This window comes from Pseudomonas lini, from assembly GCF_001042905.1.
GTDB lineage: Bacteria > Pseudomonadota > Gammaproteobacteria > Pseudomonadales > Pseudomonadaceae > Aquipseudomonas > Aquipseudomonas lini.
In genome coordinates, this window is sequence record NZ_JYLB01000008.1 from 1 (window position 1) to 115343 (window position 115343).

General features: G+C 58.8%; 103 protein-coding genes and 1 pseudogene (1 of these 104 running past the window's edge). 59 read left to right on the forward strand and 45 right to left on the reverse strand.

Going from position 1 to position 115343, the window contains the following annotated elements:
- Positions 1–406 precede the first annotated feature (406 nt).
- Positions 407–2344 (forward strand): alkaline phosphatase D family protein, encoded by a 1938-nt coding sequence (locus TU81_RS22025; RefSeq protein ID WP_038979071.1) that lies wholly within the window; start codon positions 407–409, stop codon positions 2342–2344.
- Positions 2345–2360: 16 nt separating this feature from the next.
- Positions 2361–2888 carry a P-loop NTPase family protein gene (locus TU81_RS22030; protein ID WP_038979070.1) on the forward strand — a complete coding sequence of 176 codons (528 nt, stop codon included), beginning with the start codon at positions 2361–2363 and terminating at the stop codon, positions 2886–2888.
- 60 nt (positions 2889–2948) lie between these two features.
- Here the strand turns inward: TU81_RS22030 and TU81_RS22035 are convergent, their stop codons facing one another.
- Positions 2949–4124: an aspartate aminotransferase family protein gene (locus TU81_RS22035; protein ID WP_048396510.1), complete on the reverse strand. Its 1176-nt coding sequence runs from the start codon at positions 4122–4124 to the stop codon at positions 2949–2951.
- 102 nt (positions 4125–4226) lie between these two features.
- Here TU81_RS22035 and TU81_RS22040 point away from each other — a divergent pair, with 102 nt between their 5' ends.
- From TU81_RS22040 to TU81_RS22050, 3 genes are all read left to right on the forward strand, one after another.
- Positions 4227–5132: a LysR family transcriptional regulator gene (locus TU81_RS22040; protein WP_038979068.1), complete on the forward strand. Its 906-nt coding sequence runs from the start codon at positions 4227–4229 to the stop codon at positions 5130–5132.
- Between the two features lie 343 nt (positions 5133–5475).
- Positions 5476–6489, forward strand: a complete 1014-nt coding sequence (locus TU81_RS22045) for a sensor domain-containing diguanylate cyclase (RefSeq protein ID WP_038979067.1) — start codon at positions 5476–5478, stop codon at positions 6487–6489.
- Positions 6486–6890, forward strand: coding sequence for a GNAT family N-acetyltransferase (locus TU81_RS22050; RefSeq protein ID WP_038979066.1), 405 nt, complete (start codon positions 6486–6488; stop codon positions 6888–6890). Before TU81_RS22045 ends, TU81_RS22050 begins: the two co-directional genes overlap by 4 nt.
- 7 nt (positions 6891–6897) lie before the next feature.
- Here the strand turns inward: TU81_RS22050 and msrA are convergent, their stop codons facing one another.
- The 3 genes from msrA to msrB are packed head-to-tail and all read right to left on the reverse strand — an operon-like array spanning position 6898 to position 9979.
- The gene (gene msrA / locus TU81_RS22055; RefSeq protein WP_038979065.1) at positions 6898–7605 is read right to left on the reverse strand and encodes a peptide-methionine (S)-S-oxide reductase MsrA; all 708 of its coding nucleotides are present in this window, start codon (positions 7603–7605) and stop codon (positions 6898–6900) included.
- Positions 7606–7632: 27 nt separating this feature from the next.
- The gene (locus TU81_RS22060; RefSeq protein WP_048396511.1) at positions 7633–9420 is read right to left on the reverse strand and encodes a cytochrome c biogenesis protein DipZ; all 1788 of its coding nucleotides are present in this window, start codon (positions 9418–9420) and stop codon (positions 7633–7635) included.
- A 43-nt stretch (positions 9421–9463) separates the two neighbouring features.
- On the reverse strand, positions 9464–9979 hold the full coding sequence (msrB, locus tag TU81_RS22065; RefSeq protein WP_038979063.1) for a peptide-methionine (R)-S-oxide reductase MsrB: 516 nt from the start codon (positions 9977–9979) through the stop codon (positions 9464–9466).
- Positions 9980–10132: 153 nt separating this feature from the next.
- Between msrB and TU81_RS22070 the strand changes: the two genes are divergently transcribed.
- The 3 genes from TU81_RS22070 to TU81_RS22080 all read left to right on the forward strand — a co-directional run bounded on the left by TU81_RS22070 (position 10133) and on the right by TU81_RS22080 (position 13214).
- Positions 10133–10849 (forward strand): response regulator transcription factor, encoded by a 717-nt coding sequence (locus tag TU81_RS22070; protein ID WP_038979062.1) that lies wholly within the window; start codon positions 10133–10135, stop codon positions 10847–10849.
- Positions 10846–12372, forward strand: coding sequence for a sensor histidine kinase (locus TU81_RS22075; protein WP_048396512.1), 1527 nt, complete (start codon positions 10846–10848; stop codon positions 12370–12372). Before TU81_RS22070 ends, TU81_RS22075 begins: the two co-directional genes overlap by 4 nt.
- Positions 12373–12509: 137 nt before the next feature.
- A complete protein-coding gene (locus tag TU81_RS22080; protein WP_038979060.1) occupies positions 12510–13214 on the forward strand; it encodes a hypothetical protein in 705 nt (234 codons plus the stop codon).
- A gap of 77 nt (positions 13215–13291) precedes the next feature.
- Here the strand turns inward: TU81_RS22080 and cyoE are convergent, their stop codons facing one another.
- The 11 genes from cyoE to TU81_RS22140 form a co-directional block, all read right to left on the reverse strand.
- Complete coding sequence (cyoE, locus tag TU81_RS22085; RefSeq protein ID WP_038979059.1) at positions 13292–14179, reverse strand: heme o synthase; 888 nt, start codon at positions 14177–14179, stop codon at positions 13292–13294.
- An 11-nt stretch (positions 14180–14190) separates the two neighbouring features.
- A complete protein-coding gene (gene cyoD / locus TU81_RS22090; protein WP_048396513.1) occupies positions 14191–14526 on the reverse strand; it encodes a cytochrome o ubiquinol oxidase subunit IV in 336 nt (111 codons plus the stop codon).
- The gene (locus tag TU81_RS22095) at positions 14527–15153 is read right to left on the reverse strand and encodes a cytochrome o ubiquinol oxidase subunit III (protein ID WP_038979057.1); all 627 of its coding nucleotides are present in this window, start codon (positions 15151–15153) and stop codon (positions 14527–14529) included.
- 3 nt (positions 15154–15156) lie between these two features.
- On the reverse strand, positions 15157–17187 hold the full coding sequence (gene cyoB, locus TU81_RS22100; protein ID WP_038979056.1) for a cytochrome o ubiquinol oxidase subunit I: 2031 nt from the start codon (positions 17185–17187) through the stop codon (positions 15157–15159).
- Between the two features lie 3 nt (positions 17188–17190).
- Positions 17191–18135 carry a ubiquinol oxidase subunit II gene (gene cyoA / locus TU81_RS22105; RefSeq protein WP_038979055.1) on the reverse strand — a complete coding sequence of 315 codons (945 nt, stop codon included), beginning with the start codon at positions 18133–18135 and terminating at the stop codon, positions 17191–17193.
- An 825-nt stretch (positions 18136–18960) separates the two neighbouring features.
- Positions 18961–19470 (reverse strand): disulfide bond formation protein B, encoded by a 510-nt coding sequence (locus TU81_RS22115; protein ID WP_038979054.1) that lies wholly within the window; start codon positions 19468–19470, stop codon positions 18961–18963.
- A 327-nt stretch (positions 19471–19797) separates the two neighbouring features.
- Positions 19798–20250 (reverse strand): molybdopterin synthase catalytic subunit MoaE, encoded by a 453-nt coding sequence (gene moaE, locus TU81_RS22120; protein ID WP_038979053.1) that lies wholly within the window; start codon positions 20248–20250, stop codon positions 19798–19800.
- A gap of 3 nt (positions 20251–20253) precedes the next feature.
- A complete protein-coding gene (gene moaD, locus TU81_RS22125; RefSeq protein WP_038979052.1) occupies positions 20254–20496 on the reverse strand; it encodes a molybdopterin converting factor subunit 1 in 243 nt (80 codons plus the stop codon).
- Positions 20493–20966 (reverse strand): cyclic pyranopterin monophosphate synthase MoaC, encoded by a 474-nt coding sequence (gene moaC, locus TU81_RS22130; RefSeq protein ID WP_038979051.1) that lies wholly within the window; start codon positions 20964–20966, stop codon positions 20493–20495. Before moaC ends, moaD begins: the two co-directional genes overlap by 4 nt.
- Before the next feature lie 232 nt (positions 20967–21198).
- The gene (locus tag TU81_RS22135) at positions 21199–22593 is read right to left on the reverse strand and encodes a PhoH family protein (RefSeq protein WP_038979050.1); all 1395 of its coding nucleotides are present in this window, start codon (positions 22591–22593) and stop codon (positions 21199–21201) included.
- Positions 22594–22930: 337 nt separating this feature from the next.
- Positions 22931–24055 (reverse strand): polysaccharide deacetylase family protein, encoded by a 1125-nt coding sequence (locus TU81_RS22140; protein ID WP_048396514.1) that lies wholly within the window; start codon positions 24053–24055, stop codon positions 22931–22933.
- A gap of 303 nt (positions 24056–24358) precedes the next feature.
- Here TU81_RS22140 and yaaA point away from each other — a divergent pair, with 303 nt between their 5' ends.
- The 13 genes from yaaA (at position 24359) to TU81_RS22205 (ending at position 42658) form a co-directional block, all read left to right on the forward strand.
- Positions 24359–25138, forward strand: coding sequence for a peroxide stress protein YaaA (gene yaaA, locus TU81_RS22145; RefSeq protein WP_019647726.1), 780 nt, complete (start codon positions 24359–24361; stop codon positions 25136–25138).
- A gap of 819 nt (positions 25139–25957) precedes the next feature.
- Positions 25958–27274 (forward strand): nucleotide sugar dehydrogenase, encoded by a 1317-nt coding sequence (locus tag TU81_RS22150; RefSeq protein ID WP_038979048.1) that lies wholly within the window; start codon positions 25958–25960, stop codon positions 27272–27274.
- A gap of 181 nt (positions 27275–27455) precedes the next feature.
- Complete coding sequence (gene alg8 / locus TU81_RS22155; RefSeq protein ID WP_390176101.1) at positions 27456–28937, forward strand: mannuronan synthase; 1482 nt, start codon at positions 27456–27458, stop codon at positions 28935–28937.
- Between the two features lie 35 nt (positions 28938–28972).
- Complete coding sequence (locus tag TU81_RS22160; protein ID WP_048396515.1) at positions 28973–30142, forward strand: alginate biosynthesis protein Alg44; 1170 nt, start codon at positions 28973–28975, stop codon at positions 30140–30142.
- 9 nt (positions 30143–30151) lie between these two features.
- On the forward strand, positions 30152–31663 hold the full coding sequence (algK, locus tag TU81_RS22165) for an alginate biosynthesis TPR repeat lipoprotein AlgK (protein ID WP_173667513.1): 1512 nt from the start codon (positions 30152–30154) through the stop codon (positions 31661–31663).
- A complete protein-coding gene (locus TU81_RS22170) occupies positions 31660–33147 on the forward strand; it encodes an alginate export family protein (protein ID WP_048396516.1) in 1488 nt (495 codons plus the stop codon). Before algK ends, TU81_RS22170 begins: the two co-directional genes overlap by 4 nt.
- A 26-nt stretch (positions 33148–33173) precedes the next feature.
- Positions 33174–34763: a mannuronan 5-epimerase AlgG gene (algG, locus tag TU81_RS22175; RefSeq protein WP_048396517.1), complete on the forward strand. Its 1590-nt coding sequence runs from the start codon at positions 33174–33176 to the stop codon at positions 34761–34763.
- A gap of 10 nt (positions 34764–34773) precedes the next feature.
- Positions 34774–36225 (forward strand): alginate O-acetyltransferase, encoded by a 1452-nt coding sequence (locus TU81_RS22180; protein ID WP_048396518.1) that lies wholly within the window; start codon positions 34774–34776, stop codon positions 36223–36225.
- A gap of 11 nt (positions 36226–36236) precedes the next feature.
- Positions 36237–37367 carry a mannuronate-specific alginate lyase gene (locus tag TU81_RS22185; protein WP_038979042.1) on the forward strand — a complete coding sequence of 377 codons (1131 nt, stop codon included), beginning with the start codon at positions 36237–36239 and terminating at the stop codon, positions 37365–37367.
- Between the two features lie 197 nt (positions 37368–37564).
- The gene (locus TU81_RS22190; RefSeq protein WP_048396519.1) at positions 37565–39130 is read left to right on the forward strand and encodes an MBOAT family O-acyltransferase; all 1566 of its coding nucleotides are present in this window, start codon (positions 37565–37567) and stop codon (positions 39128–39130) included.
- An 11-nt stretch (positions 39131–39141) separates the two neighbouring features.
- Positions 39142–40317, forward strand: coding sequence for an alginate O-acetyltransferase (locus tag TU81_RS22195; protein WP_038979040.1), 1176 nt, complete (start codon positions 39142–39144; stop codon positions 40315–40317).
- A 14-nt stretch (positions 40318–40331) separates the two neighbouring features.
- On the forward strand, positions 40332–40997 hold the full coding sequence (locus TU81_RS22200; RefSeq protein WP_038979039.1) for an alginate O-acetyltransferase AlgF: 666 nt from the start codon (positions 40332–40334) through the stop codon (positions 40995–40997).
- 209 nt (positions 40998–41206) lie between these two features.
- Entirely contained in the window at positions 41207–42658 is a 1452-nt protein-coding gene (locus tag TU81_RS22205; RefSeq protein ID WP_048396520.1) for a mannose-1-phosphate guanylyltransferase/mannose-6-phosphate isomerase, read from the forward strand.
- Positions 42659–42743: 85 nt separating this feature from the next.
- Here the strand turns inward: TU81_RS22205 and TU81_RS22210 are convergent, their stop codons facing one another.
- Positions 42744–45584 (reverse strand): RHS repeat domain-containing protein, encoded by a 2841-nt coding sequence (locus tag TU81_RS22210; RefSeq protein ID WP_082157871.1) that lies wholly within the window; start codon positions 45582–45584, stop codon positions 42744–42746.
- Between the two features lie 180 nt (positions 45585–45764).
- Between TU81_RS22210 and TU81_RS22215 the strand changes: the two genes are divergently transcribed.
- The 3 genes from TU81_RS22215 (at position 45765) to TU81_RS22225 (ending at position 47639) form a co-directional block, all read left to right on the forward strand.
- Entirely contained in the window at positions 45765–46229 is a 465-nt protein-coding gene (locus TU81_RS22215) for a hypothetical protein (RefSeq protein ID WP_008070465.1), read from the forward strand.
- Positions 46230–46264: 35 nt separating this feature from the next.
- The gene (locus TU81_RS22220) at positions 46265–47089 is read left to right on the forward strand and encodes an SDR family oxidoreductase (protein ID WP_038979037.1); all 825 of its coding nucleotides are present in this window, start codon (positions 46265–46267) and stop codon (positions 47087–47089) included.
- A gap of 151 nt (positions 47090–47240) precedes the next feature.
- Positions 47241–47639, forward strand: a complete 399-nt coding sequence (locus tag TU81_RS22225; protein ID WP_048396521.1) for a DUF4440 domain-containing protein — start codon at positions 47241–47243, stop codon at positions 47637–47639.
- A 150-nt stretch (positions 47640–47789) separates the two neighbouring features.
- On the opposite strand, the gene TU81_RS22230 is transcribed toward TU81_RS22225, so the two are convergent.
- The 4 genes from TU81_RS22230 to TU81_RS22245 form a co-directional block, all read right to left on the reverse strand.
- Positions 47790–48653, reverse strand: coding sequence for an efflux RND transporter periplasmic adaptor subunit (locus TU81_RS22230; RefSeq protein WP_048396522.1), 864 nt, complete (start codon positions 48651–48653; stop codon positions 47790–47792).
- A 10-nt stretch (positions 48654–48663) separates the two neighbouring features.
- Complete coding sequence (locus TU81_RS22235) at positions 48664–48864, reverse strand: DUF1656 domain-containing protein (RefSeq protein WP_007896379.1); 201 nt, start codon at positions 48862–48864, stop codon at positions 48664–48666.
- Positions 48854–51046 (reverse strand): FUSC family protein, encoded by a 2193-nt coding sequence (locus tag TU81_RS22240; RefSeq protein ID WP_048396523.1) that lies wholly within the window; start codon positions 51044–51046, stop codon positions 48854–48856. The genes TU81_RS22235 and TU81_RS22240 overlap by 11 nt, the downstream gene beginning before the upstream one ends.
- Before the next feature lie 146 nt (positions 51047–51192).
- A complete protein-coding gene (locus TU81_RS22245; RefSeq protein WP_048396524.1) occupies positions 51193–52704 on the reverse strand; it encodes an efflux transporter outer membrane subunit in 1512 nt (503 codons plus the stop codon).
- A 284-nt stretch (positions 52705–52988) separates the two neighbouring features.
- Here TU81_RS22245 and TU81_RS22250 point away from each other — a divergent pair, with 284 nt between their 5' ends.
- The 5 genes from TU81_RS22250 (at position 52989) to TU81_RS22270 (ending at position 57233) form a co-directional block, all read left to right on the forward strand.
- Positions 52989–53957 carry a LysR family transcriptional regulator gene (locus TU81_RS22250; protein WP_048396525.1) on the forward strand — a complete coding sequence of 323 codons (969 nt, stop codon included), beginning with the start codon at positions 52989–52991 and terminating at the stop codon, positions 53955–53957.
- Positions 53958–54116: 159 nt separating this feature from the next.
- The gene (locus tag TU81_RS22255; protein ID WP_048396526.1) at positions 54117–54614 is read left to right on the forward strand and encodes a hypothetical protein; all 498 of its coding nucleotides are present in this window, start codon (positions 54117–54119) and stop codon (positions 54612–54614) included.
- A 370-nt stretch (positions 54615–54984) separates the two neighbouring features.
- Positions 54985–55362: a DUF6124 family protein gene (locus TU81_RS22260; protein WP_048396527.1), complete on the forward strand. Its 378-nt coding sequence runs from the start codon at positions 54985–54987 to the stop codon at positions 55360–55362.
- A gap of 244 nt (positions 55363–55606) precedes the next feature.
- A complete protein-coding gene (locus tag TU81_RS22265; protein WP_048396528.1) occupies positions 55607–56581 on the forward strand; it encodes a 2-hydroxyacid dehydrogenase in 975 nt (324 codons plus the stop codon).
- A gap of 142 nt (positions 56582–56723) precedes the next feature.
- On the forward strand, positions 56724–57233 hold the full coding sequence (locus TU81_RS22270; RefSeq protein WP_038979029.1) for a DUF2165 family protein: 510 nt from the start codon (positions 56724–56726) through the stop codon (positions 57231–57233).
- Positions 57234–57262: 29 nt separating this feature from the next.
- Here TU81_RS22270 and TU81_RS22275 read toward each other — a convergent pair whose 3' ends face one another.
- Positions 57263–58165: a DMT family transporter gene (locus tag TU81_RS22275; RefSeq protein WP_038979028.1), complete on the reverse strand. Its 903-nt coding sequence runs from the start codon at positions 58163–58165 to the stop codon at positions 57263–57265.
- A 138-nt stretch (positions 58166–58303) separates the two neighbouring features.
- Between TU81_RS22275 and TU81_RS22280 the strand changes: the two genes are divergently transcribed.
- The 4 genes from TU81_RS22280 (at position 58304) to fecA (ending at position 63300) form a co-directional block, all read left to right on the forward strand.
- A complete protein-coding gene (locus TU81_RS22280) occupies positions 58304–59188 on the forward strand; it encodes a helix-turn-helix transcriptional regulator (protein WP_038979027.1) in 885 nt (294 codons plus the stop codon).
- 173 nt (positions 59189–59361) lie between these two features.
- A complete protein-coding gene (locus tag TU81_RS22285) occupies positions 59362–59850 on the forward strand; it encodes a sigma-70 family RNA polymerase sigma factor (RefSeq protein WP_048396529.1) in 489 nt (162 codons plus the stop codon).
- Positions 59847–60785 (forward strand): FecR domain-containing protein, encoded by a 939-nt coding sequence (locus TU81_RS22290; RefSeq protein WP_048396530.1) that lies wholly within the window; start codon positions 59847–59849, stop codon positions 60783–60785. Before TU81_RS22285 ends, TU81_RS22290 begins: the two co-directional genes overlap by 4 nt.
- Positions 60786–60966: 181 nt before the next feature.
- Entirely contained in the window at positions 60967–63300 is a 2334-nt protein-coding gene (gene fecA / locus TU81_RS22295) for a TonB-dependent Fe(3+) dicitrate receptor FecA (protein WP_048396531.1), read from the forward strand.
- Positions 63301–63517: 217 nt separating this feature from the next.
- Here fecA and TU81_RS22300 read toward each other — a convergent pair whose 3' ends face one another.
- Together TU81_RS22300 and TU81_RS22305 are read right to left on the reverse strand one after the other, a co-directional pair.
- Positions 63518–63925 (reverse strand): HPF/RaiA family ribosome-associated protein, encoded by a 408-nt coding sequence (locus TU81_RS22300; protein ID WP_008070486.1) that lies wholly within the window; start codon positions 63923–63925, stop codon positions 63518–63520.
- A 213-nt stretch (positions 63926–64138) separates the two neighbouring features.
- Positions 64139–65086 (reverse strand): LysR substrate-binding domain-containing protein, encoded by a 948-nt coding sequence (locus TU81_RS22305; RefSeq protein ID WP_038979023.1) that lies wholly within the window; start codon positions 65084–65086, stop codon positions 64139–64141.
- A gap of 135 nt (positions 65087–65221) precedes the next feature.
- Between TU81_RS22305 and TU81_RS22310 the strand changes: the two genes are divergently transcribed.
- The 3 genes from TU81_RS22310 (at position 65222) to TU81_RS22320 (ending at position 68493) form a co-directional block, all read left to right on the forward strand.
- A complete protein-coding gene (locus tag TU81_RS22310; RefSeq protein WP_048396532.1) occupies positions 65222–66598 on the forward strand; it encodes an L-serine ammonia-lyase in 1377 nt (458 codons plus the stop codon).
- 63 nt (positions 66599–66661) lie between these two features.
- The gene (locus TU81_RS22315) at positions 66662–67963 is read left to right on the forward strand and encodes a serine/threonine transporter (protein ID WP_048396533.1); all 1302 of its coding nucleotides are present in this window, start codon (positions 66662–66664) and stop codon (positions 67961–67963) included.
- A 212-nt stretch (positions 67964–68175) separates the two neighbouring features.
- Positions 68176–68493, forward strand: coding sequence for a DUF3509 domain-containing protein (locus TU81_RS22320; RefSeq protein WP_048396534.1), 318 nt, complete (start codon positions 68176–68178; stop codon positions 68491–68493).
- On the opposite strand, the gene TU81_RS22325 is transcribed toward TU81_RS22320, so the two are convergent.
- Complete coding sequence (locus tag TU81_RS22325) at positions 68490–68990, reverse strand: phosphate-starvation-inducible protein PsiE (protein WP_007903272.1); 501 nt, start codon at positions 68988–68990, stop codon at positions 68490–68492. The genes TU81_RS22320 and TU81_RS22325 overlap by 4 nt on opposite strands.
- A 358-nt stretch (positions 68991–69348) precedes the next feature.
- Between TU81_RS22325 and TU81_RS22330 the strand changes: the two are divergent.
- A pseudogene (locus TU81_RS22330) lies at positions 69349–69603 on the forward strand (YebG family protein); the annotation flags it as partial.
- Between the two features lie 165 nt (positions 69604–69768).
- Here TU81_RS22330 and TU81_RS22335 read toward each other — a convergent pair.
- From TU81_RS22335 to TU81_RS22350, 4 genes are all read right to left on the reverse strand, one after another.
- Complete coding sequence (locus tag TU81_RS22335; protein WP_038979018.1) at positions 69769–70872, reverse strand: dihydrolipoamide acetyltransferase family protein; 1104 nt, start codon at positions 70870–70872, stop codon at positions 69769–69771.
- 14 nt (positions 70873–70886) lie between these two features.
- Entirely contained in the window at positions 70887–71873 is a 987-nt protein-coding gene (locus TU81_RS22340) for an alpha-ketoacid dehydrogenase subunit beta (RefSeq protein ID WP_048396535.1), read from the reverse strand.
- Complete coding sequence (gene pdhA, locus TU81_RS22345) at positions 71866–72960, reverse strand: pyruvate dehydrogenase (acetyl-transferring) E1 component subunit alpha (protein ID WP_048396536.1); 1095 nt, start codon at positions 72958–72960, stop codon at positions 71866–71868. The genes TU81_RS22340 and pdhA overlap by 8 nt, the downstream gene beginning before the upstream one ends.
- A 132-nt stretch (positions 72961–73092) precedes the next feature.
- Positions 73093–74112: a Glu/Leu/Phe/Val dehydrogenase family protein gene (locus tag TU81_RS22350; protein WP_048396537.1), complete on the reverse strand. Its 1020-nt coding sequence runs from the start codon at positions 74110–74112 to the stop codon at positions 73093–73095.
- Between the two features lie 183 nt (positions 74113–74295).
- Here TU81_RS22350 and TU81_RS22355 point away from each other — a divergent pair, with 183 nt between their 5' ends.
- Entirely contained in the window at positions 74296–75099 is an 804-nt protein-coding gene (locus tag TU81_RS22355; protein WP_048396538.1) for a SirB1 family protein, read from the forward strand.
- A gap of 210 nt (positions 75100–75309) precedes the next feature.
- Here TU81_RS22355 and maiA read toward each other — a convergent pair whose 3' ends face one another.
- Genes maiA through hmgA form a run of 3 tightly spaced genes read right to left on the reverse strand, consistent with a single transcriptional unit; the run spans position 75310 to position 78570 of the window.
- Positions 75310–75945 (reverse strand): maleylacetoacetate isomerase, encoded by a 636-nt coding sequence (maiA, locus tag TU81_RS22360; protein WP_048396539.1) that lies wholly within the window; start codon positions 75943–75945, stop codon positions 75310–75312.
- A 12-nt stretch (positions 75946–75957) separates the two neighbouring features.
- Positions 75958–77262 (reverse strand): fumarylacetoacetase, encoded by a 1305-nt coding sequence (fahA, locus tag TU81_RS22365; RefSeq protein WP_048396540.1) that lies wholly within the window; start codon positions 77260–77262, stop codon positions 75958–75960.
- A 3-nt stretch (positions 77263–77265) separates the two neighbouring features.
- The gene (hmgA, locus tag TU81_RS22370; RefSeq protein ID WP_048396541.1) at positions 77266–78570 is read right to left on the reverse strand and encodes a homogentisate 1,2-dioxygenase; all 1305 of its coding nucleotides are present in this window, start codon (positions 78568–78570) and stop codon (positions 77266–77268) included.
- A 165-nt stretch (positions 78571–78735) separates the two neighbouring features.
- Between hmgA and TU81_RS22375 the strand changes: the two genes are divergently transcribed.
- Complete coding sequence (locus tag TU81_RS22375) at positions 78736–79527, forward strand: IclR family transcriptional regulator (protein ID WP_048396542.1); 792 nt, start codon at positions 78736–78738, stop codon at positions 79525–79527.
- A gap of 33 nt (positions 79528–79560) precedes the next feature.
- Here TU81_RS22375 and TU81_RS22380 read toward each other — a convergent pair whose 3' ends face one another.
- From TU81_RS22380 to TU81_RS22395, 4 genes are all read right to left on the reverse strand, one after another.
- Positions 79561–81954 carry a dermonecrotic toxin domain-containing protein gene (locus tag TU81_RS22380; RefSeq protein ID WP_048396543.1) on the reverse strand — a complete coding sequence of 798 codons (2394 nt, stop codon included), beginning with the start codon at positions 81952–81954 and terminating at the stop codon, positions 79561–79563.
- A gap of 181 nt (positions 81955–82135) precedes the next feature.
- A complete protein-coding gene (locus TU81_RS22385; protein ID WP_048396544.1) occupies positions 82136–84691 on the reverse strand; it encodes a LuxR C-terminal-related transcriptional regulator in 2556 nt (851 codons plus the stop codon).
- Between the two features lie 140 nt (positions 84692–84831).
- The gene (locus TU81_RS22390) at positions 84832–86199 is read right to left on the reverse strand and encodes a DUF1329 domain-containing protein (protein ID WP_048396545.1); all 1368 of its coding nucleotides are present in this window, start codon (positions 86197–86199) and stop codon (positions 84832–84834) included.
- Between the two features lie 23 nt (positions 86200–86222).
- Positions 86223–88016 carry a DUF1302 domain-containing protein gene (locus TU81_RS22395; RefSeq protein WP_038979006.1) on the reverse strand — a complete coding sequence of 598 codons (1794 nt, stop codon included), beginning with the start codon at positions 88014–88016 and terminating at the stop codon, positions 86223–86225.
- Between the two features lie 978 nt (positions 88017–88994).
- Between TU81_RS22395 and TU81_RS22400 the strand changes: the two genes are divergently transcribed.
- Both TU81_RS22400 and TU81_RS22405 read left to right on the forward strand, forming a co-directional pair.
- Positions 88995–90626: an S-type pyocin domain-containing protein gene (locus TU81_RS22400; RefSeq protein ID WP_231983805.1), complete on the forward strand. Its 1632-nt coding sequence runs from the start codon at positions 88995–88997 to the stop codon at positions 90624–90626.
- The gene (locus tag TU81_RS22405; protein ID WP_038979005.1) at positions 90623–90880 is read left to right on the forward strand and encodes a hypothetical protein; all 258 of its coding nucleotides are present in this window, start codon (positions 90623–90625) and stop codon (positions 90878–90880) included. Before TU81_RS22400 ends, TU81_RS22405 begins: the two co-directional genes overlap by 4 nt.
- A gap of 44 nt (positions 90881–90924) precedes the next feature.
- Here the strand turns inward: TU81_RS22405 and TU81_RS22410 are convergent, their stop codons facing one another.
- From TU81_RS22410 to TU81_RS22425, 4 genes are all read right to left on the reverse strand, one after another.
- Complete coding sequence (locus tag TU81_RS22410; protein ID WP_038979004.1) at positions 90925–91836, reverse strand: SDR family oxidoreductase; 912 nt, start codon at positions 91834–91836, stop codon at positions 90925–90927.
- 110 nt (positions 91837–91946) lie between these two features.
- Complete coding sequence (locus tag TU81_RS22415) at positions 91947–92849, reverse strand: alpha/beta fold hydrolase (RefSeq protein WP_038979003.1); 903 nt, start codon at positions 92847–92849, stop codon at positions 91947–91949.
- Positions 92850–93632 (reverse strand): class II aldolase/adducin family protein, encoded by a 783-nt coding sequence (locus TU81_RS22420; RefSeq protein ID WP_038979002.1) that lies wholly within the window; start codon positions 93630–93632, stop codon positions 92850–92852.
- A gap of 218 nt (positions 93633–93850) precedes the next feature.
- Positions 93851–94306, reverse strand: a complete 456-nt coding sequence (locus tag TU81_RS22425; protein WP_038979001.1) for a flavodoxin — start codon at positions 94304–94306, stop codon at positions 93851–93853.
- Positions 94307–94409: 103 nt separating this feature from the next.
- Here TU81_RS22425 and TU81_RS22430 point away from each other — a divergent pair, with 103 nt between their 5' ends.
- Both TU81_RS22430 and TU81_RS22435 read left to right on the forward strand, forming a co-directional pair.
- A complete protein-coding gene (locus TU81_RS22430) occupies positions 94410–94886 on the forward strand; it encodes a PAS domain-containing protein (protein WP_038979000.1) in 477 nt (158 codons plus the stop codon).
- A 54-nt stretch (positions 94887–94940) separates the two neighbouring features.
- Positions 94941–95546 carry a hypothetical protein gene (locus TU81_RS22435; RefSeq protein WP_038978999.1) on the forward strand — a complete coding sequence of 202 codons (606 nt, stop codon included), beginning with the start codon at positions 94941–94943 and terminating at the stop codon, positions 95544–95546.
- A gap of 3 nt (positions 95547–95549) precedes the next feature.
- Here TU81_RS22435 and TU81_RS22440 read toward each other — a convergent pair whose 3' ends face one another.
- Positions 95550–96527: a MerR family transcriptional regulator gene (locus tag TU81_RS22440; protein WP_038978998.1), complete on the reverse strand. Its 978-nt coding sequence runs from the start codon at positions 96525–96527 to the stop codon at positions 95550–95552.
- A 193-nt stretch (positions 96528–96720) separates the two neighbouring features.
- On the opposite strand from TU81_RS22440, the gene TU81_RS22445 reads away from it, so the two are divergent.
- The 11 genes from TU81_RS22445 (at position 96721) to TU81_RS22495 (ending at position 105680) form a co-directional block, all read left to right on the forward strand.
- The gene (locus TU81_RS22445) at positions 96721–97290 is read left to right on the forward strand and encodes an antibiotic biosynthesis monooxygenase (protein WP_038978997.1); all 570 of its coding nucleotides are present in this window, start codon (positions 96721–96723) and stop codon (positions 97288–97290) included.
- 169 nt (positions 97291–97459) lie between these two features.
- Entirely contained in the window at positions 97460–98170 is a 711-nt protein-coding gene (folM, locus tag TU81_RS22450) for a dihydromonapterin reductase (protein ID WP_038978996.1), read from the forward strand.
- Positions 98171–98192: 22 nt separating this feature from the next.
- Positions 98193–98768 carry a GTP cyclohydrolase I FolE gene (gene folE, locus TU81_RS22455; protein WP_038978995.1) on the forward strand — a complete coding sequence of 192 codons (576 nt, stop codon included), beginning with the start codon at positions 98193–98195 and terminating at the stop codon, positions 98766–98768.
- A 2-nt stretch (positions 98769–98770) separates the two neighbouring features.
- Entirely contained in the window at positions 98771–99142 is a 372-nt protein-coding gene (folX, locus tag TU81_RS22460; protein ID WP_007901645.1) for a dihydroneopterin triphosphate 2'-epimerase, read from the forward strand.
- Positions 99143–99210: 68 nt separating this feature from the next.
- Positions 99211–99507 (forward strand): DUF1244 domain-containing protein, encoded by a 297-nt coding sequence (locus tag TU81_RS22465; protein WP_018927179.1) that lies wholly within the window; start codon positions 99211–99213, stop codon positions 99505–99507.
- Positions 99500–99838 (forward strand): HopJ type III effector protein, encoded by a 339-nt coding sequence (locus tag TU81_RS22470; protein ID WP_027924562.1) that lies wholly within the window; start codon positions 99500–99502, stop codon positions 99836–99838. Before TU81_RS22465 ends, TU81_RS22470 begins: the two co-directional genes overlap by 8 nt.
- 273 nt (positions 99839–100111) lie before the next feature.
- Complete coding sequence (locus TU81_RS22475) at positions 100112–101362, forward strand: 2-aminoadipate transaminase (protein WP_038978994.1); 1251 nt, start codon at positions 100112–100114, stop codon at positions 101360–101362.
- Positions 101363–101592: 230 nt separating this feature from the next.
- Positions 101593–102567 carry an amino acid ABC transporter permease gene (locus TU81_RS22480; protein ID WP_038978993.1) on the forward strand — a complete coding sequence of 325 codons (975 nt, stop codon included), beginning with the start codon at positions 101593–101595 and terminating at the stop codon, positions 102565–102567.
- 6 nt (positions 102568–102573) lie between these two features.
- Positions 102574–103365: an amino acid ABC transporter ATP-binding protein gene (locus TU81_RS22485; RefSeq protein ID WP_048396546.1), complete on the forward strand. Its 792-nt coding sequence runs from the start codon at positions 102574–102576 to the stop codon at positions 103363–103365.
- Between the two features lie 47 nt (positions 103366–103412).
- Entirely contained in the window at positions 103413–104246 is an 834-nt protein-coding gene (locus tag TU81_RS22490; protein WP_048396698.1) for a transporter substrate-binding domain-containing protein, read from the forward strand.
- A 150-nt stretch (positions 104247–104396) separates the two neighbouring features.
- A complete protein-coding gene (locus TU81_RS22495) occupies positions 104397–105680 on the forward strand; it encodes an NAD(P)/FAD-dependent oxidoreductase (RefSeq protein ID WP_048396547.1) in 1284 nt (427 codons plus the stop codon).
- 199 nt (positions 105681–105879) lie between these two features.
- On the opposite strand, the gene trxB is transcribed toward TU81_RS22495, so the two are convergent.
- The gene (trxB, locus tag TU81_RS22500; RefSeq protein ID WP_048396549.1) at positions 105880–106836 is read right to left on the reverse strand and encodes a thioredoxin-disulfide reductase; all 957 of its coding nucleotides are present in this window, start codon (positions 106834–106836) and stop codon (positions 105880–105882) included.
- A gap of 315 nt (positions 106837–107151) precedes the next feature.
- Between trxB and cysZ the strand changes: the two genes are divergently transcribed.
- Together cysZ and TU81_RS22510 are read left to right on the forward strand one after the other, a co-directional pair.
- Positions 107152–107907: a sulfate transporter CysZ gene (gene cysZ / locus TU81_RS22505; RefSeq protein ID WP_038978989.1), complete on the forward strand. Its 756-nt coding sequence runs from the start codon at positions 107152–107154 to the stop codon at positions 107905–107907.
- 40 nt (positions 107908–107947) lie between these two features.
- Complete coding sequence (locus TU81_RS22510) at positions 107948–109147, forward strand: glycosyltransferase family 4 protein (protein WP_048396551.1); 1200 nt, start codon at positions 107948–107950, stop codon at positions 109145–109147.
- Between the two features lie 116 nt (positions 109148–109263).
- On the opposite strand, the gene TU81_RS22515 is transcribed toward TU81_RS22510, so the two are convergent.
- From TU81_RS22515 to TU81_RS22525, 3 genes are all read right to left on the reverse strand, one after another.
- Positions 109264–110367 carry an NADH:flavin oxidoreductase gene (locus tag TU81_RS22515; RefSeq protein ID WP_048396553.1) on the reverse strand — a complete coding sequence of 368 codons (1104 nt, stop codon included), beginning with the start codon at positions 110365–110367 and terminating at the stop codon, positions 109264–109266.
- A 210-nt stretch (positions 110368–110577) separates the two neighbouring features.
- Complete coding sequence (locus tag TU81_RS22520; protein ID WP_038978986.1) at positions 110578–111060, reverse strand: glutathione peroxidase; 483 nt, start codon at positions 111058–111060, stop codon at positions 110578–110580.
- Positions 111061–111182: 122 nt separating this feature from the next.
- Positions 111183–111668: an FKBP-type peptidyl-prolyl cis-trans isomerase gene (locus TU81_RS22525; RefSeq protein WP_007901600.1), complete on the reverse strand. Its 486-nt coding sequence runs from the start codon at positions 111666–111668 to the stop codon at positions 111183–111185.
- On the opposite strand from TU81_RS22525, the gene TU81_RS29800 reads away from it, so the two are divergent.
- From TU81_RS29800 to TU81_RS22535, 3 genes are all read left to right on the forward strand, one after another.
- Positions 111637–111975, forward strand: a complete 339-nt coding sequence (locus TU81_RS29800) for a DUF3565 domain-containing protein (RefSeq protein WP_082157872.1) — start codon at positions 111637–111639, stop codon at positions 111973–111975. The genes TU81_RS22525 and TU81_RS29800 overlap by 32 nt on opposite strands.
- Before the next feature lie 74 nt (positions 111976–112049).
- Complete coding sequence (gene pta / locus TU81_RS22530) at positions 112050–114149, forward strand: phosphate acetyltransferase (RefSeq protein WP_048396556.1); 2100 nt, start codon at positions 112050–112052, stop codon at positions 114147–114149.
- Positions 114150–115058: an acyltransferase gene (locus TU81_RS22535; RefSeq protein ID WP_038978984.1), complete on the forward strand. Its 909-nt coding sequence runs from the start codon at positions 114150–114152 to the stop codon at positions 115056–115058. It abuts the gene before it with no gap.
- Between the two features lie 181 nt (positions 115059–115239).
- Here TU81_RS22535 and cysN read toward each other — a convergent pair whose 3' ends face one another.
- Positions 115240–115343, reverse strand: the 3' end of a protein-coding gene (gene cysN, locus TU81_RS22540) for a sulfate adenylyltransferase subunit CysN (RefSeq protein WP_048396559.1). Its footprint extends 1795 nt past the window's final position; only the last 104 of its 1899 coding nucleotides appear in the window; its start codon lies beyond the right edge, outside the window; it ends in the stop codon at positions 115240–115242.

Consider the following 115343-nt stretch of genomic DNA (forward strand, 5'->3'; position numbering starts at 1 on the left):
CAAGCACCCACACGAATTGCTTGATTCAGTTGTTAAAGAGCGGTTGGTTAAGATCTTTCGTCTCAACCGAGGCGCGCATTCTACAGCAGCCTCTGTTGCTGTCAAGCGGTTATTTTCAGAAGTTTTCGAAGAATTCTTCAACAACTTCAACCACTTGCGCTTTCGATCTCTCGTTAGCGGGAGGCGAATAGTACAGCATTTTATTTCGTGGTCAACCACCTGTTGCGATTAATTTTCCCCTTAGCAAAGCGCCTCAAGGCGAGTACTGATTTCTGCTTCTATAAGCAGTCCTTGCTTTACTCATCGACACCCCAGATTCAGGCATAAGCCATTGGCCATCAGACAATCCTCGCCACCGTCTGCGCTATCATCGCCCGCCTCTCTGCACCAAGAGTCTTTAACCAGGATGTCCGTACCTTTGCCATTGCCCGCCGATCACTCTCCATTGCCACCAGTCCTCGTCGGCCCGCTATTACGGCGCCTGGAACCCACGCGACTGCTGCTGTGGCTGGTGGGGTCGCGTGCGCTGACGCTGACGCTGCGTCTGCAAGGAATCGACATCCGCTTCGACGCGGGGCAATGCACGATCATCCCGGTCGGTACTCATGCCTTCGTTCATTTGATTGATGTGTCACTGGATGCCGCCCTGCCCTGCGACACGTTGATCGAGTACGACCTGCTGATCACCGAAGCGGATGGCGCTCAGTCGGGCATCCGCGAATGGGCGCCTCATCTACTATATGGCGAAGCGCGTTGCCCGAATTTCGTGTTGCGCTCGCGGATCGATCAGTTGCTGCATGGCTCCTGCCGTAAACCTCACCATCCGGCGGCCGATGGTTTGTTGTGCGTCGATCGGCTGCTGGAGTCCGAGCCGGACGCTTGCAAGCGCCCCGCGCTATTAATGATGAGCGGCGATCAGGTGTACGCGGACGATGTCGCGGGGCCAATGTTGCGGTCGATTCATGCCTTGATCGAGCGTCTGGGACTGTTCGACGAACACCTCGACGGTGCGGTGGTCAGCGACAGCGCCAGGCTCTATGAACACCCGGCCAGTTACTACCATCGTGCGGATTTGTTACCGGCGCTTGAGAGCAACGAAACCCTGCGCGAACGATTTTTCGGTGGAGCGCGTAAGCCGATTTTTACCAGTAGCAGCGCCGACAATCATTTGGTGACCTTCGCCGAGGTCATGGCCATGTACCTATTGGTATGGTCGCCAACGTCCTGGACACTGATCGCGCCGCAACCACCGGCACTGACGCCCGAACGACGCAAGCGTTATGCCCTGGAGCAGACGCGCATTGATGAGTTCAAGAAAGGACTGGGTGGTGTTGGGCGGGCGATGGCGCATCTGCCGTGCCTGATGATTTTCGACGACCACGACATTACCGATGACTGGAATCTTTCCGCGCAATGGGAGGAAACGGCCTACGGCCATCCGTTCTCCAAGCGCATCATCGGCAACGCACTGCTCGCTTATATGCTGTGCCAAGGCTGGGGCAACAACCCGGACGCGTTTGGCGGCATGCTGGAGAAAACCCGGCTATTGAGTGCCACTGGGCAAGACCATTACCTCGACAGCGATGTCCAGGATAGCTTGATCGATGAGCTGCTGAGCTTTCAGAAGTGGCATTACGTGCTGCCCACCCGCCCGGCACTGGTGGTGCTCGACACACGCACTCGGCGCTGGCGCAGCGAGATGACGCTCAAGCAACCGTCCGGCCTGCTGGATTGGGAAGCGCTCAGCGAGCTGCAGCAGGAATTGCTCGATCATCCCTCGGCGATCATCGTTTCGCCGGCACCGATTTTCGGCGTCAAACTGATCGAAACCGTGCAACGAGTGTTTAGCTGGTGCGGCTATCCGCTGTTGGTGGACGCGGAAAACTGGATGGCCCATCGCGGCGCGGCCCAAGTGATCCTGAACATTTTCCGACACTCCCGCACTCCCGGTAACTACGTGGTGCTGTCCGGTGATGTGCATTATTCCTTCGTCTACGAAGTACTGATCCGACACCGCAAGGCCGGCCCACGAATCTGGCAGATCACCAGCAGCGGCATTAAAAACGAATTCCCGCCCGCCCTGCTCGAATGGTTCGACCGCCTCAACCGCTGGCTCTACTCGCCCCGCTCGCCCCTCAACTGGCTGACCAAGCGCCGGCGCATGCGCATTGTTCCGCACATTCCCGAACACGCCGAAGCCGGGGAACGGCTGTGGAACTCGGCAGGGATCGGCCAAGTGTTCTTCAATGAAAAGGGCCAGCCGCAGGATATTTATCAATTCAATGCGGATGGATCGCCGAAGACGCGGATGATCGCGCCTGAAATTTCCGAAGCGGTTGAATGACTTTGCCCGAGTTGCCATGAGCAATTATTACCTGCACACCATCAACCTCACCCGAACCCTGATCATCGGCAACTCCGGTTCGGGCAAGAGTTGGTTGGCCAAACGTCTGGCCGAGCACCTGCAAGTACCCTGGATCGATCTCGACCTGACTCACTGGATATCCGATGAACACAGCATCGCTCGTCCACGCGCCGAAGCGCTGGGAATGGCGCGGGTGGCAGCCAGTGAAGAACGCTGGGTTATTGAGGGCGTTTACGACTGGATGGTCAGTGAGCTTGTGGAGCAGGCGACGGCGCTGATCTGGCTGTGTCTGGAGGATGAAGACTGCGTCAATAATATTCGCCTGCGAGAGTCGAAGCGGGACGACAATGACGAATTGCTGATCGCGTTACTGGAGTGGGCCGGCAGCTACCGTACTCGTGAAGGGTCCAGTGGATTTGTCGCGCATCAGCGTTTGTTCGAAGGGTTTAGTGCTTCGAAACTTCAACTGATGAACCGGGCTGAAGTCACGGCTTTCGTTAGTACGATGGAACAAACCGACTGATCGTTCCTGATTCCACTGGCGCAGACACCGATTCTGGGGAATGCGCATATCCAAGAGAAGTCAGGCTGCGCTCACCGCCCGACACACCCCTCTGACAATCATCTCCACTTCCCGCTCATCAATCGTCAACGGTGGCAGCAGGCGTATGGTCTTGCCCCGTGTCACGTTGATCAGCAAGCCGTGATCCCGGGCGGCGATCAGGGTCAGGTCGCGGATCGGTTGTTTGAGTTCGATGCCGATCATCAAGCCCTGGCCACGAATCGCCAGGACGTTGGGTTCATCGGCCAATTCGATGCGCAATCTGGCGAGCAAGCGTTCACCCTGCAGTTTGGCGTTTTCCAGCAGGTCTTGTTCTTCAATAATCTCCAGCACAGTGCACCCCACCCGGCACGCCAGCGGATTTCCGCCAAACGTGCTGCCGTGGCTGCCGGGGGTGAACAGGTCGGCTGCTTTGCCCCGGGCCAGACAGGCACCAATAGGGATGCCATTACCGAGGCCTTTGGCCAGGGTCATGACGTCCGGGATGATGCCTTCGTGCTGGAACGCAAACCACTGGCCGGTGCGGCCGATGCCGGTCTGGATCTCGTCGAGCATCAGCAGCCAGGCGCGCCGGTTGCACAGTTCACGTACCGCTTTGAGATAACCGGGTGGCGCCACTTGCACACCGCTTTCGCCCTGAATCGGCTCCATCAGGATCGCTACGATGCGCGGTCCGTGGGCATGTTGCACCGCCTCTAGCGCTGCGAGGTCGCCGAATGGCACTTTAATGAAGTCCCCCGGCAATTCGTTAAACCCCAGGCGCACCGCCGGGCCGTCACTGGCGGATAAGGTGCCAAGAGTACGACCGTGAAAGGCGTTTTCCATGACCACCACCAGCGGCTGCTCGATGCCTTTGTGCCAGCTGTAAAGCCGCGCGAGTTTCAGCGCGGTTTCATTGGCTTCGGCGCCAGAGTTATTGAAGAACGCCCGGTCCATGCCAGACAACCGAACCAGTTTCTGTGCCAGCTGCTGTTGCCAGTCGATGCTGTACAGGTTGGAGGTGTGCAACAACAGCCCGGCCTGTTCGCTGATGGCCGACACAATTCGCGGATGGGAATGGCCTACATTGGTCACCGCCACGCCCGCCACCGCGTCCAGATATTCGCGACCGGCCTGATCCCACAAGCGCGTGCCCAGACCTTTGCTGAAGCTCAGGGCCAAGGGTTGGTAGGTACTCATCAGGCAGGCGGCGGTCATGACATCAAACTCCATTAATAGTCGGTGTTTTTGCAGTATGGTTAGCCACCTGAGCTGGATAAACACTGCAACACTTCAATCATTTTAAAGCTGAGCTTGATAATGGATTTGTTCCAGGCAATGACCGTTTACGTAAGAGTGGTGGAAGCCGGCAGCATGACCGCCGCCGCTTTGCAGTGTGAAATGTCCACGACCATGGTCGGCAATCATCTTCGAGCCCTGGAGCAACGTCTGGGTGTGCGCCTGCTTAACCGTACGACACGACGCCAGCGGCTGACGGAATTCGGCACGTCGTACTATCAACGTTGTCTCGAGGTATTGGGGCTGGTGGCCGATTCCGAACGCCTGGCCGAACAGACCCTCGACGAGCCGAGCGGCACCTTGCGCATCACCGCGCCGCTGACCTTCGGCACCGAACGGCTGGCACCGGCCCTGAGCGAATTCGCCCTGCGCTGTCCGCAGGTCAAACTCGACGTCGTTTTGACCAACCAGCGCCTGGATCTGCTCGACAACGGTTTCGATGTGGCGATTCGCTTGGGCACTTCCGAGATGTCCAACATGATCGCCCGCCCGCTCATCGACTACACGATGACCCTGTGCGCATCGAAGGACTATCTGGCGCGCCGAGGCACTCCGGAAAAGCCCGCCGACCTGCAACACCATGACTGCCTGGCCTTCGCCTACCCGGCCGGAGATGACTGGCACTCGGTAGCCAAACAATGGCGTCTGAGAGGCCCCGAAGGCGAAGTCATGGTGGCGGTCAGCGGACCGATGTTGATCAACAGTTCGGCGGGGCTGCACCAAGCGGCGCGCACCGGTATGGGTATCGTGATGGTGCCCGATGCATTGGTGGAGCAGGACCTTCAGGACGGAAAACTGGTGGCCTTGATGCAGGACTACCAATTGCCGAGTCGGCCGATGAACCTGGTGTACGCCCAGGACCGCTACCGTTTGCCGAAATTGCGCAGCTTCGTCGACTTTGCGCTGCAGAGGTGGGGCCAGCATTAGGGGGCGTTCTCAATTAGTTTCCCCACCGCGCCGGGTCTGCTGTTGTGCAGGGCAAGGCGCGAGAAGCGTGGTTTGGTCATTCCAAATAAGCTTCGAGCAACGCAGCCCTGCACAACAGCAGGCCCGGCCCTTCGGGTTGTGCCTTAAAACGGGCCAGGCTGCGTTGCAGGCCTTGGAAAGGGAACAACCATTCCCAGCGGCCTGCGCCTTGCCTGGCCCGCTTTAAGGCGACAACGCGGCGGGGAAACTAATTGAGAACGCCCCCTAGCAGGGGCAATACCCCATGAACTAATCTCCTCGACTGACGAGTCACGTTGATATCAGTTCGGCAGGGAGACCGATGATGGGTGAGGCATCGAATATCGAGCCGTTGAAGTTCAATCTGTCAGATTTTAACGAAGACATGCTGCACACCATTCTGGAACTGGTGAGCGATGGCATCTGGGACTGGAATGCCAACACCGGGTTCGTTTATCGCAACCCCGGGTGGTACGAGATGCTCGGCTATACGCCTCATTCTCTGGATAACAACGTGCTGACCTGGGAAAACGTGATCCACCCCGACGATTTTTCGCGGGTCATGGCACTGTTTGATGACTACCTCAATCAGCGCGCTCCCGGTTATCAAGCCGAGTATCGCTGCCGCATGCGCGATGGCACTTACACCTGGATCGAAGATCGCGGCTACGTGCTGGCACGTAATGCCGATGGTTCGGTGGCGCGAATGGTCGGCGCGCACCGCAGTATCGAAGACAAGAAACGCCTGTTCGAAGAAATGGAACGACGCAATCAATCCCTCGAAGCCATCGTCGAAGAACGCACCCGGGAATTGTCTCGGGTCAATCAGCAGCTGCAGATTCAACTCGAAGAGAATCGCAAACTGGCGGAAACCGATGTGCTGACTTCCATCGCCAATCGCTATCGACTGGAAAAAGCCCTGCCCCAGGAATGCGACCGCGCCCAACGCTTTCGCCAGCCGCTATCATTGATCGCCATGGACATCGATGACTTCAAAAACATCAACGATCACTACGGCCATGCCTTGGGTGATGCGGCATTGGTGCAGGTGATCGAGAGCGTGAAGCACTGCGTGCGCGAAGGCGATCTGTTAGCGCGCTGGGGTGGTGACGAGTTCATCATGATCCTGCCCAATACTTTGTTAGCAGACGCCAGGGCACTCGCTGAAAGAATCCGTCACGGTTTGTCGAGCCTGCTGCCGGTCGGGGACTATCAAGTCACCATGAGTTTTGGCGTGGTGCAACGTTTTGAAGAAGAACAACAGACCGGCTTGCTGGCCAGGGCCGATCAGGCGCTGTATCGGTCCAAGATCGCAGGTAAGAATGTGATTTCGGGATGAATATTCCCGTGCTTGTTCGTGATGTGCGGCCCTCGGACGTGGAATCCGTGCGTCTTTTTCTTGGCGAGAATGGTTGGGCTCACCGCACCGGCTCAGTTGAGCATTTCGCGCAGTTGATCGCTAACTCCCAACGTACAGCTCTTGCGATAAAGGACTCCCGCATCGTCGGGTTTGCCCGAGGTATCACCGACGGGTTGTCCAACGGTTATCTGTCGATGGTTGTCGTGTGCGGACAAACTCGACGTGAAGGCGTCGGTCGCGCCCTGGTTGAGCATGTCATGGGCGACAACACCGCCATTACCTGGCTTCTGCGAGCAGGCCGTGAAGGCGCCTCGGATTTCTTTTCAAAGCTGGGCTTTGAAACGTCGACCATTGCGATGGAACGCTCGCGCTTGAAGTAGCCAATCACTATTGACCAGCCTTCACCAACACCGGCTTCTCCCGATACCGATCCGGATACAACTGCTTCAACTGCGCTACTTTCGGCAGGTCATTGATCACGATGTAGGGATACGTCGGGTGCTCGGTCAGGAAGTCCTGATGCTCCTCCTCCGCCGGGTAGAAGCCGTTGTAGGTTTCCAGTTTGGTCACGATGGGTTTATTGAACGAATGGGCGGCGTCGAGTTGCGCGATGTAGGCCTGGGCGACGCGTTGCTGTTCAGCGCTTTTCAGGAAAAGCGCCGATCGATACTGGGTGCCGCGGTCCGGCCCCTGGCGGTTGAGTTCGGTGGGGTTATGGGCCACCGAGAAATAGATCTGCAACAGGCTGCCATAACTGACTTGAGCCGGATCGTAGGTGACTTCGACGGCCTCCGCATGACCGGTATCGCCATTGCTGACCCGCTCGTATTGAGCGGTGTCGGCTGTGCCGCCCGCGTAACCGGAGACGGCGTTCTTCACCCCTTTGACGTGTTGAAATACCCCTTGGACGCCCCAGAAGCAACCACCCGCAAAAATTGCCGTTTCACTGCGCGCTTGAGTGTTCTCGTCGAGCGTTGGTGGCGAAATGATGACCGCCTCTTCGGCGCCTCCGATAGAGAACGCTGCGCACTGACCGATAACACTGGCGGCGGCCAATCCCAACAGGGTGCGACGCCAGTTATATAGGGTTTTCATGGCTTGTGTCCTGAGTGAATGAGGCTATCAGCCAAACGTAAACGCATACGCCGACACACCGGGATCGAGAAACTCAATGCTGAATGTCCGGTCCTTTACGCCTGCGGTCTGGCGTACCAGTTGATACAACCGCTGCTCGGTGACGCTGCCGCTGCCATCGGGCGCCACGTCGACACCGTGGGCATCACCTGGGGGCTTGCCGTCAATCAACACTTTGAAACGCACCGGTTTGCCGTCAGCACCGGGGCCCAATACCAGATGCAGATCGCGAGCGTGGAAGCGGTAGACGATACGACTGGCCGGTGCGTTTGAAACAGCCCGCTCTGGACCGACAGTCCATTGGCCATCCAGGCTCCAGTTATTGAGGGCCAGCTGTGCCGGTGGGCTATAGGCCGTCACCTTGTCTGGCGCCAGATCGGTTTCAGCAACGAAATGCTCCGCCCGTCGGTAGCCGACATAAGTTTCCGGCGATCGCACTTCATTCATGTTCGGGGCGAGCTGGACACCCTCGGCACGAGCATTGATCAACCCGTCCGCGACTTTCGCGGCACCCGCTTCACGCAGCAGTTGCTGAATCACTCGCTCCGATTCGGCGTATTTGCCTTCACCAAAGTGGTGATAACGAATGCGCCCCTGAGCATCGGCAAAATAGTGGGCTGGCCAGTATTGGTTGTTGAAAGCACGCCAGACCTTATAGTCGTTGTCGATTACCACCGGATAAGTGATGCCCAGGTCTTTCATGGCTTTGGTGACGTTGCCTACATCACGTTCGAAGGCAAACTCGGGCGTATGGACGCCGATCACCACCAAGCCCTGATCACGATACTTTTCGGCCCAGGCCTTCACATACGGCAGGGTGCGCAGGCAGTTGATGCAGGAGTAAGTCCAGAAATCCACCAGCACAACCTTGCCCTTCAAGGCCTGGGCGGTGAGAGGGGGTGAATTGAGCCATTGCACAGCGCCGTCCAGCGATGGAAGGTTGCCTTCAATCGGTAGTTCGCCCGGTATCTTGGCGGTCATTTTCATGCTGCCGGCGGGTTGATCGCCGCCCCGTGGAATCTGCGACATCATCGCCCCACTGTCGGTCGGCAACTTACCGGCGAATCGGCTTACCAACGCCTGCTCGATATCGCCGGTGGAGGCTGTCGATACCCGCGCCAGAATCCCGGTATCCAGCCCCAAAGCGATTGCCGCCACACCGGCCAGCATCGCGCCCCCCAAGCCTCGACGCAGCCACTCGCCTGCGCCTATCGAGCGCTTCATCGCGGCGAAGACTTTACCGCCTAGTAGCAGTGCCGCGGCGAGAGAGGTGGCGGCGCCGGCCGCGTAAGCCAGTAGCAACAAGGTGGTGGCAATGTTTGCCCCCTGCAGCGCCGCGCCAGTTAACAGCAGGCCCAGAATCGGCCCGGCGCAAGGCGCCCAGAGCAGGCCTGTGGCAACACCGATCAGCAACGAAGCGCCGGGACGCGGCCGGGTATCGGCAGCCGCGGCTTCCGACAGCCGACCGCCGGCCGCCACCAGTGGACGCGTCAGGCGCTCGGCCAACCGAGGCAGCAACAGCGTCAGCCCGAACAGTGCAACGAACAGCAACGCGAGCCAGCGACCGTACTGATTGACTTGCACCACCCAGCCGCCGCCCACCGCCGCCAACGAGGCGACGAGCGCGAAGGTCAGCGCCATCCCCGCCAGCAGCGGTAAGCCACTCTTCATAAACGGCTGCCCGGTGCGAGCGAAGACAAAGGGCAATACCGGCAGAATGCACGGGCTGACGATCGTCAGCACACCACCGAGATAAGCGAGGACCAGAAGCCACATAACGTCGACCTGCGTGAAGTGAGTGAAAGGAAGTGCCCATGGATTACGCCTGTGGCTTGAAAGTCAGCGCCAGGCCGTTCATGCAGTAGCGCAGACCGGTGGGCTTTGGCCCGTCTTCGAAAACATGACCCAAGTGACCACCGCAACGACGGCAGTGGACCTCTTCGCGCAGCACGCCGAAGGAGCGGTCCTGACGGGTGGCGACCGCGTTGTCCAGTGGCGCCCAGAAACTCGGCCAGCCAGTGCGGCTGTCGAACTTGGTGTCGGAAGAAAACAACGGCAGATCACAACCGGCGCAGGCAAAAACGCCCTCCCGATGCTCGTTGTTCAGCGGGCTGCTGTAGGCCCGTTCGGTGCCCTCTTCACGCAGGATCTCGTACTGCTCGGCGCTGAGCATGGCGCGCCATTCGCTGTCGCTGTGGGTCACCTCGAAAACCTCTGCCGCGCGGGCCTCATCGATCAGCGCGACGCTTGCGGAAAATTTTGGCAATACACCGACCACCAGGGCTGCAGCCCCCAGCCCGCCGCTTGCTACGAGAAACTGTCGCCGTGAAAACATGGGCCTTCTCCAAAATTCCAGATGCCTTGCATGGAACACAGCCTAGGCTTGAGTTGATCGCCAAATCCTCACGAGGAGTTAAATAATTCGTGATAACTCAGCCTCAGGAAAACCCGCACAATGTGTTCATTGCGTCACAAAGGATTGAGCTCCATGGAACAGACCAAACGCGTCCTGGTGGTCGAGGACGACCTGCATATCGCCGACCTTATCTGCCTGCATCTTCGCGATGAGCAGTTCGAGGTGGTGCACTGCGCCGACGGCGATGAGGGCATGCGACTGCTGCAGCAAGGAAGCTGGGACGCATTGATCCTCGACCTGATGCTGCCCGGCGTCGACGGCCTGGAAATCTGCCGCCGCGCCCGGGCCATGGCCCGCTACACGCCGATCATCATCACCAGTGCGCGCTCCAGCGAAGTCCATCGGATTCTGGGGCTGGAACTCGGTGCCGACGACTACCTGGCCAAACCCTTCTCCATTCTAGAGCTGGTTGCACGGGTCAAAGCATTGCTGCGACGGGTCGACGCCATGGCCCGCAACCTTAAAATGGACGCTGGCAGCCTGATCACGGACGGCCTCTCCATCGACCCGATCACACGTGAAGTATCCCTCGATGGCCGTCGTCTTGACCTCACGCCGCGGGAGTTCGACCTGCTGTACTTTTTCGTCCGTCAGCCCGGCAAGGTTTTCTCGCGCATGGACTTGCTCAACGCGGTGTGGGGCTACAGCCATGAAGGCTACGAGCACACGGTCAACACCCACATCAACCGCCTGCGGGCCAAGATCGAAGCCGATCCGGCGCAACCGGCGCGCATCCTCACCGTGTGGGGACGTGGTTACAAATTCGCGACGAGCGGAGAACAGCCATGAGGTTGACCCTGACCCAACGCCTGTCCCTGGTGTTCGCCGTGCTGTTGCTGGTGTGCTGCGGCACCTCGGCATGGATGCAGGTGCGCTCCAACCAGATGCATGAACTGGAAGTGGTGCAAGGGTTGTCGCGGGATCTGGCGCAACACATCGCCCACGACACGGTGCTAATGGACCGCAATGGCCCGATGCCCAATGCCGTGCGCGAACTGTTCAGCCAGCTGATGCTGGTCAACCCCAGTGTCGAGGTCTATCTGCTGGACACTGGGGGCCGAATTGTCGGCAGCGCCGCGCCCGAAGGCCGGATTCGCCGGGAGCAAGTCGATCTGGCGCCGATCCAGCGTTTGCTCAAAGGTGAGGCCCTGCCGATTCTCGGCGACGATCCGCGCAGCGTCGATGGCAGCAAGGTGTTCAGCGCCGCGCCATTGCGGGTCAACGGTCAACCGGCCGGTTATCTCTATGTGGTGTTGCTCAGCGAAGAGCATGACCGCTTCGCCGAACGCGGCGCCACCAGCGCAGCGCTCAATACCGCGTTGTTGTCCATTGGGCTGGTGGCGTTGCTGTGCCTGATTGCCGGCCTCACAGCATTTGGCCTGATCACCCGGCCATTGCGCCGCTTGACCGAGAAAGTCAGTCAGTTCGATATCAATGGTGTTCCGTCGGCACCGCCCGCCTCGCCCGAGCCAGAGCCGGTAGAAAAAGCCGCCAGCCACGATGAAATTGCCGTACTCGACGCCGCCTTCCGGCAGATGCAAGCGCGCCTCGGCGAACAATGGCGCTCGCTGACCCGCCAGGATCAGGAACGTCGCGAACTGGTGGCGAACATATCCCATGACCTACGCACACCACTGGCCTCGCTGCACGGCTATCTGGAAACCCTGTCACTCAAGGACGCCACGTTGTCCCCTGCCGACCGCCGCCGCTATCTGGGAATCGCCCTGGATCAAAGCCGCAAGGTCGGCGGCTTGGCGCAATCGCTGCTGGAACTGGTGCGGCTGGAGCACGGCTTCGTGCAACCGGTGCTGGAGCGCTTCTCCCTGACCGATCTGGTGCAGGACATCTTTCAGAAATTCGAACTCAGCGCCGAATCGCGCCAGATCGAACTCAAGGCCACCTTCGCCCCCAACGTCTCGGCGGCCTGCGCAGATCTGGGGCTGATCGAACGGGTGCTGACCAATCTGTTCGACAACGCCCTGCGTCACACCCCTCAAGGCGGAGAAATCGAACTCAGCCTCCGCCCTCAGGGGGCTTTTATCGAAGTGACCGTCAGCGACACCGGCCCCGGCATCACCCCCGAGTTGCGCGAAGGTCTGTTTCTGCGTCCGTTCAACATCGGCGGCGCACGACGCGATGGCGGACTGGGGCTGCGGATCGTGCACCGAATCCTGCAGTTGCACGGTCGCGAGATAGAACTGATCGATGTGCCCGGACGCGGCGCGACCTTTCGCTTTTCCTTGCCGGTGGATGAGCAAACGGCGGAACAATGGGTGGTTCGCTCGATGAATATAAATTCGATGGAGAAATAGTCGACGGCGCTGGCAAAAATGCTGACCAGCCGCCTGTTGATCCGTGACAACGCAGCCTCGGTCCAATAGATTAGGCGGCCTGAAAAGGCCTCGTGCTTTCTCGCCTCAATCCAAGTTAAAGAAGTAGTGAAATTTCAATGTCCGATTCCAACACCGCTGAATCCGTAGTCACCTTGTCGTCCAAAGCGGAATACGAAAACTCCATCAATCTTTCACAGCATGTGCCTCAGGCCAAGACCATCAGCGAGATGGTTCTGGACGCTTTTCAATCCACCCGGGAAAGCGACCAGATCCGCGAGTTGCGTGCCGCGATTCGCCAGGCTCATGACAGCTTCGACGACGACAAAGCCTACGATTTGATGGGCGAACTCAAGCAACTGAAAGACGCCGAAGCAGCCGACATCGCCGCCCTGGAAGACCTGAGCAGCAAATTCTCGATCAGCCGCATTCTGTCCAGCTTCAAGGACGATCCGGCGTTCCAGGAAATCGTTTATGGCCTGGCGCTGAAGGTACTGAACCAGACTCACCAAGCCATCAGCAACCCGAGCAGCAGCAAGAGCAAAGCGGCTCGCGCCAAGAAAGAAGTCGAAGTGTTCACCATCAGCAAGGACGGCATCAGCGTCACTCTGCCCCTGCGCACCCCGCGCTCGCGCCTGAACGTTGACCGTGAAGCGCTGGAATTCCTGGGCTTCACTTTCGTCGGCGAAGGCGATGAAGCCGAGCTGGAAAGCGAAACGTTCCTGGACAATGCCGGGGCCGAACAAGCAGTCAACCGCAAGAACATCATCACCGCGCTTCAGCAGCAAACCGCGTTCGACGGCTACAGCATCGCCGCGCAGTAACGCTAAACGCTAAACGCTAAACAAAAAAGCCCCGCTCTTCTCTCGAAGGCGGGGCTTTTCTTTACAGCATCCGAAGCTTAAGGCGCGTAAGTCAGCAATAGCTCACTCGGCACTTTAAAATCCAGCGACATCATCACGCTCAACGCAGTAATGGTGAAGATCGAGAACACGAACAGCTTGCGTGCCCAGACCGTGTCATCCACTGCCTTGTAACCGGTCCAGGCCATGTACAACCAGTACATGCCCATGGCCGCGGCGACGGCGAGGTAGCTCATGCCGGCGTAGCCACTGAAGGTCAGCATCAAGGTCGCTACGAGGAACGCCAGGATGTAGAGCAGGATGTGCTTCTTGGCCACTTGTATCCCGCGCTTCACCGGCAACACCGGAATCGATGCAGCCAGGTAATCGTTGAAGCGGAAGATCGCGATGGCGTAGGAATGCGGCATCTGCCACAGGCTGAACATCACCAGCAGCGTCAGTGCGGCCATGTCGAAGCTGTTAGTCACAGCCACGTAGCCAATCACCGGTGGCATCGCCCCCGACAGGCTACCCACTAGCGTGCCGTGAACCGACTTGCGCTTGAGGTACAGGCTGTAGAAGCCGACGTAGATGACGAAACCGATTACCGCGAACAGCGCGGCCAACGGGTTGGCCACCTTGTACAGCAACGCGACGCCGGCAACGCCGAGGACGGTCGCGTAAATCAGGGCCAGTTTCAGGGAGATCAAGCCCTGGACCAGCACCCGGTTTTTGGTGCGTTCCATCTTCAGGTCGATGTCGCGGTCGATGCAGTTGTTGAACACGCAACCGGAAGCCACCACCAGGGACGTGCCGATCATGGCGGCCAGGAAAATGGCCAGATCGACATGCCCTTTCGAGGCCAGGAAAAATCCGCCTGCCACTGAAAGCACGTTACCGAAAATGATCCCCGGTTTGGTGATTTGGATAAAGTGCTTCAAGGACATCCGGACTTACCTCACTTCGCCATCATGTTGGTGTGGATGCTGAACATGATCCACAACGACAGGCCAACCAACAGGACGATTACCAGTGCAGCGAAGACAAACGCGATCACGTTGTTACGCTGCGCTGCGGAACGGTCCAGGTGGAGGAAGTACACCAGGTGCACCAGCACCTGGATAACCGCGAACGCCAGCACGATCCACAGGGTGATCGATTTCGGCAGCGATGGGTACATCACCAGACCGAATGGAATGACGGTCAGGATCACCGACAGGATGAAGCCGATGGCGTAGGACTTGACGCTGCCGTGGTTGGCTTCGTGGCCATCGTGGGAATGAGCGTTAGCCATTTACATAGTCCCCATCAGATAAACAACCGTGAATACGCAGATCCACACTACGTCCAGGAAGTGCCAGAACAGGCTCAGGCAGCTCAGGCGGGTCTTGTTGGTCGACGTCAGGCCGTTCTTCTGCACCTGATACATCATGATCGCCATCCAGATCAGACCGCTGGTCACGTGCAGACCGTGGGTACCGACCAGGGTGAAGAACCCGGACAGGAAGCCGCTGCGGCTAGGGCCGTAGCCTTCGGCGATCAACACGTGGAACTCGTTGATTTCCATGCCGATGAAGCCGGCGCCGAACAGGAAGGTCATGCCCAGCCAGCCCAGCACCTGGTTCTTCTTGCCCTTGAACAACGCCAGCATGGCGAAGCCGTAGGTGATCGAACTGAACAGCAGCAGAGCGGTTTCGCCCAGCACGTATGGCAGTTCGAAGATGTCGTGGCCCGACGGGCCACCCGCTACGTTGTTAACCAGTACCGCGTACACCGCGAAGATCGACGCAAACAGAATGCAGTCGGTCATCAGGTAGAGCCAGAAACCGTATACGGTCATCTCGCCCGAGTCGTGGTGATGGTCATCATGCCCATGTCCATCGACATGGGTGTGTCCAGCATTGGTCACTAAGTTCGACATGGTTTAAGCCTGTTCCAACGAGGTTTCAACACGGGTGGCAGTGGCTGGAACTTTCCCGGCCGCTACCAGACGCTTGTGCTGCTCGGCTTCGATGCGCTCGATCACGTCGACCGGCACCATATAGCCTTGATCATCACGTGCAGCGTGGATCACGAAGTACACCACGGTGCCGACCAGACCGACGATAGCCAGCCACCAGATGTGCCAGATCATCGCGAAACCGAACACGGTCAACAGAGCACCCATGACCACACCGGTCGCGGTGTTGTTGGGCATGTGGATCGGCTCGTAACGGGCCGGAGCCTGGTACGCAGTACCGTTTTCCTTGGCTTCGGTGAACGGGTCGATGCTTTCTGCTTTCGGCAGCACAGCGAAGTTGTAGAACGGTGGTGGCGACGAGGTCGACCATTCCAGGGTATGGGCATTCCACGGGTCGCCGTGTTCGCACATGTTCTCTGGCTTGTTGCGATCACGCACGCTGACGTACAGCTGGATCAGCTGGCAGGCGATACCGACGGCAATCATCACCGCACCGAACATCGCGACGTACAGGTACGGCACCCACTCAGGGTTGGTGGTGGCGTTCAGACGACGGGTCATGCCCATGAAGCCCAGTGCATAGAGCGGCATGAACGCGACGAAGAAGCCCGAGATCCAGAACCAGAATGCAGCCTTGCCCCAACCTTCATGCAACTTGAAGCCGAACGCTTTCGGGAAGTAGAAAGCGAAGCCAGCGATGTAACCGAACACCGCGCCGCCGATGATCACGTTGTGGAAGTGGGCGATCACGAACAGGCTGTTGTGCAGAACGAAGTCGGCACCCGGGATGGCCAGCAGTACGCCGGTCATGCCGCCGATGGCGAAGGTCACCATGAAGCCCAGGGTCCACAGCACTTGGCTGGTGAAACGCAGACGGCCCTGGTAGATGGTGAACAGCCAGTTGAATAGCTTCACCCCCGTCGGGATCGAAATCAGCATCGTCGCCAGACCGAAGAAGGCGTTGACGCCGGCACCCGAACCCATGGTGAAGAAGTGGTGCAACCAGACCATGAAGCCCAGGATCGAGATCGCGCCACTGGCGTAGATCATCGAGTGGTGGCCGAACAGTTTCTTGCCGGAGAAGGTCGAGATGACTTCGGAGAAGATCCCGAACGCCGGCAGAATCAGGATGTAAACCTCGGGGTGACCCCAAGCCCAGAACAGGTTGACGTACATCATCGGATTGCCACCAAGTTCATTGGTGAAAATGTGGAAATCCATGTAACGGTCAAGCGTCAGCAGTGCCAGGGTAGCGGTCAGGATCGGGAACGAAGCCACGATCAGAACGTTGGCCCAGGTGCAGGTCCAGGTGAAGATCGGCATGTCCATCAGCTTCATGCCCGGGGTACGCATTTTCAGCACGGTGGCCAGGAAGTTGACCCCCGTCAGCGTCGTACCTAGCCCGGATAGCTGTAGCGCCCAGATGTAGTAATCCATCCCCACGCCCGGGCTGTATTGCAGGCCCGACAGCGGCGGATAGGCAACCCAGCCGGTCTTGGCAAATTCGCCAACGCCCAGGGACAGGTTGATCAGCACTACGCCGGAAACCAACAGCCAGAAGCTCAGGGAGTTCAGGAACGGGTAGGCAACGTCACGCGCGCCGATCTGCAGCGGCACTGCAAGGTTCATCAGGCCGGTGAAGAATGGCATCGCCATGAAGATGATCATGATCACACCGTGAGCGGTGAAGATCTGGTCATAGTGTTCAGGCGGCAGGTAGCCAGGCGAACCCTCGGTGGCCATGGCCAACTGGGTACGCATCATGATGGCGTCGGCAAAACCACGCAGCAGCATGACCATGGCGACGATGATGTACATCACGCCGATTTTCTTGTGGTCGACCGAGGTCAGCCACTCGGTCCACAAATAAGTCCACTTCTTGAAGTAGGTGATTGCAGCGAACAGTGCCAGACCACCGAGCGCGATCATGGCGATGGTTATCATCACGATCGGTTCGTGGAACGGGACCGCTTCCCAACTTAATTTACCAAACATCGTTTACTCCTCTGCCCCGGCAGCTGAATGCGAGTTCATGTCCATTCCTTGCGTAGCGGCCACTTCTTTCTCTTTCTTCTCGTGCTTGACCTTCGGACCCGGTTTCATGCCTTCGTACTTGTCTACGATGATCTGGAACAGGTTCGGCGTTACCGAGGAGTAGAGCTCGACTGGGTTGTTCTGGCTCTGCTTGGCAAGGGCTGCGTATTCAGCTTGTTCAAGCTGTTTAGGTGCCTTTTTGACTTCGCTTACCCAAGCGTCGAAATCTTCCTGGGAAGTGGCGATCGCTTTGAATTTCATACCGGTGAAACCCGCGCCGCTGTAGTTGGCGGAGATACCGTCCATTTCAGCGTTCTCATTGGCGATCAGGTGCAGTTTGGTCTGCATGCCCGCCATCGCGTAGATCTGGCCGCCCAGAGCAGGGATGAAGAACGAGTTCATCACGGCGTCGGAAGTGATCTTGAAGTTGATCGGGGTGTGCGCCGGGAACACGATCTTGTTGACCGTGGCGATGCCTTGTTCCGGGTAGATGAACAGCCACTTCCAGTCCAGCGCGACCACTTCGATGGTCACCGGCTTGACGTCGGATTCCAGCGGCTTGTAAGGGTCAAGCGCGTGGGTCGACTTGTAGGTGATGTAACCCAGGGCGATGATGATCAGCACCGGAATAGTCCACACCGCGATCTCGATCTTGGTGGAGTGGTTCCATTTCGGGGTGTAGGTAGCGTTGGTGTTCGATGCGCGATATTTCCACGCGAACAGGAAGGTCATGACGATGACCGGCACGACGACCAACAGCATCAGCAGCGTTGCGGTGATGATCAGGTTTCGCTCATCCAGGCCGACCTGGCCCTTGGGATCGAGCAAGGTCATGTTGCAGCCTCCCAGCAACAACGTGCCGAGCAGCGGCAATAAGCCTAGTAGTCTGGGGTACCTGTTTTTACTCATCTCACGACCTCTAAAGCAGCTTGCGCAATGCAGTTGGGTTTTGATCGCCAACACTTCACCCTGCCAAGGGTTGGCATTTTTCTTGGATTGAATAAGGGCCTGCCCGTCGCGCGTCAGACGCTATTCGACAATTGCTGGGCCTGCGGTGAGTTCTTATTCGAATTCGTGGTCAAGGGCCTTGTTACAGACCAATTCCATTTGGTGCGGATAGTCGGAAGGCACCGACACCTGGGAGTCGCATGAAGCCATCAGGCCTCTCGACACCCTAGTTCTGCTCATGCACCTGAGTAAGGGTGAGCAGTGCCGGGAATTCAGTGCGGGCGATTGTAGATATGTAACGATTCATAAACCATGTCTCATCCCGAAATAATTTATATCCGATCCGGCAACAATCATTAACGGCTTTTGCAAAAGTGCGCCATGGTATCGAAATTAATTCTCAACAAAAACACCAAAAATTGTAGGTCTACCACGCGAAGTTCAGACAGCTTCCAAGGCTCTGGACTCGCCTTCGACCCTGCTCTACCCCCTGTGTGACAAGGACTTTGGCAATTCGCCAGGCCCTGTTAAAACTGCCTGTTTCGACTGTCGAGCGCTGAAACCGGCAGCGCCTGGAAGAGCCGATTTTGGTGCGAAGCGATGCCCTGAATCAGCGATTTGAAATGCCTTGCGACACTCAAGCTGTGACAACATGTCGCACACATGTCGCACCCTTCCTTGTCGAGCATCAAGGTCTTTTTACCTGACCTGCGAATACGCAAAACGCCCCGGCCTCTTAACGAGAACCGGGGCGTTTTTTTGCCTGCAACGATACGGCGAACAGCCTCAGCGCAGCGCTTTGCGGTTACGCGAAGTGAGCAACGGCACCAGCACCACGATCAGCACGAACGCCAGCAGCGCCCACTGTGCCAGGGACAAGCCGAGGATCGGCGGGTACGGCGTAGAGCAGAAACCGTCGACCTGGAAGCCCAGCGGGAAGATCTTCGCCAGCGGCAAACCGTCGACGATCGGTTGCAGCACATCGATGCCGCAACTGACCGCCGGGTAAAACTGCGTGTAGACGTGATGCCCGGCCACCCCGGCACCCGCGATGGCACAGATCACCACCAACGTTTCGAACAGCGTGATGCTGCGGCGGGTGCGCGTCGCTGCGCCGATAAAGGCGAACAGCGCAATCAGCAACAGCGCGTAGCGTTGCAGGATGCACAGCGGGCACGGTGCCTCGCCCAGAGCCACTTGCATGTACAGCGCACCACCGATCAGCGCCAGGCAAATAATGCCCAGAAGCACCAGATAGCGCCGTTCACGCCCCAACCGCATCGTTTCCTCGCTCATCGCGTTTCCCTTTTGTGTCCGTGGATCAACTCGTCGGCGGCTGCGCTTGCAGCTGCGGCGTCAGGCTGATGCTGTCTTTGATATGCCAACTGGCGGCAATGCGATCTTGTCGATCTGATATCGGTTGCCCGGAAGTCTACACGCTGACCCGATCTTTGAGAGCCTTGAACGGCCTCTGAACCTGGCCTCGGGCAAGGGATCTTATCGATGAACAGCTTCGACAAGGCCGCTTTGGCCAATGTCGGGGAATAAACGATAAACCGGTTAAGAACGGATTAACTTTCAAGTGTTTTTCAAGCATCGAGCCCCTGAAGACGGATCGATTGCTTACTGCTTCCAGCGATCCGCCGCAGCATGATCGCTGTCACGCCCTTCCACCCAGCGCGGTCCATCACGGGTGTTTTCTTTCTTCCAGAACGGCGCGCGGGTTTTCAGGTAGTCCATGACAAAGGCACAGGCATCGAACGCCGCCTGACGGTGAGCGCTGGCGGCGCCGACGAAGACAATCGGCTCGCCCGGCTCCAGCGCGCCGATGCGATGCAACACTTCCAGCTTCAACAGCGGCCAGCGCTGCTCGGCCTCCACGGCAATCTTGCCCAGGGCTTTTTCGGTCATGCCCGGGTAGTGCTCCAGAAACATCCCGGCGACGTCGAGGCCGTCATTGAAGTCGCGTACGTAGCCGACAAAACTCACCACTGCACCAACGCCCACATTGGCCGCGTGCATGGCGTTGACTTCGCTGCCCGGGTCGAACGGCGTGGACTGCACGCGAATCGCCATGGCTCAGCCCCCGGTCACGGTCGGAAAAAACGCCACTTCATCGCCATCGCTCACCGGTTCGTCGAGCTGGCAGAGGTCTTCGTTGCGGGCGCACATCAGATTCTGCTCGCTCAGCACCTCGGCGCCATCACGTTGAGCGAGCAGCGCGCGCACATCGTCGACCGTGGCGAAAACACCTTCGACCTTCACCGAGTCCACGCCGAGCGCTTCACGGTAACGGGCGAAAAACTTCACAGTAACGTTCATGGTTGATCCGCCTGAAAATGGCCGCTCTTGCCGCCGAGTTTCTCCAGCAGCCGCACGCTCTCGATGGTCATGCCACGATCCACGGCCTTGCACATGTCATAGATGGTCAGCGCCGCGACGCTGGCGGCAGTCAGCGCTTCCATTTCGACGCCGGTCTGCCCGGACAACTTGCAGCACGCCACGATGCGCACGGTGTCGTCGCCTTCGGCACTGAGTTCGACCTTGACGCCGGTGAGCATCAACGGGTGGCACAGCGGAATCAGATCACTGGTTTTTTTCGCCGCCTGGATGCCGGCGATCCGCGCCACGGCGAACACGTCCCCCTTGGGATGGCCGCCAGCAACGATCATCTGCAGGGTTTCGGGCAGCATGCGCACCAGCGCTTGGGCCGTCGCTTCACGGAACGTCACGGTTTTTTCAGTGACGTCGACCATATTGGCGCGACCTTGGGAATCGAGATGAGTCAGCACAGGGATACTCCTGATCAGGAGCATCGATTGTAAACCTGTGGGTCAAATTTCCGCACGTTTGATTATGCGTTTACACCGAACCCTGTGGGAGCGCGGCTTGCCCGCGATGCAGGCGCTGCGGTTCAACAGGGACACCTCGGTGATGCCATCGCGGGCAAGCCCGCTCCCACAGGGTTATTCGTCGGGCATAAAAAAACCGGGCGATCATTAGGCCGCCCGGTTTTGGTGAGGGTTACAGATGCGATTCGGCGTATTCGGCCAGAATCGAGCGTGGCACCCCTTGCAGGGTGATGTGCACACCGTTGGGGAAGTCCTTGAAGCGCTCGGTCAAGTACGTCAGCCCGGAGCTGGTCGCGGACAGGTAAGGGGTGTCGATCTGCGCCAGGTTGCCCAGGCACACCACTTTGGAACCGGCGCCGGCACGGGTGATGATGGTTTTCATCTGGTGCGGCGTGAGGTTCTGGCATTCATCGATCAGGATCAGACTCTGCTGGAAGCTGCGGCCTCGAATGTAGTTGAGGGATTTGAACTGCAACGGCACTTTGCTGAGGATGTAGTCGACGCTGCCATGGGTGTTTTCGTCATCCATGTGCAAGGCTTCGAGGTTGTCGGTGATGGCGCCCAGCCAAGGCTCCATTTTTTCCGCCTCAGTGCCGGGCAGGAAACCGATCTCCTGGTCCAGGCCCTGCACGCTACGGGTCGCGATGATCCGGCGATAGCGTTTACTGACCATGGTCTGCTCAATGGCCGCCGCCAGTGCGAGGATGGTTTTACCCGAACCCGCAGCCCCGGTCAGGTTGACCAGGTGGATATCCGGATCGAGTAAGGCGTACAGCGCCAGACTTTGATAGATGTCACGCGGTTTCAGGCCCCAGGCTTCCTGGTGCAACAGGGGTTCCTGATGCAGGTCGAGAATCAGCAGTTTGTCTTCTTCGATATCCTTGATCCAGCCGACAAAACCCTGTTCGTCGATGATGAACTCGTTGACGTGCACCGCCGGCAGGTTGTCGATCAACTGCACTTGGTGCCAGGTGCGGCCATGATCCTGACGGGTGTCGACATTCCTCACACGGTCCCAGAAGGAGCCGGTCATGTTGTGATAACCGTTGGGTAGCAGCGACACGTCGTCAACCAGTTGGTCGGTGCTGTAGTCCTCGGCCGCAATCCCGCAAGCCCGGGCCTTGAGGCGCATGTTGATGTCTTTGGTGACCAGCACCACGGGCAGCTTTGGTTCGCGCGCGTGCAGGTCGATCAACTGGTTGATGATGATGTTGTCGTTCAGGTGCTCGGGCAGAATGATGTTCGGCTCAGTGCGCTTGCTCATCAAAATTGACAGCAAACCCTTGGGCCCACTCTTGCCGCGCTGGATCGGTACGCCGAGTTCAACGTCTTCGGGGCTGGCATCGCCCAAAGTCTTGTCGATCAGGCGAATCGCCTGGCGGCATTCAGCGGCAACGCTGTGATGCCCGCTCTTGAGCTTGTCCAGCTCTTCAAGCACGGTCATCGGGATGGCGACGTGGTGTTCTTCGAAATTAAGCAGGGCGTTTGGATCGTGAATCAATACGTTGGTATCGAGTACATAAAGGATTGGCTGGTTGGAAGAAGGGCTACGTCCGTGATCATCCATACTCGGTCACCTTTGTGGGAGCCAGTCGACGCAGTACCATGACAGTGCTGCGCCTCGAAGTGGCCGCCGAATTCACCTGCGAGGATTCAAGTGAACTGCACACAAACTGGGGTCTTGGGAGACGCCACCTGTGTTGCAGGTTTCGGCGGTCTGTCTTCGTAATACTCCAAAACACATGACAGAAAAAAGCACTTTGACGTTTTTTTGAAGTTTATTTTTCAGAGTGACGAATAGCCCTTGGCGTGCAGGCAATGTGCCGTTAAAGTCGGAAGTCCGCCTGCACCGATTTCTCTGCAAAAATCGCCCTTCCCCCAATGTTTACGGCCTTTTGCCGTTTTCAGCGAAACGCGTCCTGACAGTCTGCCCAACCGATCCCGCTTGGCGCCGTTTGCGTAATGAGCCAGGGCATCGCCGTTTTCAGCGCATCCTGCTTCACATTGAAATTGATCACCCCGTGCCGCCACAGCAGCATCAGGGTTAACACCCGTTGTGCGCTCTGGCTGCCCTTGAGCTTGCCGGCGCCGTCCTGGGCATCGATATCCCACAATGCCACCTGCAAGCCCTGAGACTTGAAGAAGCCCTCGGCATCGGACCGGCGCTGGCCATCGGGCGGGCGAAACAGCGGCACGTAATTCTCCGGCAGCTTGTTTTTGACCAGTTCGGCGCTGCGTCGCACCGAGTCCTGCCAGTCCTGCCAGTGGCTGTGGGAGCGGAACTCCCAGCCTTGCACGCCCACGCATTGCTGCGAATAAGTGCCTTGCAGGCTGGCCACCGAACGCTCGGCCAGACGGGCCTGAATGTCCTTGCCGAGGACGAAGAACGTAGCGCTCATGTTCGATTTGCGCAGGTACTCGGTGACCCAGGCGGTGTTATCTGGCGCGGTGTTGGCGGCGCTGTCGAATGTCAGCAGGAACAGGCGGTCATTCATGGCCTCGCCGTTGCGCTCATAGTCGCCAAAACGATCGACTTCGCTGCTGGTCTGCGGGAACAGCGCGGCCTTGCGCAACTGCTCGTCCAGGTACTGGGCGTGGAACAACCGGCTCGGCTCGGCCCACTTGATGTAATAGCTGTCGTCGCTTACCTGGAACTTGGCCGCTTGCTCACGCAAGGTGGCCATGTCCTCGACCAGGAAACAGAAGGAAGCATCCTGATCGCAACTCTGCTGGGCGAAGTTGTAATTGGTCAGCAAACGCTGCCACAGGCGTTGGCGCAACTGGTTGACCGACTCCAGATTGAGGGTGCGCAGGCCCAGGCGTTGAGCCAGGCTCGCTTCATCCAGCGATTCGCTGGCCAGCAGAACGCGGGCGAACATGAGGATTTCGGCCCGCGAGGCGACGTCGAACAACGTCGGGCTGCTGAGCTGCTCAGGCCAGGTACTGCGATCCAGCGTCGCCACATCGCCCGGCGCCGCCATGGCACCAAAGCTCAAGAGCCAGGCCGAGAATAGAAAAACGATACGCAATGGGATGTCTCCATAACAAAACCCGCGCGGCACTATATCGCGGGAAGATCAAAAGATCGCAGCCTCGCTTCGCTCGACAGCTCCTACAGATGGACGCGCACCGTAGGAGCTGCCGAGCGAAGCGAGGCTGCGATCTTTGTGAGCACATTCCATTCCCAAGTGAACACAGCCCCGTAGGAGCTGCCGAGCGAAGCGAGGCTGCGATCTTGTTCAATGACGCCACCGATCACCTATGACACCCATAGCTGGAGTCAACACGAACAACCCCCTAGAATCGCCGCCACGATTAAAGGAGACGACTTCATGCTGATGGTGATTTCCCCCGCCAAGACCCTCGATTACGAAACACCGCCGGCGACCCAGCGCTTCACTCAGCCGCAATACCTCGACCACTCCCAGGAGCTGATCCTGCAACTGCGCGACCTTACGCCAGCGCAGATCAGCGAGCTGATGCACGTCTCCGACAAGATTGGCGGTCTCAATGCCGCGCGTTTCGGTAGCTGGACCCCGGCCTTCACCCCAGCCAACGCCAAGCAGGCGCTGCTGGCATTCAAGGGCGATGTGTACACCGGCCTGAATGCACAAACCTTCAGCGAAGCCGACTTCGATTACGCCCAACAGCACTTGCGCATGCTCTCCGGCCTGTATGGCCTGTTGCGCCCTCTGGACCTGATGCAGCCCTATCGGCTGGAGATGGGCACCAAACTGGCCAATGCCCGAGGCAAGGATTTGTACGCCTTCTGGGGTACGCGGATCAGCGAATGGCTGAACGAAGCCTTGGCCGATCAAGGCGATGACGTGCTGCTGAACCTGGCCTCCAACGAGTACTTCTCGGCGGTCAAACGCAGTGCCTTGAATGCGCGCATCATCAATACCGAGTTCAAGGATCTGAAGAACGGCCAGTACAAAATCATCAGTTTCTACGCGAAAAAGGCCCGCGGGATGATGAGTCGCTTCGTCATTGAAGAACGCATCAATGACCCGGTCGCCCTCAAGCAGTTTGACGTTCAGGGTTATCGCTACAGCAGCGAGCAGTCTAAACCGGACAATCTGGTGTTCCTGCGCGATCACGCACCGGAGTAATAGAACCTGCACTAAGTCAGCGCACGACACCCATTACTTCGTCGTGCGCGCCCCCTTTGATCATCGAACAATCCCTTCCGTTTCGCCGCTTTATTGGCGCCAAAATTCAAGCACTCTATTTTCTAACTTTAGTTTCACTCGACATTGATCATTTTTTTCAGTAGTGGCACTGAAAATTTTTATCCGTAGTGGCAAAAAAATATCTAACGCAATAATCACCCCATATATAAAGGGCCAAACGGCAAGTGCTATCAATATGAGAGCAGTGCCATCTTTTTCCATATTTCAAGAAATTTCAGAATTCGCGATGGGCGGACAGGAACTATGTCCAAATGCACCGCTCATACCACCGGTAACGATTCTCTCGGTGATTGTGCGAGATAACTTACACAGACAAGAGATTCATGTAGCGAAGTTGTCACACATACTTGGGCTTACTGATCGCTTATTTGGGCAACACATGAAGGACAGGAGATAACGCACCATTACTATCCCCTACAAGGCCACGGCTGCGCCCCTATAAACGTGCTCACCTGAGCACCCAACCGCTTGATTTACGGGCTTTCGGGCCTGGCATTGAGCGCGCAAGACCTTTGCACGGAAGTCTTCAGAAAAGAGGATCGGCTGCATAACAGGGCACGTCATAACAATAAGGCCTGGCTGCGCACATCTTGAGTGCACTTATTTAGACACTCGGAACTTAGTATGCCTGCACACGGCACTGTGGCGCCTTTAAGTCGCACTTGCGAGTGCACTATGACCGCTGAACACCATTAACTCCGGCCATGTAATGGCTTGATAAACACAGAGGTAATTGCGATGCGCATCAGCATATTTGGTTTGGGTTACGTCGGCGCAGTATGTGCCGGTTGCCTGTCTGCACGGGGCCATGACGTCGTTGGCGTCGATGTTGCCAAAGACAAAATCGATATGATCAACGCCGGCCGTTCGCCGATCGTTGAACCGGGTTTGGGCGAACTTCTGAAGAAGGGCATCGAGACGGGCAAATTGCGCGGCACGACCAACTTCGCCGAAGCGATTCGTGACACCGACCTGTCGATGATCTGCGTCGGTACGCCGAGCAAGAAGAACGGCGATCTGGAACTGAACTACATCGAAGCCGTGTGCCGCGAGATCGGTTTTGTCCTGCGTGACAAGACCACCCGCCACACCATCGTGGTTCGCAGCACCGTACTGCCGGGCACCGTGGCAAACGTGGTGATCCCGATCCTCGAAGACTGCTCTGGCAAAAAGGCCGGCGTCGATTTCGGCGTGGCGGTCAACCCTGAGTTCCTGCGTGAAAGCACCGCGATCGCCGATTACGATCTGCCGCCAATGACCGTTATCGGCGAGTTCGACAAGGCTTCGGGTGACGTTCTGCAGTCGCTGTACGAAGAGCTCGACGCGCCGATCATCCGCAAGGACATCGCCGTTGCCGAGATGATCAAGTACACCTGCAACGTGTGGCACGCCACCAAGGTGACCTTCGCCAACGAGATCGGCAACATCGCCAAAGCTGTCGGCGTCGATGGTCGTGAAGTGATGGAAGTGGTCTGCCAGGACAAGACACTGAACCTGTCCCAGTACTACATGCGCCCAGGCTTTGCGTTCGGCGGCTCTTGCCTGCCCAAAGACGTCCGCGCCCTGACCTACCGCGCCGGTTCCCTGGACGTGGAAGCACCGCTGCTCAACTCGCTGATGCGCAGTAACGAGTCCCAGGTGCAGAACGCGTTCGACATCGTCTCCAGCCACGACAAACGCAAAGTCGCCCTGCTGGGTCTGAGCTTCAAGGCCGGCACCGACGACCTGCGCGAAAGCCCGCTGGTCGATCTGGCGGAAATGCTGATCGGCAAGGGTTACGACCTGAGCATCTACGACAGCAACGTCGAGTACGCCCGTGTCCACGGTGCGAACAAGGATTACATCGAGTCGAAGATCCCTCACGTCTCGTCCTTGCTCAACTCCGACTTCGACGACGTGATCGCAAACTCCGACGTGATCATCCTCGGCAACCGTGACGAGAAATTCCGCGCCCTGGCGCTGGAAGCTCCACACGGCAAGCAAGTGGTCGACCTGGTTGGCTTCATGTCCAAAGCCACCAGCGTGAGTGGCCGGACCGAAGGCATCTGCTGGTAACACCCTCCTCGTAGGAGCCAGGCTTGCCGGCGAACCAGGCGACGTGATGTGTCAGGTACGCCGCCTTCGCGGGCAAGCCTCGCTCCTACAGGTCTGATGAGATCGACTTGGCTTTCTACGCCTGCCTTAACCCCATCGGGCCACCCCACAGGCTCGCCCGAGATCGAGACGGATGCAGATTATGCACAGGCTAAAGCACGGCCTACTTCAGGCCGCCGGTTGGCTGTTTTACCTAAGTTTACTGATGGGCATCGCCATGGCGCTGCCTGCGTCCACGTTCGACTCCGAGTCGAAGGACTTCATCTTCCTGATCGGTATCGTCGGTATCTGGCGCTACTCGATGGGTGCCACGCACTTTCTGCGCGGCATGCTGTTTCTGTACGTGGTCTACCCGCACCTGCGGCGCAAAGTGCGCAAGCTGGGCAAAGCGGCAGATCCGTCCCATGTATTTCTGATGGTCACCAGCTTTCGTATCGACGCGCTGACCACCGCTCAGGTCTACAGCTCGGTAATCCGCGAGGCCATCGACTGCGAACTGCCGACCACCGTGGTCTGCTCCATCGTGGAAATGTCCGATGAGCTGCTGGTCAAGAGCCTCTGGAAACGCATGAACCCACCGCCACGGGTCAAGCTCGACTTCGTGCGCATTCCCGGCACCGGCAAGCGCGATGGCCTGGCCTACGGTTTCCGCGCCATCTCGCGCCACCTGCCGGACGACCGCGCAGTGGTTGCCGTGATCGATGGCGACACCGTATTGGCCGAAGGCGTCGTACTCAAGACCGTGCCGTGGTTCCAGCTGTTCGGCAATGTCGGCGGCCTGACCACCAACGAGTTCTGCGAAGTGCGCGGCGGCTACATCATGAGCGAATGGCACAAACTGCGATTCGCCCAGCGTCACATCAACATGTGCTCCATGGCCTTGTCCAAGCGCGTGTTGACCATGACCGGCCGGATGTCGGTATTCCGCGCCACCGTGGTCACCAACCCGGACTTCATCGCCGATGTGGAAAGCGACTCGCTGCAACACTGGCGCCTGGGCCGCTTCAAGTTCCTTACCGGTGACGACAAGTCGAGCTGGTTCAGCCTGATGCGTCTGGGCTACGACACGTTCTACGTGCCGGATGCCGCGATCCACACCGTGGAACACCCGCCGGAAAAGAGCTTCATCAAGGCCAGTCGCAAACTGATGTTCCGCTGGTACGGCAACAACCTGCGGCAGAACTCCCGCGCCCTGGGCTTGGGGATGAAACGTCTCGGCCTGTTCACTTCGGTGGTGCTGTTCGATCAGCGCGTGTCGATGTGGACGTCCTTGCTGGGCCTGACCGTGGCAATCCTCGCCACCTTCAAGTACGGCAGCGCGTTCATCCTGGTTTACCTGCTGTGGATCGGCATCACCCGCCTGATCCTTACAGTGCTGCTGTCCTGTTCCGGTCACCGGATCGGCCCGGCCTACCCGGCGATTCTCTATTACAACCAGATCGTCGGCGCGCTGGTGAAGATCTACGTGTTCTTCCGCCTCGACCGTCAGTCCTGGAGTCGCCAGCCCACTTCCCTGACCCGTGATCTCGCCAGCTTTCAAGGTTGGTTCAACACTTGGTCGTCTCGGACCATGACCTTCTCCGCCGGCAGCATTTTTGTCGCCGTGCTGCTGATGATGGTCTGACCGAACTCGCCTGAATTAACTAGGAAATCGCCCTTATGAATACCGCCGTCAACTCCAACGTAGTGCACGAATCCGAAGCCCAGCGCCAACACGCTCGCGTGAAAATCCCGGCCAAGCTGCGTTTCTTCGGCCCTGACCGGACTCCGGTTGAAGCCCGACTCATCGACCTTTCCGCTGGCGGTCTGGCGTTCAACGCCGGTCAGCTGCCGCTGAAAGTCGGCGATGTGCACAAGGCTCGCCTGCAATTCGTCATCGATAACCTCGGTTTGGCCATGGACGTGGAATTGCAAATTCGCTCCGTGGATCGCCAGACCGGTCGCACCGGTTGCCAGTTCCAGAACCTGGAACCCCGTGACATTTCCACCCTGCGCCACCTGATCACCTCACACCTGGCCGGCGACATCGTCAGCGTCGGTGAAATGCTGGCGACCCTGCAGCGCGACAACTTCACCAAGGCGCGCAAGGTCAAGGATGGCGGCCACGGCATGACCGCGCTCGGCCGTCTGAAAGCGGTGACCTTCAGCGCCGGTATCTTCGTGGTCGGTCTTGTGGCGTTCGGTTTCATTTTCAAATCGGTGTACGGCATGTACTTCGTCAGCCACGCCCAGGCCGGCCTGGTCAGCGTGCAGGGCATGAACATCACCATGCCGCGCGACGGCACCGTGCAGAGCCTGATCAAGGCTGACGGCGTTGCCGCCAAAGGCGCACCGCTGGCGACTTTCAGCACCAGCATGCTCGACGTACTCAAGGGCCATCTGGACGAAGGTCAACTGCAACCATCCAAGGTTGAAGAACTGTTCGGCAAGCAAATGACCGGCACCCTGACGTCGCCGTGCGATTGCACCGTGGCGCAGCAACTGGTGGCTAACGGTCAGTACGCCAGCAAAGGCGACGTGATCTTCCAACTGGTGCCGCGCAACACCGAAGCCAACGTTGAAGCTCGCTTCTCCTATCGCCAGTTCGGCGACGTGCTCCCAGGCACCTCGGTCAGCTTCCAGATCGCCGGTGAAGACCAAACCCGTACCGGCAAGATCGTCAGCAGCACCAGCCTGAAAAGCGCCGACCTGTCGTCCGACATCCGCGTGCAGATCAAACCTGACGAGCCACTGGACAGCGCCTTCGCCGGTCGCCCGGTGGAAGTGAACAGCACTCGTGGCCCGAACCTGAACTGGCTGATCAACAAAGCCATGGCCGCCGGTCTTTAAACAGAGGACATGCCCGTGACGATCATCAGTCTCCTGAAAACACCGCGAATCCTGTGGGAGCGGGCTTGCCCGCGATTGGATCAACGCGGTCTTTCTGAAGCACCGAGCCGCCTGAATCGCGGGCAAGCCCGCTCCCACAGTGGCTATGTGGTGTGCTCGCTCGCGCTGGCCGTGAGCCTCGCCGGCTGCGCCGGCCTGCCCGACCAGCGTCTGGCCAATGAAGCCCTCAAGCGCGGCGACACCACGCTGGCGGCGCAGAACTATCAGCAATTGGCAGACCTGGGTTACAGCGAAGCCCAGGTTGGCCTGGCCGATCTGCAGGTCGACAGCCGTGACCCGGCGCAAATCAAAAAGGCCGAGGCGACTTACCGCGCCGCGGCCAGCGTCTCGCCGCGGGCTCAGGCTCGCCTGGGTCGTCTGCTGGTGGCCAAACCCGGCGCCACCGAAGCCGAACACCAAGAAGCCGAAGCGCTGTTGAAGAAAGCCTCGGCCAATGGCGAAGGCAATACTCTGATCCCGCTGGCGATGCTGTACCTGCAATACCCGCACAGTTTCCCCAACGTCAACGCACAGCAGCAGATCAGCCAATGGCGCGCCGAAGGCAAACCGGAAGCGGGTCTGGCGCAAGTGCTGCTCTATCGCACCCAGGGCACGTACGACCAGCACCTGGATGACGTGGAGAAAGTCTGCAAAGCGGCGTTGAATACCACCGACATCTGCTACGTCGAACTGGCCACGGTCTATCAGAAACGCGGCCAGCCAGAGCAACAAGCCGAGCTGATCAAACAGATGCAGGCCGCTCACAGCCGTGGCGCCGTCTCTGCGCAACGTGTGGACAGCGTGGCCCGCGTGCTGGGCGATGCGAGCCTGGGCAAGACCGACGAGAAAACCGCTCAGTCGCTGCTCGAAGGCATTGCACCTGGCTACCCGGCATCCTGGGTCAGCCTGGCGCAACTGCTCTACGACTTCCCTGAACTGGGTGATGTCGACGCCATGATGAAGTACCTGGACAACGGCCGCGCCGCCGACCAGCCGCGTGCCGAACTGTTGCTGGGCAAGCTCTACTTCGAAGGAAAAATGGTGCCGGCCGACGCCAAGGTCGCCGAAGAGCACTTCAAGAAAGCCGTCGGCCGTGAAGTCGCCGCAGATTACTACCTCGGCCAGATTTACCGTCGTGGTTACCTGGGCAAGGTCTATCCGCAGAAAGCCCTGGATCACCTGCTGACCGCTGCGCGTAACGGCCAGAACAGCGCCGATTTCGCCATTGCCCAACTGTTCTCCCAAGGCAAGGGCACCCGGCCCGACCCGGTCAACGCATATGTCTTCAGCCAATTGGCGAAGGCTCAAAACACCCCACAAGCCAATGAGCTTGCGCAAACAATCGAAGCGCAACTGCCGCCTGACCGGCTGGCCGAGGCCCAACGCCTGCTGAAACAAGAGCAGGCCATTCGTAGTGCCGTGAGTTCGGACACGCTGGAACTGCACGCCCTGCAAGAAGAAGACGGCGAGGAATCCCTATGAAGCTCAATCCATTCGTGAAGGCCGGTATTGGCCTGACATTCGCCCTGCTGTGGTCGTGCCCGACCCTGGCAGCCCTGACCGAAGACAAGAACTTCGGCCTCGAAGTCAAAGTTACCGGCCAGTCCGAAGACGACCGTGACTTGGGTACTGCCAGCGGCGGCGACGTTTCCGGCGTCGGCCTCGACCTGCGTCCATGGGTATACGGCGAAAGCGGCGCGTGGAGCGCCTACGCCATGGGTCAGGCGGTGACGTCCACCGACATCATCGAAACGGACACCCTGCAACAGTCCGACAGCGACGGTACCCAGACCACCGACAACGGTGATCGCAAAACCAAGAAAAACTACCTGGCGATGCGCGAGTTCTGGGTCGGCTACAGCGGCCTCACGCCCTACCCTGGCGAGATCCTCAAGCTCGGTCGCCAACGCCTGCGCAACGACGACGGCCAATGGCGCGACACCAACATCGAAGCCCTGAACTGGACCTTCGACACCACCCTGTTGCGCGCCAACGCCGGTATCGCCGAACGCTTCAGCGAATACCGCACCGACTTGAAAGAGCTGGCGCCCAAGGACGAGGATCGCCTGCACGTTTTCGGCGACGTTGCCACTCAATGGTCGCCGGGTAACTGGGTCGGCATTCGCGGTCATCACACCCACGATGACGGCAAGCTCGACTACCCGGAACCGGGCGTGGCCGGCGATTCGCTGGATAAAAAACAGAACGGTGACATCAGCTGGCTCGGCCTCACCGCCGACAGCGACGCCTACAACTGGCGCAACACCAACACCGTCAACTACTGGGGCAGCATCACCGGCATGAGCGGCGACACCGACACGGTCAACCCGCTGAACGCCGATGGCACGCGTCCGACCGAAGCCAAACGTGGTGAAGACCTCAATGGCTGGGCCACCGATATCGGCCTGCGTTTGCGCCTTGATCCGCAGTGGCAAGTCGGTGCGGCGTATGCCCGTGCCAGCGCCGAGTACGAACAGACCGGCCTGGAAAGCAATCGCTCGAACTACACCGGTACACGCTCGCGGGTTCACCGTTTCGGCGAAGCCTTCCGTGGCGAAATGAACAACATGCAGACCGCTACCCTGTTCGGCTCGTGGATGCTCAACGACGAATACGACGCCAGTCTGATCTACCACAAGTTCTGGCGCGTCGACGGCAACAAGCCGGTAGGCAGCAATGGCATCAACGCCGTCGAAAACAACACCGACGACGTGACCGGCGCAATCCTCTCCAGCACCTCCCTGCCGTTGGAAGATGGCAACAAAGACCTCGGTCAGGAAATGGACCTGGTGGTCACCAAGTACTTCAAGCAAGGCCTGCTGCCTGCGTCGTTGAGCCAGTCGATCGATGAGCCTTCGGCTCTGGTGCGGTTCCGTGGCGGCGTGTTCAAGCCTGGCGATGCGTATGGCAAAGAAGTCGACTCGTACATGCACCGCGCGTTTGTCGACGTGGTCTGGCGCTTCTGATGCAAACCGCGAAGGGAGTGCCCGACATGAACAGCGCCAAGAAAGGCTCGATCAGCCTGCTGGCCGGCGCGCTGCTGCTCGCCAGCGCAGCGGCCTTCGCCACCGTCGAACCGGCCCAGCCTGTGCAAGCGGGAAAATCGACGACCATGGCCAAGGGGCTGCAACAGGCCAAGACCTACACCGTCAGCAGCGCGCCAACCGCGCCGCTGGACCTGGCCGCGCCGAAACTGCCGGACACCTCTGGCTACACCGCGGAAGCCATCGCCGAGAAAATCGTGCGCACCAAACCCGGCAAGATCAGCGTGCGCCGGATGATGCAAGAGAACGCCTTGAAGGACTTCATCGGCGGCGACAACAAGATGGCCGAGTGGGTAGTGCGTCAGCATGGCATCCCGCAGGCGATCTTCATCGACGACGGCTACATGAACCTCAAGGACCTGGCGAAGAAGCTGCCCAAGCAGTACTTCAGCGAAACCTCGCCGGGCGTGTTCCTGGCGAAGTTGCCGATCGTGGTGGGGAACAAGGGCATTCTGGAAATCGACAAGCAGACCCAGGAATTGCGCCTGTCCCAAGAGGCTGGTTCGTTCCTGGTCAACGACGGCCAGTTGTTCGTGCGTGATACCAAAATCACTGGCTGGAGCGAGAAGGCAAACGGCCCGGCGGCCTTCAAGTCGCCCAAGGAATTCCGTCCGTTCCTGCTGTCCTGGGGTGGCACCGAGACCTACATCGCCAACAGCAAGATCGCCAGTTTCGGTTACGCCAACAGTAAGTCCTACGGCGTGAGTATTTCCCAATACACGCCGAACATGGCCAAGGTGCTCAAGCGCCCTGAACCGTCCGGCTGGATCGTCGGCTCCGAGTTCTCGGACATGTGGTACGGCTTCTACTGCTACGAAACCCGCGACTTCGTGGTCAAGGGCAACACCTACAAAGACAACATCGTCTACGGCATCGACCCGCATGACCGTTCCCACGGTCTGATCATCGCCGACAACACGGTGTTCGGTACGAAGAAGAAGCACGGGATCATTATTTCCCGTGAGGTCAACGACAGCTTCATCTTCAACAACCGCAGCTACGACAACAAGTTGTCGGGCCTGGTGATCGACCGTAACAGTGTGAACAACCTGATCGCCTACAACGAGATCTACAAGAACCACACCGACGGCATCACCCTCTATGAGAGTGCTGACAACCTGTTGTGGGGCAACAAGGTGATCAGCAACAGGCGCCACGGCATCCGTATTCGTAACAGCGTGAACATTCGCCTGTACGAAAACGTCTCGATGGCCAACGGCCTGACCGGTGTCTACGGGCACATCAAAGATTTGAGCGACACCGACCGGGACATCAAGCTCGATCCGTTCGACGCCCAGGTGTCGCTGATCGTGGTCGGCGGTGAACTCGCCGCCAATGGCAGCGGACCGCTGTCCATCGACTCGCCGCTGAGCGTGGAGTTGTATCGCGTGTCGATGCTCGCACCGACCAAATCCAGCGGCATCAGCTTCTCGGGGATTCTCGGCGAACGCCAGGATGAAATTCTCGACCTGCTGGTGCGCCAGCAGAAAGCCGTGCTGATCGACCCTGTCGAACGCCAGACCGAAATGCGGGACTGAGGATAATTTTATGCACCCACACTTGATCAAATTACTCAGCCTGTCGGCCCTGACCGCGGGCATTCTCGCGGCCAGTGGTGGCGTACGTGCCGAAGACGCCAAAGCACCCAGCTTCAAGGCCGAGGATTGCTGCAGCCTGTGCCCCGCCGCCCACGACGCGAAGAACTACACCACCCGCTATCAGCAGAACTTCACCACACTGGTGCAGGCGCAGGGCGATTGGCTGTTCCGTACGCAAGAAGACTTGCGCACCGAGTTCGACACCACACCCGCCGGCTACAAACGCCTGAAACAACTGCACGAGGCGTTCAAGAGCAAAGGCGTGGAACTGGTCATCGTTTACCAGCCGACCCGTGGCCTGGTGAACCGCAATAAGCTGAACCCGGCCGAGAAGGCGAGCTACGACTTCGACAAGGCGCTGAGGAACTACAAGACCATGCTCGGGCGTTTCGCGCAGATGGGCTACGTGGTCCCGGACCTGTCGCCGCTGACCAACGAGTCGCTGCCCGATACCCTGCCGGCTCACGATTTCTACTTCCGCGGCGACCAACACTGGACGCCGTATGGCGCCCAACGCACAGCGAAAATTGTCGCCGAGAAGGTCAAGCAATTGCCGGCCTTCGCCGACGTTCCCAAGCGTGAATTCGAGACCCATAAGTCGGGTCGCATGGGCAAGACCGGAACGTTACACAACATGGCTGGTCAACTCTGTGGCACCAGCTACGCGATCCAGTACATGGATCAGTTCACCACCGAGCCCAAGGGCGAAGCGGGCGATGGCGATCTGTTCAGTGATTCCGGAAATCCGGAAATCACCCTGGTCGGCACCAGCCACAGTGGCAAGAACTACAACTTCGCCGGTTTCCTCGAAGAGTCCATCGGCGCCGACATTCTCAACGTAGCCTTCCCCGGTGGTGGCTTCGAAGGTTCGATGCTGCAGTACCTGGGCAGCGAAGAGTTCCAGACCAAACCGCCGAAAATCCTCATCTGGGAATTCTCGCCGCTTTATCGCCTCGATCAAGAAACCATCTACCGCCAAATGATGGCGCTGCTGGACAACGGTTGCGAAGGCAAAGATGCACAGATGAGTGCCAGTGCCACGCTCAAACCGGGCAAAAACGAATTGATGGTCAACAGCAAGAACCTGGACCTGCGCAACAGCAGTCACCAGGTCGATATCCGCTTCGCCGACACCTCGGTGAAAACCTTGCAAGCCACCCTCTGGTACATGAATGGGCGCCACGAGGACATCAAGATCGACAAACCGGAAACCTCCGATACCGACGGGCGTTTCGCCTTCGAGTTGCGCACGGACGAAGACTGGGCCTCGCAGAACCTGCTGGCCGTCGAAGTCCAGGGACCTGAGAAACCAGGTACCACGCCTCAGAAAGTCGAAGCGAAAATCTGCAAACGCAACGTGTTCTCCGGCACCGGGCAGCGTACCGCTCAAGCCGGGCAATGAGGCTACCTCTTATGAACTGCATGCAAACCCGAACGCTGAAAAAGTTACTCGCGCCCTCCCTGCTGACGCTGGCGATGTTCGCCGGCGCCACCCAGGCCGCCGCGCCACTTCGCCCGCCGCAGGGTTACTTCGCGCCGATTGAAAAAGTCAAAACCGGCGACAAGAGTGAAGGCTGCGAAGCGATGCCGACGCCCTACACCGGTGCCCTGCAATTTCGCAGCAAATACGAAGGCTCCGACAAGGCCCGTTCGACCCTGAACGAGGCATCGGAAAAAGCCTTCCGCGACACCACCGCCGACATCACCAAGATCGAGCGCAGCACCAGCAAGCAGGTGATGAAGTTCATGCGTGACGGTCGTCCGGAACAACTGGAATGCACCCTCAGCTGGTTGACTGCCTGGGCCAAGGCCGACGCGTTGATGTCCAAGGACTTCAACCACACCGGTAAGTCCATGCGCAAATGGGCATTGGGCAGCATGGCTTCGTCCTATGTCCGCCTGAAGTTCTCTGACTCGCATCCACTGGCTACCCACCAGGAAGAAGCGCGAGTGATTGAAGCCTGGTTCAGCAAAATGGCTGATCAGGTGGTCAGCGATTGGGACAACCTGCCGCTCGAGCAAACCAACAACCACTCGTACTGGGCAGCCTGGTCGGTGATGGCCACGTCGGTCGCCACCAACCGCCGCGACCTGTTCGATTGGGCCGTCAAGGAATACAAGGTCGGCGTCAATCAGGTCGACGCCCAAGGCTTCCTGCCCAACGAACTCAAGCGCCAGCAACGCGCCCTCGCCTATCACAACTATGCCCTGCCGCCACTGGCGATGATCGCCAGTTTCGCTCAGGTCAACGGTGTGGATTTGCGCCAGGAAAACAACGGTGCCTTGAAACGTCTGGGTGATCGCGTGCTTGCAGGCGTGGAAGACCCGGATGAGTTCGAAGAGAAGAACGGTAAAGAGCAGGACATGACCGACCTCAAGGTCGATTCGAAATTCGCCTGGCTCGAACCGTTCTGCTCGCTCTATACCTGCACGCCGGATGTGCTGGCGCAGAAACACAAAATGCAGCCGTTCAAGACCTTCCGTCTCGGCGGGGATTTGACCAAGGTCTACGACCCGGCCAGCGAAAAGGGCAAAGGCTCTTAAGACAAACGCAATCCCCCTGTAGGAGCGAGGCTTGCCCGCGAAAGCGGTGTGTCGGTCGACATCAATGTTGAATGTGACGGCCTCTTCGCGGGCAAGCCTCGCTCCTACAGGAACCGCAATACATCCCCCAGGATTTTGATGGGGGGTTTGGGGGGGCCGTTGGCCCTTGACTGTTGGTTAAACATGGAGAGATCGGGATGGTATTTTCATCCAACGTGTTCCTGTTTCTGTTCTTGCCGATCTTTCTCGGCATGTACTACCTGAGCGGAATACGCTATCGCAACTTGCTGCTGCTGATTGCCAGCTACGTGTTCTACGCCTGGTGGCGTGTGGACTTCCTTGCGCTGTTCGCAGCCGTCACGCTGTGGAACTACTGGATCGGCCTGAAAGTCGGTGCGGCAGGCGTTCGGACCAAACCGGCCCAGCGCTGGTTGCTCCTGGGCGTCGGGGTGGATCTGTGCATCCTCGGCTACTTCAAGTACGCCAACTTCGGCGTGGACAGCATCAACGCGATGATGACCTCGGTCGGTCTGTCGCCGTTCATCCTGACTCACGTGCTGTTGCCGATCGGGATCTCGTTCTACATCTTCGAGTCCATCAGCTACATCATCGACGTCTACCGTGGTGATACCCCGGCGACCCGCAACCTGATCGACTTTGCCGCATTCGTGGCGATCTTCCCGCATTTGATCGCGGGCCCCGTGTTGCGTTTCCGCGACCTGGCCGATCAGTTCAACAACCGCACCCACACCCTCGACAAGTTCTCCGAAGGTGCCACGCGGTTCATGCAGGGCTTCATCAAGAAGGTCTTCATCGCCGACACCCTGGCGGTGGTGGCCGACCATTGCTTCGCCTTGCAGGACCCGACCACGGGCGATGCCTGGCTTGGCGCCCTGGCCTACACCGCGCAGCTGTACTTCGACTTCTCCGGCTACAGCGACATGGCGATTGGTCTGGGCTTGATGATGGGTTTCCGCTTCATGGAAAACTTCAAACAGCCGTACATCAGCCAGTCGATCACCGAGTTCTGGCGTCGCTGGCACATCAGCCTGTCGACCTGGTTGCGTGACTATCTGTACATCACCCTCGGCGGTAACCGTAAAGGCACGCTGATGACCTATCGCAACCTGTTCCTGACCATGCTGCTCGGTGGTCTGTGGCACGGCGCGAACATCACCTACATCATCTGGGGTGCCTGGCACGGCATGTGGCTGGCGATCGAAAAAGCCATCGGCCTGAACACTTCGCCACGCAGCTTCAACCCGGTCCGTTGGGCCCTGACGTTCCTGCTGGTAGTGATGGGCTGGGTGATCTTCCGCGCAGAAAACCTGCACGTCGCCGGTCGCATGTACGGCGCGATGTTCAGCTTCGGCGAATGGTCGCTGTCGGAACTCAACCAGGCCAACCTCACCGGTCTGCAAGTGGCGACCCTGGTGGTGGCTTACGCAACCCTGGCGTTCTTCGGCCTGCGTGATTTCTACACCAACCAGCCGCCGGTCAAGACCAAGCCTGCGGCGAACACCGAGACCGATGGTCCTGCCGCTGCCACGCCTGGAATGATCAAAGCCGTACCGGGCGACAACCCGGGCAGCATCCACGAACCGGGTTACACCGTCGGCGTTGAAGCGACTGTGCAACCGGCCTACTGGACCGCTGACTGGTCCCGTTACGTGATGCGCGCTCTGGTACTGCTGCTGTTCATCGCCTCGATTCTCAAACTTTCGGCGCAAAGCTTCTCGCCGTTCCTTTACTTCCAGTTCTGAGGGATCTGACTATGACCCGCTCATTACGCATCTTCTACATCGCCCTGTTCCTGGTGACCTTGCTGGTCCTGGGCGTGTGGTCGGTACGCAGCTTCTTCGGCTTCAGTACCAATGCCGATGCGACCGTGCTCAACGGTCGCTGGAGCAAAGCCGTCGAAACGCACTACGACGAAGAGTTCCCGATCAAGCGCCTGGGCACCAACCTTTGGGCCGCGCTGGATTTCAAACTGTTCAACGAAGGTCGTCCGGGCGTAGTGCTCGGTCGCGATCAGTGGCTCTACAGCGATGAAGAGTTCCACCCGATCGTCAACGAAGAGTTGAACCTGCAAGGCAACTACGCGCTGGTCGAAGGCGTGCGCCAGACCTTGAAAAAGCAAGGCGTGCAACTGGTGATGGCGATTGTCCCGGCCAAGACGCGTCTGTACCCGGAACATCTGGGTGAAGTGAAGCCGGCGAGTATCCACGCCAATCTGTACAAGGATTTCCACGCTCGTGTGGCGGCCAACAAGATCCTCGCCCCTGACCTGCTCGGCCCGCTGCAAAAGGGCAAGCAAGACGGTCAGCAAGTGTTCCTGCGCACCGACACCCACTGGACTCCGGAAGGCGCGCAAATCGCTGCCCAGACCCTGGCCAAAACCATTGCCGAGAAGGCTCCGCTCAGCGGCGAACCGCAAAACTTCGTCACCGAACCTGCGGAGAAGGTGACGCACAAGGGCGACCTGCGGTTGTTCCTGCCGCTGGACCCGCTGTTCGAAAACCTGATGCCGGCGCAAGAGCCTTTGCAGAAGCGCAACACCGTGGCTGCCCAAGATCAGCCTGCCGGTGATGACGCCCTGTTCGCCAACACTGAAGTGCCGGTGGCCCTGATCGGCACCAGCTACAGCGCCAACCCGAACTGGAACTTCGTCGGTGCGCTGAAAGAAGCACTGCGCAGCGACGTGGTCAATTACGCCGAAGACGGCCATGGCCCGATTCTGCCGATGCTCACCTACCTGAAAAGCGATGCTTTCAAGAACAGCCCGCCACAAGTGCTGATCTGGGAGTTCCCTGAACGATATCTGCCTGTGAACAACGAAATCGGTGACGCCGACCCGCAGTGGGTCGCAGAGCTTAAACAAGCCGGCGCACGCCAACAAAACGTAGCTGCAAACACTAAATCCGAGACGCCCGACCGGGCGCAAAACTGAAAGAGAGGTACACCATGACTTTCACTACTACTCCTCGCCGTCTCGCCGCTCGCTCCTTAAAAGCAGTCGCTCTCGTTGCTGGCATGAGCGTGTTGTCGATGTCCGCCTTCGCCGGTGACGGCGCGCTCTACGGCCCGACCGCACCCAAAGGCTCCAGTTTCGTGCGGGTCTTCAACGCTGGTAACGCTGAAGTCAGCGCCACCGTTGGCACCACCAACCTGAGCGAAGTCGCGCCGCTGTCCAGCACCGACTTCAGCTTCATGCCGGGCGGCGATTACAGCGCCAAGGTCGGCAGCCAGACCCTGCCGGTGAAGTTGGCCGGCGACCACTATTACACCCTGGTCAACAACGCCAGCGGCGCGCCACAACTGATCGAAGAGCCGCCGTTCAAGAACAAGCAGAAATCCCTGGTTCGCGTACAGAACCTGAGCGACAAGGCCCTGACCCTGAAAACCGCCGATGGCAAGACCGAAGTGGTCCCGTCCGTAGCGGCCAAGGGCCGTGGCGAACGTGAAATCAACCCGGTAAAAGTCAGCCTGGCCCTGTACGACGGCGCCACCAAAGTCGGTGACGTGAAACCGGTTGCCCTGGAACGTGGTGAAGCCGCGGTGCTGTACGTCACCGGCAGTGGCAGCAGCCTGTCGCCAGTGTGGGTCAAGCGCCCGGTTTCGACGCGTTGATTAATTCTCTGAATTGACGCTCCCCCTGTGGGAGCGGGCTTGCCCGCGATGCAGACGACTCGGTGAAACAGATACACCGAAGTGATGCCATCGCAGGCAAGCCAGCTCCCACAAGGGACCGAGGTGTCAATTCGGACACGGAACAAGAACAAGAGTGAAACGACAGAACGCAGTAGCTCTAACCAAATCGATTTTAAAGGAGTAACAACATGATTCCGGTGATCTTGTCAGGTGGTAGCGGCTCACGTCTTTGGCCGCTTTCGCGTAAGCAATTCCCCAAGCAATTCCTCGCCCTGACCGGCGAACACACGCTGTTCCAGCAAACCCTGGAACGCCTGGTGTTCGAAGGCATGGACACTCCGATCGTGGTCTGCAACAAGGAACACCGCTTCATCGTCAACGAGCAACTGAGTGCCCGCAACCTGGACACCCAGCGCATCCTGATGGAACCCTTCGGCCGCAACACCGCGCCGGCCGTGGCCCTGACCGCGATGATGCTGGTCAATGAAGGTCGCGATGAGTTGATGCTGGTGCTGCCGGCCGACCACGTGCTGGAAGACCAGAAAGCCCTGCAACGCGCCCTGGCCCTGGCCACTGTGGCAGCCGAGCGTGGCGAGATGGTGCTGTTCGGCGTGCCGGCGACCAAACCGGAAACCGGTTACGGCTACATCAAATCCACCAACGATGCGCTGCTGCCGGAAGGCGTCAGCCGTGTCTCGCACTTCGTCGAAAAACCTGACGTGAAACGCGCCACCGAATTCGTCCAGTCCGGTGGTTACTTCTGGAACAGCGGCATGTTCCTGTTCCGCGCCAGCCGTTTCCTCGAAGAACTGAAGAAACACGATCCGGACATCTACGACACCTGCGTACTGACGCTGGAACGTAGCGCACAGGATGCCGACACCGTCGACATCGACCCCGCCACCTTCGCCTGCTGCCCGGACAATTCCATCGATTACTCGGTGATGGAAAAAACCCAGCGCGCCTGCGTAGTGCCGCTGACCGCCGGCTGGAGCGATGTCGGTTGCTGGTCGTCGCTGTGGGAAGTCAATGAAAAAGACGCCAACGGTAACGTCACCAAAGGCGACGTGGTCATCCAGGACAGCAAAAACTGCATGATCCACGGCAACGGCAAACTGGTGTCGGTGATCGGCCTGGAAAACATCGTGGTCGTCGAAACCAAGGACGCCATGATGATTGTCCACAAGGACAAGGTCCAAGGCGTGAAGCAGATGGTCAACACCCTCAATGAACAGGGCCGCAGCGAAACCCAGAACCACTGCGAAGTCTATCGTCCGTGGGGCTCCTACGACTCGGTCGACATGGGCGGCCGCTTCCAGGTCAAGCGCATCTCGGTCAAGCCGGGCGCGTGCCTGTCGCTGCAAATGCACCACCACCGCGCCGAACACTGGATCGTGGTCAGCGGCACTGCTGAAGTGACCTGCGACGAAAACGTGTTCCTGCTGACTGAAAACCAGTCGACCTACATCCCGATCGCCTCGGTTCACCGTCTGCGCAACCCGGGCAAGATTCCACTCGAGATCATCGAAGTGCAATCGGGCAGCTACCTGGGTGAAGACGATATCGAGCGGTTTGAAGATATCTACGGTCGCTCTACCCCGATCGAACGCGGCGTGTCGGTGAAAACCATCGCGCAGTGATTTGACCGGTAAAAAATAAAAAGCCCTCGCCCAGCCCGCTGCGTCCCTATCCGCAGTGGGTTGGGTGGGGGCTTTTTCTCTTGCGTCAGCCGCGAGCTGACTTGGACGTCTCATTAAGTGATTGTCGTCTTCCGGCGTAAGGCTTGGGCGCGACAAGCTCAATGAAATCCTGCTGTCGGTTCAAGGTCTCAACCACCGCTTGCGTCTGCGTCGAAACTTCAGCGACTTTCTCGAAGGTTTCCGGATCAGCGCTACCGGAACTTGCGAATTCAATTTTGATGGTCTGCATCCTGAACTCCAGTACATCGATCATCACTGGCGTCTCGTCGTAAGCCTCACTAAGCGATGTCGCGTTCAGCCCTTGCGATGCCTGGTAAAACTCCCGACCTGTCTTGATCAAACCTGGCGCTTCCGACCCCAGCTTACTGCCGACCTTTTCGACCACCTTATCAACAACTGCGGTGGTGATTTTTTTCCTCAATTGCTTTCGCCCTTCACTTGTCCGCGGGTCAACCGCCACCAGCTCAAACTTTACCGCTGCAAGACTGAATTTCTTTCTGGGTTCAACGCTCTCAATGAATGCCTTAGGGTTCATTTCGTTACCCTTGAAGTTGATCGGACGCTCCAGTTGATAGGTGTCCACCATCTTGGAAATCAAAGCATCTGCCGCCTTGGAGCCGACTTTCGCCCCGACCTTGGCCCCCAGCGTTGCGCCTCCCGGACCTACCAACCCACCCAAGGCACCGCCTGCCGCAGCACCCGCCGACGTACCGGCCGCACTGACGGCACTGCTGGCAAGTTGGGTTAGGACCCGTCTGCCCAACGCCTTGAACCGATGCTGCGCATAGACGTGATTGAGTATTGAATTCTTGAGGTCAGAAACGACGCTTCCAACCGATGAGGCCAAAGCTTGCTGCTTATCCAGGCTCTCACTCAGCTGTGAAGCCTTGGTCCTTCCCCCGCCGTCGCTATCGACATGAGTCATGGGCGAGTTACTGACCATCTGATACAGGTTCGGTCCATCAACGAACCCCTTGGGATCTGGGTTGAGCCAACGTTGCAACCACGGCACGTAATAACGCAGACCATAGTAATAAAGCCCTGTCGCGTCCCGCTCCTTGCCCGAATAACGAATGGTTTTGTAACTCGCTTCCACGACGTCCGTTCCGGCAAACCACGCGGTCTCGCCGAAGGGATAGTAGGTTTCCTGACTGATGATTCGCGCGTCATCGGCGAGTTCCAGGGTGCAAGACTTCAGGTGATCAACGAGGTTGTAACGGTATTGTTTTTTGGGCACGCCGGACGGTGGATCCGTCTCCCAGTGCCATACCCGAACGTTGTTGAGGCCCGCCTGAGCGGTGATGACTTGCAGTACTTCCCCGGTGCAACTGTCGGTACGAAGCTCCAGCCCCGGCAAGTAACGTACTTCAGCCACCACGGTGCGGGCATTGGTATTGAGTGAGCGGATTTTACGCACTCGCTGGCCACCGCCATCGTAGACATAGCACTCCCAATCATTGAACCCGGAAGCGCGTTCCACTGGGCTGACCGAGTGCAATTGGTTACGTAAATCCCACGTCAGAAACCGGCCCTGATCCAGCTCCAGTAAATTGCCCCTGGCATCGAACGCGGCAGCGATTTCTTCTTCGGTGGGTGGCACCCCGTTGCACCAGGGCCGACAGCGATTGCTGTAGCGAGCGGCCTTCAGTTCATGCCCCGGGCCTTGTGCGCCAACATGGGTCAGCTTCAACAGATTGCCGCCTTCGTCATAGCGGTAGGTCTGCCGGTAATTGCTGACCGCCGCCGGATCGACCCGTCCCATCGATGCTGGGCCCTGATTGGCACTGCCCGCCTCCCAGCCAAAGGCCTCGATCAACTGGTAGAGGCTGTCGTAGCGAAAACGACTGAGCGGCTCGATACGCTGATTGGCAAAGTAACGCACCGGCAGTGCCTTGTCTTCGATGCTGAGGACGTTGCCCATTCGGTCATATTCGTAGATCAGATGCTGCAACCATCGCGCACTCGCATCCTGCGTCCGCCGCTCCATCAATAATCCGTCTTCAGCTCGGTAAACCAGAGCGGTTTGCACAGCATTGCCGGCAGTTTCGTATGCAACTTGCCCTTGGGCGTTGTACTGGACATCCCTGACCAGTGTCTGCCAAGTCAGCCCCTGAAGTTGCAAGCGCGCCTCACGCAAGGAACCGTCAAGGGTCAAGCTGAAGGCCTGGCGGTTTTCCTTGGCGTCGATCTGTTGCAGAACATCGCCCAACGGACCGAAATTCCACTTTGAAACAGCCCCCTCCCCCGGCTCAAGCAGCTTTTGACGATCGGCTTCCAACTCCGGCCAGTCAGGCGTAACAGGGTTTTGGGTAAAGTGACGAACTTGCTTCACGCATTGGCCGGTGATCGAAAATGCCTCGAACAGCACCGTCCCGGCGGGATCATCATGACGGATCAACTGCCCGCATCGATTCTGGTCACTATGGTCGGGACCGCCATAGGCCATGCGTTCAACAAACCTTCGCGGCTCGGTTGCTCCCTGCTCGAACACTGCCACGGGACGGAGCAGGTCGTCATATTCAACTTCGCGTCGTGTACCTCGGCTGTCCCACGCCAGCAAAATCTCGTCACCCAGACCGGGCAGGCTCAGTTGCAATCCAGCATCGACGCTAATGGTACAAAGCGCATTGCCAGACAGCGAATGCACGGTCGTTGAATTGGCGGGTGCCAGAGGATCTTCATCCTGCAATGCCCAAAGCCGCGGATCCCACTGTTTTATCGAATGGCCCGCAGCATCATGGGCTGTGCGATTGATGCGTGCTTCGCTGGGCAGGTTTACGACGGCGCGCCAATAGTCCACCGAACGGATCAACAAGCCACGCGGGTCGACGACGGACAATTTTGGTGTTTTGTGGTGCATTCCCATCGTCAAGGCCTGCATGCCTGTATGTCCTGTTTGCCAATCGACATCTAACCGTTCGTGGACATGCCTGGCTACTATCAGAAATGACAGTGCCGACCAACGGCCATCGATCTTGCTCCACGAATGTCCATTCCCGCGCCCCTTCGGTAGGATGGGGTTTATGAGTTCAAGGAGCGTTCACACATGTTCATCGGCGTCCTGCTGGTCATCACCTGGCTGATCCTGCTGCTGCGCTACCCGTCCAAGGCCGTGCCGGTTTCCATGGCCGCCGCTGTCGGATTGGGCCTGGTGGCGGTGTGGGTGTTCTGGCTGGACACCCGCGAGGTCAAGCAACTGGCGCGCCTTGAGCTGCGCATCACCTACGCGCCCGAACACTGCCCGGCGGATCGCCCCTTGAAGCTGACGATGAACAACGGCAATGACGTGCCGTTGACCGAACTGCGCTGGCGCATCGCCGCTTATGCACCGGGCGATACGGTCAATCTGGCTGACAATCAATACGCCGCACCGCGCTATCGCGGCCCCGGCGAATTGCAGGCCGGCGGCAATTGGGAAGACTGCTTGCCAATGCCGCCCCTGCGCCCCGGTTATCGCCCGCAAACCCTGGAGTTTCGCGCCGAGCGTTTGCAGGGTAGTTTCTCCGACTGATCCTCCCTTTCTTCTTTTTGCACAAGGACCGCGCCATGCCCGTTGCGTTGATTACCGGTTGCTCCAGCGGCATTGGCCGCGCCCTCGCCGACGCCTTCAAAGGGGCCGGATACGAAGTCTGGGCCAGCGCCCGCAAGGCTGAAGATGTAGCCGCTCTAACCGCTGCCGGTTTCACCGCCGTGCAATTGGACGTGAACGATGGTCCGGCACTGGAACAATTGAGTGAGCGGATCAATCAGCAGTGCGGCGGTCTTGATGTGCTGATCAACAATGCCGGTTATGGCGCCATGGGACCGCTGCTCGATGGCGGTGTGCCGGCCATGCAGCGGCAATTCGAAACCAACGTATTTGCCATCGTCGGCGTGACTCGCGCGATGTTCCCGGTGCTGCGCCGCGCCAAGGGCCTGGTGGTGAACATCGGCAGCGTGTCCGGAGTTCTGGTCACGCCGTTTGCGGGCGCCTACTGCGCCTCGAAAGCCGCGGTGCATGCCTTGAGTGATGCGTTGCGTATGGAATTGGCGCCGTTCGGCGTGCGGGTGATGGAAGTTCAGCCGGGTGCCATCGCCTCCAGCTTTGCGAAAAATGCCGGCCATGAGGCTGAGCAACTGATCACCGAGCAGTCGCCATGGTGGCCGCTGCGTGAGGGTATTCGTGCACGGGCCAAGGCGTCTCAGGACAAGCCGACGCCGGCCAGTGAATTTGCCGCCGGTTTGTTGAAGGCCGTGCAGCAGAATAAACCGCCGCGTCTGGTGCGTTTGGGTAATGGCAGCCGAGCGTTGCCGTTGATGGCGGGGTTGTTGCCCAAGGGGCTGTTGGAGTCGGGGTTGATGAAGCGGTTCGGGTTGCGCGGGCAACTTTGAGACCGGGTTGACGCCATCGCGGGCAACTTTGAGACCGGGTTGACGCCATCGCGGGCAAGCCCGCTCCCACAGGTTGCGCGGTGCTCTCTGTGGGAGCGGGCTTGCCCGCGAAGACGTCTGACCAGACGCTTAAGAATTTCAGGAATTAAACATGAGCGACTACACCGAATACTTTGACGAAGTGATCCAGGCCCACATAGCCATCGAACAATGGTTGGCCGAGGAGCGAGACGAGTCCGAGCTTGAGCAATTGCTGACGCGTTTTTCGCCGCAGTTTTCCATGATCTCGCCGTTGGGCCGGGTGCTGGATTTTGAGGCGTTGAATGAATTGTTTCTGCTGGCGGGCGGGAAGAAGCTCGGGTTCAGGATTGAGCTCAGCGAGTTGCGAGGTGTCGCGCTGTATGACGGTGGCGCAGTGGTGAGTTACCGCGAGCAGCAGACTGATGCGACGGGGCTGCATTCTGATCGGCGATCCTCGGTGGTGTTTGAGAAACAGGCCGATGGCAAGGTGCTTTGGCGGCATTTGCATGAGACGTTTTGCAAGGAATGAACTGTCGCCATCTGCCTGAGAGACCGAGTCGCTCCATTCGCGAGCAAGCCCGCTCCCACATTTGATCTTCAGTGAACACAGAATATGTGCACAAAGTAGATCAAGTGTGGGAACGGGCTTGCTCGCGAAGCAGACGACTCGGTCTGTCAGTTACCCCTCGACAGCCTGTTTCACCACAACGGTACAAGTAATCCCCGCCGCCAACAGCACGCCCTCTGGCACTTCATCAATGTGTATCCGCACCGGCACCCGCTGCGCCAGGCGCACCCAGTTGAAGGTCGGGTTCACGTCGGCGATCAGCTCGCGGCTTTGCGGGTTGTCGCGGTCATAGATGCCGCGAGAAATGCTTTCCACATGGCCCTTGAGTACTTCGCCGCTCATCAATTGCATGTCGGCTTTATCGCCCACGCGCACGTGGGGCAATTTGGTTTCTTCGAAGAAGCCATAAACCCAGAATGAGTTCATATCGACCACGGCCATTTTCGCTTCGCCGATGCGCGCGTAGTCGCCACGATGAACGTTGAGGTTAGTGACATAGCCGTCCACCGCAGCGCGTACTTCGGTGCGCTTGAGGTTGAGTTCGGCAGCTTCCAATTGCGCCTGGGCGTGCTGGTAATCGGCCAGAGCCGAGTCGGCGATGTTGCTGGCGTCGTCGCGGTTTTCCCTCGAGATCACCAGGTTGTCGAGGTCGGCGCGGCGATGGGCGTTGACCTTGCGCATCTCCCATGTGGCTTTGCGCGAGGCCACCAGCGACTGCGCCTGTTTCACCGCGATGCGGTAATGCTCAGGGTCGATGCGCATCAGCAAATCGCCGTTCTTCACTCGCTGGTTGTCACGCACCGGCACGTCCACCACTTCACCGGTAACGTCGGCGGCAACGTTGATGATGTCGGCGCGCACCCGGCCGTCGCGGGTCCAGGGGGTGTTCATGTACTGCACCCACAAGGTCCGGCCGATCCACAGGGCAAGGGCCAACACCAGCAGGGTCGCGAGCAGGCTGAAAAGCTTTTTCATCACGGTGTTCTCAACGGTAAACAGTCAGCGCCAAGGCGCCGAACAGACAGGTAAATAGACTCAGGCGCAGCAGCGCCGGGTGCCAGAAGAAGCGGTACAGATCGAACCCGGAGAGGAATCGATCCAGCGCCCAGGCCAACGCCGCTGCAATGAAAAACATCAGGGTCATGGTCGGCATGTACACGCCGTGGAAGGCGATTTCACGAGGCATGTTCAAGTCCTTGGGGCTTGGCGATGGCGTAGGAGGTCAGTGGCGATTGCGGGTCGAGCAGCGTGGTGCGGATGAAGTGCAGGTAGCTTTTCACCCGGCGCAAGGCAGAGGTATCGAAGTGCGGCGCGAAGGGTTCGTCGGTGGCCTGCACACAGCTGATCGCGTGGTCGACCGCGACCAGAGCACGCTCCAGATTGCTCGGGCTCGGCTGCAGAAACAGTCGCACCAGCGAACGCCCCATCACCCGGATTGACTGACGCCACGGCTGCGATTCGGCGTAGGCCGGGTGCACTGGCAGAATCGCCTGTTCCTTGCGCAACTCGATGATCGCGTGGCCGACTTCCAGCACCACCAACATCCAGCGCAGCAAGTCCCGTTGCACCTGCGGCTTTCCCGCTGCGAGGCCATAGGCCTGATGCAAAAGATCGCGAGTGCGGCTTTCGAAACTCGACGCCAGGCCCTTGAGTTTGCCGCTGATGGCGTACACCACTTGCCCGCGCAAATCCTGCTCCAACCGTCGCCATAACCAGCGGCTGTTGGGCGGCAAAATGATCGCCCCGGCCGCCGCGCACACCAGCATGCCCATGATCATCGCGATGTAGTCATTGATGAAGGCGTAAGGGTTGTAAACCGTGAGGTTGTCCGGCACCGAACCGGTGCTGAAGAAGATCAGCAATCCCAAGCCACCCCCCGCGTATTGCGGCCGTGAAGTCAGGAACGCCCCGATCACGATCACCGGCGCCAGCATCACGCAAAGCAACGGAAAACCATCGATCCAAGGGAAGATGAAAAACATCTCGACGAAGCCGATCAGCGCCCCGAGCAACGTCCCGCAGGCCATCTGAAATGCCATGCGCTTGGGGTCCGGTGTTGCCGCTGAAAGGCCGACGGTGGCAGCAGCGATCAGGGTCATGGTCGCCCCGCTCGGCCACGCGGTGGCCACCCAATAACTGCCGAGCACCACGAGGATGAATGCTGCGCGAATGCCCGATGCCGCCGAGGCCAGCCAGTTGGTTTGCGGAGTGAAGGGCTCGTCCCAACGTTCCCGTTCGTGGCTGTGATCGGCCAGGGATGCGTGGGTCTGTGCATAACTGTGCAGGTCGTCGACGAAGCGATAAAGCAGCTCGTAGGCGGTGTGAAAATCCAGCTGCTCGGCGTCGTTCGGATCACTCTCCTGAAAGGTCGCCCGCAGACTGCGGACCCGCGCCGGCAAGTTTTCCTTATAGGTCGCCAAAGCGGTGGCCAGGCGTGCAGCGTCGGGGCTGGTCAAAGCGCGACCGCTGAAACCGTCGAGCACTTCGGCCAAGTCCTGTAACCCCGGTTTGATCGCTGCGACAACGTGATCGGTGCCGCTGCTGCGTAGGCGTTCAAGCAACTGATGCAGCGCATTGAAGCGCGTGGTAATGCCCATGAATTCGCTGTTCAAACGACTGAGCCGCCCGTTGCGCCGACGCATGTGCGGGTCTTCGAACACCGTGACGCTGCGCAGCCCTTCCAGGCCCACCGCCTCGGCGATAAACCGCACGTTGTTCGCTTCGAACGCCTCGCGTCGGCTGCGACCGCGCAAGTCATCGGTGACGAACAGGGCAAACACACCGAAGCGCTGATACAAGGCATTGCGCATCGCGGCGCTGGCGGTTTGCGGCAGGATCGCGGCGCTCACCAGTGTCGAGCAGAGAATCCCCAAGGAAATTTCCAGCACACGCCAGACTGCCGCCATGAACGCCCCGTCGGGATGAGCCAATGCAGGCAGCCCGACCATCGCCGCCGTATAACCGGCGAGCACAAACCCGTAGGCGCGGAAGTTGCGATAACGCGCCGCGCCGGCCGAGCAGAGGCCGACCCAGATCGCCAGCGAGCCGAGGAACAGTTCGGTGTTCTGCGCAAACAAGGCAATCAACGCGACCATCACCGCCGACCCGGCCAACGTGCCGAGGAAGCGATAGAAACTCTTGGCGAACACTTGGCCGCTTTGCGGTTGCATGACGATGAATACGGTGATCATCGCGGTGCGTGGTTGCGGCAACTCCAGACGCATGGCCAGCCACAGGGTCAGGAACGCCGCGAACAGCACCTTGAAAATGTACACCCAGGTCACGCCATCGCTGCGTGCCCAGTCGAAGAAGCCCCGGCGCCATTCAAGGGAATACAGCCAGCGCAAAGGTGCGGGCAAGGGAGTCATGGAAGTTTGCTCATTAGTCGAGGGGTATGCGGCGAGTACTCGGATCCTGTGGGAGCGGGCTTGCTCGCGAAAGCGGTGTGTCAGGCGATATCAGCATTGACTGACACTCCCTCTTCGCGAGCAAGCCCGCTCCCACAGGGTCGCGTTCAATTCGAGAGGCTATTAAGCAGGGCCGGAGTTTTCGGTGCGGCGGTCTGACTGTCCTTCGGCACGTCGTTGCCAGCGCCGAGGCCTCCGCCCAAAGCAGTCACCAATTGCGCATGAGCACTCAAGCGTGCGGCCTGAACTTGCTGCTGCACTTGTTGCTGCTTGAACAACAAGGTCTGCGCATTGAGCACATTGAGGTAATCGGTGAGCCCGCGCTGATACGCGATCATCGCGATGTCGTAGGTCTTCTGCGCCGTGGCCACCGACCCGGCGGCGAAGGCTTGTTGCTTGTCCATTGACTCGCGACGAATCAGCTGGTCGGAGATGTTCTTCAGCGCGTTGACCAGCGTCTGGTTGTACCTGGCCACGGCTATGTCATAACCGGCCGCGGCTTCACCCAGCTCCGAGCGCAAGCGGCCGCCATCGAAGATCGGCAACGAAATCGCCGGGCCGACGCTGTAGTTGAGCTTCTTGCCGGTCAAAAACTCCAGCGCTCCACCGCCGGTGGCCATGTAGCCGAGGCTGCCGACCAGATCGACGTTGGGGTAGAAGCCGGCGTGGGCAACATCGATACCCCGAGCCTGCGCCGCCACTTGCCAGCGACTGGCGACCACGTCCGGGCGTTGGCCGAGCAGTTGCGCCGGCAAAGACGACGGTAACTTCAGCGCCGCGCCCAACGACAGCGTCGGCCGTTGCAACTGCGCGCCCTCCCCCGGCCCCTTACCGGCCAGCGCGGCGAGTTGGTTGCGGCTTAGAGCAATTTCCTCGTCCAGCGCATCGATTTGCCGATGGGTTTCCGGCAATGGTGTTTCGGCCTGGCTGACTTCGAAATGGGTGCCGATGCCGCCGTCCAGACGTCTCTGTGCCAGGTCGAGGATTTGCTGTTGCTGCTTCAAGGTCGCCGCGACGATGTCCCGTTGTGCGTAATGCAAAGAGAGCTCGATGTAGGCGCGGACGATGTTGCTCTGCAATTCGAGCTGGGCCTGCCGTGCTTCGGCGGCGCTCATGTGGGCCATGTCCACGGCGCGTTCGCTGGCGTTGCTTTCGCGTCCCCAGAGGTCGAGGGCATAGCTGAAGCCCAGCGCGGCGTTGTTGTCCCAGGTGGTGGTATTGGCCAACTCGCCGGGGCCGTAGAACTGATCGGTGGGCCAGTTGTGGCGCTTGAGGGTAGATTGGCCATTGATCTGCAGCGACTCGGCGGACTCGGCAATGCCGGCCATGGACCGCGCCTGACGCACTCGCGCTGCGGCCATGGCCATGCTCGGGCTGCCTTGCAGGGCGAGATCGATCCAGCGGCTCAGTTGTGGGTCGCCGTAGGCTTGCCACCATTGAGCGGTGGGCCAATGAGCGTCTTGCGCGGCGCTCTGAATGGCTTCATCGGTGGCCAGTGAATCAGCCTCCAGTGCCTTGCCCTGTGGGGCAATACCTGCGGTTCCGATGCAGCCGCTGATTGCCAGGGTTAAGGCCAAAACACTGAGCGTCTTGAGCGCTCTGTTGATGCGACGCGGCACTGCTGCAAATTCCTGAAATAGGGGGAGATCCCCTGTAGGAGCTGTCGAGTGAAACGAGGCTGCGATCTTTTGATGTTGCCCTTTAAAAGCAAAGATCAAAAGATCGCAGCCTCGTTTCACTCGACAGCTCCTACAGAGGTGGACGCAATTCTAGGGGTGGGCCTGGATGGCGATAAGCTGGGATTCCTGTGAATCTTTGTTACCGTTGAAGAGATAATCCCTTTGTAGGGGCACCGCCCCTGTAACTTCGTGTCACAATTTGCCATCGCATTCGAGAGCACCCCATGGACACTTTGCAAAACATGCGCGCCTTCAGTTACGTGGCCGAGGCCGGCAGCTTCACCGCCGCCGCCGTGCAACTCGACACCACCACGGCCAACGTCTCGCGCGCGGTCTCCAATCTGGAAGCCCACCTGCAAACCCGCCTGCTCAACCGCACCACCCGCCGCATCGCCCTGACCGAGGCCGGCAAGCGCTATCTATTGCGTTGCGAGCAGATCCTGGCCTACATCGAAGAAGCCGAAGCCGAAGCCAGCGACGCCCACGCGCGCCCGGCCGGGCAACTCAAGGTGCACACCATGACCGGCATCGGTCAGCACTTCGTGATCGACGCCATCGCCCGCTACCGCAAAACCCACCCGGACGTAACCTTCGACCTGACCATGGCCAACCGCGTGCCGGATTTGCTCGACGAGGGCTACGACGTGTCCATCGTGCTCGCCAGCGAACTGCCCGACTCGGGCTTCGTCTCCCAACGCTTGGGCATCACCTACAGCATCGTTTGCGCATCGCCCGCCTATGTGAAAGCCAACGGCTGCGCGCACAAGCCCAGCGACCTGCTCAACCACGCCTGCCTGCGCCTGGTGAGCCCGGTCATCCCACTGGAAAAATGGACCTTCGACGGCCCTGAAGGCCAGGAAATGGTCACCATCAACAGCTCGCCGTTTTTGGTGAACTCCGCTGATGCGATGAAGACTGCAATCACCAGCGGCATGGGAGTTGGGGTGTTGCCGGTGTATGCGGCGATTGAAGGGCTGCGCAACGGCACGCTGGTGCGGGTGATGCCGAATTACCGCTCACAGGAATTGAATCTGTATGCGATTTATCCGTCGCGGCAGTATCTGGATGCGAAGATCAAGACGTGGGTCGAGTACTTGCGCGGGTCGTTACCGGAGATATTGGCGGCGCATCAGGCTGAATTGGCGGCGTATGAATTGAGTGGGAGTTTGGGTGGGGTTCGGGTGGCGAATTAGCCCATTGCGCAGCATTGGCTTATGGCAAAGGAATGCCGAAATAATCTTCTCCAATAGCCAATAGATATAAATGAACTGTCAGATCTGACAGTAGACGAACTATCTCCTCGAATGGAAACTCCATGGGCAATTTAATTTTTCATTCGAAGGGATACTAGTATGAATATTTATTACACGGGCTCAAATAAAAATCTCAGTTCCGCCACCGGCAAACTGACCGCCAAAATCCACAACAACTTTAAGTTCACCGACTTCGATGGAACAGTCACTCGCTTTATTACTAATGGAGAGCAGGTGGTGTTATTCACCAGACATCAAATTAGTGAGACCGAATGGAACGACATCCCCCTAAGGTTCCCGGTAAACATTGAAAACAAACGATATGAATTTCAATCGGACGGTATTTTACAGCCCCCTATCTTCAGCGAAAACTGGGACGACCCCGACGGTGGATCATGGCACCGACCTTACTACCCGAAAATGGATGTCGGGCATATCACGTTCGATTTCAACTTTGAGGTTGGGACACTCAAGGCTACCTTCAACTTTACGATCATGGACGGTATAACAAGTCATCAAGTGATTGGCGAAATTAATGTTGAAGGTCTGGAGCATGCAAAAACCGGACAGCGACATCTGGAAAAGCTATTCGAGTAATCGGCAGCCTGTTGAACACTCACATGCCGTCCAGGGAGAGCCGTCGGCTCTTCCTACAGACGGGGTGGTTTTTGAGGGCGTTTCCGACAAGATTTGACGGTTGTTGCGTCGGAAGGGAAATGGGTAGGCTTTGTGGGTCGCTGCCAAATCAGTGACCAGGCTTGGAAACCTGATATTCCCATCACAGCACATGGCATACTGCGGCGCTTTTTTCTGCACGCAATTCCTTGTTATGGCGGCTGTGCGCGGGAGACCTTCGGGTCTGCCGGGTTTGATGGGATTTCCGGTTTTCCAGACCGCGCATGGCTGCCACCCTTTCGCTTGGAAACGAAAATGGCAGCTCTATTCATCCTGTCATAGAGTAATTCCCATGATCAAAGAAACACCGAATCCCCCTGAAACCGACGACGTTTCCCCCTACGAATCCCCCAATTCCAAAAAACTCAACGAAGCCGCTGAACGCGCGCTGAATCACTACCTCAATCCCGCTGCCCTCAAATCACCGACCATTCGCAAACCCAGTACGATGTATATGCTCGCACCGGCGCTCAAAGACGAAGACCTGTTGGCCCACACCTGTGAGTCGTTGGCCCAGGCCAGTGTAATGGCCAGCAATTTTGCGACCTATCTGGAAGGCCCGCATCGGAATACGGCCATGGCGATTCAACAGATCGTGATGCTGGCCGAGCTGGCGGTGAACCGGATGCTGGATAACCTCAACGTACCAAAAACCGCGCCACACAGCTGACCCCCTTGTAGGAACGAACTGTGGCGAGGGGGCTTGCCCCCGTTTGAGTGCGAAGCACTCACAAGATCTTTGATACATCAGAGATTTTAGGGCTGCTTCGCAGCCCAACGGGGGCAAGCCCCCTCGCCACAGGTGCACTCCTACAATTTTGGATGGCGTACACCCGGCGGTCCGGGACTCGCATAATGTCCGGGAAGAATGTTAGCGTGCTTGGCATTCACCACCGCCCGACGAGCCGCCTCCAATGAAAAAAAACGTCCTCGCCTTCAGCCGTATCACCCCACCGATGATCGAACGTCTGCAACAAGACTTCGACGTGATCGTGCCGAACCCGAAAAACGGCGACATCAACGCCCAGTTCAATGAAGCCCTGCCACATGCCCACGGCCTGATCGGCGTCGGCCGTAAACTCGGTCGCGCGCAACTGGAAAACGCCAGCAAACTGGAAGTGGTCTCCAGCGTCTCGGTCGGCTACGACAACTACGACCTCGCCTACTTCAACGAACGCGGGATCATGCTCACCAACACCCCCGACGTCCTCACTGAAAGCACCGCCGACCTGGCCTTCGCCTTGCTCATGAGCAGCGCCCGCCGCGTCGCCGAGCTAGACGCATGGACCAAGGCCGGCCAATGGCAAGCCACCGTCGGCGCGCCGTTGTTCGGCAGCGATGTGCATGGCAAAACCTTAGGGATTGTCGGCATGGGTAACATCGGCGCGGCCATCGCCCGTCGCGGTCGGCTGGGCTTCAACATGCCGATTATCTACAGCGGCAACAGCCGCAAGACCGAGCTGGAGCAGGAGCTCGGTGCGCAGTTCCGCAGCCTCGACCAGTTGCTGGCTGAAGCCGATTTCGTCTGCCTGGTGGTGCCGCTCAGCGAAAAAACCAGGCACCTGATCAGCCACCGTGAACTGGCGCTGATGAAACCGAGCGCCATTCTGGTGAATATCGCCCGCGGCCCCGTAGTGGACGAACAGGCGTTGATCGAAGCGCTGCAAAACAACCGGATTCGCGGCGCAGGGCTGGACGTCTATGAGAAAGAACCGCTGGCCGAATCGCCATTGTTCCAACTGAAAAACGCCGTGACCTTGCCGCACATTGGCTCGGCCACGCACGAAACCCGTGAAGCCATGGCCAACCGTGCATTGGCCAACTTGCGTAGTGCTTTGTTGGGTGAGCGGCCGCAAGACCTGGTGAACCCACAAGTGTGGAAAGGCTGACTAATAAGGGCAGACGTTTCAAACGCCTGCCCGCTCACTACATACTTTGCAATTCAGTCCACCGTCGTAAAGCAGACACACACGATAGACTCTCCATTACTTACCCGCCCTTTACGGGACTTAGCCATGGAGAGCATAAATTTTGAACCCGCCAACAACCGATCAACTCATCAGGTACAGCAAAGTCATATTGATGGCTTATATCAGCTTCTTTGGCTTGCTGGTGATGTTCAGCAACTTTACCGACTATGCGACCAATTATGAGTATGTCGGCCACGTCCTGAGCATGGACACCACCCGAGAGAATTTAAACCTGAGTTACCGGGCGATTACCTCACCCATGCTCCATCATCGGATCTACTGGATCATCATTACCCTGGAAGTTATTTATACGGCTTTCTGCCTACTTGGCACGTTTCATCTTTATCGAAACATCCATGCTTCTCCCGAAGATTTTCACGAAGCAAAAAAGTTTGCGATCATCGGACTATTGGTTGCCATGTTTGTCTATTACGTCGGCCTCCAAGTCATTGGCGTGGAATGGTTCAACATGGATGAATCACAAACCTGGAATGCAAAAGACTGGGCCCGACACATTGTCGACTTTATATTACCGTTATTGATTTATGTGGCCGTCAGGATCGAGCGCTGAGCTGTTCAGCACTCGATCCACAGGGAACCTCACGCCAATTTGCCGTTTCCTTGCACCATCGACGCCTTGGGTTTACGGAACACCAGCACATTCCCCAACATCACCAACACCAGCCCCACCAGTGCCGGTGCCGTCCATTGATAGCCTTCGACAAACGCCGACACGTTCAGCGCCACCACCGGAAAGAGTACGGTGCAATACGCCGCCCGCTCCGGCCCCATGCGCCCGACCAAGGTCAGGTAGGCGGTGAAACCGATCACCGATCCCGGAATCACCAGGTACAGCAACGACCCGATGTAGCGGGCATTCCATTCCATGTCGAACGGAATGCCTTTGACCAGGCACCACGCCGACAACATCGCCGCGCCGTAAGCCATGCCCCAGGCATTGGTGGTCAGGGGTTTCAGGCCGGCCTTCTGTTGCAGACTCGACAGCATGTTACCCGCCGAGAAACACAAGGTGCCGAGCAACGCCAGACCCAAACCGAGCAAGGTTTCGGGGCTGGCGGTATGACCGGCCAGCTCCGGCCAGAACAGCAGGCCCAATCCGAGCAAACCCAGCGCACCGCCCATCAATACATTGCGAGCGATTTTCTGACCGAAAAACACCCGTGCATTGAAGGCGTTCCACAGGGTGGCGGTGGAAAACACCACGGCGACCAGACCGCTGGGGATCCATTGGCTGGCAGTGAGGAAGCACATGAAATTGATGCAGAACAGGCACAGCCCCTGCGCCAGGCAAATCAGATGACCGCGACGGTTCATCACTTGCAGGCGCCGGCTGAGCAGCAACATCACGAACAGCACCAGCGCAGCGAGGCCGAAGCGATAAACGATCGACACCGGAATCGCTACCACGCCCAGTTGCCATTTCAAGGCAATCCAGGTGGTGCCCCAGATCAGCACGGTCAGTAGGTACAACGAAAGGTTCATGGTGACGACTCCTGAATAGGCCTTCAGTGTCCGGCGCGAAACCCTTTTGCACTTGCATAAACTTGCGCTTTTGTCGGCCGGCGGGCTGGCAGGTCAACGTCTACGGAGTAGGATGCAAAGCGTTGGAGAGAACCGATCATGGCCGCACAAGTGTCACTCGAGACCCTACAAGTCTTTCAAGCGCTTAACCGCTCGCCCAATGCTCGCCTGGAGCACAGCGCCGAGCTCGGTGACGGCATGGCTGCAGCTTTGTGGAACAACCACCACGACGCCCAGGACTACGAAGCGCCGAGCCATCACACCCTGTCGTGCTACATCGCCGGCGGCACCGGCACCTTTCGCCGCGACCAGCCCGGTACCAAGGGCGGCCCGGACAAGCTGTGCATTCTGCCGGCCGACCATCAGTCAGGCTGGGTGATCAATGGCGATATTCGCCTGGCCCACCTGTATTTCAGCCCCGAACAATTTGCCCTTGGCTGCGTCACGCTGCTGGATCGCGAACCGCGGGAATTGCAGTTACGCGAGCGCACGTTCCTTGAAGACCCGCAGCAAGCCCGGCGCTTTCGACAGTTGATCGCCCTCAACTGGGATGAACCGGGTGAACGTCTGCTCACCAGCAGCCTGGCCCACGAAATGCTCAGCCATGCCCTGCTCAGCCAGGTCGGCGTGCGTGAGGGCTTGCGCCTCAAAGGTGGATTGGCGGCGCATCAACGACGGCAGTTGGTGGAATTCATCGACCATCAAATGGCCGAAGCGATCAGCCTCGGGCAATTGGCGGGGTTGTGTGCGCTGTCCGAATATCACTTTGCGCGGATGTTTCGTGTGAGCTTCGGCCTGCCGCCACATCAGTATGTGTTGGCTCGACGACTGAGCCGGGCGCGGGAGTTGTTGCGCGGAACGTCGCAGCCGTTGGGGGATATTGCGTTGGCCTGTGGTTTTGCCAGTGCGAGCCATTTCACCAACCGGTTTCGGCAGGCGTTGGGTGGAACGCCTGGGGAATATCGGCAGGCGTTTTTGCGCTAAAGCAAGATCAAAAGATCGCAGCCTTCGGCAGCTCCTACGCCGGTCGCGTGCTCCTGTAGGAGCTGCCGCAGGCTGCGATCTTTTTCCCAGCGATTGCCGGATGCAGGCCTCGCCCCTACAATGCGAACAATTCTTGTTCTCTAACGTATCAAAATACGTCCGGAGCGGTTCCGTTGTCGTCAGCCACTACCGTCGAAGTCCTTTATCACGCCCATCACAACTGGCTCACCGGTTGGTTGCGGCGCAAGCTCGGCTGCCCTGACAGCGCCGCGGATCTGGCCCAGGACACGTTCATTCGAGTGCTGACGGCACGGGAAACGCCCCAGATCATCGAACCGCGGGCGTTCCTCACTACCATTGCCAAGCGCGTGCTATTCAATCATTACCGCCGTCAGGATCTGGAGCGCGCCTACCTCGATGCGCTGGCGCAGATGCCGGAAATCGTCGCGCCGTCGGAGGAAGATCGGGCGATCATCCTGCAAACGCTGATGGAACTCGACCAGTTGCTCGACGGTTTGCCGCGCCTGGTCAAACGCGCCTTTCTGCTGGCTCAGGTCGATGGTTTGACTTATCCACAGATCGCCGCCGAACTGGGTATTTCCATCGCCACGGTCAAAAGGCACCTGAACAAAGCGGCGATGCGCTGCTACTTCGCACTATGAACAGCCCTGCGGACTTTTCCTCTCAAGTCGCCGAGCAGGCCGTGCACTGGTGGATGGAAATTCAACAAGGGCCGCTAACCCCGCGCCAGCAAATCGCCTGGCAGCAATGGCTCGATGCTCACGGTGAACATCGACGGGCCTGGGAACATATTCAGCGGGTCAACCAACGCTTGCGCGGTGTGTCTTCACCGCTGGCCCATGCCGCCCTCAATGCACCGAAATCCGCCGGCCGTCGTCAGGCGTTGAAGCTGTTGCTGATTCTCGGTGCGGGCTCGGCGGTCACCTGGGGCATGCGCGAGCACAATCCGCTGACCCCATTGCTGGCCGACTACCGCAGCCCGATCGGCCAGCGACGCAAAGTGTCGCTCGGCGATGGCAGCCAAGTGCAGCTCAATACCGCCAGTGCGGTCGATGTACGAGTCGAAGGTCAGCAGCGGCTGATCCGCTTGCTCGAAGGCGAGATGCTCCTGACCGCCGCCCAAGCGTTTCAAGTACAGACCACACAAGGCCTGTTGAAAACCCAAGGTGGGCGGCTGAACGTGCGACAGTTTTCCGATCACACTCACGTGGCGGTGTTTGAGGGCAGCGCCGAACTGACGCCCGATGGCGGGTCGCCACGGATGCTGCAAACCGCCCAGCAGTTGAGCTTCGGCGCACGCGGCATCGACACTCCCCTGCCGCTGGACGCCAACAGCGGCGCCTGGGCCGATGGCATGCTGGTGGCCGCTCATATGCGCCTGGGAGATTTTCTCGATGAACTCGGTCGCTATCGCCGGGGGCAGCTCAATTGCGCGGCGAATGTTGCCGATCTGCTGATCTCCGGGACTTATCCACTGGACGACAGCGAGCGGATTCTTGATCTGCTGGAAATCAGTTTGCCGGTGAAGGTGAGGCGTTTCACCCGGTATTGGGTGACCGTCGAGGCGAAGGTTTAACAGCAAGATCAAAAGATCGCAGCCTTCGGCAGCTCCTACATGTGCTCGGTATACATCCTGTAGGAGCTGCCGAAGGCTGCGATCTTTTGATCTTTTGATCTAAAAAAGTGAGCCGTTTTTCAGATCTGGCGTGACAGAGAAGGAAAGCCCCCTTGATTCAACCTTTTCAGGATCGCCCTCCATGCAACCCACCCGTCTCACACCACTGGCTCGCACTTTGCGCCAACTCTTGCTGGGCGCCAGCCTGAGCTTCGGCGCTCTGCCTCTGGTGCATGCCGCTGATGCCAAGCCCTACCACATAGCACCGTCCTCGCTGGAGAACGCCCTCAACCAGTTTGGCCGTGAAGCCGGCGTGCTGATCTCCTTTGGCTCGCAAGTCACCAGCGGTGCGCAGAGTCGCGGCCTGGAAGGCAACTACACCCCTTCGCAGGGCTTGAACGCGTTGCTCGAAGGCACCGGCCTGCAGGCCCGCGCCGAGGGCAACAATGCCTTCAGCCTGCAACCGGCGGGTGATACGGCGCTGGAGCTGGACACCTCTAAAGTGGTCGGCGACTGGCTCGGCGATGCGGCTCAAACCAACGTCTTCGAACACCCTGGTGCTCGCGACGTAATCCGCCGCGAAGACTTCGAACGCCAGGGCGCGACTCAGGCCAGGGACGTGCTCAATCGCATCCCGGGGGTCAATGCGCCAGATAACAACGGCACCGGCAGCCATGACATGGCACTGAACTTCGGCATTCGCGGGCTCAACCCTCGGCTGGCTTCACGCTCCACGGTATTGATGGACGGCATTCCGGTGCCCTTCGCACCTTATGGTCAACCGCAGCTTTCGTTCGCGCCGATCAGCATGGGCAACATGGACGCGGTCGACGTGGTGCGCGGCGGCGGTGCGGTGCGCTACGGGCCGCAGAACGTCGGCGGTGTGGTCAACTTCGTGACCCGCGCCATTCCCGATGAGCCGACGGTCAAGGGCGGCTTCCAGACCGAAACGAGTCCATCGTCCAGCCATGACGGCTTCAAAACCACCGGCAACTTGCTGGTCGGCGGCACGGCCGATAACGGTCTGGGCGGCGCGATTCTGTACTCGGGCACCCGCGGTGGTGACTGGCGCGAACACAGCGACACCGAAATCGACGACCTGATCCTCAAGGGCAAATACCAGCTCGATGATGCCAACAGTTTCAACGCCATGGCCCAGTACTACGAAGGCAAAGCCGACATGCCCGGCGGCCTGAACGTCGCCGATTACGATGCTGACCCGTACCAGTCGACCCGCCCGAAAGACCAGTTCTGGGGCCGCCGCACGATGTTCAACTTCGGCTATCGCTATCAGGAAGATCGCCGCGAGTTCACCGCCAATACCTTCTTCACCAAAACCCTGCGCAGCGGTTATCTGGATCAGGGCACTTTCCTCTCGCTGTCGCCACGCGAGTATTGGGTACGCGGCCTGGAAACCCGTTTCGCCCAAGGCTTCGATCTCGGTCAGACCAGCCATGAAGTCGGCGTCGGCTATCGCTACATCAACGAGGCCGGCCACGAACTGCGTTACCGCACGCCAATCGCCAGCAACGAACTCCCGACCACCAACAGCCGCAACGACCGCGATACCCGGGGCGGCACCGAGGCCAATGCGTTCTTTGTCGATGACCGGATCGATATCGGCAAGTGGACGATTACGCCAGGCATCCGCTACGAAATGATCGAGTCGCAGCAGACCAACAACCTGACCAACGTGAAATACAAGGGTGACTACAACACCGCCCTGCCGGCGTTGAATGTGCTCTATCACCTGACCGACAGCTGGAACCTCTACGCCAACACCGAAGGCTCATTCGGCAGCGTGCAGTACAGCCAGATGCCTAATCGGGTGACCAGCGGCGAAGTCAAACCAGAGAAGGCCCGTACCTGGGAGCTGGGTACCCGTTACGACAACGGCGCGTTGCGGGCAGAGATTGGTGCGTTCCTGATCAACTTCGACAACCAGTATGAAAGTAATCAAACCAACGACTTGGTGATCGCCCGAGGCGAAACACGTCATCAAGGCATCGAAACCAGCATCAATTACGCCCTCGACGACTTGAGCCCGGCGCTGGCCGGTTTCGATGTGTACGCGACTTACGCCTATGTGGACGCAACCATCCGCGAAGACGGGCCGAACAAGGGCAATCGCGTGCCTTTCTCCTCCAAGCACAAAGGCACGGTCGGCGTCGGTTATACCGAAGGCGCGTGGAAACTGAACCTGGATAGCAGCTATCAGAGTGATCAGTTCGCTGACAACGCCAACACCTCGGCCGAAAGCGCCGATGGCAGCACTGGCAAGATTCCGGGGTACATGTTGTTCAGCAGCCGCGCGGCGTATGACTTCGGGCCGAAGTTGTCGGACCTGAATGTGGCGGTGGGGGTGAAGAACATTTTCAACCACCAGTACTTCACCCGCTCGTTCGATGACAACAACAAGGGCAAGTATGTTGGGGAGCCAAGGACGGTTTATGTGCAGACGTCGGTAGCGTTCTGACCTCACCCATTGATCGTTCCCACGCTCTGCGTGGGAATGCAGCCTGGGACGCTCTGCGTCCCAGAATCGGACGCGGAGCGTCCATTGAGGCATTCCCACGCAGAGCGTGGGAACGATCAGTCAGAAATCATTAAATCCAGAAACAAGAACGGGCCTGCATAAGCAGCCCCGTTTTTTAGGTGGAGAGAACGTAGGAAGGTAAAAAGTGAATCAGGCCTCAGCCGTTTTGTGCAGCCTGTTCGTTCTCGAGAAACTCGTCTTCCAGCAGCGCATCGGCGGTAGGCCTTTCGAACGGCACTACAGCGGCACGTGGTTTGCCCCGCAGTTTGCCGAACAGATGTTCAAGCGCATGTTCGAGTTTTTCGGCCGCACCGTCGATCGCCAGTTCCAGGTTAGCGGCTTTATGAGTGACAGAAATCGGTTGATGGCCTTTTGGCCGCGCTTCCAGCTGGCAGCGCATATCGTGGGGACCGGGCTTGTCGCCGTTCTCGTCCCGCAGGTGGACCTCGACGCGGGTCAGGTCCTCTTCATAACGTTCGAGCGTGCTCTCAATGGTAGTACGTACCCACTCCTCCAGTCGGATGCTGCTTTGAATATGGTTATCGCTATTGACTTGGATTTGCATAGTTCATCCCTTATTTCAGCTAGCTCGCGAGAGGCCGGTCAGCTAGCCCTTGGGCGTCATCACCGTGACCTCTTGGTTACACAATCGGTGTGTACGCAGAACATTTCAACCCCTAAAAAAAGATAAATATTGATTCGCAAAAAAAGCCGGACAACGGGCAAAAGCGCTGTTAATGTCGGGAGTTGGGTCGCATCGCTCTTCAGTCACAATTGCTCACATCTGCTGCTCCGCTAGCGGGTGCAGACCACGAAATATCCCCGCCTCTTCCACCAACCAGTCATGTACCGCGCGTACGCCGGGATGGCTCAGCGCGCCCGGCGCATAGAGCAGCACGTAACGCTTGTGATTAGGCACCGCCAGGCCAAACGGCACGATCAACGTCCCGCGTTCCAGTTCATCGTTGAGCAGCGTTCGCCGCGCAATCGCCACGCCCATCCCGGCAATCGCCGCTTCGATGGTCAGGTGATTGCGATTGAAGGTGTGCCCACGCCGTACATCCGCGCCTTCGAAGCCGATAGCGTTGAGGTAAAACTCCCATTCCGCGTACTCGTAACTGCCGCGCCAGGCGGTGATGTCGTGCAGCAATGGAAAATGCACCAGGTCCGCCGGGCCGTGCAGTGGCGGCCTTGCGCGCAACAAGCTCGGAGCGCAGACCGGAAAGATCTGCTCATCCAACAAGGCTGTGGATAACAATCCTGGATAACTGCCGTCATTGAGGTCGATGGCCAAATCGAAGTCGCCCTCATGCAATGGCACGCTGCTGTCCTCAGCCACCAGTCGCAGCTGAATGTCCGGAAAGCGCTGTTGCAAACGCGGCAGGCGCGGGGTCAGCCATTTGCTCAGGAACGAAGGAATCGAGCGCAACCGCAAAATCCCGCTGATCATTCCCGCATCCAGTCGTCGCAATTCCGCATCGATGCTGCCGTAGGCTTCGTTGACGGTGATAGCCAATCGCTGGCCTTCGGCGCTCAATTCCACGCCCCGGGGGCGACGATGAAACAGGCGAAAACCTAGCCGCTCTTCCAGTTGGCGAATTTGCTGACTGACCGCCCCCGGCGTGATGTGCAGTTCTTCGGCGCAACGGGTGAAGGACAAGTGCCGCGCGGCACACGAAAACACGTGCAGCCAGACGTAGGTCTGGGCGTGCAATTGGCGACTCATTGTTTAGTCCTGCTAAAGGCTGTCTTAGGAAGTTTCGTTGGTCACGTAGGACCGAGGTTGGCAGTATCGCCGACATTGCGCTTGTCCTACAGAAATGGCGGCGATTTCTCTTCCATTGCTTGTATAGGCTTTAGCATGGCTATCAGTGTTTTCGATCTCTTCAAAGTCGGCATCGGTCCGTCCAGTTCCCATACCGTCGGCCCGATGCGCGCCGCCGCAACCTTCGCCCAAGCCCTGATTGACCAACATTTACTGGCCGACGTACGGCGGGTAGTAATCCGACTCTACGGCTCCCTTTCGGCCACTGGCGTCGGCCACGCAACCGACCGTGCCTGCATTATGGGCCTGATGGGCGAATGGCCAGACAGCATTGATCCGAACTCAATCGACAGCCGAATCCAAACCTTGCGTGAAACCGGCGAACTGAGTCTGGCCGGTAAATCGACCATTGCCTTCAACTGGCAGCGCGATCTCCTGCTCCTCGACGAGAGCCTGCCCTACCACCCCAACGCCATGTCCCTGACAGCCTTCGGCGAAACCGGCGAGCTGTTCGAGCAGACGTACTACTCGGTGGGCGGTGGTTTCATCATCGAAGCAGCCGAAGCCGAGTCCGGCATTGCGCCAGCCAGCGATGTGGTGCTGCCCTACGACTTCTCCAGTGCCGCCGAATTGCTCAAGCTCTGCAACCAGCACGGTCTGCGGGTTTCCGAGCTGATGATGGCCAACGAACGGGCCTGGCGCAGCGACGCCGAGATCCGCCAGGGGTTGCTGCATATCTGGTCGGTGATGCGTGAATGCGTCGAGCAAGGCTTGCGCCACGAAGGCATCCTGCCCGGCGGTCTGAATGTTCCGCGCCGCGCCGCGAAATTGCACCGCAGTCTGTTGGAAATCGGCAAACCGAATGTCATCAGCTCCACCCTGTCAGCCATGGAGTGGGTCAACCTGTTCGCCCTTGCCGTGAACGAAGAAAACGCGGCTGGCGGACGCATGGTGACCGCGCCTACAAACGGGGCGGCCGGGATCATTCCCGCCGTGCTGCACTACTACATGAAATTCAACCCGGACGCGTCGGACGATGACGTCGTGGCGTTCTTTTTGGGCGCTGCCGCTGTAGGCATTCTCTGCAAGAAAAACGCCTCGATCTCCGGCGCCGAAGTCGGCTGCCAGGGCGAAGTCGGTTCGGCCTGCGCCATGGCCGCCGCCGGCCTGGCCGACATCCTCGGCGCCACCCCGGAGCAACTGGAAAACGCCGCCGAAATCGGCCTGGAACACAACCTCGGCCTGACCTGCGACCCCGTCGGCGGCCTGGTGCAGGTGCCGTGCATCGAGCGCAACGCAATCGCTGCCGTGAAGGCGATCAACGCCACGCAAATGGCCCTGCGCGGCGACGGCAAACACTTCATTTCCCTGGACCGGGTCATCCGCACCATGCGCGATACCGGCGCCGACATGCACGACAAATACAAAGAAACTTCACGGGGCGGCCTGGCTGTTAGCTGGGTGGAATGTTGAAGAACATTTCCTGACAGCCCGCAACACGTGAGCCCGAGCAAGAATAATAACGAGGCAAAAACGATGACCGATGTACGTACACCCGCTGCCGATAATCCCGCTGTAGACCTGACACGCAATAGCGAAACAACCCACAAAGGCTGGAGCAAACACGACACCACCTGGATGCTTGGCCTCTATGGCACGGCGATTGGCGCCGGCACGTTGTTCCTGCCGATCAACGCCGGTGTCGGTGGTTTCTGGCCGCTGCTGCTCCTGGCGGTACTGGCCTTTCCGATGACCTTCTTCGCCCACCGTGGCCTGACGCGCTTCGTGTTGTCCGGCCGTTCCGGGGATATTACCGAAGTAGTGGAAGAACACTTCGGCATCGGCGCCGGCAAGCTGATCACGCTGCTGTATTTTTTTGCGATCTTCCCGATTCTGCTGGTGTACAGCGTGGCGCTGACCAACACCCTGAGCAGCCTCATGGAGCACCAGCTGCACATGACACCGCCACCTCGGGCGATCCTGTCGCTGGGTCTGATTCTCGGCTTGATGGCGATCGTCCGTTGCGGTCAGGGCGTCATCGTCAAATGCATGAGCGTACTGGTTTACCCGTTCGTTGCAGCGTTGCTGTTGCTCGGCGTCAGCCTGATCCCGAACTGGAACGGCGCGTTCTTTGCCACCGCCAGTGAAGGCATGCCGCTGCCGCTGTTCTTCAAGACCTTGTGGCTGGCGATTCCGGTGATGGTGTTCTCGTTCAACCATTCGCCGATCATCTCCGCCTTCGCCGTCGATCAGAAACAGCGTTACGGCGAGCAAGCCGAACGCAAAAGCAGCGGCATTCTCGCGATCGCTCACGTCATGATGGTCGTCACGGTGATGTTCTTCTGCTTCAGCTGCGTGCTGGCGTTGTCCCCGGCGGACTTGGCCGCTGCGAAGGCGCAGAACATTTCGATCCTGTCGTACCTGGCTAACCATTTCCAGACACCGGTCATCGCTTACGCCGCGCCGTTGATTGCGCTGGTGGCGATCACCAAATCCTTCCTCGGCCATTACATCGGCGCCAGCGAAGGTTTTCAGGGGCTAATCGTGAAAAGCCTGCGTGGCCGTGGTCGCGTCATGTCCGCCAGTTGGCTGAACCGCATCACTGCGCTGTTCATGATCCTCAGTTGCTGGGCCGTGGCGACCTTCAATCCGAGCATCCTGGGCATGATCGAAACCCTCGGCGGGCCGATCATCGCGTGCCTGTTGTTCCTGATGCCGATGTACGCCATCCACCGCGTGCCGGCCTTGCGCCAGTACTCGAATCAGGCCTCGAACGTGTTTGTGGTGTTGATCGGCTTGATTGCACTGTCTGCGATCATCTACTCGTTCATGCCCTGAAACGGGCAGGCAAAAAGAAGGCGGGCCAGAATGCCCGCCATTTTTTTGCCGTGTTCATTACCCCATCGTTTTCCCGGCATGCCCCTTGCTTTGTCTCCTGCGTTGCACGGATGAAAGTTACATGAACATGGAAGGCCGATGGTCTGGTGTTGCGAACTAATCCCGATCATGGCTGGTCAACAACTGCACGTTCAATCAGGCGGTGACGCATCATGGACAACCCCTTTCAACTCATTACCGATGCCTTTGCACCGGATTATCAAGTCAACCTGAGCATTCAGGGGCTGGACGGCCGCATCATGCTGACCCTCTCCAAAAGTGGCCGCGTGGTGGCCAAACGGATGATCAGCGCCGAACAGCGCAATGACCCCAAGCGCCTCAAACGCCTGGTGCAAAGCATTCAATTCGGCATCGCCATCGAACAGGGCCACAGCGCCGTGGCCATCCTTGAAGCCATGACCGACGGCGATAGTCGCAACCCGCCGCCGCCCTTGGTCAAATCCCGGCCCCGGCCTTCAATGGGGCTTTAAATCTCGCCCTTCTCCACTTCGGGATGCTCACCGGAACCCGCACCGATCTTGCGTTGCGGGTGTTCGATCTTCACCGAAGGAAATTGCGACGAGGCGTAACGCACCACCAGAATCGCAAACGCCAGCAGCAGAATCCCGCCGCACAGGTAGATGATCCCCAAGTCCGGTGGATTGTGGTGCGAGACGTTGGAGATCAGCAGCCGCGTCAGTGCGGTGATCGCCACGTAGATCAGGAAGCGCACCGGCATGTGGTTGGTCTTGAAGTAAATCCCGACCATCGCCCCCAGTTCCAGGTAGATGAACAGCAGCAAGATGTCATCGATCTTGATATGCCCCTGTTCGAGCATTCCGAGGAATTCCATCACCGCCGCCCACGCGGTCACCGCACCGATGGCGAACAGCGCCAGGTAGTGGAAGGTCTCGACGAACAGGTTGCCCAGGGACTCGGCCAGTTGGTGCACGTTCTGCCGCAGGTTCTCGGCCCAGTTGATTTTCACTTTGATTGTTCCTTAGCTCGGTTCGAGCGGATGATGCGGGTTTGACGTGACGGTTGTTCTGCATGCAGAAAAAAGGCCAGATACTGTTGGGTGAGATGATGGCCGCGTGATATGAGACACGTTGGCGGTGGTTGGACGGACGCCATCGCGGGCAAGCCCGCTCCCACAGGGTCCGGCGGTGATCCTTGTGGGAGCAGCTTGCCCGCGAATGGAGCGACTCGGTTCACCTGACAAACGCCGATTACGGTCTACATTAAAAAGCCACTACCCAAAGCGCAGGGATTCGCTTATCCTTTTCGCTGTATATAAATACAGTGGTCGAAACAGACAACTAATGTGAAGGCATGTGAGGTGGTGAATGGCCGTCGAAGTGGTATACCGCAGCAGCCGAGATCTGGAGCGCTTGTTCATGGATAAAGCCGAAGCTGACCGTCATGACAAAATGCTCGAACTGGCCGAATTGCTGGCTGAAGTGTTGCAAAAAGCCGTTCCGTCCCTGACCGAACAGCAAGTGGAAGAAGCCGGGATCTACATGGCGAAGAACCGTGATGTATTCGCCAAGGCATTCAAGAGCCAGCCGGACGCACTGTCCGAACTGCTGAATGCACCCGCCGAAGTCGCTGAGCCTGTTGAAGCAGCTGCACCTGTTGAAGTGACGGACGCTGAGCCGACCAAGCCAGCCAAAGCCGCCAAGACACCAAAGTAAGCAATGCCCGAATTGAATAGGCCCTGAGTCAAATGGCTCAGGGCCTTTTTCATGCCTGCGGGAAACCTGGATCTAGGGTTGTTCCAGCGCCTCGACCAACGCTTTGAAGAACCGCGCCGCCTCGCCGCCGGTGACCACCCGATGATCGAAGGTCAGGGACAACGGCAGGATCGGATGCACCACCACCGCTCCTTCGACCGCCACCGGTTCATCACGGATTGCCCCGGCGGCGAGGATCGCCACTTGCGGCGGCACCACCACCGGGTTGGCATAACGGCCGAACAAGGTGCCGAAGTTCGACAGGGTCAGGGTGGCGCCCATCATTTCCTGGGGCGGGATCGAGCGCGCCTGCACGTCGGCGCGCAGACGCATGACGCCTTCTTTCAAATCCGCCGCCGTGCGCTGACCGACATCGCGCAGCACCGGCACGAACAAGCCGTCCGGCGTATCCACGGCAATGCCCAGATCGAGCCGTTCGTGTTGCTTGAGCGCCAGGGTTTTGCCATCGAAGGCGCTGTTGAGCACCGGTTCTACGGCGCAGGCGGCCGCCATCGCCTTGGCCAGACGAATCAGCGGTTCTCGCGCCTGGCCCCAGCGATGCAGGTCGGCATCACCGAAAATCGTTACCGGCACCACTTCAGCATGGGACCTGGCCATGTTCAGTGCCATGCTGCGTCGCACACCACGCAGCTTCTCGCCGCCGAAGCGTTCGCGCTCCGTCTGGGCCGAATTCTCTACGTCGCTGCGGGTGATCTGGCCGTCTTGACCGGAGCCGACCAAGGCGCTCAGTTCAACACCGAGTTGCCGAGCCAGTTGACGCACCGCCGGCGTGGCACGGTTCGCCAGATGCTCACGAGTCGAAGGCGCAGCGCCGATGAAAAATGCATCCTCCTGATTCGTACCGCCGCCCTCAAGCCGGCCCACCACGGTGCCCGCATCCGCTTCGCCTTCGTAACCGAGCAGAGGTTCGCCAACGTGAAGGATGTCGCCCTCGCCACCAAACGTTTTCGCCACCACGCCGTCGTAAGGCGCGGGAATGTCCACCAGCGCCTTGGCGGTTTCCACCGACACCAGCAGTTGGTCGGCCTTGACGGTATCGCCAACCTTGACGTGCCAGCGAACGATTTCCGCCTCCTGCAAGCCTTCGCCCAGATCCGGCAGTTTGAAATATTTCATCGCAACCTCCTCTGTCAGGCGTGGTGCAGCACGATGTCGCAAGCATGAAGAATGTCTTCGACGCCGGGCATGTACAGCGATTCCAGTCGATACAGCGGCGGCGGGATGTCTGGCGCGGTGACTCGCTGGATCGGTGCGTGCAACTCCAGAAATACCCGTTCGTAAAGGCTCGCGGCGATTTCCGCGCCGACCCCGCAGGAGCGCGGCGCTTCATGCACGATCACGCAGCGACCGGTCTTGCGCACCGAGGCTTCCATCGTGTCGAGGTCCAGCGGTTTGATACTGGCGACATCGATCACTTCCGCCGAGACGCCTTGCTCGGCCAGTTGAGTGGCGGCTTGCAGGGTTTCCATCACGCTGGCGCCCCAACTGATCAAGGTAAGGTCGCTGCCTTCACGCAGGGTGAAACAGCTGTCCAGCGGCAGGCGCTTGCCGTCATCCAGCAGTGGTTGCGGGTTCATTCGATAGAGTCGGGTCGGTTCGAGAAATATCACCGGATCCGGGTCGTCGATGGCCGCGAGCAACAAGCCATAGGCCCGAGCCGGCGAGGACGGTATTACCACCCGCAGCCCCGGGATATGCGCGAACAGGGCTTCGGTGCTTTCGCTGTGGTGCTCCGGCGCGCGAATCCCGGCGCCCATGGGCGTGCGCATCACCATCGGGCAGGTGATCCGCCCGCGCGTGCGGTTGCGCATGCGGCTGGCGTGAGACACCAAGTGCTCCATGGCGGCGTAGATGAAACCCATGAACTGGATTTCCACCACCGGTTTCAGGCCTTGCGCCGCCATGCCCACCACCAGCCCGCCGAGCATGGTTTCGGCCAGCGGCGAGTCGATCACCCGCTTGAAACCAAAGCTGTCGCGCAGGCCCAGCGTGGCGCGGAACACGCCACCGTTCACCCCGACGTCTTCACCGAGGACGATAACGTTTTCGTCTTCACTCATGGCCCGATGCAACGCCAGATTCACCGCTTCCAGCAGCGTGACCTTACCGTTACTCATGGCCCGAACCTCCCGTCCGGCGTGCCACCCGTTCGAGAAACTCTTCGCGCTGTTCGGCCAGGGCTTGTGGCCACTGCGCGTAGACATGATCGATCACCGATTCCGGCGCCTGCAGGCCCGCCGCTTCAAAGCTATCCACAGCCCCCTGCACCAAGCCTTGGCATTCGCTGATCAGTGCCTGTTCGCGACCTTCGTCCCACACGCCCTGCCCGGCCATGAAGCGTTGCAGGCGTTTGATCGGTTCTTCGAGCCAGGCCTGCTTGACCTCGTCCGCCGACCGGTAGCGCGTGGCATCGTCGGCAGTGGTGTGATCGCCGAGGCGATAGCTCAGGCATTCGAGTAACACCGGACCTTTCCCGTGGCGTGCCCGTTCGAGGGCTACTTGTATGCGGTCGTAAACGGCGAGCATGTCATTGCCGTCGACTTGCTCGCCGTGAAACCCGGCGCCAATGGCTTTCTGCGCCAAGGTTGGGGCGCCGCACTGAATGCGTCGCGGCACCGAGATCGCCCATTGGTTGTTGTTGATCACAAACACCACCGGCAACTGCCAGGCGCCAGCAACGTTGAGGGCTTCGAGGAAATCACCTTTGCTGGTTCCGCCGTCGCCGCAAGTAGTGACGGCGACCCGATGCTCGCCACGGATTTTGAAGGCGCTGGCGACGCCGCAGGCATGCAGGGCCTGGGTGGCAATCGGCACGCAGATCGGAAAATCCTCGGCCACCGCCGGGTCGGCAAAGTCGCTGCCACGCTCATCGCCGCCCCAGTACAAAAGGATTTCTTCCATGCGCACACCGCGCATCAATTGCACGGCGGTGTCGCGGTAATACGGGATCAGTACGTCTTCGGTGTGCATCAGGCTGCCGACCGCGACGCCAATGGCTTCCTGGCCCAAGGTCGGCGCATAAGTGCCGATGCGCCCGGTGCGTTGCAGGGCGACAGCTTTCTGATCGAAAAGGCGGGTCAGGACCATCTGCCGATACAGACGAGTCAGCAGATTGAAGTCGTCGGCCCAGGAGGGAAGATTGCCGAGCGGCTGACCATCAGGGGATAAAAAACGGGTGTACGGCAGCTCAACCTTGTGAGGCATCACAGGGCTCCTGGCACGCGTGAGTCGGCGTGCATTTGTCAGGCCCGACGCTTGTGACGCAGGGCTTGAGGAGCAAGTCGGCTGGATAGGCCCTCACTCCTTCATCGGTTCAAACTTTTCATCAGTACAACATCACCGGTACAGCACTTTCTCCGCCAACTCATCCGCCACCCGGGCCGGAGAACGTTTTTCCGCCTGGGCATGGGCAAAGACTTCGGTCAGCCGTGAACTGATTTTCGACAAGTGTGCGGTGATGGTCGTCAACTCCTCCCCGCGGTGTTTGAGCGACACGTAGATCAGCCCGCCAGCATTGATCACATAATCGGGCGCATACAAAATGCCCCGGCGCTCTAGCTGATCGGCGATTTCCAGATGGATCAGTTGGTTGTTTGCCGAACCGGCGACCGCCGCGCAGCGCAGTTGCGCCACACTGTTGCTGTTAAGCACACCGCCCAGGCCGCAGGGCGCGAGTATGTCGCACGGTGTGCTGAGCAGCGCGTCGTTGGCGATGGGATGAGCGCCCAATTGCTCCATGGCCAACTGCACTTTACCGTGATCGATATCGCTGACCAGCAACTCGGCACCGGCCGCGTGTAGCTGTTCGGCCAAGGCATAACCGACGTTGCCCAGGCCTTGAATGGCGATGCGCAAGCCTTCGAGATTATCGCTGCCCAAGCGGGCCATGGCGGTGCTGCGAATGCCGGCAAATACGCCCATGGCGGCGTGCGGTGCCGGGTCGCCCGCAGCGGTGGTGCTGGTGACGAATTGTGTTTGTTGGGCGATGCAATCCATGTCCGCCACCGAGGTGCCGGCGTCGATGGCGGTGATGTAACGACCGTCGAGTTCGTTGATGCAGCGCCCGAAGGCTTCAAATAGCGCGGCGCGGTTTTCCACATGGGCCGGACGAACAATCACCGCAACGCCACCGCCCTGAGCCAGGCCGGCCAGGGCCGCCTTGTAACTCATGCCTTGGGCAAGGCGCACGGCATCCTCGATCGCGGATTCATCGCTGGGGTAAGCAAGGTAACGACACCCGCCCAGGGCGGGCCCCAGACGGCTGTTGTGGATGGCAATCACCGCCTTCAACCCGGTGACCGGATCGACGCTTAGGTGCAGCGATTCAAGGCGAGTGCTTTGCATGAGAGCGAACATCGTAGGGCTCCCGAATCACTTCTTGTAGTCGCCAGTATAGGCTTGCGCACAAAAATTGCAGAAGCGCACCGGAATAAGCGGCGGCGCTTTGAACGCTTTCGGACATAACCTGTTACTACCTATGTGCAGTACTGGACGAAAGCGTGTGACGGGTCTAAAACGAGGCATTGCCCGGAGATTTTGATGACCCCGCGCCAACGTTTTTTCGATTGTCTGCAACGATCACCGCCCGCGCTGTTCGAGGCGGCGCTGTGGATGGCTGTCGAACACGATAAAGAGCTGGATCCCGAGACAGTGCTGGCGGACTTCAAGGACCTGCAACAGCGGGTCAGCTATGGGTTGCCGATGCTGCCGGTGAGTGAATTGGCCCAACCGTTGTTGCGGCGAATGAATGACCTGGGGTTCGCCCAGGACGATTCCACGCCCTTGCGCCCGCAAGTGGCGTTACTCAATAAAGTGCTGGAACGTCGGCGGGGCCAGCCGCTGGTGCTGGGCCTGATTGCGCTGGAACTGGCCAGAAGGCTGGAGATTCCCATGGTCGGGGTTAACTTTCCCGGGCATTTCCTGCTGCGGGTGCAAGGCGCCGATCACCTGCTCGACCCGTGCGGCGGGCGACGGCTGTACCCCAATGATTGCCGCGAACTGCTGCAACGCCAATACGGCCCGAACATGAAGCTGGGCGCCGAGCATTTACTGACTGCCGAGCCGGTGCAGATGCTGCAACGGCTGTCGCGCAACCTGCGCCAGTTGTACCTCACGAATGACGACTACATCGACGCCCTGATCGACGCCGAGCGCGTGCTTGAACTGGGCAACGCCAGCGCCTCCGACTATCTGGCCCGGGCCAGCCTGTATCAACGCCTGGACTGCCCGAATGCCGAGCGCTTTGACCTGGAGCATGCGCTGCTGCTCAGTGACGATCCGATCCAGCGGATTCGCCTGACTGAACGGCTGGGGCACCTACCGCCGAATTCCATCGTCCATTAATCACCGCTCTCTGTAGGAGCCAGGCTTGCCGGCGAACCAGGCGCCTCGGTGCGTCAGGAATACCGCGTTATCGTTCTTCGCGGGCAAGCCTCGCTCCTACAGGGGCAAATCCGGTCTAGCGGATTCGCCCGACCGTGCGGTATTTCTGACGCACCGCGTTATCGTTCTTCGCGAGCAAGCCCGCTCCCACATTGGGTCTATGTGAAGCCATTAAGGGGTATCGGGCTGATTCGCCGGATGGGCCAGGAAGAAGGCTGGGTGTGTCGCCGCCAGCGCCGCCACTCGACGAATTCGTGGGTAGGCGTCCAGTGAAATATTGAAGCGCTCGGCTGCATACAACTGCGGGATCAAATAGACGTCCGCCAGCCCCGGTTGATCGCCAAAGCAGTAACCGGTGTCACCGATCAATTGCTCCACCGCCGCCAGCCCTTGGCTGATCCAGTGACCGATCCACTCCACCACCTGCGGCTCATCGTGCCCCAACTGCCGAAGCTTGTTGAGCACACTGACGTTGTGCAGCGGGTGCACATCGCAACCGATCACCGCCGCCACGCCACGCTCATGAGCGCGGGCAGCGAAGTCTTTGGACAGCAGCGGCACCTGTGGATAACGTTCCTCCAGGTACTCGATGATCGCCGGTGACTGGATCAGCAACTCTCCCTCATCAGTGCGCAAGGCCGGCACCCGACCTTGCGGATTGATACCCAGGTACGTCGGCTGCCGATGTTCGCCACCTTGCGGCGCGATCAGGTTGATTGGCAGCGCCTGGTAATCCAGCCCCTTCAACGCCAGCACGATACGCACCCGGTAAGACGAGGTCGAACGGTAGTAGGTATAGAGTTCCATGACCCGATCCTCTTAGCGTGCTGGCAGCACTTTGCCACGGCATTCACCGAAACCGATGGAAGCAAAACCCTCGCGACTGCAACGCGCGCGCAGAATGATTTCGTCGCCATCCTCAAGGAATTTACGCACCTCGCCCGACGCCAGTTCGATTGGCTTTTTACCGCCCTCGGTGATTTCCAGCAGGCTGCCGAACTGACCGTTTTCAGGACCGGACAGCGTGCCCGAGCCGAACAGATCACCGGCCTGCAACTGGCAGCCGTTGACGCTGTGGTGCGCAACCAGTTGTGCAACGGTCCAGTACATGTGTTGGGTGTTGCTGAGGGTCAGGCGATGGGCTGGCAGATTTTGCTCGCGCATCGATTCAGTCAGCAGCAGCACTTCGAGTTCGATGTCGAAGGCACCGCCGGCCTGATCACGTTTGTCGAACAGATACGGCAGCGGCTGCGGATCGCCTTCCGGGCGCGCAGGCTGCGCACGACGGAACGGCTCCAGCGCTTCGGCCGCGACCACCCACGGCGAAATGCTGGTGATGAAACTCTTGGACAGGAACGGACCCAGCGGCTGGTATTCCCAGGCCTGGATGTCCCGCGCCGACCAGTCGTTGAGCAGGCAGAAACCGGCGATGTGATCGGCGGCATCACCGATGGCGATGGAGTCGCCCATCGCGTTGCCCTGGCCGATCCAGATGCCCAGTTCCAGTTCGTAGTCCAGACGTGCGCACGGGCCAAACGTCGGCTCGCTCTGGCCGGCCGGCAGGGTCTGGCCTTTCGGACGACGCACGTCAGTGCCGGACGGGCGAATGGTCGATGCACGACCGTGGTAACCAATCGGCACGTACTTGTAGTTCGGCAGCAACGGGTTGTCCGGGCGGAACAGTTTGCCGACATTCTGCGCGTGCTCGATGCCGACGTAGAAGTCGGTGTAGTCGTTGATCTTCGCCGGCAGGTGCATTTCGCAATCCGCCGCCAGCGGCAGCAGTTTTGCACCTTGGGCCTCGATCTTGCCGTGCAGGGTGCTGCCTTCGGCAAACAGTTCCAGCAGACGTTCGCGCAAAGAGACACGAGCCTCGCGGCCCAATTCGAAGAACGCATTCAACTGACCGCCACGGGTGACTTCGACTGCTCTCTTCGTAATGCCATCGAACAGGCCGGCATCCAGTGCCGCTTCCAGATCAAAGATATGGTCGCCGATCGCCACGCCACTGCGCGGCGCGGAGCCCTTCACGCTGAACACGCCTAACGGCAGGTTTTGCAGCGGAAAATCCGCGTGGCCGTTGGCGGAGGCAACCCAGCTACGAGTGATGGAAGTCTGAGTCATGGGTTATCTCCGGGTCGGGTCGAAAGTGGCGGGCAACGTAGCCCAGCAAGCGTCGTAATTGTTTTGCAGTTGCGGGCAATCCAGGGCGAATCGGCTCGGGCGCAACACTTGGCTGGTCTCGAACATGAAGGCCATGGTGTTATCGATTTTAGCCGGCGCCAATTCAGCGTTGATCGCCTTGGTGCAGGTCTCGCCGTCGGGGCCGTGGGCGCTCATGCAGCTGTGCAACGACGCACCGCCAGGCACAAAACCTTCGGCCTTGGCATCGTATTCGCCCTGGATCAGGCCCATGAATTCGTTCATCAGGTTGCGGTGGAACCACGGTGGACGGAACGTCTTCTCGGCCACCATCCAGCGTGGCGGGAAGATCACGAAGTCGAGGTTGGCCAAACCATGCACGCTGGTCGGCGAGGTCAGTACAGTGAAAATCGACGGATCCGGATGATCGAAACTGACCGTGCCGATGGTGTTGAAACGGCGCAGGTCATATTTGTACGGCACGTTGTTGCCGTGCCAGGCGACCACGTTCAGCGGCGAATGATCAAGCTCACAACCCCACAACTGGCCGAGGAATTTCTGTACCAGGGTGGTCGGTTGTTTGAGGTTTTCGAAATGGGCCACCGGCGTCAGGAAGTCGCGAGGGTTAGCCAGACCGTTGCTGCCGATCGGCCCCAGATCCGGTAGGCGCAGCGGGGCGCCATGGTTTTCCGCGATGTAGCCGCGGGCTTGCGGGTCGAGCAGTTCGACGCGGAATTTCAGCCCGCGAGGCAGAACGGCGATTTCCAGCGGTTCCAGCTCCAACACACCCAGTTCGGTGGCGATGCGCAAACGGCCAAGTTCCGGCACCAGCAGCAGTTCGCCGTCGGCGTTGAAGAACACGCGTTCCATGGAACGGTTGGCGCGGTAGTTATAGATACTGATCCCGGACGGTTTTTCCGCGCCCGAGTTGGCGGCCATGCTCACCAGCCCGTCGATGAAATCGGTCGGTTCGGTCGGAATGTCCAACGGATTCCAGCGCAGGCGATTGGGGGTTACTTCACCCAATGGGCCGCCGGCCAATTGCCGATCCAATTTGACGAATGCCGGATGGTTGGCCGACGGCTGAATGCGGTACATCCAAGTCCGTCGTGCTTCGCTGCGAGCCATGGTAAAGGCCGTACCGGAGAACAGTTCGGTGTACAGGCCGTAAGGGGCTTTTTGCGGGGAGTTCTGGCCGACGGGCAGTGCGCCCGGCAACGCTTCGCTGCTGAATTCGTTGCCGAAGCCTGACTGGTAAGCCAGCGCTGGCGCCGTTGAATCGAGGTTCATGGAGCCTCCTGAACGGGGAGTAGGCAATGGCCTGTCACTCTGCTGAAGAGGTCTTGGCACGCCTGGGTTATTTTTATCGTAATTCGATTACGCATAACGTAATTTGATTGGTATTGACCGTCAAGCTATAAAGACGCCCATTCGTCCCGGGATCACACCGCCTCCATGACCAGCGAAAGCAACGGTAAACAGAAAGTCCGCTCGGCCGAGGTCGGCACCGACATCCTCAAGGCGCTTGCCGAGCTGTCGCCATCCACCTCTCTGTCGCGCCTGGCCGAACACGTGCAGATGCCGGCGAGCAAGGTTCACCGCTATTTGCAGGCGCTGATCGCCAGCGGTTTTGCCGAGCAGAACCCCGCCACCAACCACTATGGCCTCGGCCGTGAAGCGCTTCGGGTCGGCCTGGCTGCTTTGAACAGTATGGACGTGCTGAAAGTCGCCGCCCTGCCCCTGGCCGAGTTGCGTGACGATCTGAATGAGACCTGCTTTATAGCGGTGTGGGGCAATCAGGGCGCGACGGTGGTGCACATCGAACCGGCGGTGCGCGCGGTGACAGTGGTCACGCAATTGGGCTCGGTTTTACCGTTGCTCAGCTCGTCGACAGGGCTGGTGTTCAGTGCCTATTTGCCCCACCGAGAAACCGATGAGTTACGTGATCTCGAAGTTCGCGCCGTCGACGTTCATCCGTTGGCCGATGAGCAGGCTTACACCACATTGTGCGAACAGATCCGTGAACGCGGCTTGCACCACGTTCACGGCTTGCTGATGCCCGGCGTGGATGCGTTGTCGGCGCCGGTGTTCAATGCGGTCGGACAGGTAGCGGCGGTGCTAACCATCGTCGGCCCGACCTCGTTGTTCCATGCCGATGAAAACGGCCCGGCGGCGCAGCGTTTGCTGGCGGCGACCCGGGCCGTGAGTTGGCGGATGGGGTATCAAACTGAAGACTTCAACCGCTGAGCGGGATCCGGAAGTAATGGCCAGCCTTGACTGTTACACAAGGGTGGTTTTGCTGACTGAGCTGTCAGGATCGGCCAGGATCTCTTGGATCGCCTCGAGCGCCCGCTCCTCCAAGCCTGGTTGGCCTGTGGCCGCGCAGTACAGTTTTTCGACTTCTCGCGCATCGCCCAGCAAGTCAATGAGATTTTTCTGCACCTGACTGGCTCCCGCTCCACCTATCCCGGCCTTGCCCAGCGACGCCAGTTCAATCAACGCTTCCTTGAAATGCCCCATGGCTTTTGCCCGGTCACCCTCGGAGTAGGCCACGCCCCCCTGCACCAAATTCTGGGTTAGCAACGCGGCACTTAATGCAATACCTACAGGCGGAAAGACGATGCTGATCACGCTAACTGCTGTCACGACAGCGTCGTACACCAGGCCGGCAATGATTTCGTCGAGGCTTTGGGTGGCCTCATCGACATCAGAAATGATCTTGTATACCACGTCGTTGTAGCAGTCGTTCAGATCGGTGACGCGACTGTTACGCACCAGCACTGGCGCTTCTGTGAAGTTGGCCAACTGCTCAAGATCCGTCAGATAGGTACCAACCTGCGGCTGGTACTTCACGAACGCCCGATCATACAGGTAGTCACCAATGCCCCGGGTTTTCACGGCGGGTACAAAATCCTTGAAGGGACGCAGTTCGCAGCCATCCGGTGCATTCGGGGTATACAGATATTCTTCGACTTTCCCGGCCACAAGCAGCCTGAACACGAATACCCCCACCACCAGACGATCCCGGAGAAAGAGCTTGAACAAGGCACTGTGGCGCACATCACCAGGCGCTTCACCGACGGGACTGGCCGGCTGCATCGAACCGAACGCCACGATAACCTTCTCGATCTCGATGACATGCTGTAGTGGTACGCGCCCCGTGAAAGCCGCTTGCATGAGTGACACGGTCATCTGGCGACGCATTCCGCCTATGCAAATCCCTCGCATTAACAGTCCTTCGGGATTGGAGCGGTTGAGATATACCGAACGCAACATATCGATGTACTTCTCACCGGGGCGCAACGTTTTCGACCAACTGGAAATATCGCGGATATCAAGCGTTCTGATATCCGGATGGTCTGTCGCCCACGTGAAGCGTGGGTAAAGAGGCTGGCCGACGCCGCTGGCTTCAAAATGCACTTCACGAACAATCAGTTCAGTCAGTGTCATCTGTTGTTCCTGACTGATTTGCACATAAATCCGGTCAGGGTTGACCGCTAAACTTTCACCTCGTTGCAGTAATACTTGTTCGACCCGTTGCTTGATAAGGTCGAAGCAAAACCGCTCGTAGGAAATGAACCCGCCCTGGCGCACCTCAAGGGTTTTCAGAGCCTTGAGTTCGCAATTGAGTCGCGTGAAGCGCTGACGCTGTTCATCGGAGGCATTACGATAACCATAGGGTGTCAGACTTTCTTCTTGCGCCACCAGCCATGCCCGATGATTGAAAACAATACTCTTCAGCACTTCCTCTCCTTGATAGAAAGAAGGTGCCAATCTGGAGCCGCGCCAATTGCTGGGTCGTGGCGGAATTGTTTTCAGGTAACCGCCAATCTCTTCCCGTTCCAGCGCGTGGGTCTGCCATACCAGATAATCACGACCTTGTTCCGTCGCCGTCCAGGCGCTGAGAGATAGATCCAGCACCCTGAAGGTTGCAAAGCGGTGCCACTCCTGCCCCCCGGGCGCTCCCGGCGCGTACAAAAACCAATCGTGCGAATAGCTATCAAGAGGGCCGACGACGACCACATCGCAAAGTGGACGGGTGTCTTCACGCAACTGCAAGGGCGCCAGCGTCAGACTCATATCTCCGGCTACTGCACGTCGAATCAGTTGCAGGTTGGCGTCGTCGAGGTGTCCCTGGAGCTTCGCGGCAAATGCACTCAGTAAAAGCCGGTCACGAGTGACATTGTTCATGGCTGCCAGCACACCTGCTTGCTGGTAGACACTCCGAATTTTATTCCCAAAAGCTGCGCGCACGTCAGTGGTAAACACCTCTTCCAGCCATTGCTGGTTTAGGCCCGATGGCAAAAGTCCGTCGCTCTTGAAAGTGATCTGGCTACGCTGACCATTTTCATGCAGCCCGTGCAGCAGCAAGTCGGTCAGAGATCGCTTGTCCTCCTGAACATAGATTCGACCAGCTTGCTCGAACACATAACGGCAGTGGGTCGTGATGTTGTCGGGGTCAGCGGTTGCGCCAAACTCCATTAGCAGCGCCTGACTCATCAGATTCCGGGCATAAGCTTGTACACTGGTGAAGTGCCCGAGTTGTTTTTCCAGATCGTTACGGCTGCCGATCAACTGTTGTTCCAGTTCGCCGTAATGCAATTGATCGGCGGCGCCCACGTACTTAAACCATTGCGGACGGCTGTCGCTTACCGCGGAGTAAATTGTATTCATGATATTAATTTCTGTCCTTTAGATAGTCTGAAAACCAACTTTACCGTTGGCTTCTTTAAAACTACCCCAGAACAAACTAACAACAAACCGCCTATCCAATACCAAATATGCGCAGCCCATACCGCATGTAACGACACCCTCACAAAACTCAAAACTCAATACAGCCTCAACAGCCATAAAATCAACTGCACAACCCAAGTAACTTTGCCTTTGCCACGGCTTGCGTCCTGCGCTCCACTCCTAACTTTCCGTGAATACGCCGGGCATGGGTTTTAACAGTATGCAAAGAAATGAACAGGGCATCTGCAATCTGTTGATTGGAATGACCGAGTGCTATTAACTCCAGTACTTGTCGTTCACGCTGGCTCAATGCACCTGTTTCACCTGAACGCAGGATAAGTTCGTCTGGCAAAACAGAAGACCGGGCTTCAAACAATGCACCCTGACGCTGTCTCAACTCTCTCAACACCTGTTGTCCCTGGTATCGCTCCACACTGCAAACGCCCTCTTGCAACATACCGATGGATTGTTCCGTACGGCCGGCGAGCCACAATGCTTCGGCTACCGCCAGTTGCAACTCAGTGGCGAGCGCCCACATACCGCGCGCCTGTGCGTGTGTCATCAAAAACTCAAGCTGTGCCGTGGCATCAGACATCTGCGGCGCTAACCGGACTCGGGCGAGGATCAGCAGGTATTCGATCCGTGGAATCAACTCCAGAGTGGCCGGCGGCGCCTGTCGTGCCCGGGGCCCGCGATAGTGTTTGAGTACCCGGCTCAACGCCTCGCGCGCCAGCTCGGGACGTCCCTGTTGCAACCAGAAATGACTACTGACCTGCAACAGCACTCCTCGGTAGACCGTGTCCGGAATCTGCCGCTGCTGCATCAAGCGCTCGGCATCGCGCAAGCGAACAAAGGCCTGGGCGTAATCGCCTTGATTGGCCGCCAATTGCGCCTGACCGAGAAAACCGTAGAGCACACGTTTGTCGTGGCTGCGCAGACAATCGTCGAGACCGTGCTGAAAGAACTCGGTGGCCCGTTCCTCCTGCCCCATGCATAACGCCAGTCGTCCACGTCGCAGGGCGATGCGCCCGAGCAGAGGCGTGGGCCGATCCCCTTGCTGGCAGAGCAGTTCGTGCACGTTGAGCAACAGGCTCTCGGCGCGGGCCGGAGCCCCCCGCTGCTCCAGCAATTGCGCATGATCAAGTTCCATCAAGCCCTCGAACACCAACGAACCTCGCGCCCGCGCCAGGCACAGTGCCTCGCGGTTATGGGCTTGCGCCACGTCGAGTTCGCCTCTTAGCAATGCCTGTTGCGTCAGACCGGACAAACACATCAGGCGCGCCGTCCAGCATTCGGGATCGAGCGCGCTCAACGCTTCAAGGAAGTGCGCGCGCGAAGTCTCCATTCGTCCCTGTAAATGCAGCAACCAACCCTGCAGAGCCTGCCAGCGTGCAATCAATTGACGCTGAAGCAGCGCCGAGGGTTGAGGCGTGAAGTACGCCAAATGAGCAATGCAGGCATTCGCCTGTTCGAAACGTCCGGCGAATAACAGCGCAGCTGTTATCAATCCGACCAACTGCGGGCTGCCCAGCGTCAGTTCCTCGCCTTGCTGCTCATGCAAACGCAACAACAGCACCACCGTCTGCTCCTCGAACAAATGCTCGAAACTGAAGTGCTGCAGCAGGCTGACCGCCACTTCGTATTCCTCGGCGAGCAATGCCTGCTCGAAGGCCGATTTCCAGTCCTGTTCGGCACAGAACCACTGACAGGCACGCCGATGCCAGGAGCGTCCCGACGGCCATTGCTCATCGCGCAACAACTGGCTGAACGGGGTAAAAATCTGTAGCCAGTCGGTGGAGTCTTGCCAAGGCTCGATAAAACAGCCCAGCGCTTGCAAGGTACGCAAGTACTGCGCGCCCTCCCCGGCGCCGAACAGGTGATCGCACAGCCGGGCATTGAAGCGGGGCAAGTGGGCCAGCACCCGCCAGGCCTCACTTAACTCAGGCGTCAGCGAACTGAACAACTCATGTTCCAGGTAATCGAGCAAGGTGTCCGCCCGTCCCAGGGGTTTGTCCTGACGCGACCAGTCGCACTTCTGCAGCAATGCAATCCGCACACCGGCACACCAACCACCCGTGCGCAGGATGATCCGACTGGCCACCTTGCTGGCTTGCTCCGGTACCCAGGGCTGCAATATCTGCTCGACTTCGCCCGAGGTAAAGGCCAGCGAAGTGCTCTCGCATTCGTACAACTCATCATCAAGCAGCAACCTTGGCCAATTGCAGGGCGGCCGGCGGCGGGCGCCCAGCCACCAGGTCAGTATCGGGCTGCTGATCGCCAGCATGCGATCCAGTAGCAGATCCAGCTCCGGGTTTGGCAGCCGGCAGTAGTCATCGAGAAACAGCCAGGTCGGCGTCTGCAATCGCGCCAGACAGCTCAGCAACCCGGCTTCATCCGATGAGGCCAACCCCAGGGTCTCTGCCAGACGATGACGAAAATCCGCCGCACTCCACGCTTCGCCGGACAATGGCAACCAATGCACTCTGCACTGGGCGGGTGCCTGCAACAGGCATTCGGCGAGCAGCGCACTCTTGCCACTGCCGGCGGGTGCGCAGAGTAATTTCACCCGGGCCGTCGAAGCCAATAACGGCTCGCTCAAACGGGCCCGCGACAGGTGATGAGAGGACAGACGGGGCAGGAATCCAGAACGGTCCAGACACGGAGTCATGGCGGTCATTGCGGCGTGCCTTTTTATAATTGTCCGGCCACCCTAGCCCTCTATAACCCGCTTGTTGAGAAGTATTCAGGACGCTGATCGGCGCCCATAAAAAAGGCGACCCGCAGGTCGCCTCTGGTGATGCCTGTGTATCAAAACCCTTACCGAACGCCCTCGGCGCGCAGGGCCGACGGGGTGTAGTCCGCAGACTTGGCGTTGAAGCCGAATTCGAAGCTGTGCTTCTCTTCGTTCTTCATTCCCAGGGCAATGTATCGGCCGGCAATGATGTCGTAGAGCGCCTCCAGGGTGTAGGCCGGAGTCTGGTGATCGTAGTAATACTGGGCGTGACCTTCGGCCACTCGCCACAGTTGGCCGCGACCGTCGTAGTGATCCGCCAGCGCCACTTGCCAGCTGTCTTCGTCGAGGTACATATGGCGCTTGGCGTAGATGTGCCGCTCGCTCGACTTGACCGTGCCGACCACTTCCCAGACCCGGTGCAGCTCATAACGGGTCAGGTCCTGGTTGATGTGCCCGGCCTTCACCACGTCATCGTACTTGAGGCTCGGCGAGTCGAGTTTGTAGCTGTTGTAGGGAATGTACATTTCCTTTTTGCCGATCAGTTTCCAGTCGTAGCGATCCGGCGCGCCGGAGAACATGTCGAAGTTATCCGACGTGCGCAGACCATCGGCGGCGGTGCCCGGCCCGTCGTAGGCCACTTGAGGTGCGCGTCGCACTCGACGTTGACCGGCGTTGTAGATCCACGCCAGACGCGGCTCTTTTACCTGGTCGAGGGTTTCATGCACCAACAATACGTTACCCGCCAAGCGCGCCGGCGCGGTCACCGATTGCTTGAAGAAGGTCAGTACGTTGGCGCCTTTTTCCGGATCCAGATCCTTCATCAATTGCGGTACGGCGATCTCTTCCTCGAAGCGGATCGGCGTGTAGCTGCCGTTGGTCTGTGGGGTCACTTGGGTGATGATGCGTCGCAGGTTGCCGCCGTGATAACGGGTGATGTGGTTCCACAGGACCTCGACGCCGGTCTTCGGAATCGGGAATGCGTAGTAGCGATTGCCGGTGAAATTGGCCAGGCCGTTACCGTCGTTGATGCTGTTCACATTCAGCGCGCTGCGCTTGGCCGACTCGTAGATTTCCGGCGGCAGGCCCACGGTGCGATGGGTCGGGTAAACCGGGATCTTGTAGGTTTCCGGGTAGCGCTTGAACATCGCCACCTGGCCATCCGAAAGCTTGTCCTTGTACTTATCAACGGTTGCAGCAGTGATGGTGAACAACGGTTTTTCGCTGGCGAACGGGTCAGCCAGGAAGCCTTTGCTGTCCACCGCTCCGGCGTTTTTCGGGATGCCACCGGTCCAGGCCGGGATCGAGCCGTCGGCGTTGCCGGCCTTCTCGGCGCCCAGTGGCGTGAGTGTGGTGCCGAGCTTGTTGGCTTCTTCCGGCGAGACCGCCGCCATCACGTTGGCGGCCAGCAGGCTCAGGGCCACGGCGCCGCATTGCAGAATCATCTTGCGCATTAACATCATCCTTCTCAGCCAGATCAGAAGTTCACACCGAAGCTCAGCGCCAGGAAGTCACGGTCTTCCAGGACGTTGTAGTCACCGCCGAAGAAGTCGGTGTAACTGAGGCTCGCGGTATAGGTGTTGCGGTAATCGGCATCGACACCGACGCTGACCGCTTTGGCGCCTTCGTTGAACAGCCCGTTGGGACCGTAGCCGGCGACGTCATGGGACCAGGACAGGTTGGGTTTGAGGTTGATCCCGCCAATCACGTTGGCGTAATCGAGGATCGCCCGGGCGCGGTAGCCCCAGGAGGTGGAGGTGACGAAGCCATCGGTATCGCCACCGAAACCGTACTGGCCGTAGACCGAATCACGGCCATAACGCAGCTTGCTCCGCGACTCCAGACCACCAACCCGTACCACCGCTGCTTCACCGACCAGAGTCAGCCGTTGGGCACCCAGCACTTGGTCGAAGAAATGCGTCAGGGTGCTTTGGACCTGGGTCACTTCCTTGCGGCGGTAACCCGTGTTGTCGGCACCTGGCCGGGTCGCGACAGGCGATGCGGCGCCGCCGGCGATCGGGTTAAGCAGTGCCAGGGTCAAGTCGTTGGTGTTGACCTGTACTGGAGCGTTGGGCCGGTAGCTGATTTCGCCAGTCCAGGCAGTGCCGGTGGGCAACGTGGTGGAGAAGCTCGCACCGTACAGACGAATGTCTTCCGGGTATTCGAGGTAATACTGACCGCGCCCGAGCATCACGCTTTGGGCCAGGCCCGAGCCACTGCCCGGTGCCAGACGGTTGGCGGCGCTGATCATGCCCGGCAGCCTGGCCAGTGTCGACAGCCCGGCGGTGGTGGTGCCGACGGTTGGTGTGCGACTGTGGTAATTCATGAAGTAGAGGCCGTATTCGGTGTCGTCACCGAGCCAGCGCAAGGCAGTGCCCCACTGCCCGGAATCCCGGGCATCGCGGTCGCCGCCACGGGGCACGATCACGCCCTCACGGGAGACCTGGATAGGTTGGCCAAAGGCTGCCGCCAACGGCGCCAGCGGCGCAATCGCCGGGTTGCCGACGGTGTAACCGGTGTTGCAGCCGTCCGCCGCCACGTCGACGCCAAAGAAGGTGCCGCAGTTGTCGAGAACGGTCTGATCCCACTCCAGTTGGTAGAAGCCTTCCACGGTGAGCTGATCGGTCAGGCCCTGGGAGGCGAACAGCATGTTCACCGGAATCAGGCCTTCCTTGATCTCGGCGCCAGGACGACGGAACGCGGAAACGTCGACCGGGTTGATGCTGTTGATCGAGTTGCCGATGAAGGTGCTTTCACCCCAACTGACCACCTGCTTGCCGGCGCGCACGGTGCCCGGCAGATCGGCGATGGAATAGTTGTGATAGACGAACGCATCGAGGATCTGCGCGCCCGAAGATTTGGCGCCTTCCTTGCGACCGCTGTCGCTGATCTGCTTGAACTCGCGATCTTCATCCTTCAGCTCGAAGTCGTACCAGTACTTGCCACGGACAAACACACCCGTGTCGCCGTACTTCAACTCGAGGTCGTGGATACCTTTGAAGATCTTGGAGAAGGTCTCGCCTTTCTTGAAGTTCAGCCGTCCGTCATCACCGGTCGAAGACTGGCCGGTACCGCCGTTGACGGTGCCCACCAGTGACTTGTCGGCATCGCGCATGCCCCAGCTCGCGCCGACGGACAGCGAGGAGTCGAACTGCCCCTCGATTTCGCCGATGTTGAATGAAACAGCCTGCGCCTGGGCACAGCAGCCCAAGGCCACCGCAACGGCCAGCGCTTGCGGTTTGAAGATGGCGCGCATTGTTGTTTTTGTCATGCGTCTTCCCCGGTGAGTGACAGAAGGCCCCACCCTACTGCCGCACGCCGGGAGCGATAAGCGCACCAAGGAGGTATTCGCGCTGTACCTCTAAAGGATGAATGCCCGCATCGGACGGGGGTTTGCGCGGGGTATGGATGGGCTGGATGGAGGGTTATCAGCGCAGCGCATGGTCGTGGGTTGAATCGGGCATGTGGCAGCTGCCGAAGGCTGCTACAGGGTTCAGCCAAAGACTGTTGCTCAGACTGCAACAGTGCATGTCTGGAATCGCTATTTTTCCTTTGCACTCAAGCCCTTATTCTTGTCGGGCTTTCACGGCAAACGGCCTGAAAGCATGAACCGACGGGGATGATAGACCTACCCCGTTGGCGACAGAATCCAGATGATTTGAAGCGTATTTTTTCGACTCATCGCCCGTGTTCACTGACGTTGATTTATTGCTCCTTGATCCACGTCTTGCTTTGGCCGCTGCGTTTGCAGCGGCCTTTTTTATGGGTGATCGGTTTGTCTGGCGATCAGGCTTCATACAAGTGTTCCTACAAGATGCTTCGCTGTAGCAGGTAAGAAACATCCTCCTCAAGATAAAGACATTTCTAATTATTTATTCAGCCAAGGAAACTTCTCTCGATTACGCGAGTAGTTCCCTACGCACTTCTCGGACCCATGCCTTCCAATTCCACTGTAACGTAAAGCAATAACTTATCCATCCATGGACGAGCACTCTCTACTGCAACAAGTCGGAGCATCTTCCGAAACCTATATCCATTGATCACTTAGAAACCCTGAACAGCAAATTCAAAGGATTGAATATGCAGAAACCACCATTGATTCTTGATGCAACACATATTACTGCAAAAGCCCCAGATAACTGGGACCCCTTTAAGGACACCACGCAGGGCTATTCATTTAGCGGTATGTTCGGGCCGGCAGGGGCCAACCATAAAACCCGCGAAATAATGTACAACACTCAGATCGCCCTTGAACAAGAGTTCGGCGCAAAGTCCACATTATTACCACAATCAATTGAGACCGAACTGGCCGCAACACGGCTGGAAGGCCCAACGCATCCTCTACCGCCGGCGGCGGCATTGGTTCGCGGCTATCCAGCTTCTCAATCAGCAACAGGTCAACGTGCTCAACTGGCTGGCTGTTGTACAAGCCGAAGATCAGGCGCGAATCGCAGCGGAGCAGGAAGCCCGACGGATCGCCGCCGAGTTGGCACGGATCAACGAGCAAGCTGAGACCCTTGCTCGAGAGCAGGCACGTCTTGCGGTGCTGGCTGAGGCCCAACGACTGGCTACTGAACAAGCACTCATTGTCGCCGAAGCCGCCGCGCGACAAGTGGCTGCCGAACAAGCACAGCTTGCAGCACTGGCCGAGGCTCAACGCCAGGCAGAATTGCTTCGTGTTGAAGCTAAACGGCAGGAGCACGAGAAACAGCAGGCGGCTTTAGCAGCCCTGCGTGGATATCCCGCTCTGGGAGCGACAGCCTCTTCCAGCCCGGTATTTTCCTTCGCCTCGACCGCCGTCATCCTCGCGCCCGAAACATCGGCCGCGATACTCAGCACGCTGCGTTCAGCATTGCAGGTGGTAACTGCGGCAGGCGCCGCGACACTGGGTTCTGTACTGATCGGTTTCGCCGCTCTGCTGACACCTTCGCGCCTGGGAAACGGCGAACGCTTTACGATGAGCGTACCGCTCGCGGAACTGACGTCAGAAAGCCCACAGTCACTGCGAGTGATCGCGGACCGACAAGGAACACTGGATCTACCAGTCGGGATTGGCTACAGACCCATCGGCTCACGCGCAGAGGTGTTTGTCGTCACGACCGACGGGTTCGACATTCGCTCTAGCGTGCCGGTGTTGCACGCCACTTACGACTTACTCAACGATGTCTATGAGACAGTCCTCCCCGACTCACCAACCGACTTCCTGACCTGGACCCCCGCCATCACGCCGGGGAACAGTTCAACCGAACAACCGATTGTTCAAACTGAAACTCCTGCATACACCGGCGCCCCGATTATTCCGATTGAAGGGCGACTGGACCTGAATCCAATCCTGGTGCAGGGCTGGGACAGGTTCATCATTGTGTTTCCCGATGATTCAGGAATTGCGCCGCTTTATGTCGTGTTTAGCAGTCCTTACGCGGGGGCGAATGTTAAAGGTAAATACAGCGGGCGTTTGTTTAACCCAGAGCAGGCCGGAGGTCCAATACTTGATCTGGATTGGCGCACAGCGGTCATCACTCAAGCTGGAATTGATGCGGTGAAATTACATATCACACGTCTCGACCAATCGGACGCCAACGACATAATGGTTCGACGCCTAGAAAAAATTCTGAGCCAACACGGGAAAATAACTGACACAGATTTACGCTACTACACTCATGAGATACGAGAACTAGAGCGTTACAGGGCGTTCGGCTATAGCGACACCGCATCTCCTTCCGACGAGTCTCAAATATGGAACGATGCACATACGGCTACTCTTGAGGACTACAAGCTAGGAAGCGAATTGACAATTTTGTATAGCGAAGAAGCAATCAGCGCAATGAATGCACAAGACCAAAGAGAGTACGAAAAAGACATGAGGAGTTTCGAACAATGAGCCCTATCGAACAAATCATCAAAAACGAATCGGTAGAAGATGTCGTTTCGTATTTCGCGCTTTTCAGGTCTGCCCAAGCGGTCGACAGAATGTATGGGCGACACCGCCAAGAGATAATTTTAAATGGTGAACTGGTAAAAACTTACAACTCGCTCTTCAGCGATGGCGTACTGGCAAGCGATGAAAATGGAAAAACCGTAAAGGGACCGAACTGGAAAACCCCTCAGTTTATTACCGAAAATAAATATTCTTAACAAGCAATTCGGCCACCAAGGTTCAGCTTGGTGGCCTGCTCCACTTAAACCGAATACCTCTGCAAATTCCCCATCATTTCCTTCAACGCCTCAATATTATCCTTCGGGTGCGCCGCCCCCTCAAAATCACAAATCTGCTCCCAATGCGCCGCCACATCTTCCGGCGAAAACCCCACCCGCGGATCGAACCCGGCGCCCAGGCTGCGCTCCCAGCGCACCTTGCCCATCCAGCCGCCACCCACTTCGAATAACCCCGAAGTTTCCTGGCAATGCTCACTGGCCAGGTACACCACCAGCGGGCTGACCAGTTCCGGTTTGAGTTGTTCGAACACTTGTGGCGGGATCAGGCCTTCGGTCATGCGGGTGCCGCCGGTCGGGGCGATGGCGTTGACCAGGATATTGTTCTTGCGGCCTTCGATAGCCAGCGTGCGGGTCAGGCCATAGAGGCCGAGTTTGGCCATGCCGTAGTTGGACTGACCGAAGTTGCCGTAGATGCCCGAAGTCGACGCGGTGAAGATCACGCGGCCGTAGCTTTGCTCACGCATGTGCGGCCAAGCGGCACGGGTGACCTTGTAGGCGCCCTCGACGTGGACGCGGTAAACCAGGTCCCAGTCGCTGTCGTCCATTTTGTGAAAGGTCTTGTCCCGCAGGATGCCGGCGTTGTTCACCACGACATCGACACGGCCGAATGTGTCGAGTGCATGCTGGACGATTTTGTCACCGTCGGTGACGGAATCGTGGTTGGCCTCGGCGGTGCCGCCCGCTTCGCGAATTTCCGCCACCACGCGGTCCGCTGCTGAAGCATTGGCGCCGTCACCTTGAGCCGAGCCGCCAAGATCATTGACCAGCACTTTGGCGCCCTGCTTTGCGAACAGCAGCGCGTGCGCCCGGCCCAGACCGCCGCCCGCACCAGTGACGATCACGACTTTATCTTCGAAGCGCACAGACTCATTCATGGGGAATTCCAGCAGGCCAGGGGACAATGAGTCCCAGTGTCAGGCACAAGGCGGCTGGTCACAATAAACTCGGAGGAAGCTGAATGGTGCGCAATAAGGCAGCGGGATAATCAGGAGCAGGCCACCTTGCGCGGTGGTGAAACCAGCCGGTCGCGAAATTCCAGATAGTGCTTGAGCACCTGCGCCGGCGCTTCGATCTGCGGGTAATGGCCGATCTCAGGCAGCAGGACGGTGTCCGGGGCGGGGATAAGTTGCCGATAGCGCGCCACCATGTGCCCGCCGGAAACCGGATCGACCTCGCCATCGATGACCCGCAACGGCACCTCTCCCCGCTGCATGGCGCTGACCCAACGTTCACGCTGGACTCGGCGCTGCGGGATATAACTGATCAATTTGTGCATGATCCGTTGCCCGTGATTACTGTCGACCAGGCTCCAGAAATCATCCAGTTCACTTTCCGTGGGCCGGGTCTGCGGACCGAAGATCTGCTGGAAACTCTTTACCAGCGCATCACGGGAAAAAGCTCGCCCGATCATCCAGCCGAAGGGGCTGAGCAGGAGTTTTTGCATCAACACCGGGCGATGGGTTTCGGGAAACAGCCCGCCATTGAGGAAGACGCAACTGGCAATATCAGCGCGCGTTTCATAGTGCCGGGCCAACAACTCCTGAGCCACGCTGTCGCCATAATCATGTGCCAACACGTGAACGGGTTGCTCAACGTTCAGATGCGCCAACAAGGCCTGTTGCAGATCAGCCTGTTCCAGCAGGCTGTAGTCATGATTCACCGGTTTGGCCGAGTCGCCGAAGCCGAGCATGTCGCAGGCAATCACCCGATAGCGCTGCGCCAGCGGCTGCCACAGGTAATGCCAGTCCCAACTGGCCGTCGGAAATCCATGGATCAGCAACAGCGGTTCGCCCTGCCCCGCGGCCCAATAGCGGATGGTCTGACCGCGAAATACGAACGTCTGGCTGCGCTTGCGCCAGACACACAGAGGAATCTCGGCGAGGGCCATTTAGAGTTTATAACCCGGGTCTTGTTTATCGAGTTTGCGCAGCAGCGCCGGCCAGGCCAGTGCGCCGCCCATCCCTTGAGCACTTTTGGTGACACCGGCGATCATCGCCTTGGCGCCCGCCAGAATCTGCGGCTCGATGGCGATCAGCTCCGCGCCACCGTTCTGTGCCAGCACCTGAATCTCGCAGGCGCGCTGAAAGGTAAACATCATCAGGAACGTGTCGGCGATGGTGCCGCCACAGGTCAGCAGACCGTGGTTGTGCAGCATCAGGAAATTGTTTTCGCCAAGGTCGGCTTGCAGTCGCGCCTTCTCCTCATGGTTCAGCGCAACACCTTCATAGGCGTGATAAGCCAGGCTGGAAAGGACGAACAAGGACTGCTGACTGATCGGCAAGATCCCCTGCTTCTGCGCCGATACCGCCACCCCCGCCGCGGTGTGGGTGTGCAGCACACATGCAACGTCATGACGGACTTCATGCACGGCGCTGTGGATGGTGTAACCCGCCGGGTTGATCTCGTAAGGGCTGTCCATCAACTTGTTGCCGGCCTGATCGACCTTGACCAGGCTCGACGCAGTCATTTCATGGAACATCAGGCCGAATGGGTTGATCAGGAAGTCTTCAGTGCCCGGCACCTTGGCGGAAATATGCGTGAAAATCAGGTCGTCCCAGCCGTGCAAGGCGACCAAACGATAACAGGCAGCCAGATCGACGCGGGTCTGCCATTCGGCGGCACTGACTTTGTCTTTGATGCTGTGTGGCGATTGAACGGGGGCTACGCTCACGGCAAGAATTCCCTTTTTTATTTTTCTGGGTTTTTATTGTTTTTTGCTGCGTTACAGCAGTCTAGTCAGCCCCCGGGCTTCGTGTAGTTGCATTGGCAGCCAGCTTGATGGCCGAGCGAGTCAGTGCACGGGTGAGTCTGGATCCATGTCAAAGCGCTGCCGCCAATAAAGGCTAAGCCACGCAAACCTGTGGGAGCGAGCCTGCTCGCTCCCACAAGTCAGCCACGCAAAACGCTGACCAGTTCCGCCAGCCAAGGCTCGGCGTCGGTTTCCGGCGTCACGGTTTCACTGGCGTCCAGGCGCAGCATCGGCAGGATTTCACGCACGCCCAGTTCGCCGAACAATTCACGCATTTGCTCACCGCCACCGCAGAACGTATCGCCATAACTCGAGTCGCCCAATCCGAGCACAGCACCCGGCAAACCACGCCAGGCGGCGGGCAATTGATCGCGAATCGCCGAATACAGCGGCTGCAGATTGTCCGGCAACTCGCCCATGCCGGTGGTTGAGGTCACCGCCAGAAACGCTTCGGGACCAAACGCCTGAACATCGGCGAGTGTCGCGCGGGGGTTGTGCCAGGTTTCAAAACCGGCGGCGTTCAAAATGCTTGCTGCGTGACGGGCGACTTCTTCAGCCGTGCCGTACACCGAGCCGGAAAGGATGGCGACTTTCATCAATCTGATCCTGAATCTAAATAAAAGTAGGAGATATTAACAGCACCGCCCTCATTGATCTTTTAGAATGCAGCGTATCAATCAATACGCAAAGGACTCTGCGATGATCAATGCCTCACTGCTGCAAATGGTGATTGACGCCTCCAATGACGGCATCGTGATTGCCGAAAAGGAAGGCGAACAGGACAACATCCTGATTTACGTAAACCCGGCATTCGAGCGCCTGACGGGTTATACCAGCGAAGAAATCCTCTATCAGGATTGCCGTTTTTTGCAGGCAGGAGACAGGGATCAGCCAGCCCTCGCCTTGATTCGGCAGGCATTGGGCAGTGGTGGTTCCTGCCGGGAAATCCTCAGAAATTACCGCAAGGACGGCACCCCGTTCTGGAACGAACTGTCGCTTTCCACGGTAAAAAACCCGCACGACGGACAGACCTATTTTGTCGGGGTGCAGAAAGACGTCACGGCTCAGGTCAAGGCGCAGCAGCGAGTCGCGCAGCTGGAGGCGCAATTGGCCGAGGCACAGGCAGAAATTCTCGCCCTCAAAACGACGAACGGCTCAAACCAATCTGCGAATTAGTGGTCATTTACTACAATCACCGATGACTTTGTAATTATTTCTTTCGAGCAAATCATGCAGCGCGACGCACTCCTGACGCAGGATGAGCTGGATTTTATCCAGAACATGCAACACAACCCGCAACTCAATGTGCGAGATGCGACGTCGAGCCTGCTCGTCAACGGTGGTTCGCAGATTCGTGACCTGCTCACACGCCTGGCCGCTCATGAACAAGTCACCATCCAGGCCAATTTCGAAAACCAGCAAATGACCTTCCCGCTGCACTTGGTGGAAGATGAATTTCACGCAATGCATCTACGCCTCGGCGTCCCCAGCATCTATGAAGACGGGCCGATGATTCGGCCATGGCGCCTGGCACTCGAAGAGCCCGTGGCGCTGGAAAATGCCAAGGGGCAACCCGGCACGATGTGGGTGCACGAAATATCGTTCAAAGGGGTATTGCTGGAGGTTCGCAACAAGACCAAGGCGCCAAAGCACTTCGCGTTGTGGTTCAGCCCGTCAGGTTATGAGCGGATTGCGTTGCGCGGCACCTTCGAGCGTGAAACCGAACAGGGTTTCTATGCCTATGAATTGAGCCAGAGCGACACGGACGAAACCGAACGCCTGCGTCAGTACATCCTTCAGCAACATCGGCTGACCCATCCTGCACTGCATATCTGAATCTCAGGTATCCAGGTTTCCCGCCAGGAACTGTTTCAGACGCTGGCGCATCAACACCCCCTCGTTTCCCAGACAACCGATCGATGATCCGGCCAGGCTCTCCTGTGCCAGGTCCGATGCATCCCCGGCCAGCAACACCTGACAATCCAGGCTCATGGCCAAGCGTTTCAAACGTCGAGGCAATTCACCGGCCGGCGCGTGACTGGAAACCAGCACCAATGCTTGGGGCTTGATCTTCTCACAGATCAGGATCAACTCGTCGAAGGGCTGACCGATCGCCAACAACTGAATAGCCGAATCGACACTGCTCAGATACAGCGCAGTGAGCAGCACATCGAGTTCACGACATTGGTCGGCCAAGGCGCAGACAATCACTCGTCGCGGTTGCATGACACGTACCAGCAGCAGGCGTTGCAACACTCGAGAACGCAGAAAACCATCCAGGAAAAGCCACTCGCTGGTCTGACCGAACCCTTCATGGCGTTGGAGTAGTAGCTTCCAGACCGGAATCAGAATGTCCTGAAACACCACCGTCAGCGGGTAACTGGAAAAAATCTGACCGTAGACGTGTTCCAGTTGAACCTCGTCAAAAGCGCTCACCGCCGCCTTGACCTGCTGCTGCCATTGGCCGTAGTCGGTCTGAACGAGTTCGTTGGGAATGACCTGCGCCAGCACCTCGAATGGCTCGGTCTTGGCCAGTATCTTGCCGACCTTGCTGACCGCGACGCCACGTTCGATCCAGCCAAGGATGCTGCGAACACGCTCGATATCGGTCATCGAATACAAACGGTGCCCGCTTTCGGTGCGCGTGGGTTGTATCAAACCGTACCGCCGCTCCCATGCGCGTAGCGTGACCGGGTTGACCCCTGTCAGACGCGCGACCTCACGAATCGGAAACAGCTCTTCTCGCATCAACGAGGTATTGGGGAGCAAGCCAGGAGCAAAGTCAGTCAGCACAGCCATTTTGGGATTTACGTCCATGTATAAAATCTCGATACATTTAACGCTCCTACCCCTCTAGCATTCAAGACGTTGATATACGACGAAGGTCGCTGACGCTATCGTCAGAATCAGGAATAATCCTTGCCTGTCCCGAGACGCAGCCCATCACCCCGGCGCTGTGTCTGGCGAAGCTCTTACCCGGAGCGACGCGTTAGTAATATGGAGATACACAATGTCTACTTCACCCGTCACGCTGATGGTTGCGCGTCGCGTCGCCGATGGGCGTTATCAGGACCTGATGGCCTGGTTGCGCGAAGGCGAACAACTGGCCACCGACTTCCCCGGTTACCTCGGCTCTGGTGTGCTCGCTCCACCGCCCGACGATGACGAATTCCAGATTATCTTTCGCTTCGCCGACGAGCAGACAATGCACGCCTGGGAGCATTCCGCATCGCGCACTGCCTGGCTGGGACGTGGCAGTGATCTGTTTGCCAACCCTTCGGAACATCGGGTCCGTGGCATCGATGGCTGGTTCGGTGCGGTCGGTCAACGTCCGCCACGCTGGAAACAGGCCGTGGCGATCTGGCTGGCGTTCTTCCCGGTGTCCCTGTTGTTCAACTTTGTATTGGGGCCGCTGCTGGCTGAAACGGGTTTGCTGACCCGCGTGTTTGTCAGCACCCTGTGCCTGACGCCATTGATGGTGTATTTCTTCATTCCGCTGTCGACCCGTTTGCTGGCCGGGTGGCTGCAACCCCCCTCTGCGCGTCCGTTGTCCGCAGCACCCACCACTCAAAATCAATAACCCCCTGTAGGAGCGAGGCTTGCCCGCGAAGAACGATGACGCGGTTTGACAGATAGACCGAGTCGTCTCCTTCGCGGGCAAGCCTCGCTCCTACGTAGGTCTCGCAGGACGTAGGTGAACGACTCTCGTCGCTGGTATAGTTTTGCTCTTACCGCGACGCGAGCCGTTCATGACCTCTACCGCAGCCCCAATCCTCATCACCGGTGCCGGCCAGCGTGTCGGCCTGCACTGTGCGCAGCGTTTGCTCGAAGACGGCCATCCGGTCATTTTCAGCTACCGCAGCGAACGGCCTGGTGTGCAAACCCTGCGCGATCTAGGGGCGACCGCAGTGTTTGCGGACTTTTCCACCGAGGCCGGAATCCTTGCGTTCATCGGCGAACTGAAAAACCACACCGACAGTTTGCGGGCGATTGTCCATAACGCTTCTGAATGGCAGGCAGAAACCCCGGGCTCCGAAGCCGCGGCTTTCACCCGCATGTTCAACGTGCACATGCTGGCGCCTTACCTGATCAATCTGCACTGTGCCGATTTGCTACGGCGTTCAAGTCCTGCCGACATCGTGCACATCAGCGATGACGTGACTCGCAGGGGCAGCAGCAAGCACATCGGCTACTGCGCCAGCAAAGCCGGGCTCGACAGCCTGACTCTGTCCTTTGCCGCAAAATACGCGCCCGGCATCAAGGTCAACGGTATCGCGCCAGCCCTGCTACTGTTCAATCCCGACGACGACGCGGCGTACCGCGCCAGGGTTCTGGCCAAATCGGCACTGGGCATCGAGCCCGGCAGCGAAGTGATCTACCAGAGCCTGCGCTATTTGCTCGACAACCCTTATGTCACCGGCACGACCCTGACCGTCAACGGCGGACGGCACGTCAAATAAGCCGCTCCCGCGAGGATATCCCATGACGTTATTCCCGCCACACAACTCCTTGTCCGAGAGCTATCGCGAGATCCTGATCGGCCTCGGTGAAAACCCCGACCGCGAAGGACTGCAAGACACCCCGGTTCGCGCCGCCAAGGCGATGCAATACCTGTGTCATGGCTACGAACAAAGTGTCGAAGAAATCGTCAACGGCGCGCTGTTTGCCTCCGACAATGATGAAATGATCATCGTCGACAACATTGAGCTGTACTCGCTCTGTGAACATCACATGCTGCCCTTCATCGGCAAGGCCCATGTGGCTTATATTCCGACAGGCAAGGTGCTGGGCCTGTCGAAGATTGCGCGGCTTGTGGATATGTTCGCCCGCCGACTGCAAATCCAGGAAAACCTCACCCGGCAAATCGCCGACGCAGTGCAGCAAGTGACCGACGCCGCCGGTGTCGCGGTGGTCATCGAAGCCCAGCACATGTGCATGATGATGCGCGGCGTCGAAAAACAGAATTCGACCATGAACACCTCGGTGATGCTCGGCGCCTTCCGCGAGTCGAGTAATACCCGCCAGGAGTTCCTGCAATTGATTGGACGGAGCAAGTAGCAATGCCACAACTTCAACCAGGAATGGCACGCATCCGGGTCAAGGACCTGTGTCTGCGAACGTTCATCGGGATCAACGAGGACGAAATCCTCAACAAGCAGGATGTGCTGATCAATCTGACCATTCTGTACGCCGCCCAGGATGCGGTGCGTGACAACGATATCGATCACGCGTTGAATTACCGCACCATCACCAAGGCGATCATCGCCCATGTGGAGGGCAATCGCTTTGCCCTGCTCGAACGCCTGACCCAGGAATTGCTGGACCTGATCATGGTCAACGAGTCGGTGCTGTACGCCGAAGTCGAAGTCGACAAGCCCCATGCCTTGCGCTTCGCCGAGTCGGTATCGATTACCCTGGCCGCGAGCCGCTGACTGCGTCTGGCGCATCGGTCGCCAGGCTTTTATCATCCGCGCCACGATTTGATTGCACAGAGCCCACCATGAACGATCAACAACGCCTGGAACTTGAAGCCGCCGCCTTTCGCCGGTTGGTTGCCCACCTGGACAGTCGCAAGGATGTGCAGAACATCGACCTGATGAACCTCTCGGGTTTCTGCCGCAACTGCCTGTCCAAGTGGTACAAGGCCGCTGCCGACGAACGCCAGATCGACGTCAGTCTCGATGAAGCCCGCGAAGTGGTTTACGGCATGCCGTACGCCGAGTGGAAAGCCCAGTACCAGAAAGAAGCCAGCGCCGACCAGCAAGCGGCGTTCGCCAAAGGAAAACCCAATGAGTGATTTGAACACCCTGCGCGCCAGCCTCAAGAGCGGCGAACACGCTTTCGCCGATACCTTGGCGTTCATCGCCGCCGGTTACGACTATCAGCCCCAGGCGTTCAATAACGGCGGCGTGGAAAACGCCGCCGGGCAGAACGAAGGTTCGTGCAAGACCCTGGGTCTGGCATTGCTGGAAGGTCTGAGCGATGAAGAAGCGCTGTTGGCATTTGGCGAGCATTACCGCTCGGTGGTGGCCACGCCTGAAGGCAGCGACCATGGCAATATCCGCGCGTTGATCGCCCATGGCTTGGCGGGGGTGAAGTTCACTCAGCAGCCACTGACTCGCCGCTGATTAGCGAAGATCAAAATCAAAAGATCGCAGCCTGCGGCAGCTCCTACGCCGATCGCATTCTTCTGTAGGAGCTGGCGAAGCCTGCGATCTTTTGATCTTTTGATCTTTTGATCTTTTGATCTTTTGATCTTTTGATCTTTTGATCTTTGATATTTCAATCCCGACACCACATCCCGACTTTTAATATTGACCCGACGACTTTATTTCGTTTGCCGGGCACCGCTGCTCGCGGCTTAGATAAAAAGAAGAAACCCTTCTTCTGAGTCCGTATCCATGAGCAGCGAAAACATCAGTCGGTCAATCAACATCGTTCATCCCGTCACGCTCAGCCACGGCAAAAATGCCGAGGTCTGGGACACCGACGGCAAACGCTACATCGATTTTGTCGGTGGTATCGGCGTGCTGAACCTCGGCCATTGCCATCCGCGCATCGTCCAGGCCATTTGCGAACAAGCCACCCGGCTGACTCACTACGCGTTCAACGCCGCACCGCATGTGCCTTACCTCGAACTGATGGATCGCCTGACAGCGTTTATCCCGGTGGATTACCCGGTCAGCGGCATGCTCACCAACAGCGGTGCCGAAGCGGCGGAAAACGCCCTGAAAATCGCCCGTGGCGCCACCGGTCGCACGGCAGTCATCGCCTTCGACGGCGCCTTCCACGGTCGCACACTCGCCACTCTCAACCTCAACGGCAAAGTCGCGCCCTACAAACAGAAAGTCGGTGTGTTGCCCGGTCCCGTGTATCACCTGCCCTTCCCCAGCAAAGACAATGACGTGACCTGCGCCGAGGCCGTGAAGGCGATGGAGCGGCTATTCAGCGTCGAGATCGACGTTGATGACGTGGCCTGTTTTATCGTCGAACCGGTACAGGGCGAAGCGGGTTTCCTGGCGATGGATGTGGAGTTCGCCCAGACGCTGCGACGTTTCTGTGATGACAAAGGCATCCTGTTGATCGCCGATGAAATCCAGTCTGGCTTCGGCCGTACCGGCCAGCGGTTTGCGTTCTCGCGATTGGGCATTGAACCGGACCTGATCCTGCTGGGCAAAAGCATTGCCGGCGGTGTACCGCTGGGGGCGGTTGTCGGGCGCAAGTCACTGCTCGATAACTTGCCCAAGGGCGGATTGGGCGGCACCTATTCGGGCAACCCCATCGCCTGCGCCGCCGCGTTGGCGACCCTGGACGAAATGACTGACGCGCATCTGCACGGCTGGGGTGCGCAACAGGAAGAAGCGATTGTCAGCCGCTACGAATCCTGGCGCGCCCGCGAACTGTCACCGTATCTGGGCCGCTTGACCGGCGTAGGTGCCATGCGCGGCATCGAGCTGATCAATGCCGACGGCACACCGGCCTCGGCACAACTGACGCAGCTACTGGCACTGGCGCGAGATTCGGGCTTGCTGCTGATGCCCAGCGGCAAGTCGCGCCACATCATTCGGCTGCTGGCGCCATTGACCACTGAGGCCACCGTGCTGGAGGAAGGGCTGGATATCCTTGAGGCGTGCCTGGCAAAGCTTTCCTGAACAGCAAACTGCGATCCGGGACTGACGTAGCGAATTATGTTCGCTTGTAGTCCCCGATTTTGCGTCGCAATACTGACCAAATACCGTGCTGTAGGAGCCAGGCTTGCCGGCGAAGGCGTCCCCAAATCCGCCTTCGCCGGCAAGCCTGGCTCCTACGAAAAGCAATTCGAATTAACCAAAGCCCCTTTTCATCAAGCGAGATCTCACCACCTACAAGCCCTGAGGCAGTCATGTATCACGACAATATAATTTATAAGAAAAAGTCCAATGATCCTCAATTCCTGCTTGGCGTAGCCGTGGTGCTGTTCCTCGGTTCCTACCTGATGAACCTGGGTAACAGCGCCCTCAGTCATTTCCTGCATCCGCTGTTGGGCAACGCCCCGGACGGCCTGACCGCTCGCAACATCGCCATTGGCTTGGCGATTGCCGCACTGGGTACGCTGAACTTCCACGTCCTTGGGCGCTTGAAGTTCAAGGTACAGACCACCGTGGTCTGGATCGAATTGCTGATCCTGTTCCTGGCATTCTTCGACACCTTCGACCTTTCCTACAGCTTCATTCTCGACAAGATCGGTTTCCTGATCATCCAGGGTGCCGCCACCACGCTGTACATCTCCGCCATCGCGATTGTGATTGCCTTCGTGCTGGCCTTGATCGGCGCCGTGGCCAAGCTGTCGAACAATGGCCTGGCCAATGCCATCGCCTCGTTCTACACCTCGTTCTTCCGCGGTGTTCCGCTGCTGATCCAGATCTACCTGATTTACCTTGGACTGCCGCAGCTGGGCTATGTGGTCGACGCGGTGCCGGCCGGCATTCTGGCGTTGTCGTTGTGCTACGGCGCTTACATGACGGAGATCTTCCGAGCGGGTATCCAGAGTATTCCGGTGGGCCAGTGGGAAGCTTCACGAGCGCTGGGCATCAACCCGTTCAAAACCCTGAGCCGGGTGATCATGCCGCAAGCCTTGCGGGTGATTATCCCGCCCACCGGCAACCAGTTCATCGCCATGCTCAAGGACAGTTCGCTGGTGTCGGTGATTGGCGTCTGGGAACTGATGTACCTGGCCAAGACCCAGGGTCGCGCGGATTTCCGCCACCTGGAAATGCTGATCACCGCCGCGATGATCTACTGGGCCCTGTCGTTCATCCTCGAACGGGTGCAGGCGCGAATCGAAAAACGGGTCAACCGATCCATTGCAAGGGGTTGATGCGTGATGACTCGAACCAATACCGCTGAGCAACTCGACCTGGCACCTACTGTGAAGACCAGCCCCTCAATGATTTCCATCACTGGCCTGAACAAGTGGTACGGCAATTTTCACGCCTTGCGCGATGTCGATCTGAACGTCGCCACGGGTGAAATCCTGGTGGTCTGCGGGCCGTCGGGCTCGGGCAAGTCGACGATGATTCGTTGCATCAACCACCTGGAGAACTTCCAGAAAGGCCACATCCAAGTCAACGGCATCACCCTCACCAGCGAGGCAGACAGTGTCAGCGCTGTGCGCCGGGAGATCGGCATGGTGTTCCAAAGCTTCAACCTGTTCCCGCACTTGAGCGTGATGGACAACCTGACCCTGGCCCCGCAACTGGTGCAAGGCGTGTCGTCCGCCGAGGCGAAAAAGCGCGCACAGGTCTATCTGGAGCGAGTGCGAATTGCCGAGCATGCGCACAAGTACCCGTCGCAATTGTCCGGCGGTCAGCAGCAGCGAGTGGCGATTGCCCGGGCGCTGTGCATGAACCCCAAAGTCATGCTGTTCGACGAGCCGACCTCGGCCCTGGACCCGGAAATGGTCCACGAAGTGCTGGACGTGATGGGCGAGTTGGCCACCGACGGCATGACCATGATTTGCGTGACCCACGAAATGGGTTTTGCCAGCAAGGTCGCCGATCGCGTGCTGTTCATGGACCAGGGCCAGGTCATCGAACAAGCCACCCCTGCCGAATTTTTCAATAACCCACAGACCGAACGCGCGCAGCAATTCCTGTCGCAAATCATCGGTCACTGAGAACTGCTTTTACCCCCGCATAACAATAACGAGAAGTGGAGATGAACATGCTCAGTAAAAAACACGTACTTACCCTCGCAGCCGCCATGTCGCTGTTGTTCGTCGGCGCCGCCAACGCCGGAGCCGTACTGGACAAAATCCAAAGCAGCAAAACCATGACCGTCGCCACTTCGGCGACCTGGCCACCCCAGGGTTTTATCAACGACAAGAATGAAATCGACGGGTTCGACATCGACGTTTCCAAGGAGATCGCCAAGCGTCTCGGCGTCGCGGTCAAGTTCATCACCCCCGATTGGGACGTGATCACCGCGGGCAAGTGGAACGGGCGCTGGGACATGTCTGTGGGCTCGATGACCGCCACCAAAAGCCGCGCACGGATCCTCGACTTTCCCGCGACTTATTACTACGTGCCCTACGTGTTTGCGGTTCACAACAAATCCACACTCACCGACCACAAAGCCCTCAATGGCAAGACTATCGGTGTCGAAGGCGGCACCACTTCCGAGGATTATCTGAACCAGGCGCTGGCCATCGAAGCGACGGACATGCCGCCCGTCGCCTATGACGTACAGACCAAGAAGATGAAGACCTATGCCGGTTCCCTCGGGCCGCTGGATGACCTGCGCTTGGGCGATGGCGTTCGCCTCGACGGCATCCTCACTCAGCGCAGTACGCTGGAAGCTGCCATCAAGAAAAATTACCCGCTGCGGGCCGTCGACAACGGCGTGGTGTTCTACGAACCACTGGCCATTGCCACTGACAAGGGTGACGCGGAGTTGAAAGCCAAACTCGGTGAAATCATCGGCGCGATGCACAAGGACGGCACGCTGACCAAACTGTCGACCAAGTGGTACGGCGTGGACTACTCGACGGTCAAGTAACCACCACCGTCCTGTGGGAGCGGGCTTGCTCGCGAAAGCGTAGTGACAGTCGACCTTAATGTTGAATGTTAAGCCGCTTTCGCGAGCAAGCCCGCTCCCACAATGTCCAGGCGTTCGCTTAATCGACCGGCAACTTGTCAAGGATTCAGCATGGCCTTCCCCACCACCTGGTACTCCCAAACCTCGTTGCCCCGCGCGGCCAGGTCCGTACTGAACAGCCACGAAACCTGCGACGTCTGCATCATCGGCGCCGGGATTGCGGGCCTTACCGCCGCCCTGGAACTGACCCGGCGCGGTAAACGCGTGGTCATTCTCGAAGCCCATCAAGTCGCTTGGGGCGCGTCCGGCCGCAATGGCGGCGTGGTCTCGCCGGGCTGGGCTGAAGGGTCAGGGGCGATCCGCAAAAAGCTTGGGCTGGAACAGGCCAGGGCGCTGTTTCAAATGTCGGTCGAGGGCGTGGAAATAGTGCGCCACAACATCGCCGAACTGGCTCTGACCGGCTGCGATCCATCTGCCGGCACGATTAGGGTCAAGCGTTACGACGACAGCGCAGGCGTGAAAAACCACATCGACACCATGCGCCGCGACTTCGGCTATGAACTCAACTACCTCGACACCACACAGGTTCGCGAACGGGCTCATACCCTGCGCTATTTCCAGGGCGTCGAGGATCCGAACGCCTTGCACTTTCATCCACTGAATTATTGCCTGGGCCTGGCCCTCGCCATCGAAGCGGCTGGAGGGCAGATTTTCGAACACTCAAAAATGCTGGCCTGGCATCGCGAGGGCAGCGATAAAATTGTCCAGACTGCTCACGGCTCCGTGCGTTGCCAGGACCTGGTGTTCTGCGCCGGCGGTTACGGCGGCCCGGAGTTGCAGAAACTCAGCCGCGCCTACCTGCCCATCGCCACCTACGTGGTACTGACCGAACACCTGGGCGACTCGATCAAAAACGTCCTCGACTCCGGCGCCGCCTTCTCCGACGACCGCCGCGCCTCGGACTACTACCGCGTGGTCGAAGGCGACCGCCTGCTGTGGGGCGGACGCATCACCACCCGCAACGAACAGAACGAAAAAGCCTTGGCGGACATGCTCAAGGCGGACATGGTCTCGGTGTATCCACAACTGGCGCCGGTAAAAATCGAATTGGCCTGGTCGGGCCTGATGGGCTATTCCACCAACAAAATGCCTAACCTGGGGCTGTTGGAACCGGGCGTCTGGGCCTGTACCTCGTTTGGCGGCCATGGCCTGAATACCGGCTCGATTGGCGGCAGGGTCATCGCCGAAGCCGTGTGCGAGGAAAGTGCGCGGTATCAGTTGTTCAAGCCGTACCTGCTGGATTGGAATGGTGGACCGTTCGGGCGGGTTGCGGCCAACGCGATCTATCAGTCGTTGAAGGTCATGGACTTTGTTCAGGAACGGTTTCGCAGTTGATCGCAATCGACTTCGGGTAACACAAAAACCTGTGGGAGCTGGCTTGCCTGCGATAGCGGTGTGTCAGTCGACGTCAATGTTGAATGATAAATTGCTATCGCGGGCAAGCCACGCTCCCACAGGTTTTTTGATCGGCCTCTAAATCGTGGGCACAAAAAAACCGGCCGAAGCCGGTTTTTTCATTTCAACAAAATCAGCATCAAGCGTTCTGCAGATCGTCGAGGTAGCGCTCGGCGTCCAGTGCCGCCATGCAGCCGGCGCCGGCCGAGGTGATGGCCTGACGGTAAACGTGGTCAGCCACGTCACCGGCGGCAAAGATACCTTCGAGGCTGGTGGCAGTGGCGTTGCCGTCACGGCCGCCCTGCACAACAAGGTAACCGTCTTTCAACGTCAACTGACCTTCGAACAGCGAAGTGTTCGGGGTGTGGCCGATTGCGATGAACACGCCGTCGACTGTCAGCTCGTCGAAGCTGTCGTCGTTGTTCTTCAGGCGGGCACCGGTCACGCCCATGTTGTCACCCAGGACTTCGTCCAGAGTCGAGTTCAGCTTCAAGACGATTTTGCCTTCGGCAACCCGGGCATTCAGCTTGTCGATCAGGATCTTCTCGGCACGGAAGGTTTCGCGACGGTGGATCAAGGTCACTTTGCTGGCGATGTTGGCCAGGTACAGCGCCTCTTCAACAGCGGTGTTGCCGCCACCGACCACAGCCACTGGCTTATTGCGGTAGAAGAAACCGTCGCAGGTCGCGCAGGCCGAAACGCCTTTGCCCATGAACGCTTCTTCCGATGGCAGACCCAGGTAACGAGCGCTGGCGCCGGTGGCGATGATCAAGGCGTCGCAGGTGTAAGTCGCGCTGTCGCCGGTCAGGGTGTACGGCTTGGCAGCGAAGTCCACGGCATTGATGTGATCGAAGACGATTTCGGTTTCAAAGCGCTCGGCGTGCTCTTTCATGCGGTCCATCAACGCCGGGCCGGTCAGGCCGTGGACGTCGCCCGGCCAGTTGTCGACTTCGGTGGTGGTGGTCAGTTGACCGCCAGCCTGCATGCCAGTGATCAGCAGTGGCTTGAGGTTGGCACGGGCGGCATAGACCGCGGCGCTGTAACCGGCAGGGCCGGAACCGAGAATAATCACTCGCGAATGACGAACTTCAGACATGACCTGCTCCTGTTGACCGGGCCCTAAACACTGGGCGCGGAACGCCGGATTGCCGGCGGGAATAAAAAAGGACCGTTGAAAGCACTTGGGGAAGGCTTGGGCTCGACAGTCCTGTAAAAGAATGGGTGCAGCGTATCGAGGGGGCGAAGATTAAGGAAATACGGTTTAACAATCCAGCTCATAGGCGGTCTCTATGTCGTTGCCGCGAATATATAGACGCCTTTGTTACAGTTAATGTCGATGCCGCTACCGCGCTTTCGCCTGTCAGGCAAAGCCGGTAAGGTCGGCGCGTTTACCCTTTGCTCGGAGCACGTTATGCCCGCCCCCGTTCTGTCTGGCCCGCAATACCTGCGCGAGGGCCTCAAGCTGGTCCTGAGCCCAAGCCTGCGCTTGTTCGTGTTGTTGCCGCTGGCGATCAACCTGGTGCTGTTCGTCGGATTGATCTATCTGGCCGGCCATCAGTTCAGTATGTGGGTCGATACGTTGATGCCATCCTTGCCCGATTGGCTGAGCTTCCTCAGCTACGTGCTCTGGCCGATTTTTGTCGTGTTGGTGGTGTTTATGGTGTTCTTCACCTTCACCATGCTCGCCAACATCATTGCCGCGCCGTTCAATGGCTTCCTCGCGGAGAAAGTCGAAGTGGTGGTGCGCGGCACCGATGACTTCCCGGCCTTCAGCTGGGGCGAACTGATCGCCATGATCCCACGCACCCTGTCCCGGGAAATGCGCAAACTCGGCTACTTCCTGCCCAGGGCCATCGGGCTGTTCATCCTGTCGTTCATCCCGGTGGTCAACATCATCGCCGCGCCACTGTGGCTGCTGTTCGGGGTGTGGATGATGGCGATTCAGTACATCGACTACCCGGCGGACAACCACAAACTCGGCTGGAACGAAATGCTCGCCTGGCTGCGGCAGAAACGCTGGCAGAGCCTCGGCTTCGGCGGCAGCGTGTATCTGGTGTTGCTGATACCGGTGGTCAACATTCTGATGATGCCGGCGGCAGTGGCCGGTGCGACGCTGTTCTGGGTGAGGGAGCGTGGCGCGGAGAATCTGGTGGCAGAACGCCGCTGATCGCGTCACAAATCCATCATCCCACCGTCACAATGACGACATGGCCTCAGCCGACACTGAGGTCATGACGACAACTCTGCATATCACCCTGATCACCGAAACCTTCCCACCGGAAATCAACGGCGTGGCCAATACCCTTGGTCGCTTGTTCGACGGTTTGCGCGCGCGCGGGCATCAGGTCGAGTTGGTGCGGCCACGCCAGGGTGGCGACCCGCTCATGGGCAGCAACGATGACTTGCTATTGTGTCGAGGCTGGCCGCTGCCGGGTTATCCCGGCCTGCAATGGGGTCAGTCGTCGATGCACAAGCTGCTGCGGCGCTGGAAACGGCATCGCCCGGATGTGTTGTACATCGCCACTGAAGGACCGCTGGGGTTGTCCGCATTGCGCGCGGCACGGCGCTTGGGGATTTCGGTGGTCAGCGGCTTTCATACCAATTTTCAGCAGTACTCCAGCCAATACGGCCTCGGGCTGCTGACGCGCTTACTGACTCACTACCTGCGCTGGTTTCACAATCGCTCGACCCTGACCCTGGTGCCCAGCGCCAGCCAGCGACTGGAACTGGAACGTCGCAGTTTCGAGCGCTTGGCGTTGCTCTCTCGAGGCGTCGACAGTCAGTTGTTTCATCCGGCCAAACGGCTGAAGCCGCTGCGCGAGCAATGGGGACTGGCCGAGGATGATATTGCCTTCATCCACGTAGGACGCCTGGCCCAAGAGAAGAATCTTGGCTTGCTCAAGCGCAGTTTCGACACGCTGAAAATGACTTATCCACAGCGAAAAATGAAATTGATTGTGGTCGGTGATGGTCCGCAAAGATCGATGCTGGAGAAGGAATTGCCCGAAGCGATTTTCTGCGGCTCACAACGCGGCGAAGCCTTGGCCAGTCACTATGCGTCGGGGGATGTGTTTCTGTTTCCGAGCCTGACCGAAACCTTCGGCAATGTGGTGCTTGAGGCATTGGCCTCGGGGCTGGGGGTGGTGGCGTACGATCAGGCCGCGGCAGCCCAGCATATTCGCCATGGCTACAACGGCGTACTGGCCATGCCTGGGGATGAAGAGGCGTTCTGCGATGCAGCGTGTTGGCTGCTGGAGGAGCGCGAAACCTTGCGCTGCGTGCGCCTTAATGCGCGCCAGCATGCGAGTCGTCAGGGTTGGGCGGCGATTATCGAGCAGTTCGAGGGGCAGTTGCGCGGGGCTTGCGTTGGGGAGCAGGTGGTTCCTGATGCACAGACATTACCCTGAATCTTTGCTGACCTTGAGGCTATCATCGCGGGCAAGCCCGCTCCCACAGGATTTGTGTGTGACGCAGAACTCTGTGGGAGCGGGCTTACCCGCGATGGGGCCCTTCCAGTCGCTACTTAAACCAGCGTCATCAAAGCCTCACGGCTGAACGGCAGGATGTCTTCCTCACGACCGTCCCGCACTTTCTGCGCCCAGTCCGGGTCCACCAGCAATGCACGGCCCACGGCCACCAGATCGAACTCATCGTTGTTCAAACGCTCCAGCAGTTTTTCCAGGCTGGCCGGTTGCGCGATCTTGTCGGTGTTGACCATGAATTGCAGGAACTCGCCGTCCAGGCCGACGCTGCCGACGGTGATGGTTGGCTTGCCGGTGAGCTTGCGCGTCCAGCCGGCCAGGTTCAGCTCGGAACCGTCGAACTCAGGCTCCCAGAAACGCCGCGTCGAGCAGTGGAAAATGTCCACGCCGGCGTCGGACAATGGCTTGAGGAACTCGCCCAAGGCTTCTGGAGTTTGTACCAAGCGCGCGGTGTAGTCCTGCTGCTTCCACTGGGAGAAACGGAAGATGATCGGGAAACCCTCACCGACCGCTGCACGCACCGCCTCAATCAGTTCGATGGCGAAGCGCGAACGATTGGCCAGGCTGCCACCATATTCGTCAGTACGCTGATTGCTGCCTTCCCAGAAAAACTGGTCCACCAGATAACCGTGGGCACCGTGGATTTCCACGCCGTCCATGCCGATGCTCTGAGCATCCTTGGCGGCTTGGGCGAACGCGGCAATCACGTCCTGGATATCTTCCTTGGTCATGCCGTGAACCACGACCTGACCGTCCTTCAATTTTTCCGACGGACCGTAACCCGGCACGCTGGCGTCCGGCTCGGTGCCGATGCGGCGCACGCTGCCCACATGCCACAGCTGTGGAACGATCTTGCCGCCCTCGGCATGCACCGCATCGACGACTTTCTTCCAGCCGGCCAATGCCGCTTCACCATAGAAGTGCGGCACGTTCGGATAGCCGTTGGAGGCCTTGTGACCGACGGTGGTGCCTTCGGTGATGATCAGCCCAACCCCGGCGGCGGCGCGACGACGGTAGTACTCGATCACTTTGGAATTGGGCACGCCGCCCGGCGAAAACGAGCGGGTCATCGGCGCCATTACAACGCGGGTCGGCAACTCGAGAGCGCCTAGGTGAAAAGGCTTGAACAGGGCTTTGACGGGCATGGGACGCTCCACGGGATATAGACTTTATGACGGCGATAATATGGAGAGTGCCAAGCATTGAACAGCACTATTGATTTGGGTGATTTAGGATTAAAAGACAGAAAACATTGTAGGAGCGAGGCTTGCCCGCGAAGGCGTCATGTCAATCGATATCAATGTTGAATGACATGACGCCTTCGCGGGCAAGCCTCGCTCCTACAGGAGGGGATGTCAGCTCAACGCTTTTTCGATCGCCTGGATGACAGCATGATCATCCGGCGCCGTTCGAGGCGAGAACCGCGCCAGCACGCGACCATCCTTGCCCAGCAGGAATTTCTCGAAGTTCCAGGTGATGTCGCCCGGGAATTCCGCGCCTTCGCCCGCCAGCAGGCGATACAACTGGTGACGCTCATGGCCGTTGACTTCCAGCTTGCTGGACAACGGAAAGGTCACGCCATAGTTGAGGCTGCAGAACGCCTGGATCTCCTGCTCGGTGCCCGGTTCCTGTCCGGCAAACTGGTTGCATGGCAAGCCCAGCACACTGAAACCCTTTTCCTTGTATTGCTGGTAGAGGTTTTCCAGCGCCGCGTACTGTGGGGTCAAACCACATTTGGAGGCGACGTTGACCACCAGCACGACACGCCCCTTGAAGGGCGCCAGAGGTAGCTCCTGACCATCCAGGGCTGTCAGTTTAAGGTCGTGAAAAGCACTCATGACGAACTCCAAATTCCAGTGTTCTTCTCAAAACAGCCACTTGGCGGTGCCATCAAGGACAGCCGCGGACTAAAAAGGCGCCCTCGGGCGCCTCTCCAGCTCTCTGAGCTTAGCGCAGAAAATCAGTGGTGATGGCCACCTTCGCCATGGACGTGACCATGAGCGATTTCTTCCTGGCTGGCGTCACGGATGTCGATGATCTTGACCTGGAAATTCAGGCGCTGACCGGCCAATGGGTGGTTGCCGTCGACAGTGACATCGTCGCCGTCCAGATCGCGAATGGTGACGATCTGCATCTGGCCGTCCGGAGCGGAAGCGTGGAACTGCATGCCCACTTCCAGCTCGTCGACGCCTTCGAACATGCTACGGCTCAAAGTGCTGACCAGTTCGGCAGCGTATTCGCCGTAGGCATCTTCAGGTTCTACAGCGACAGTCAGTTCGTCACCGACTGCTTTGCCTTCCAGTGCCTTTTCCAGGCCCGGGATGATATTACCTGCGCCTTGCAGGTAGACCAGCGGCGCGCCGCCGGCGGAGCTGTCGATGACCTCACCAGCGTCGTTGGTCAGGGTATAGTCGATGGAGACAGCCTTATTGGCGGCGATCAGCATGGGGCGAGACCTTTTGCATAAGAAAGATGAATGTCCAAGTTTAGCGAAGCAATCGCCCGAAAGCGAACACAACCCGGACAGACGGGTTGCGACGAAAGCCTCGACCGTCACAGGCTTTCATCAGGATGAGGATGGCCACTTGGTAGCCGAGCTTTCCTGCGGCCATACCCAACACCTGCGGCACCAGCCGCCGTGGCAATCCCGGGCCTGGGTGCTGGACCCTTCGCTGCGTAATGAAAAAATAGGCCAGCCCTTTGATTGCGGATGGTGCGCACAAGGCTCGGTTAGCGATAACCTTGACGACTGAATTTCGGTAGATCGTCAGATATAGATGATCACCTGGTGGCCACGGCTGCCCACATGCACTTCCAGAGAATCCGCATGCAAACTTTTTTTATCGCACCCACCGATTTTGGTGTGGGTCTGACCTCCATCAGCCTCGGGCTGGTACGTACACTTGAGCGGGCCGGTCTCAAAGTCGGCTTTTTCAAACCGATTGCCCAGCCGCACCCGGGCGACACGGGCCCTGAACGCTCCACCGAACTGGTGGCCCGCACCCACGGCTTGAAACCGCCTCAGCCCCTGGGCCTGGCCCACGTCGAGCGGATGCTTGGCGACGGTCAGCTGGACGAACTGCTCGAAGAAATCATCACCCTTTATCAGCAAGCCGCTGTCGGCAAGGACGTGCTAATCGTCGAAGGCATGGTCCCGACCCGCAGCGCCAGTTACGCGGCGCGGGTCAACCTGCATTTGGCCAAGAGCCTCGACGCCGATGTGATTCTGGTCTCGGCACCGGAAAACGAAGTGCTGACTGAACTGTCCGGCCGGGTGGAGTTGCAGGCGCAATTGTTCGGCGGGCCGAAAGACCCGAAAGTCCTTGGCGTAATCCTCAACAAGGTCAAGACCGACGAAAGCATGGAGGCCTTCGCCTCGCGCTTGAAGGAACACTCGCCGTTACTGCGCAGTGGCGATTTCCGCCTGCTCGGCTGCATCCCGTTCCAGCCCGAACTGAATGCGCCGCGCACCCGCGATGTGGCCGATCTGATGGGCGCTCAGGTGCTCAACGCCGGCGACTATGAAGCCCGGCGCATGACCAACATCATCATCTGCGCCCGCACCGTGCGCAACACCGTGGAGCTGCTCAAACCCGGTGTGCTGGTGGTAACCCCCGGCGATCGCGACGACATCATCCTCGCCGTCAGCCTCGCGGCGATGAACGGCGTGCCTCTGGCCGGCCTGTTGCTGACCAGCGACACCCTGCCCGACCCGCGCATCATGGATTTGTGCCGTGGCGCCTTGCAGGCCGGCTTGCCGGTGTTGTCGGTCAGCACCGGTTCCTACGACACAGCCAACCAGTTGAACGGTTTGAACAAGGAAATCCCGATCGACGACCGCGAGCGTGCGGAGATCATCACCGACTTCGTCGCCAGCCACCTCGACGCCAACTGGCTGCACCAGCGCTGCGGCACGCCACGGGAAATGCGCCTGTCGCCAGCGGTGTTCCGCTACCAACTGATCCAGCGCGCCCAGGCCGCCAACAAGCGCATCGTGTTGCCCGAAGGCAGCGAGCCGTTGACCGTGCAGGCCGCGGCGATCTGTCAGGCGCGCGGCATCGCCCGTTGCGTGTTGCTGGCCAAACCGGCGGACGTCGAAGCGGTCGCCCGTGCCCAAGGCATCGAGTTGCCACCGGGGCTGGAAATCCTCGACCCGGACCTGATTCGCGAGCGTTACGTCGAGCCGATGGTTGCACTGCGCAAGACTAAAAGCCTCAACGCGCCGATGGCCGAGCAACAACTGGAAGACACCGTGGTGATCGGCACCATGATGCTGGCGCTGGATGAAGTCGACGGACTGGTGTCCGGGGTCATTCACTCCACCGCCAACACCATCCGTCCGGCCCTTCAACTGATCAAGACCGCGCCGGGCTGCACCTTGGTGTCTTCGGTGTTCTTCATGCTGTTTCCGGAAGAAGTGCTGGTCTATGGCGACTGCGTGATGAACCCGCACCCGAGCGCCAGCGAGCTGGCCGAGATCGCCTTGCAAAGCGCCGATTCGGCAGCTGCGTTCGGCATCATTCCGCGCGTGGCGATGATCAGCTACTCCAGCGGTGAATCGGCCAGCGGCGAAGAAGTCGAGAAGGTTCGCGAGGCCACTTTGCTCGCCCACGAACAGCAAAACTCGCTGTTGATCGACGGCCCGTTGCAGTACGACGCCGCCGCCAACGAAACCGTGGCCCGACAACTGGCGCCGAACAGTCAGGTGGCCGGTCGTGCCACGGTGTTCGTGTTCCCCGACCTGAACACCGGCAACACCACCCACAAAGCCGTGCAGCGCAGCGCCGACTGCGTCAGCCTCGGGCCGATGCTGCAAGGCCTGCGCAAACCGGTGAACGACCTGCCACGCGGCGCGCAGGTTGACGACATCGTCTACACCATCGCGTTGACCGCGATCCAGGCTGCCAACCGACCTATGGATGTTTAAATGCTGGATTTTCTACCTGCACCCCTGCGCGGCGTGATCGCCTCGCTGTTGTTGGCGCTGAACACGATTGTCTGCTGCACGCCGCTGTTCGTAGTCGCGATCTTCAAACTGCTGCTGCCCTTCCCCGCCGCCCAGCGTTTCACCGACTGGCTGATGGGCCACATCCACGAAACCTGGATCAGCAACAACAAGGCCTGGATGGACCTGCTCGGGCACACGCGCTGGCAGCTCAGCGGTCTGGAAGGCCTGGACTATCAACACTCGTACCTGATCACCAGCAACCACCAGAGCTGGGTCGACATCATGGTGTTGCAGTACGTGCTCAACCGTCGCATCCGCCCGCTGAAGTTCTTCCTCAAACAGCAACTGATCTGGGTGCCGGTGATTGGTCTGGCGTGGTGGGCGCTGGGTTTCCCGTTCATGAAGCGATACTCCAAGGCCTATCTGGAAAAGCATCCAGAGAAGAAAGGCAAAGACCTGGAAACCACCCGCAAGACCTGCGACAAGTTCCGCAATAACCCGGTGGGGATTTTCAACTTCGTCGAAGGCACGCGCTTCACCGAGGGCAAACACGTACAGCAGAGCTCACCGTTTCGCTACCTGCTCAAGCCGAAAGCGGGCGGTATTGCCTTCGTGCTGGATGCCATGGGCGACCAGCTGGAAGCCATCGTCAACGTGACCATCCACTATCCGGCCGGGCGTCCGGGCTATTGGGATTTGCTCTGTGGGAATGTGAAGGATGTGGTGGTGCACTTTCAGGAGCTGAAGATTCCACCGCAGTTCGTCGGCAAGAACTACGACCAGGATGGGGTGTATCGGTTGGAGTTTCAGGGCTGGATCAATCAGCTGTGGAATGACAAGGATGCGCTGTTGGGACAGATGCACCGCGAGTACACCGCCAAGGTTTGAGGTGTTTGTACCGGCGCCATCGCGGGCAAGCCCGCTCCCACAGTGGTTCTGTGTGGAATGCAAATTTTGTGTTCACTAGAGATCCCTGTGGGAGCGGGCTTGCCCGCGATGGCGATTTCAAGGACACAAAAAAACCCGCAGACGATCACTCATCTGCGGGTTTTTTATTGGCAGCTAACGCTTAGATCGCGCCACGCTTACGCAGCAGATCCAGCACTTGCTTGACGCTTTCTTCCACCGACAGCGACTGGGTGTCGATCACCAGATCGGCATTCAGCGGCACGT

Excerpts from the sequence above, each read along its gene's own strand:
- maiA (WP_048396539.1), bottom strand. The coding sequence starts at position 75,945 with ATGGAACTCTATACCTACTACCGTTCGACCTCGTCTTACCGGGTGCGT.
- fahA (WP_048396540.1), bottom strand. The coding sequence starts at position 77,262 with ATGACTCAGACTTCCATCACTCGTAGCTGGGTTGCCTCCGCCAACGGC.
- TU81_RS22190 (WP_048396519.1), top strand. The coding sequence starts at position 37,565 with ATGGTATTTTCATCCAACGTGTTCCTGTTTCTGTTCTTGCCGATCTTT.
- TU81_RS22515 (WP_048396553.1), bottom strand. The coding sequence starts at position 110,367 with ATGCCCGTCAAAGCCCTGTTCAAGCCTTTTCACCTAGGCGCTCTCGAG.
- TU81_RS22535 (WP_038978984.1), top strand. The coding sequence starts at position 114,150 with ATGCTGGATTTTCTACCTGCACCCCTGCGCGGCGTGATCGCCTCGCTG.
- TU81_RS22195 (WP_038979040.1), top strand. The coding sequence starts at position 39,142 with ATGACCCGCTCATTACGCATCTTCTACATCGCCCTGTTCCTGGTGACC.
- TU81_RS22205 (WP_048396520.1), top strand. The coding sequence starts at position 41,207 with ATGATTCCGGTGATCTTGTCAGGTGGTAGCGGCTCACGTCTTTGGCCG.
- TU81_RS22315 (WP_048396533.1), top strand. The coding sequence starts at position 66,662 with ATGACCGATGTACGTACACCCGCTGCCGATAATCCCGCTGTAGACCTG.
- TU81_RS22430 (WP_038979000.1), top strand. The coding sequence starts at position 94,410 with ATGATCAATGCCTCACTGCTGCAAATGGTGATTGACGCCTCCAATGAC.
- TU81_RS22215 (WP_008070465.1), top strand. The coding sequence starts at position 45,765 with ATGTTCATCGGCGTCCTGCTGGTCATCACCTGGCTGATCCTGCTGCTG.
- TU81_RS22435 (WP_038978999.1), top strand. The coding sequence starts at position 94,941 with ATGCAGCGCGACGCACTCCTGACGCAGGATGAGCTGGATTTTATCCAG.
- cyoA (WP_038979055.1), bottom strand. The coding sequence starts at position 18,135 with ATGAGTAAAAACAGGTACCCCAGACTACTAGGCTTATTGCCGCTGCTC.
- folX (WP_007901645.1), top strand. The coding sequence starts at position 98,771 with ATGCCACAACTTCAACCAGGAATGGCACGCATCCGGGTCAAGGACCTG.
- TU81_RS22415 (WP_038979003.1), bottom strand. The coding sequence starts at position 92,849 with ATGGCCCTCGCCGAGATTCCTCTGTGTGTCTGGCGCAAGCGCAGCCAG.
- TU81_RS22385 (WP_048396544.1), bottom strand. The coding sequence starts at position 84,691 with ATGACCGCCATGACTCCGTGTCTGGACCGTTCTGGATTCCTGCCCCGT.
- cyoB (WP_038979056.1), bottom strand. The coding sequence starts at position 17,187 with ATGTTTGGTAAATTAAGTTGGGAAGCGGTCCCGTTCCACGAACCGATC.
- TU81_RS22340 (WP_048396535.1), bottom strand. The coding sequence starts at position 71,873 with ATGAGTAACGGTAAGGTCACGCTGCTGGAAGCGGTGAATCTGGCGTTG.
- TU81_RS22050 (WP_038979066.1), top strand. The coding sequence starts at position 6,486 with ATGAATATTCCCGTGCTTGTTCGTGATGTGCGGCCCTCGGACGTGGAA.
- TU81_RS22485 (WP_048396546.1), top strand. The coding sequence starts at position 102,574 with ATGACTCGAACCAATACCGCTGAGCAACTCGACCTGGCACCTACTGTG.
- TU81_RS22220 (WP_038979037.1), top strand. The coding sequence starts at position 46,265 with ATGCCCGTTGCGTTGATTACCGGTTGCTCCAGCGGCATTGGCCGCGCC.
- algK (WP_173667513.1), top strand. The coding sequence starts at position 30,152 with ATGCCCGTGACGATCATCAGTCTCCTGAAAACACCGCGAATCCTGTGG.
- TU81_RS22335 (WP_038979018.1), bottom strand. The coding sequence starts at position 70,872 with ATGAAATATTTCAAACTGCCGGATCTGGGCGAAGGCTTGCAGGAGGCG.
- algG (WP_048396517.1), top strand. The coding sequence starts at position 33,174 with ATGAACAGCGCCAAGAAAGGCTCGATCAGCCTGCTGGCCGGCGCGCTG.
- TU81_RS22255 (WP_048396526.1), top strand. The coding sequence starts at position 54,117 with ATGAATATTTATTACACGGGCTCAAATAAAAATCTCAGTTCCGCCACC.
- TU81_RS22520 (WP_038978986.1), bottom strand. The coding sequence starts at position 111,060 with ATGAGTGCTTTTCACGACCTTAAACTGACAGCCCTGGATGGTCAGGAG.
- TU81_RS22355 (WP_048396538.1), top strand. The coding sequence starts at position 74,296 with ATGACCCCGCGCCAACGTTTTTTCGATTGTCTGCAACGATCACCGCCC.
- TU81_RS22265 (WP_048396528.1), top strand. The coding sequence starts at position 55,607 with ATGAAAAAAAACGTCCTCGCCTTCAGCCGTATCACCCCACCGATGATC.
- hmgA (WP_048396541.1), bottom strand. The coding sequence starts at position 78,570 with ATGAACCTCGATTCAACGGCGCCAGCGCTGGCTTACCAGTCAGGCTTC.
- pta (WP_048396556.1), top strand. The coding sequence starts at position 112,050 with ATGCAAACTTTTTTTATCGCACCCACCGATTTTGGTGTGGGTCTGACC.
- TU81_RS22170 (WP_048396516.1), top strand. The coding sequence starts at position 31,660 with ATGAAGCTCAATCCATTCGTGAAGGCCGGTATTGGCCTGACATTCGCC.
- TU81_RS22300 (WP_008070486.1), bottom strand. The coding sequence starts at position 63,925 with ATGCAAATCCAAGTCAATAGCGATAACCATATTCAAAGCAGCATCCGA.
- TU81_RS22035 (WP_048396510.1), bottom strand. The coding sequence starts at position 4,124 with ATGACCGCCGCCTGCCTGATGAGTACCTACCAACCCTTGGCCCTGAGC.
- TU81_RS22395 (WP_038979006.1), bottom strand. The coding sequence starts at position 88,016 with ATGACAAAAACAACAATGCGCGCCATCTTCAAACCGCAAGCGCTGGCC.
- folE (WP_038978995.1), top strand. The coding sequence starts at position 98,193 with ATGACGTTATTCCCGCCACACAACTCCTTGTCCGAGAGCTATCGCGAG.
- TU81_RS22290 (WP_048396530.1), top strand. The coding sequence starts at position 59,847 with ATGAACAGCCCTGCGGACTTTTCCTCTCAAGTCGCCGAGCAGGCCGTG.
- TU81_RS22185 (WP_038979042.1), top strand. The coding sequence starts at position 36,237 with ATGAACTGCATGCAAACCCGAACGCTGAAAAAGTTACTCGCGCCCTCC.
- msrB (WP_038979063.1), bottom strand. The coding sequence starts at position 9,979 with ATGTTTTCACGGCGACAGTTTCTCGTAGCAAGCGGCGGGCTGGGGGCT.
- TU81_RS22280 (WP_038979027.1), top strand. The coding sequence starts at position 58,304 with ATGGCCGCACAAGTGTCACTCGAGACCCTACAAGTCTTTCAAGCGCTT.
- TU81_RS22440 (WP_038978998.1), bottom strand. The coding sequence starts at position 96,527 with ATGGACGTAAATCCCAAAATGGCTGTGCTGACTGACTTTGCTCCTGGC.
- TU81_RS22275 (WP_038979028.1), bottom strand. The coding sequence starts at position 58,165 with ATGAACCTTTCGTTGTACCTACTGACCGTGCTGATCTGGGGCACCACC.
- TU81_RS22525 (WP_007901600.1), bottom strand. The coding sequence starts at position 111,668 with ATGCTGATCGCCGCCAATAAGGCTGTCTCCATCGACTATACCCTGACC.
- TU81_RS22040 (WP_038979068.1), top strand. The coding sequence starts at position 4,227 with ATGGATTTGTTCCAGGCAATGACCGTTTACGTAAGAGTGGTGGAAGCC.
- TU81_RS22305 (WP_038979023.1), bottom strand. The coding sequence starts at position 65,086 with ATGAGTCGCCAATTGCACGCCCAGACCTACGTCTGGCTGCACGTGTTT.
- TU81_RS22235 (WP_007896379.1), bottom strand. The coding sequence starts at position 48,864 with ATGCCTCGTGAAATCGCCTTCCACGGCGTGTACATGCCGACCATGACC.
- TU81_RS22210 (WP_082157871.1), bottom strand. The coding sequence starts at position 45,584 with ATGGGAATGCACCACAAAACACCAAAATTGTCCGTCGTCGACCCGCGT.
- pdhA (WP_048396536.1), bottom strand. The coding sequence starts at position 72,960 with ATGCCTCACAAGGTTGAGCTGCCGTACACCCGTTTTTTATCCCCTGAT.
- TU81_RS22470 (WP_027924562.1), top strand. The coding sequence starts at position 99,500 with ATGAGTGATTTGAACACCCTGCGCGCCAGCCTCAAGAGCGGCGAACAC.
- yaaA (WP_019647726.1), top strand. The coding sequence starts at position 24,359 with ATGCTGATGGTGATTTCCCCCGCCAAGACCCTCGATTACGAAACACCG.
- trxB (WP_048396549.1), bottom strand. The coding sequence starts at position 106,836 with ATGTCTGAAGTTCGTCATTCGCGAGTGATTATTCTCGGTTCCGGCCCT.
- TU81_RS22495 (WP_048396547.1), top strand. The coding sequence starts at position 104,397 with ATGGCCTTCCCCACCACCTGGTACTCCCAAACCTCGTTGCCCCGCGCG.
- TU81_RS22070 (WP_038979062.1), top strand. The coding sequence starts at position 10,133 with ATGGAACAGACCAAACGCGTCCTGGTGGTCGAGGACGACCTGCATATC.
- TU81_RS22260 (WP_048396527.1), top strand. The coding sequence starts at position 54,985 with ATGATCAAAGAAACACCGAATCCCCCTGAAACCGACGACGTTTCCCCC.
- alg8 (WP_390176101.1), top strand. The coding sequence starts at position 27,456 with ATGCACAGGCTAAAGCACGGCCTACTTCAGGCCGCCGGTTGGCTGTTT.
- TU81_RS22080 (WP_038979060.1), top strand. The coding sequence starts at position 12,510 with ATGTCCGATTCCAACACCGCTGAATCCGTAGTCACCTTGTCGTCCAAA.
- TU81_RS22025 (WP_038979071.1), top strand. The coding sequence starts at position 407 with ATGTCCGTACCTTTGCCATTGCCCGCCGATCACTCTCCATTGCCACCA.
- TU81_RS22445 (WP_038978997.1), top strand. The coding sequence starts at position 96,721 with ATGTCTACTTCACCCGTCACGCTGATGGTTGCGCGTCGCGTCGCCGAT.
- TU81_RS22475 (WP_038978994.1), top strand. The coding sequence starts at position 100,112 with ATGAGCAGCGAAAACATCAGTCGGTCAATCAACATCGTTCATCCCGTC.
- TU81_RS22320 (WP_048396534.1), top strand. The coding sequence starts at position 68,176 with ATGGACAACCCCTTTCAACTCATTACCGATGCCTTTGCACCGGATTAT.
- TU81_RS22060 (WP_048396511.1), bottom strand. The coding sequence starts at position 9,420 with ATGTGGCTTCTGGTCCTCGCTTATCTCGGTGGTGTGCTGACGATCGTC.
- cyoE (WP_038979059.1), bottom strand. The coding sequence starts at position 14,179 with ATGTCCTTGAAGCACTTTATCCAAATCACCAAACCGGGGATCATTTTC.
- moaD (WP_038979052.1), bottom strand. The coding sequence starts at position 20,496 with ATGAACGTTACTGTGAAGTTTTTCGCCCGTTACCGTGAAGCGCTCGGC.
- cysZ (WP_038978989.1), top strand. The coding sequence starts at position 107,152 with ATGCCCGCCCCCGTTCTGTCTGGCCCGCAATACCTGCGCGAGGGCCTC.
- TU81_RS22095 (WP_038979057.1), bottom strand. The coding sequence starts at position 15,153 with ATGTCGAACTTAGTGACCAATGCTGGACACACCCATGTCGATGGACAT.
- folM (WP_038978996.1), top strand. The coding sequence starts at position 97,460 with ATGACCTCTACCGCAGCCCCAATCCTCATCACCGGTGCCGGCCAGCGT.
- TU81_RS22200 (WP_038979039.1), top strand. The coding sequence starts at position 40,332 with ATGACTTTCACTACTACTCCTCGCCGTCTCGCCGCTCGCTCCTTAAAA.
- TU81_RS22310 (WP_048396532.1), top strand. The coding sequence starts at position 65,222 with ATGGCTATCAGTGTTTTCGATCTCTTCAAAGTCGGCATCGGTCCGTCC.
- TU81_RS22135 (WP_038979050.1), bottom strand. The coding sequence starts at position 22,593 with ATGGATGATCACGGACGTAGCCCTTCTTCCAACCAGCCAATCCTTTAT.
- TU81_RS22410 (WP_038979004.1), bottom strand. The coding sequence starts at position 91,836 with ATGAATGAGTCTGTGCGCTTCGAAGATAAAGTCGTGATCGTCACTGGT.
- TU81_RS29800 (WP_082157872.1), top strand. The coding sequence starts at position 111,637 with ATGGAGACAGCCTTATTGGCGGCGATCAGCATGGGGCGAGACCTTTTG.
- TU81_RS22380 (WP_048396543.1), bottom strand. The coding sequence starts at position 81,954 with ATGAATACAATTTACTCCGCGGTAAGCGACAGCCGTCCGCAATGGTTT.
- TU81_RS22150 (WP_038979048.1), top strand. The coding sequence starts at position 25,958 with ATGCGCATCAGCATATTTGGTTTGGGTTACGTCGGCGCAGTATGTGCC.
- TU81_RS22350 (WP_048396537.1), bottom strand. The coding sequence starts at position 74,112 with ATGTTCGCTCTCATGCAAAGCACTCGCCTTGAATCGCTGCACCTAAGC.
- msrA (WP_038979065.1), bottom strand. The coding sequence starts at position 7,605 with ATGAAAACCCTATATAACTGGCGTCGCACCCTGTTGGGATTGGCCGCC.
- TU81_RS22425 (WP_038979001.1), bottom strand. The coding sequence starts at position 94,306 with ATGAAAGTCGCCATCCTTTCCGGCTCGGTGTACGGCACGGCTGAAGAA.
- TU81_RS22115 (WP_038979054.1), bottom strand. The coding sequence starts at position 19,470 with ATGAGCGAGGAAACGATGCGGTTGGGGCGTGAACGGCGCTATCTGGTG.
- TU81_RS22465 (WP_018927179.1), top strand. The coding sequence starts at position 99,211 with ATGAACGATCAACAACGCCTGGAACTTGAAGCCGCCGCCTTTCGCCGG.
- TU81_RS22160 (WP_048396515.1), top strand. The coding sequence starts at position 28,973 with ATGAATACCGCCGTCAACTCCAACGTAGTGCACGAATCCGAAGCCCAG.
- TU81_RS22375 (WP_048396542.1), top strand. The coding sequence starts at position 78,736 with ATGACCAGCGAAAGCAACGGTAAACAGAAAGTCCGCTCGGCCGAGGTC.
- TU81_RS22405 (WP_038979005.1), top strand. The coding sequence starts at position 90,623 with ATGAGCCCTATCGAACAAATCATCAAAAACGAATCGGTAGAAGATGTC.
- TU81_RS22480 (WP_038978993.1), top strand. The coding sequence starts at position 101,593 with ATGTATCACGACAATATAATTTATAAGAAAAAGTCCAATGATCCTCAA.
- cyoD (WP_048396513.1), bottom strand. The coding sequence starts at position 14,526 with ATGGCTAACGCTCATTCCCACGATGGCCACGAAGCCAACCACGGCAGC.
- TU81_RS22240 (WP_048396523.1), bottom strand. The coding sequence starts at position 51,046 with ATGACTCCCTTGCCCGCACCTTTGCGCTGGCTGTATTCCCTTGAATGG.
- TU81_RS22230 (WP_048396522.1), bottom strand. The coding sequence starts at position 48,653 with ATGAAAAAGCTTTTCAGCCTGCTCGCGACCCTGCTGGTGTTGGCCCTT.
- TU81_RS22180 (WP_048396518.1), top strand. The coding sequence starts at position 34,774 with ATGCACCCACACTTGATCAAATTACTCAGCCTGTCGGCCCTGACCGCG.
- TU81_RS22030 (WP_038979070.1), top strand. The coding sequence starts at position 2,361 with ATGAGCAATTATTACCTGCACACCATCAACCTCACCCGAACCCTGATC.
- TU81_RS22045 (WP_038979067.1), top strand. The coding sequence starts at position 5,476 with ATGGGTGAGGCATCGAATATCGAGCCGTTGAAGTTCAATCTGTCAGAT.
- TU81_RS22250 (WP_048396525.1), top strand. The coding sequence starts at position 52,989 with ATGGACACTTTGCAAAACATGCGCGCCTTCAGTTACGTGGCCGAGGCC.
- TU81_RS22510 (WP_048396551.1), top strand. The coding sequence starts at position 107,948 with ATGGCCTCAGCCGACACTGAGGTCATGACGACAACTCTGCATATCACC.
- TU81_RS22225 (WP_048396521.1), top strand. The coding sequence starts at position 47,241 with ATGAGCGACTACACCGAATACTTTGACGAAGTGATCCAGGCCCACATA.
- TU81_RS22490 (WP_048396698.1), top strand. The coding sequence starts at position 103,413 with ATGCTCAGTAAAAAACACGTACTTACCCTCGCAGCCGCCATGTCGCTG.
- moaE (WP_038979053.1), bottom strand. The coding sequence starts at position 20,250 with ATGGCGATTCGCGTGCAGTCCACGCCGTTCGACCCGGGCAGCGAAGTC.
- fecA (WP_048396531.1), top strand. The coding sequence starts at position 60,967 with ATGCAACCCACCCGTCTCACACCACTGGCTCGCACTTTGCGCCAACTC.
- TU81_RS22390 (WP_048396545.1), bottom strand. The coding sequence starts at position 86,199 with ATGCGCAAGATGATTCTGCAATGCGGCGCCGTGGCCCTGAGCCTGCTG.
- TU81_RS22075 (WP_048396512.1), top strand. The coding sequence starts at position 10,846 with ATGAGGTTGACCCTGACCCAACGCCTGTCCCTGGTGTTCGCCGTGCTG.